Genomic DNA, 113,772 nt, shown 5'->3' on the forward strand with positions numbered 1-113,772 from the left:
GGAGATCAGCGGGTTGACGGTGTTGGGGTAGTTGCCCTGCCCGGCCGGGTTGTCGGCGAGGCTGTAGTGCCGGTTGACCGCCATGGCGAGCACCCGCCCCGTGCCCGGCTGGACGGCCGCGATCGGCAGGGCGCGCTTGTTGTCGTACCCGTAGACCTTGGTGGCCTGCTGCTGCGCGGTGGCCTGGATCTTCGGGTCGAGCGACGTGACGACGGTGTAGCCGCCCGCGCGCAGGGCCTGCTCGCGCTCGGCGGGGGTGGCGCCGAACGCCGGCTGGGTCAGCCACCACTGGCGCAGGTAGTCGCAGAAGTAGCCCCAGTCGTCGTGGCCCTGGGCGACGGCGGTGCAGCCGTTGGGCTGGGCGGTGGGGTGCAGCGCCAGCGGCTCGACCTTGGCCTGGGCGGCCTGCGCGGCGGTGATCGCTCCGGTGGCGACCATCGAGTCCAGCACGTACGACCGGCGGGCGAGGGCCTGGTCCTTGTCGCCGCTGATCGGGCTGTACGCGTCCGGGGACTGCACCAGACCGGCGAGCAGGGCCGACTCGGCGAGGGTCAACTGCGCCGGGGGCTTGCCGAAGTAGCGCTGGCTGGCCGCCGCGATCCCGTACGCGCCGGAGCCGAAGTAGGCGATGTTCAGGTACCGGCCGAGGATCTCGTCCTTGCCGAGGCTCTTGTCCAGCGCGCCCGCGTACCGAATCTCCTGGATCTTCCGACCGACGGTGGGGTCGGTCGCGGCGGCCCGCTCCTCGGCGGTGCGGGTGGGGTCGGTCTTGAGGACGTTACGGACGTACTGCATGGTCAGCGTCGAGCCGCCCTGCTCGGTGCCACCGCCCTTGACGTTTGCGACCAGCGCCCGGGCCAGGCCGCGCAGGTCCGCGCCACCGTGGTCGTAGAACCGCCGGTCCTCGGCCGCCACGATCGCCTGCCGCATCACCGGGGCGACGTCCGCCAACGCGACGTCCGTCCGGTTCACGTCGTAGAACGTGGTGAGCAGCGTCTTGCCGTCGTTGGCGTAGAGGTAGGAGCGCTGCGGCGTCGCCGGGGTGCGCAGCGCGTCGGGCAGCGCGGCGTACGAACTGAGCGCGGCGCGCGCGGTGAACCCGACCAGCAGGTTGCCCGGCAGCGCCGCGGCGGCCAGGACCAACCCGGCCAGCAGGCCGGTGAGCAGCAGGTTGAACAGCCGCGACAGCGGCGAGCGGGGGGCGGCCATGCAACCCAGGATTGCCACAAATAACGCCAACCGACCACCCCCTGTAGCCAACCTCACCCCAACTCCCCCACCCCACCCCACCCCACCCCACCCACCCCCACTGCCACCCGGTGATCAAGAGGTTTGCGTCAGATAAGGGCCGATTCTTGACGCGAACCTCTTGATCACCGAGGCGAGGCGAGGTGGGGCGAGGTGGGTGGGCGCGGGTTGGGGGTTGGGGGTTGGGGGGGTTAGGGGGTTGGGGGGGTGGAGAGGCTGGCGTTGGCGGCGTCGTCGGCGGTTTGGCGGGGCATCAGGCGGCCGCTGCGGTAGCCGATGCCGATGCCGGCGATCAGCACGAAGATCGCGCCGAACGTCTGGAGCGACCCGATCAGGGCGCCGCCGAGGCCGAGCAGCGGCGCGGCGATGATCAGCATGACCCCGTCGCCGAGGCTGAAGGTGCCCGAGCGGGCCACCGCCCACCCGGTGAGGAACCACCCCGCGCTGTAGAACGTCGCGCCGAGCAGCACCAGCGACCGGGCGGTGGTGCCGAAGACCGGCGTCTGCTCCTCGAACCCGGCGAACGGCAGCATCAGCACCGTGCCGGCGATGCTGACCAGCAGCCCGGCGGCGGCCACCCGCCGGCTGCGGGTCGCGGCCAGCAGGCCGGTGAGGGCCAGCAGCGCGAGCAGGCCGAGCCAGACCGCCGCCACCCAGCCGATCAGGTACACCGCCTGGCCGTCCGCCGGATACGGGTCGTTGCCCACCCCGCCGTCGCTGGCCATCGCCACCGCGCCGTAGAGGATGGCGTACGCGGGCAGCAGCCACACCGCGGCCCGCGCGAACCGGCGTACCGACCAGGCCCAACTGGCGTTCGTGGCGGGCGCGAGCGGGCTGGGCTCGCCGACGAATGGCAGTACGCCGAAGCCGCCGCCGCTGCGCCGGGAGCCCAGTGGCGCGACCGGATCGTGCGCGCCGGGTACGGGGGCCGAGGACCACATCCGATTCGCCGGATCCTTCATGCGTCACCTCGCTCGTCCACGAGCGGTGCGGGACGCGCCGGGGCGCCCCGATTGCCTGGTCACCACCCGTCCTAGGACCGATCGTGGCAGGCGTCGGAGCGCCCCATGAGTCTTTCTCGCATTTACCTCCGGCGTCCGGACCCCGACCCGGCACCGCCCGGCCAGCCGCACCCACTCGACGCCGCCGGACGCGCTACCCGGCACTCGACGCCGCCGGACGCGCTTACCCGGCGCTCAGCGCCGCCGGACGCGCTTACCCGGCGCTCAGCGCCGCGCGGCGGCCCGCGCCGCGCGGCCCGGGTGCCGGGTCAGCCGCGCTCGCGCTGGTCCGTCGGGTCGTTGACCAGACTGTCCGGGGTGACCGGCTCCGGCGCGGGCAGGCCCTGCGGCTTGTTGCCGCCGGTGGCCTGCGCCTCGGCGACGCGTACCTCGTCGTGGATCTGCTGGGCGGCGGCGGCAGCAGCCTGCGCCGCCGCCGCGGCCTCGCGCTCGACCTGGCTCGCGTGGTCGGCGGCCTCCGGCGCGGGCACGTCACCCACCATCTGGCTCAGCCCACCGAGCGCGCCACCCATGCCCTCCAGCGCCTTGGTCAGCTCGGCCGGCACGATCCAGACCTTGTTGGCGCTGCCCTGTGCGATCTGCGGCAGCGCCTGCAGGTACTGGTAGGCGAGGACCTTCTGGCTCGGGTTCGCCTGGTGGATCGCGTCGAACACCGTCCGGATCGCCTTCGCCTGGCCCTCGGCCTGCAGGATCCGGGCCTGCCGGTCACCGTCGGCCCGCAGCACCGCGGACTGCTTCTCGCCCTCGGCGGTGAGGATCTGCGACTGCTTGTGCCCCTCGGCGGTGAGGATCGCGGCGCGGCGGTCCCGCTCGGCGCGCATCTGCTTCTCCATCGAGTCGCGGATGCTGGCCGGCGGCTCGATCGCCTTGATCTCGACCCGGGTCACCTTGATGCCCCAGCGGCCGGTCGTCTCGTCCAGCACCCCGGAGAGGTGCCGGTTGATCTCGTCGCGGCTGGTCAGCGCCCGCTCCAGATCGAGCGAGCCGATCACGTTGCGCAGCGTGGTCACCGTCAACTGCTCGATCGCCTGGAGGAAGCTGGAGATCTCGTACGTCGCCCGGACCGGGTCGACCACCTTGAAGTAGAGGACCGTGTCGATCGAGACCACCAGGTTGTCCGAGGTGATCACCGGCTGCGGCGGGAAGCTGACCACCTGCTCGCGCATGTCGACCTTGGTACGGACCGCGTCGATGAACGGCACCAGCAGGTTGAGACCGGGGCTGAGGGTGCGCTTGTACTTGCCGAGCCGTTCCACCACGTCATGGCGCTGCTGCGGCACGATCCGCACCGCCTTGGCCAGCGTTATCACGGCGATCAGCGCCACCGCGATCACCAGCACCCCGAATATCGTCATCCCGTTCACCCTCTCGCTTCCGGCAGCTCGCCGGCGGAAGAAACGTCGTCCTGCCACACCAGGGCGGTCGCGCCCCGGACCTTTATCACCCGAACCCGTTGACCGGGCTCGAAAGTCTGCGTCGTGTCGTACGCCCGGGCCGTCCACAACTCACCGTCGATCTTGACGAGCCCGTGGTCGGCGTCCACCCGCTCCAGCACCAGCGCCGTGGAGCCCTCGATGGCCTCCACGCCGAACGGCTGTTCGCCGCTCTCCAGCGCCGACCGGCCGTGCCGCTTGATCACCGGTCGGACCACGACCAGGCTCAGCGCGGACACCACCGCGAAGACCAGCGCCTGCACGGCGACCGGCGCGCCCAGGGCCGCAGCGCCCGCGGCGGCGAACGCCCCGGCCCCGAACATGATCAGAAACAGGGTCGTCGTGAAGATCTCGGCGACCGCCAGCACCACACCCAGAACGATCCACACCACCGCGTCCACACCACGATCGTGACACGCAAATGCTCGCGCGGCTCCCCCGCGAAGATCAGTAGGCTCGGCGAGGCCCATCCAGCGGCGGCCCGACCCGAGGAGATGCGTTGACCCTGCTACCCGAGACCGCCCGACAGATCGACGCGCGGGTCGCCCAGGCGCAGGCCGACGGCCACGTCCCGTCGCTGGTGCTGGGCGTGGTCCGCGACGGCGCGCTGGCGCACCTGGCCGTCGCCGGCGAGCACCCCCGCCCGGACGTCGACCTGCAGTACCGGGTGGGCTCGATCAGCAAGACGATGACCGCCACCCTGATCATGCAGTTGCGCGACGCCGGCCGACTGGGTCTCGACGACCGGCTGGAGCAGCACCTGCCGGGCACCGGCCTCGGCGCGCTCACCCTGCGCCAACTCCTCGGGCACGCCAGCGGGATCCAGCGCGAACCCGAGGGCGACTGGTGGGAGCGCAACGAAGGCGTCGACCTACCGACCCTGCTCGCCGGGGTCACCGCCGACAAGATCGCTTACTCCCCGCACAGCACGTACCACTACTCCAACCTGGCGTACGGGCTGCTCGGCGGGGTGCTCGAACGACTCACCGGGACGCCCTGGGCAGACCTGCTCGACCAGCGGATCCTCACCCCGCTGGGCCTGCGCCGCACCACCTACGCGGCCACCGAGCCGTACGCCCGCGGTTACGTCGTCCACCCGTGGCACCACACGTTGCGCGAGGAGCCGCGCACCGACACCGGCGCGATGGCCCCGGCCGGGCAGCTCTGGTCGACGATCGAGGACCTGGGCCGCTGGGCCGCGTTCCTGGCCGACCCCGACCCGTCGGTGCTGGCCGCCGAGACGCTGACCGAGATGTGCGCCCCCGTGGTGATCAGCGACCTCGACTCCTGGACCGGCGGGCACGGCCTGGGGCTGGAGCTCTACCGCGACGGCGAGCGCGTGTACGTCGGGCACGGCGGCTCGATGCCCGGGTACGTGGCCGCCCTCGTGGTGCACCGGCCCAGCCGTACCGCCGTGATCGGCTTCGCCAACTCGTACGGCTTCCCGATCACCACACTCGGCCGTCGGCTGTTGACCACCGTGCTGGATGCCGAACCGGCGCTCAGCCAGCCATGGCGGCCCGCCACCACCGCGCCCGCTGCCGACGTGGCCGAGCTGACCGGTCGCTGGTGGTGGATGGGCACCTCGCTGGACCTGAGCTGGGATGCGGGTGAGCTGGTGGCTCACGTACGCGGCGAGCGGGTGAGCCGGTTCACCGCCGAGGGGACGGACCGCTGGCGGGGACGCTCCGGTCCGGAGAACGGCGAGATCCTGTCGGTGCTGCGCGATGACGACGGACGGGCGACGGCGATCGACATCGCCACATTCGTCTTCACGCGCAGCCCGGACGAGGCCCCCTGACCCGCCGTCCGACCTTGGGCGCCGGCCTTGGGCGCCGGCCTTGGGCGCCGGCCTTGGGCGCCGGCCTTGGGCGCCCGGCCTCGAGCGCCCGGCCTCGAGCGCCCGGTCGGCGGTCACGGCGGACCAGGCGGTCAGGCCGGCTCGGTGACGAAGTCGATCAGGCGCTCCATGGCGTTGATCAACGGAGTCTCGACGTCGGCGAAGCTGTTCACCCGGGACAGGATGTGCCGCCACATGTCGGCCGGCTCCGCCACCCCGAGAGCCGCGCAGACGCCCTCCTTCCACGGCCGCCCCGTGGGCACCACCGGCCAGGCCGCGATGCCCAGCGCCGCCGGCTTCACCGCCTGCCACACGTCGACGTACGGATGCCCGGTCACCAGCACGTACGGCGAGGTCACCCGGGCCACGATGCGGCTCTCCTTGCTGCCCGGCACCAGGTGGTCGACGAGCACGCCCAGTCGTCGGGTCGGACCGGGGGCGAAGTCCCGCACCGCCGCGTCCAGGTCGTCGATACCGTCCAGCGGCTCCACGACCACACCCTCGACGCGCAGGTCGTCGCCCCAGATGCGCTCGACCAGCGCGGCGTCGTGGATGCCCTCGACCCAGATCCGGCTGGCCTTGGCGACCTGGGCGCGGACGTTGTCCACCGCCACCGAACCGGACGCGGTCCGCCGGCGGGCCGCCGGCACCACAGCGCGGGTCGGGCGGCGCAGCGTCACCGGGCGGCCGTCGAGCAGGAACGCCGCCGGCAGCAGCGGGAAGTTACGCCGTTTACCGTGCCGGTCCTCCAACACCACCGCGCCGGCCTCGAAACCCACCACCGCGCCGCAGAAGCCGGAGTCGGCGTCCTCCACCACGAGATCCACTTCGGCGTCCACCTCGGGGGTGACCTTCCGTCGCCGCCAGTCCCCCGCCAGCACGTCCTCGCCGTATCGCCCCGCCATGGAGATCACGCTAACCCGCCCTCCCCCAACCACCTCCCCCCGACACACCGCCACGCCCCGTTCCCACCCCGCCCCGCCCCAACCCGCCCCGCCCCACCCGCCGCGCCCCCGCCGCGCCGCGCCCCGCCCCGCCCCGCCCCGCCCCGCCCCGCCGATCATGGAGTTGTGGTGGCGCACGAAGCCCTATCAACCGTCAGCAATCAGGCACCGGCAACTGGGTCTGTGCATCTAAGGGTGTTTCCGGCCTGACCCATCGGGCGTTGTGCCTGGTGAGGAGGGTGCCGTGATGACCGCGACACTGAACGACCAGACCGGACGTAAGAAGCGGCCCGAGCCGTCGGCTGAGGCGAAGGCCGCCGCCGAGCTGGTCCGGGCCGCGAAGGAACAAGGGCTGTCGCTGACCGGCCCGGACGGGCTGCTCAAGCAGCTGACCAAAACGGTCCTGGAGACGGCGCTGAAGGAGGAGATGACCGAGCATCTGGGCTATGAGAAACATGAGTCGGCTGGGGTGGAGTCGGGCAACGTCCGCAACGGCACCAGGGCGAAGACGGTGCTGACCGATAGCACGGGGCCGGTCCAGATCGATGTGCCCCGGGACCGGGCCGGCACCTTCGAGCCCCAAATCGTCAAGAAGAGGCAGCGGCGCCTGTCCGGGGTCGACGAAGTCGTGTTGTCGTTGTATGCCAAGGGTTTGACCACCGGGGAGATCTCGGCGCATTTCGCGGAGATCTACGGGGCTTCGGTGTCGAAGGAGACGATCTCGCGGATCACCGACAAGGTGATCGAGGAGATGACCGACTGGTCGCACCGCCCGTTGGATGAGATTTACGCCGCCGTGTTCATCGACGCGATCGTGGTCAAGGTCCGCGACGGGCAGGTCGCGAACCGGCCCTTCTACGCCGCTATCGGGGTCACGCTCGACGGGGAGAAGGACATCCTCGGGTTATGGGCCGGCTCGGGTGGTGAGGGTGCGAAGTTCTGGATGAGCGTGCTGACCGACCTGCGTAACCGGGGCGTGAAGGACGTGTTCTTCCTCGTCTGCGACGGCCTGAAAGGTCTTCCCGAGGTGGTCACGAACGTGTGGCCCCGCACGATCGTGCAGACGTGCATCATCCATCTGATCCGCAACACGTTCCGGCTCACCTCCCGCAAGTACTGGGACGCGCTCAAGCACGACATCAAACCGATCTACACCGCCGTCAACGCGGCGGCGGCCAGGGCCGCGTTCGAGGACCTGGCAGAGAAGTGGGGCGAGCGGTATCCGGCGGTGATCCGGCTGTGGGACAACGCCTGGGCGGAGTTCATCCCGTTCCTCGACTACGACGTCGAGATCCGGCGGGTGATCTGCTCGACCAACGCGATCGAGTCGTTGAACGCCCGCTACCGACGGGCGATCAAAACCCGCGGCCACTTCCCCAACGAGCAGGCCGCGTTGAAGTGTCTGTACCTGGTGACCCGATCCCTGGACCCCACCGGAACAGGCAGAACCCGATGGACGATGCGCTGGAAACCCGCGTTGAACGCCTTCGCCATCACCTTCAGCGACCGCTTCCCAGCCGCTGAAACCTACTAACCAAGATCGCCGGAAACACCGTTAGCGAGACAGCCCCCCGCAACTCCATGATCGACGGGATCGGGGGTGGGTTGGGGGCGGGGTGGGGGTGGGTTGGGGCAGGGCGGTAGTGGACGGGGCGAAGGGGGCAGTTCGGGGCAGGCAGGGCGGCCGGAGCGGCAGCCGAGACAGGGCCACCGATCACCACGTACCCTTTCGGCATGTCCACCCCCGCAACGGGCGCGGCCACGCTTGCGCCGCGCCGGTCGAGCCGGTTCGTTGCCTGGGTGCGCGCGTGGCGCGCCGGGTTGGTGCCGTACGACGAGGTCGCCGACGCGATCGCCGGTGACGAGGAGCATCTCGTCGCGGACGCCCCGGGCACCTGGACCGACGTGCCGCTGGGTGCCGCGCTGCCCACCCTGGCCAAGCTGTCGCCCGACGAGATCCGGCTGGTGCTGCCCGCGCCGGGCGACCCGAGGGGTCTGCCCGGCCCCGGCGACTTCGCCGGAGCGGCGCTGGTGGCGGGCGAGGCGGTGGTGGCCGGTGGGCTGGGCCTGATCCCGCAGGTGCGCAGCCACACCTCCGGCTCCGGGGACTGTTTCGAGACGGTGTTGTGGCGGGTCTACCCGCTGCCGGCCGACGCGCCGGCCGCCTCGCTGTCGCTGCCCGGGGCCGCCGAGGCCGAGGCCGAGTTGGCCGCCGCGCTGGCCGAGACGACCGCCGTGCTGACCCGGCTCGACGTGGCCCAGTGGCGGCCCGAGCTGGCCGGCGCGCTGGCCGCGCTGCGCCGCCCGGACGGCACCACCGACCTGCCACCGGGATTCGACCCGCGGGCCCGTCGGCTGTTCGCCCGGGCTGCGGTGCTCGACCGGGTGCTGGCGTTGGCCGGGCACGCCGCCCCGGGCGGCGCGATCAACAACTACGAGGCCCAGCAGCGCGACGCCGCGCTCCGCCCGCTCACCGCAGCCTGCCGCCAAGCCCTGGTGGCCGCCTGCAACGCCCCCCTACGCCCGTAACGCCCCCGCGCGCCACGCCCCAGCGCCGCGCCGCGCCGACTCACTACGTCGATCTTGCACTTTCTGCTGCGACCTAAAGGGCGTCACGCCCCATATCGGCGACGGTAAGTGCAAGATCGACGAGAGCGGGGCGCGCGGGCGGGGTCACACCTCGTCGATCAGGTCCGCGACCGAGTTGACGATGCGGGACGGGCGGTACGGGTAGCGCTCGGCCTCGGTACGGCTGCTGATGCCGGTGAGCACCAGGATGGTCTCCAGCCCGGCCTCCAGGCCGCAGAGGACGTCGGTGTCCATCCGGTCGCCGATCATCGCGGTGGTCTCCGAGTGCGCGTTGATCGTGTTCAGCGCCGATCGCATCATCATCGGGTTGGGCTTGCCGACGAAGTACGGCTCCACCCCCGTCGCCTTGGAGATCATGGCGGCGACCGAGCCGGCGGCCGGCAACGCCCCCTCGACGGACGGGCCGGTCACGTCCGGGTTGGTGCAGATGAACCGGGCCCCGTCGTTGATCAGCCGGATCGCCTTGGTGATCGCCTCGAAGCTGTAGGTGCGGGTCTCACCGAGCACCACGTAGTCCGGGGCGAAGTCGGTGAGCACGTACCCGACGGCGTGCAGCGCGGTGGTCAACCCGGCCTCGCCGATGACGTACGCGGTGCCGCCCGGCCGCTGGTCGGCGAGGAACTGGCCGGTGGCCAGCGCTGAGGACCAGATCGACTCCTCCGGCACGTCCAGCCCCATCCGGCTCAACCGGGCCGTCAGGTCCCGCGGCGTGTAGATCGAGTTGTTGGTCAGCACCAGGAACGGCTTGCCGGAGGCGCGCAGCCGGTTGACGAACTCCGGCGCTCCGGGCACCGGCTGGCCCTCGTGCACCAGCACGCCGTCCATGTCGGTGAGCCAGCTCTGCACGGGCTTGCGGTCATGCATCGGTGCCCCCAGCAGGCGTCGGTCGGCGGGTCGGTACACAGCAGACGGTGGGACAGGTGTCCCACCTGGGCAGGTCCCCGAGGTGGCGGCGCAGCTGCGCGCCGTCCGGATCGGTGCGCTCGGTGACCAACTCCCGGACCATGGTCGCGAAGCGCGGGTCGGTGCCCGGGGTGCCGGCCCGGACGAAGTCGAGGCCGAGCTGCTTGGCGGTCTCCAGGGCCTCGGTGTCCAGGTCCCACACGACTTCCAGATGGTCCGAGACGAACCCGATCGGGCTGACCACCACGCCGGTGACACCGCCCTCGGCAAGCGCGTTGAGGTGGTCGTTGATGTCGGGTTCCAGCCACGGCACGTGCGGTGGGCCGGACCGGCTCTGCCACACCAGGTCGTACGCCAGGTCGGGGGCGGCGGCCGCGGCCACCAGGCGGGCGGTCTCGCGTAGCTGCGCCTCGTAGCGGCCGCCGTGCGGGCCGGCGTTGGCCGCCATCGAGGTGGGGATGGAGTGGGCGGTGAACACCAGTCGGGTGGTGACCCGCTTCGCGGGGTCGAGCTGGGCGAGGGCGGCCCGGACCGCGTCGACGTGGGGCTCGACGAACCCGGGGTGGTCCCAGAACTGCCGCAGCTTCTCGATCACCGGTGCGTCGGGCCCGACGGCGGCGCGGGCGGCGGCGATGTCCTCCTGGTACTGCCGGCAGGACGAGTAGCCGCCGTACGCGCTGGTGACGAAGGCCAGCGCGCGGGTCACGCCGTCGTCGCGCATCTGGCTGACGGTGTCGGCGAGCATCGGGTCCCAGTTGCGGTTGCCCCAGTAGACGGGCAGGTCGACACCGTGCGCGGCGAAGTCGGCGCGGACGGCGGCGAGCAGGTCACGGCACTGCTGGTTGATCGGGGACACCCCGCCGAAGTGCTGGTAGTGCTCAGCGACCTCGGCCAGCCGCTCGGGTGGCACCCCCCGGCCACGGGTCACGTTCTGCAGGAACGGCATCACGTCCTCGGGCCGTTCGGGCCCGCCGAAGGACACCAGCACCACCGCGTCGTACGCCATGGGGGTCATTCTTGTCCCTCGCTCAGGACGGCCCGGCGACGCCCCCTGCCGGCGGGTGCGGGCGCCGTGTTAGGAAGGGCCCCCTGCTCTACGGCAAGCGTTAACAGGGTGCCCTTCCTTACAACGTCAGGAACCCATGGCGTGGTAGCCGCCGTCGACGTGCACGATCTCGCCCGTGGTGGCCGGGAACCAGTCGGAGAGCAGCGCCAGGCAGGCCCGCGCGGCGGGCTCCTGGTCGTTGAGGTCCCAGCCGAGCGGGGCGCGGTCGACCCAGGCGTCCTCGAACTGGTCGAAGCCGGGGATCGACTTGGCGGCGATGGTACGCAGCGGCCCGGCGGCGACCAGGTTGCTGCGGATGCCCTGCTTGCCCAGGTGCAGGGCCAGGTAGCGGGAGGCGGACTCCAGGCCGGCCTTGGCGACGCCCATCCAGTCGTAGACCGGCCACGCCTTGGTGGCGTCGAAGGTCAGACCGACCACCGCGCCGCCGGCCGACATCAGCGGCAGCGCCGCCATCGCGAGGGACTTGTACGAGTAGGTCGACACGTGCAGGGCGGTCGCCACGTCCTCCCACGGCGCGTCGAGGAAGCCACCGCCGAGGCAGCTCTGCGGGGCGAAGCCGATCGAGTGCACCACACCGTCGAGCCCGTCGACGTGCTCGCGGACCCGGTCGGCGAGGCTGGCCAGGTGCTCGGCGTTGGTCACGTCGACCTCGATCACCGGCGCGGGCTCGGGCAGCCGCTTGGCGATCCGCTCGACCAGGGAGAGCCGGCCGAAGCCGGTGAGCACGACTTGAGCGCCGTTCTCCTGGGCGAGTTTCGCCACCGAGAAGGCGATCGAGGCGTCGGTGATGACACCGGTGACGAGCAGCCGCTTACCGGCGAGCAGTCCGGACATGCAGGGTTTCCTCCGTAGTCAGAGAAGGTCAGTGGCCCATGCCGAGGCCGCCGTCGACCGGGATCACGGCCCCGGAGACGTACCCGGCGCCGTCCGATGCCAGCCAGGTGACCACGGCGGCCACCTCGTCCGGGCTGGCCATCCGGCCGGCCGGGATGGACTTGCGGATCTCCGCCTTGCGGTCGTCGGACAGGCCGGCGGTCATGTCGGTGTCGATGAAGCCGGGCGCCACCACGTTCGCGGTGATGTTGCGGCTACCCAGCTCGCGGGTGACCGAGCGGGCGACGCCGACCAGGCCGGCCTTGCTGGCGGCGTAGTTGACCTGTCCGGCGCCGCCGGAGAGGCCCACCACCGAGGAGATGAAGATCATGCGGCCCCACTTGGCCCGCAGCATCTTGCCCGAGGCGCGCTTGGCGACCCGGAACGCGCCGGTGAGGTTGGTGTCCACCACGTTGGTGAACTGCTCCTCGGACATCCGCAGCAGCAGCGTGTCGTCGGTCATGCCGGCGTTGGCGACCACCACCTCGACCGGGCCCAGCTCGGCCTCGACAGCGGTGAACGCGGCATCGATCGAGGCCGCGTCGGTGACGTCGGCGCGTACGCCGAACAGCCCCTCGGGGGCCTCGCCACTGCGGTGGGTGACCGCCACCCGGTCGCCCTGCTTGGCGAAGGCCTGCGCGATGGCCAGGCCGATTCCCCGGTTGCCGCCGGTCACCAGCACGGTACGGGCCACGGTTCCTCCTTGCGACTGCTCAGCATGGACGCGTCGGAGCCTAGGCGTTACCCGCAAGTAAGCGCTAACGGGTGTGGTGTCCCACCCAGGTACGACCTGGGGATCAACCTGCGGGGGCACGCCCGGTGGCACCCTCGGCCCGTAGCCTCCGGGTGGTGAACCGGCAACCTCTCGTCGTGGCTCTGGGAGCGCTGGGGCAGACCCTGTGGGGCCCGGACGCCCCGCCCGAACGGTCGTTGCTGGCCCGTTGGCCCCGGCTCGCCCGCTACGCCACTCCGGTGGGGCTGCTCGCCGCGCTCGGCCTCTTCCTGATCACGCTGACCGTGGAGAGCGAGTGGGGCCTGCCGCTGCCGGTCGCGCTGCTGTTCGCGGCGATGACCGTGGCGCCGCTGCTGGCGCTGCCCCGGCGTCCGCTGCTGGCGTGGCGGCTGACGGTGTTGGCCCTGCTGATCTGCACGTTCAACGCGCCGGCCGACCGGTCCTGGCCGTGGACCCCGCCGCTGGCGCTCGGGTCGGTCGCGGTGCTGGCGGTGGTCGTCGCGCGGGTCGACCGGCCGGTGCTGGCCTGGGTGGTGACGATCAGCACGGTGCCGGTGTTCACTCTGGTCCACCCCGACAACCGGGTGCCTGTCCTGCTGCTGCTCGGTGCGCTGGCGATCGTCGGCGACCTGTTCCGTCACAACCGGCTGTCGCGGCGCGCCCTGGCCGCGCAGACCGAACTGAGCGAGCGCGAGCAGGAGCGCCGCGCGGTGCTGGAGGAGCGCACCCGGATCGCCCGTGAGCTGCACGACGTGGTCGCACACCACATGTCGCTGATCGCCGTGCAGGCCGAGACCGCGCCGTACCGCCTCGACGACGTGCCCGCCCCGGCCGCCGCCGAGTTCGTCGCCATCGCCGGCTCGGCCCGCGACGCGCTGACCGACATGCGGCGGCTGTTGGGGGTGCTGCGCAGCGAGGCCAGCGGGCCGCAGACCACTCCGCAGCCCGACCTGGCCGACCTGGGCGCGATGGTGGACGCGGCCCGTCGCGCCGGGCTGGCCGTGACCCTGGACGCCGAGCCGCCGGGTCCGGTGCCCGCGCCGGTCGGGCTGGCCGCGTACCGCATCGTCCAGGAGGGCCTGGCGAACGCGGCCCGGCACGCGCCCGGCGCCGCGGTGCGCGTCACCGTCCGCTCCGGTCCGTCCGCTCTGGGAGTACGCGTCGACAACTCCCCGCCCGACGCCCCGCCGACCGCCTTTCCGCGCGGTGCCCCACCGACCGCCGACGGCGGGGCGGGGCACGGGTTGACCGGCATGCGGGAGCGCGCCACCTCGCTCGGCGGTACGTTCACCGCCGGGCCGCTACCCGACGGCGGGTACGCGGTGGCGGCCGAACTGCCGTACGAGGTGGGGAGCCTGGACACATGATCAAGATGCTGATCGTCGACGACCAGGCGATGGTCCGGCAGGGCTTCGGCGCGCTACTCGCCGCCCAGCCCGACCTGCTGGTGGTGGGCGACGCCGCCGACGGCGCGCAGGGGGTCGCCGCCGCGCGTCGGCTCGACCCGGACGTGGTGCTGATGGACGTTCGGATGCCGGTCCTGGACGGGCTGGCCGCCACCCGTCAACTGTTGGGCGACCGCTCGGCGCAGCGCCCCCGGGTGCTCATCCTCACGACGTTCGACCTGGACGACTACGTGTACGAGGCGCTGCGGGCCGGCGCGAGCGGCTTCCTGCTCAAGGACGCGCCCGCGGCCGACCTGGTGCAGGCGGTGCGGGTGGTGGCCGCCGGGGACGCGCTGCTCGCCCCGGCGGTGACCCGTCGACTGATCGCCGAGTTCGCGGCCCGCCCGGACCGTCGCCGGCCCCGCCCCACCGACCTGGCCGGGCTGACCCCGCGCGAGACCGAGGTGCTGCGGTTGATCGCCCGGGGCCGCAACAACGCGGAGATCGCCGCTGACCTGGTGGTGGCGGAGCAGACCGTGAAGACCCACGTCGGGCGCATCCTGGCCAAACTCGGCCTGCGCGACCGCGCCCAGGCCGTGGTGCTGGCGTACGAGACGGGTCTGGTCGCCGCCGGCGAGTAGCGCCTCGGGGCCACCCGGGAGACAGCTCCCCGGTACAACGACCGCGACCCGTTCGCCCCCGCACTCTCCCCTTCCGGACGTCATTCGGGAGGGAGAACGTGATGCGACGACGAGGTGTCACACGTGTCGCTCTGAGCGCGTTGCTCGGGGGGAGCCTGGTCCTGCCCGGCCCACCGGAGCCGGTCATGGAGGTGGGGTTCGTCGAGGCGTACCCCGGCACGGCGGCGGCGATGCGCGCGGCCGGCCCCCCGTATGCGGACTGGGCGGCGCACGGACGCCGTTTCCTGGTCTTCGACCCGCGCGGCGACGGGCGGGCGGTGGAGGTCCTCGGCGACCTGGCGGGCGCGGACCGGATCGCGGTGCTCGTGCCGGGGGTGGGCAGCACGCTCGCCGACTTCGACCGTGGACTGGGCGGGGTGCCGCGGCGGGCGCCGTCGGTGCAGGCGGCGCAGCTCTACCGGCAGATCCGGTCGAGCGACCCCACGGCGCGGGTGGCCGTGCTGGCCTGGCTCGGCTACGACCCGCCGGACGGGTTGGTGGGCGCCGCCAGCGACGCCGACGCGCGGCGTGGGGCGACCGGACTGGCCCGGCTGCTGCGGGAGCTGGTCGCGCGCCGTCCGGCCGCGACGATCACGCTGATCGGGCACAGCTACGGGGCCCTGGTGGCGGCGCTGGCGGCGGCGCACGCCCCGGCGCAGGTCACCGACGTGGTCAGCCTCGGTGGCGTCGGCGCAGGTGTGCCGCGCGCCGGCGATCTGCGCGCCGGACTGCGGTTCTGGGCGGCCGAGGCGCCGTCCGACTGGATTCGCCGGGTGCCGCCCGTGCGGCTCGCCGGCCTCGGGTACGGGCGTCGCCCCGGCGATCCGGCGTTCGGGGCCCGTCCGCTGCCGGTGGACGGGGTGTCCGGGCACGACGACTACCTTGACACGGGCACCGCCACCCTGATCGCGGTCGCGGCGGTCGTGCGGGGCGCCGGTCCGGTCGAGGACGCCCGATGAGCCGCGACCGCACCGTCGACGCGTTGCGGGCGTACGCGATCGGTGGGGTGGTGCTCGGGCACTGGCTGGTCACCGGGCTGGTGCTGACCGGTGACGGCGGGCTGCGTCAGGCCAGTCCGCTGACCGCGCTGCCGGCCCTGGCACCGGTCACCTGGGTGTTGCAGACGCTCGGCCTGTTCTTCTTCGCCGCCGGCTTCGGTTCGGCCCGGTCGTTGGCCCGTCACCGGGGCACCTCGGCCGGCTGGCTGGCCCGCCGTTCACGTCGGTTGCTGCTGCCCACGGTGGCGCTGCTGGGCACCGGGGCCGCCGTGCTGCTGGCCGCCACCGTGGCGGGCGCGTCGGACGACACGCTCGCCGTCGGGCTCCATCTCGCGGCCAGTCCGCTCTGGTTCCTGGCGCCGCTGCTGCTCCTGGTCGCCTTGAGTGGCCCGCTGCGCGCCGCCGTACGCCGATGGGGTTTGACGCGCTGCGCGCTGCCGGCGGTGGCCGTGGTGGCGGCGAGCGACCTCGCGGTCCGCCTGCTGCCCGACGGCGTTGCCGTGCCACCGGTCGGCGTGCTGGCGGCCTGGTCGGTGCCGTACCTGCTCGGCGTCGCGTACGCCGACGGACGGCTGGCCGGCCGGCGGGCGGCGGGACTGCTCGCCGGTGGCGGGGCCGTGGCGCTGGCCGTGCTGGTGGCGGTGGGCTACCCGATCAGCGCGGTCGGCGTGCCCGGGGCCGGCGTGTCCAACCTGAACCCGCCGTCGCTGCTGGCCGTGGCGCTGGCGGTCACCCAGGTCGGGCTGGGTCTGCTGGCCCGGACCGGGTGGGAACGGCTGCTGGACCGGCCGCTCGCGGGCCGGGTGGTGACCGCGGTGAACAGCGACGCCGTGCGGATCTACCTGTGGCACCAGCCGGTGCTGGTCGCGGTGACCGCGCTCACCGCCCGGGGTGGCCTGGCCCTGCCCGGACTGCACACGACGCCGGACGGCCCGGGCTGGGTGCTGGCCCGGTTCTGCTGGTTGCCGCTGCTCGCCACGGTGCTGGTCACGGTGGTACGCGGCGGACGCGGGAGCGGCTCGACGCCGCGTCCGGCCGGGCCGGGCCGGCCGCGCGGTGGAGCGCTCGCGGACCGGTCGGCCGAGTGCGTGCCGAGGGCGGCTCAGGTGTACGATCATCGACGTTCGGACCGGGCCGACCTGCAGGAGGTGATCGCTGTGCGAGATAGCGATCCTCCTAGTCGTGGCCGGGCCGATGGTCAGCCCCGCTGAGCCACGACTCAGTCTGGCGAGCTGACCCCGCTCCGCTCCCGCACCACCGCAGCCACCGCCGCGGTGCGTGCCGCCCCGTCCGGTCACCGGACGGTCGCCGGGAGCCGCCCGGTCACGACTTCGTGTGCGCGTCCCCACCCCCTGCGGTCCGCCCCCGCTCGCGGACCGTCCAGCCGCCACTCGGAGCCGTCCATGAGCCGCTACGTCGCCCCGCTGGGCTTCACCCTCGCCGCCGTCTGGGTGGCCGTCGTCTTCGTCCTGGCCGGCGGCGGTCACTGACCACCACCGGCCGTTCGTCGGCCGCTCGCCTCGCTGTCCCGACCGTCGGCCGCCCCGGCCTCGCACGGGCCGTCGGGCGTCCCGGCTGGCGGTCAGATCATCCGTGACGACCAGAGCAGGCTGAGCGCGCCGGCGCAGAGCGCCAGCAGCAGCGCCAACCCGGCGTACCACTGGGTCACCTCACGCGGCTCGGTCCGGAAACCAATCGAACTGCCCATGTCCTGGTAGACCTGCTTCAGCTCGCTCACCGAGGCCGCCTCGTAGAAGTAACCCTCGGTCGTCTCGGCCAACTCGGCGAGGGCCAGCCGATCCACCGGCACCCGTTGGAGCTGCCCGCCGATGTCAACCTGACCCGTGTCGGTGCCGAACGCGATGGTGGAGACCGGCACGTTGGCCGCCTGCGCGGCGGCCGCCGCCTCCTCCACCGACCGACCCGAGGTGCGGAACCCGTCCGACAACAGCACGATGCGCGCCGGCGGGATACCCGCCGCGCCGTCGGCCGGCACCGACCGGATCGCCTCCAGGCAGGTGAACACCGCCTCACCCGTCGCGGTCGCCTCGGCCAGCACCAGCCCGTCGATCGCGGCGGTCACCGCGTCCCGGTCCTTGCCCGGCGGCACCAGCACGTTCGCCGCCTTGGCGAACGAGACGAGGCCCAGGTTGTAGCTCGCCGGCAACTCGCCCACGAACTGCTTGGCCGCCTCCTGCGCGGCCTCCAACCGGTTCGGCGCCACGTCGTCGGCCTGCATCGACAGCGACACGTCGATGGCGAGCATCACGGTCGCCCGCTCCAACGGCTCCTTCGTGTCGATCGCGGGGCGGGCCAGGGCCGTGGCGAGCACCAGCAGACAGAGCAGGAACGCGGTCGCCGGCACGTGCCGCCGCCAACCCAGGCCCTTGGGCGCGACGGTACGCAGCAGGTCCACGTTGGTGAACCGCATCGCGTACGCCCGGCGGTGCAGTTGCCGCCAGACGTAGAACGCGGCGAGCGCGAGCACCGGCAGCACGGCCAGCAACCAACACGGTTGCAGAAAACGGATCATCGTGTCGTCCCCCGGGTACGCGCGTGCCGCTGCGCGGCCACGAAACGCACCATGTCCAGCAGCCAGTCTCGGTCCGTACGCAGACGCAGGTGGGCCGCGCCGGCACCGCGCAGCGCGGCGGCGATCGTGGCCCGTTGGGCGGCGGCGGCCTCGGCGTAGCGCTGCCGCAGCCGGGGGTCGGCGGTCTGCACCTCGTGCAGCTCACCGCTCTCCGGGTCGACCACCGGAAGCACGCCCACATCGGGCAGCTCCAGCTCACGTGGGTCGACCACCTCGATCGCCAGCACGTCGTGCCGGACGCGCAGCTTGCGCATCGGCCGGGCCCACTGTTCGACCGGCGCCAGGAAGTCCGAGACCACCACGGCCACCCCGCGCCGCCGGGGCGGGCGGTTGAGCATGTCGACAAGCGCGCCCAGGTCACCCCGGCCGGGCTGGATCGCCGTGCCGGCGACGGCGCGCAGCAGACCCTGCGCCTCCTTGCGGCCGGAGCGGGCCGGCAGCCGGGTCAGCACGCCCGGACCGGCCGGAGGCGGGCCAGCCCGCCAGCGCCGCGCGGGCGTGGACGCGCCACCGCCGGTGCCGATCACCGCGCCGATCCGGTTGCCGCCGCGCACGGTCAGGTGGGTGATGGCGGCGGCAGCGGCCACCACCACCTCCCGCTTGAGCCACTGCCCGGTGCCGAAGTCCAGGCTCGCCGACAGGTCCAGCGCCAGCCACGTCTCCAACTCCCGGTCCGCGACCGTGCGCCGCACGTGCGCGGTCGTGGTCCGCGCGGTCACCGGCCAGTCCATCCGGCGTACGTCGTCACCGGGGCGGTACTCCCGCGACTCCCCCGCCTCACTGCCCGGCCCGGGGAGCAGACCGGCGTAGTCGCCCTGGAGCAGACCGTCGAGCTTGCGGGTGACCAGCAACTGCAGTCGGGAGAGCACGGCCTCGCTGCGGTCACCCAGAGGGGCGGGACGAGGGGTGGGTGAGGTCACGGCCGCTGCCCGGGCCAGCCCGCGCCGGGTGGTGGGGCGCTCGACGGCGGGGTGGCCTGCTGCCGGGGCGCGACCGACGGAAGCGGAATCGTCGACATCACCCGCTGCACGATGTGGTCGGCCGGCACGTCGTCGGCGAGCGCGTCGTAGCTGAGCACCAGCCGGTGACGCAGGATGTCCGGGGCGATGTCCTGCACGTCCTGCGGCAGGGCGTAGTCGCGTCCCCGCAGCAGCGCCAGCGCGCGGGTGGCCCGGACCAGACCGAGCGAGGCGCGCGGGCTGGCCCCGTACTGGATCAGTTGAGCGACGTCCGGCATGCCGTGCTCGGCGGGCGTACGGGTGGCCAGCACCAGACGAACCGCGTAGTCGACGAGCGCGTTGTGCACGAAGACCTGGTCGGCCTTGCGTTGCAGCGCGATCAACTCGGGGGTGTCGAAGACCGCCGTCGGTTCCGGCGCGGCCACGCCCATTCGGTAGACGATCTCCCGCTCCTCGGCGTCGGTCGGATAACCCACGACGATCTTCATGAGGAAGCGGTCCCGCTGGGCCTCCGGCAGCGGGTAGACGCCCTCCTGCTCGATCGGGTTCTGGGTGGCCATCACCAGGAACGGATCGGGCACCCGGTGGCTCTCCCCGCCGATGGACACCTGCCGCTCGCTCATCACCTCCAGCAGCGCCGACTGCACCTTGGCCGGAGCACGGTTGATCTCGTCGGCGAGCAGGAAGTTGACGAAGACCGGGCCCAACTCCACGTCGAACTTCTCGCTCGACTGCCGGTAGATCCGGGTGCCCATGATGTCGGCCGGCACCAGGTCGGGGGTGAACTGCACCCGGGCGAAGGACCCGCCGACGACCTTCGCGAGGGTCTCCACGGCAAGGGTCTTGGCCACGCCGGGCACACCCTCGAGTAGGCAGTGGCCGCGCGCCAGCAGCGCGACGAACATCCGCTCGACCATCCGGTCCTGGCCGACGATCACCCGTTTGATCTCGAACAACGCCTTCTCCAACAGGGTGGCGTCCTGTGCGGGCGTGGTCACCGGGGCGGGCGCCTGGGGTGCCGCCCCGTTGGGCGTCGGGGCGTCGGGCGTGGTCGGCTGGGCCACCGGTCCTCCACAGCGTTGGTCGGTCGTCGCGGCTGGTGCGGTATCAAGACTCGCATGCCTTCCTGAGTGTCGAGGCGGGGAGAAGCCGATTTTCGCCACGCGGTCCCGAGCATCGAATCGCGCGTCACGGGTGGACAGGTACCGGGCCGCCGCGTGTACGATTCATCCCGTCGCCGGGCGGCTCCCCCCGTGGCCGCCCGGCGCTCAAACTTTCGCCCCCGGCCGCCCTAGACTGGCCCGGATGAACGTCCCCACCCCCGCCGACGAGGCCCTGGTCTGTTCGGCACGAGGCTGCCGCGCCCCCGCCGTCTGGGCGCTGGAGTGGAACAATCCCCGCCTGCACACCGCCGACCGGCGCAAGACCTGGCTGGCCTGCGCCGAGCACCGGGACACTCTCGGAGCGTTCCTGGACGCCCGTGGCTTTCTCCGTACCGTCACTCCGGTGTCCGGATCGCCTACCCTCGACGTGTGAGCGAGCGATGAGGCACAGCAGCGCGGCGGCGCGGGGCGCGTGGAACGGATCTGGTCGATGAGCCCGGAGGACCGCGCCGACCCACCGGCCTCCCCTGGCCCCACCGTTCCGTCCCCACCGACCTCCCCGGCGGCGGCACCGCCCGACATCGCGCCGCCGCCCGGCGCGTTCCCGGCGCCCGGCACGCTCGGCCCGGACCCGTCCCCGCCGGACGCCTCGTCGCCGGCCCCGCTGCCGCCGAACGCCGTACCGCCGTCGGCCGGTCACGCCGCCCTCTCACCCCCGCCCGACCTGCCGGCCCCTGGCCCCCTGCCACCTCCCGGCCCCGCGCCGGCTCCCGGCCTTTCGGCGGCTCCCGGCTCCGTGCCGGCTCCCGGCCTTCCGGCGGTGGGGCACGCCTCCGCGACGTCGGACCGTGGACCGTTGGAGCCGTGGCCCGACACCGTACGGTGGCAGCGGATCTCGACCGACCTGATCTGGGTGGAGTTGATCCGACTCGCGATCGTGGTGGCCATCGGCCTGGCCGTGACGGCGGTCGGCTGGGCACTGAGCGGTCACTGGCTGTTCGGACTCGCCCTCGCCATCGTGCTGGTGCTCGGCGGGTGGCGGGCCACGGCCATCGTCCGGGCGGTACGCGCCTGGGGCTACGCCGAGCGCGACGAGGACCTGCTCGTGCGGCACGGACTGCTGGTCCGCCGGTTGTCCATCGTCCCGTACTCCCGCATGCAGTTCGTCGACGTGAGCGCCGGCCCGCTGGAACGCGCCTTCGACCTGGCCACCGTGCAGTTGCACACGGCGGCGGCCGCCAGTGACGCGCGGGTGCCCGGCCTGCGTCCGGCGGAGGCATCCCGACTGCGCGACCGGCTCACCGCGCTCGGTGAGGACCGGGCGGAGGGGCTGTGACCAGCCACGCCGACCGCCGACGCCACCGGGCGCTGGCCCGATGAGCGAGAGCCCCGTCGAGCCCGGCACCGTGCCGCCACCGCCCGACCGCGACGCGCCCCCTGCCGGCCCGCCGCACGTTGGCATGCCGCCGCACGTTGGTGTGCCGCCGCACGCCGGTGTGCCGCCGCACCCTGCGGGGTCCCCGGATGGCGGCGGGACGCCGTATCCCGCTACGCCGCCGTACTCGGCCGGGCCGCCCGGGGCGATCCAGCCCTGGCCCGCCCCGGCAAGCGGTGGTGGCGGGGAGCCTCGACAGCGGCTGCACCCGCTCAGCCCGCTGCTGCACGGTGCCAAGTCACTGGTCGTGGTCATCGCCGGCCTGTCCTGGTCGACACTGTCGCGGGTCGGCTTCGGTTGGTTCGCCGCCATGGTCGTGGTGCTGGCGCTCGGCGCGACCGTGCTGTCGGTGATCAGTTGGTACAACACCGGCTACCACGTGGTGGGCCGCGAGTTGCGGGTGCACGAGGGGCTGCTCTGGAGGCGTACCCGGGCCATCCCGTTGGAGCGGTTGCAGGCCGTGGAGGTGGTGCGGCCCCTGCTCGCCCAGCTCACCGGCCTGGCCGAGCTGCGCCTGGAGGTCGTCGGAGGAGGCAAGACCGAAGCGCCGCTGGCGTACCTCGGGGTGGCCGACGCGACCCGCCTGCGGGAGCGGCTGCTGGCGCTCGCCGGGCGCGTGGCGCCGCCCGGCGACACCGCGCCCGCCACGCGGGTCGAGACGCCGACGGCCGTGCGGGCTCGGCCACTGCACGCGGTACGCAACCGGGACCTCCTGGTCAGCCAGTTGCTCACCCCGCAGGCGTTCCTGCTCCCGTTCGGCGTTGCCTTCGTCGTGGTGCAGTTCGTCACCGCCGGGTCGTGGTCGTTCATCGCGGTGGCGAGCACGTTGACCGCGATGGCCGGTGTGCTCCTGCAACCGATCCGTCGGGTCCTCGATGACTGGAACTTCCGGCTGGCCCGCGACGGTGGCACCCTGCGGGTGCACAACGGCCTACTGGAGACCCGGGCGCAGACCGTGCCGCTGGACCGGGTCCAGACCGTACGGGCCACCTGGCCGCTGCTGTGGCGGGTCAACGACTGGCTGCGACTGCGGTTGGAGGTGGCCGGCTACTCGATCGCGGAGGCCGACGACCGCAACCGACCGGACCGGCTGCTGCCGGTGGGTGACCTGCCGACCGCCACGATGATCGTTGGCGAGGTGCTGCCCGGCGTACGCCTGGACACGCTGACGCTGAGCCCGCCACCGCCCCGGACGCGCTGGCTGCACCCGCTCGGACGTGGCGCGCTCGGCGCGGGCCTGTTCGATCGGGTCTTCGCCACCCGGTCCGGGCTGCTCACCCGGCAGTTGGCGATCGTGCCGTACGCCCGGATCCAGAGTGTGCGCGTCGTGCAGGGACCGGTGCAGCGCCGGCTGCGGCTCGCGACCGTGTACGCGGACACGGCCGGCGGCTCGGGCGCGGCGGCCCAGGACCGCGACCTCGCCGAAGCCTGGTCCCTGGCAGCCGAACTAACCCGCAGAGCCCACCACCAAGCCCACCCCCCAACCCCCTAACCCTCACTCCCACCCCCTGACTCCTGTTGATCAAGAGGTTGGCGTCAAGAATCGGGCATTCGGTGACGCGAACCTCTTGATCAACAAGGACAGGGCGGTCAGTGGTCGGCGGGGACCGAGCGGTGGGTGGTGGTGCTGTCTGGTTCGCCGGGGGTCGGGGGTTCGGGCTGGCTGGTCGGGGGGTCGGGCTGGTTGGGGGGCGGTTGCGTTCCGGCCTTCGGGTGGCGGGCGCGGTAGGACCTCCACGCCCGCTCGGCCAGGCCGACGACCAGGTAGGTCAGCCCGACGTACGTCCAGCCCACCAGCACGTCGATCACGTAGTGCTCGCCGGAGTAGACCAGGGTGAAGGTCATCGCCAGGGGGTACGCGAGCAGCAGCGGCCACCACCGGCGGCGGGTGGTGTGCAGGAAGAACAGCACCACGAACAGCGCCCACGCGGTGTGCAGCGACGGCATGGCGGCGACCGGGTTCGAGGCGATCTGGCCGGCGTTGAGCACGTTGCCGGCGCCGTGCATGCCGAACGCCTTCCAGCCCCGGGTGGAGATCCGCGCCACCTCGGTGAGCAGGCCGTTCTGCGCGGCCCACCAGGGCGGCGCGGCCGGGTAGATGAAGTACGTGACCAGGCCGGCGGCGCACAGGAATCCCCACCGCCGCATGTAGGCGGCCCAGCGGTGCCGGTCGCGCATCCAGAGCACGGCGGCGGCGGCCAGCGCCACCACGAAGTGCGAGAAGTACACCCAGCTCGCCGCGATGTCCCACCAGTGCACCTGTGGGCGGTAGAGGTGCTCCTGCAGCCAGACGGTGGGCACCTCCCCGCCGGTGGCCCAGCCGAACATGAACCGGTCGGCGACGATCAGCTCCATGGCGTGCGGGGTGGCGCCGTTGTCGGCGAACCCGCGCGAGAGGTTGTACGCGGCCAGTAGCAGCACCACCGGTACCCAGTCCCGGGCAAAGCGCAGGTGGCTGCGCCACGGGCGGTCGCTGTTCCAGGCGATGGTCCCGAGCCAGATCCACACGAAGGCGTACGCCGGGTCGGTGGGCAGCCCGATGCCGAGCCACGCGCCGACGAAGGCGACCGCCCAGATCGTCATGGCGACTATGCGCCGACGACCCGCGTCCGGGGACGCGGGTGGGTCGGTCCGGGCGGGGGGCTGGGGGTCAGTCACGACGGCCATCGCGGTCAAGGTTAACGACGGCTACGGCATCGACCGACGGGTACCACCCTGCGCGGCGGCGCCGGGATCGCCGGGCGCGTGCTCGGCGGGCGCGGGGAACACCTAGGCTGACGACCATGCAGGAGCAGCCCGAGCCGGCCCTCGCGCCGGGTCTGACCGCCCAGGTCGAGCTGACCGTCACCGACGCGGACACCGCCCAGGCGGTCGGTTCGGGGGACGTACCGGTGCTGGGCACGCCCCGGGCGCTCGCGCTCGCGGAGGCGGCCACCGTCGCGGCCACGGCGACGGCGATGCCGCCCGGCTCCACGACGGTGGGCACCCGGGTCGAGCTGGAGCACCTCGCGCCGACGGTGGTGGGCCGCACGGTACGGGCGCAGGCGCTGCTGACGACGGTCGACGGTCGACGGTTGTCGTTCGAGGTCAGCGTCTCCGACGGCGACCAGACGGTGGCCCGGGGCCGGGTGGACCGGCTCCTGGTGGACCGGCAACGCTTCGTCGACCGGGCCGGGCGGGCGTCGTGAGCGGCGGGTTCGTCGAGGTCGCCGACCGGGTGTACGTGATTGTCGAGCCCCTGCTGCGGGTCAACGTCACGCTCGTCGTCGGCGACGACGGGGCGCTGCTGGTGGACACGCTCTCCGCGGCGGGGCAGGCGACCGAGCTGGCCGCCGCCGTCCGCGCGGTCACCGACCGTCCGCTGACCCTGGTCAACACGCACCACCACTACGACCACTGCTTCGGCAACGCCGTCCTGGCCGGCGACCCACCCCGACCGGTGTACGCGCACGAGCGGGCCGCCGCCGCTCTGCGCGACGACCCGGAGGGGCTGCGCCGGGAGGCGTACGAGGAGGTGCGCGCGGAGCACCCTGAGCTGGCCGCCGACCTGGCGGACACCCCGCTGCTGGCCCCGACGCACGCGGTGCACACGGAGACGACGCTCGACCTGGGCGGCCGGCGGGTGGTGCTGCGGCACCCGGGGCGCGGGCACACCGACGCGGATCTCGTGGCGCACGTGCCCGACGCGGACGTGCTCGTCGCCGGCGATCTGGTGGAGCAGAGTGGTCCGCCCGCCTTCGAGGACTCGTACCCCCTGCAGTGGCCGGACGCGGTCGCGGACCTGCTGCGGCTGACGACCCCGGGCACGGTGGTGGTCCCGGGCCACGGCGACGTGGTGGACGTCGACTTCGTCCGGGCCCAGCACGCCGAGCTGGTGCGGCTGGCCTGGCTGATCCGGGCCGCGCACACCGGCGGCGCGCCGCCGGAGCGGGTGGCCGCCGAGGCGCCCTTCGGGGCACGCGCGGCCCTGATCGCCGCCCGCCGCGGCTACCGCGAGCTGAACGGCGAAGCCTGACCCGGCCCACCCCGGCCCCGGCCCCGGCCCCGCGCCCGGCCCACCCCCGGCCCACCCCGTCGATCAAGAGGTTTGCGTCACATTCACGCCGGATCCTGACGCAAACCTCTTGATCACCGAACGACAATCGGACGAGGGGGAGCTAGACCGCTGTGCGGCGCCACTGTTGGTTGGTGGCGGTGGTGCAGGTGGACTGGACCGCGCGGGCGCCATCGGTGGTGGCGGCGTTGAGGATGGTCAGGCACTTGTTGCTGTGTCTCGCTATCAGCTGTACTGCGCCGGTGGTCCCGGAGTCCTGGACGCGCCACTGCTGGTTGGTGCCGCCGTTGCAGGTCCACTGCGTGACCCGGACGCCGTCGGCGGTCGCGGACGCGCCGCCGTACACGTCCAGGCACTTGCCGCTGTGCACGCTGACCACCGTCTGGTAGCCGCCACCGGCGTCCTGGAACCGCCACCGCTGGTTGGCCTGCCCGTTCGCGCTCCACTGCACGATGTCGGCGCCGTCGGTCGTGGCGTTGTTGGAAACGTCCAGCAGCTTCCCGCTGTGCTGGGCGGCGAGGGTGTAGGCGGTCGGGACGGGCACGGTGCTTCCCGGGGTCAGCCGGTACAGCCCGGCGCCGTGGGCCGGGAGCGAACGGGTGAGGGTCCCGGTCACCGTGCCGAGGGCAGCGCCGGACCACAGGTCGGTCACGGTGGCCGAGCCGATTCCGAGGTCGGCCAGGTTGACCGAGACGTTCGCCGCGCCGCTCTCGCGGTTGAACAGGGCAAGGTAGCGGTCGGTGCTGCCCGGCACGTCGGCGGTCCACGCCTGCCGGGTGCCACCGGTGAGCTGACGGTTGTTCGCGCTGTTCTGGTCGACGGCCAGCACGGCGGCGTTGGTCATCAACGCCAGCTCCGAGGCGCGGTTCTCAACCAGGTTGCCGCCCCACATCAGCGGCGCGCGGTTGATCGCCCAGAGGGTCATCAGGGTGCGCTGCTCGTCCGAGGTGAGGTTGGAGTAGCGCGGTGAGCCGACGGGCCCGTACTTGGAGAGCCGGCCGATGGGGATCATGTCCGGGTCGGGCCAGGCGCCGGTGGCGCGGTACGGGGTCCAGTTGCGGAGTTGGTCGAAGAGGGCGTCGACGGACGACCAGTTGTCCCAGAGGTCGTTGACGATCCGCCACATGTGCGCGTTGGCCTGGACGTGGCTTCCGCTGGCCAGCGGGGTCGCACCGGGCGACAGGCTCAGCACCATCGGACGGCCACTGCGCTGGATCGCCAGCTTGTAGCCCTCGATCTCCGCCTGCCGGTAGGTGGGCGCGGCGATGTCGTCCACCTTCACGAAGTCGATCCCCCAGGACGCGAGCAGTTGGAACACCGAGTCCAGGTAGCTCTGCGCGCAGGGGTTGGACATGTTCAGGCCCCACATGAGGTTGAGCCAGGCCGCGGTGCTGCTGTTGTTGATCTGGTTGGCGCGGCAGCTGGTGCCCGAGATCGGGACGTTGTCGGCCACCGCCTGGCGGGGGATGCCCCGCATCAGGTGGACCCCGACCTTCAGGCCCTGGGCGTGGATGTAGTCGGCCAGGGGTTTGAACCCGTTGTCACCGGCGGCGGAGGGGAACCGGGTGGTGTCGGGCAGCAGCCGCCCGTTGGCATCCATCCGGAGCCGGGGTTGCAGGTTGGAGTCCTGGTTGGGGCTGTTGTTGTGCCGTCCGGGGTAGTACCACCCCCAGTCGATGACGATGTACTGCCAGCCGGACTGCCGCAGGTTGGTGGCCATGTAGTCGGCGTTCGCCCGTACGTCGGCCTCGGTGACGCTCCAGTTGAACGAGTCGTAGCTGTTCCAGCCCATCGGCGGGGTGCTGGCCACCGCGTTGTCCCAGGCGCGCGCCGGCTCCGGAGCGCTGACGGCGACGCCGCCGACGGCAACCAGGGCGACGACCAGCACGGCGGCGAGGCGGCGGAATGACGGTGGTACCAGGACGAGTCTCATCGGAGTCTCCCGGATAACACGCAGGAAATAGGCAGACGCCGATGTTAACGTTCACATAACAGGGACGTCAACCAGCCGTCACCCGCCCTCAACGGCCGAAGCGGCGTTCGACCTCGGCGCGGGTGGGCATGGCGGTGGCCCCGCCCGGCGACTCACAGACCAGACCGGCGACCCGCAGCGCGAACGCCACCGAATCGACCCAGCCCGTCGGATCCGCCGGCTCGCCGTCGCGGAGCAGGTCGGCGATGAGCGCGGCCATGACCGAGTCACCGGCGCCGGTGGCGTCGACGGCGTCCACCTTCGGCGCCGGCACCCGCACCGGGTCGGCCCCGGCGGCGGCCAGCACCGCGCCGGCCGCGCCGAGCGTCACCACCACGGTGGACGCGCCCAACTCCCGCAGGTACGCGGCGACCCCCTCGACCGGCTCACCCGGATACAGCAGCCCGGCGTCGGCGCTGCTCAACTTGACCAGGTGCGCGCCCGCGGCGAACTCCGCCACCACCTGCCGCAACCCGTCCAGCGCGACCGGCCCGTCGAGCAGTCGCGGGCGAACGTTCGGATCGAGGACCCGCAGGCCGGTGGCGAGCGACCAAGCCCGGCGGGCGGCGGCCAGCGTGCCCGGCTCAAGCAGCACGATCGAGCCGCAGTAGAGCACGTCAGCGCCCTCCGTCAGCGCCAGGTCCACGTCGTCCGGGCCGAGCAGGCCGTAGGAGCGCGGCTCGCCGTAGAAGTGGAAGTCCGGCTCCGGGCCGGCGTACGTCACCACCGCCAGCGCGGTCGGCGCGGACACCGTGACCGCACCGGCCAGGCCGACGCCGACGCCGCTCAGGAAGTCGCGGATCCGCTGGCCCAGCACGTCGTCACCGAGCGAGCCGACGAACTGGGCCGCCCCGCCGAGCCTGGTCACCCCGACGGCGACGTTGAGCGGGCCGCCACCGATGGCCTGCCGGTAGACCCGCTCCCCGTCGACGTCGCTGTCGAGCAGGTCGACGAGCGCCTCGCCGAGCACCACCGCGTACCCCATCAGAGCCCCCTCGCCCTCGGCGGCCGCGACGGCCGTCTCGCCCCAGGCTGGCACAGCGGGATCAGTCCGCGTGGTGGATCGGCCCGTCGGTCGCGGCCAGGGGGCGGCCACTGCCGCCCCAGCGGGCCGCGACGATCTGCGCGGCCACGCTGACCGCGGTCTCCTCGGGGGTACGACCACCGAGGTCCAGCCCGATCGGTGAGGCCAGCCGGTCGAGTTGCGCGGTGCCGAGCCCCGCCTCGCGGAGTAGTTTGTGCCGTTCGTCGTGGGTACGTCGCGACCCCATCGCGCCGACGTACGCCAGGGGTTCGCGCAGGGCCAGCGCCAGCAGCGGCACGTCGAACTTCGGATCGTGGGTGAGCACGCAGACGACCGTGCGCCCGTCGACCCGGCCGGCGTCGATCTCGTCCCGCAGGTAGCGGTGCGGCCACCGCACCACCACCTCGTGCGCGTCGGGGAAGCGCCGGCCGGTGGCGAAGACGGGCCGAGCGTCGCAGACGGTCACCCGGTAGCCGAGGAACACGCCGATGTGCGCCACCGCCGCCGCGAAGTCGATCGCCCCGAAGACGATCATCCGGGGCGCGGTGGCGTACGCGGCCACGAAGAGACTGAGGCCGCCGCCCCGACGCTGCCCCTGGTAGCCGTACCCCAGGACGCCGCTGTGCCCGGCCGCGAGCAGCCCGAGCGCGTCGTCGGCCGCGGCGTCGTCCAGCCGGTCGTCGCCGAGCGAGCCCGTCACCCGCCGCCCGGTCAGCACCAGCCGGCGACCCAGCCGCCCCGCCGGGTCGGACGTGTCACCGGCGTCGGCGGCCACGCACGTGACGACCGCGGCCGGTTCGCCGGCCTGCCGCGCGGCGGCGACCACGTCGAGTTGCGCCAGGGCATCGCCGTCGAACCGCTCGACGAACACGTCCAGCTGGCCGCCGCAGGTGAGCCCGACGGCGTACGCCTCGTCGTCGCTGACGCCGTAGTGGACCAACTCCGGTACGCCGGTGTCGAGCACGTGGCGGGCCCGCTCGTAGAGGTCCGCCTCGACGCAGCCGCCGGAGACGCTGCCGGTGACCGTGCCGTCCGCGGCGACGAGCATGGCGGCGCCGGGCGGCTGCGGCGCGGACCGCCAGGTGGCGACCACGGTGGCCAGGGCGACCGGCTCGCCGGCCCGGCAGCGGCGGTGCAGTTCGTCGAACACGTCGGGCACGCGCTGCCGCCTCCTTCGTCTGCGCGACGCTACGGGCGGCGTGAGGCGACCCGAGGCGGGCGATCTGCGCGGGAAGACCGTCGGGGCGCAGACCATCACTATAGGAAGCAACCCGCCGGACCGGATAGGAGTCCGCCGAGCCGGCACGGGCCCGCCGTGTTTGACATATCGAGGACCGACTATTGCGTCGGTGGCGGGCGACGTGGTGGGATGGCCCGTACCGGGTGGTGCGAGGGCTGTCGCGCCGCCGGTTGCCGGGTTGTTGGACGCGAGGGCACCGGTCCAGGACAGGACCGTCGATGGCGCGTGTCCGCCGGCCGATCTTCTGCCGGGGCGCGCCAGGGTGATCGTCGTATCCGCTTGCGGCGGGGCGGCCTCGGGCGGCACGCCTCGCGAGTCAGGAGAACCCGTGAACCGTTCCCGTACGGCCGCAGTGCTCACCGCGGCCCTGACCCTTGCGCTGGGCGCCGTCGCCCTGGCGTCCAGTCCACAACCGGCGGCCGCGCACGGCGCGGCGATGACGCCGGGCGCCCGCACCTACCTCTGCTGGCAGGACGGCATGAGCCAGACCGGCGAGATCAGGCCGAACAACCCGGCGTGTGCCGCCGCCGTGGCGCAGAGCGGCACGAACTCGCTCTACAACTGGTTCAGCGTGCTGCGCTCCGACGCCGGTGGCCGTACCACCGGCTTCATCCCGGACGGGCAGCTGTGCAGCGGTGGCAACACCGGCTACCGGGGCTACGACCTGCCCCGCACCGACTGGCCGCTGACCCACCTGACGTCCGGCGCGCGGTTGGACTTCCGGTACAGCAACTGGGCGCACCACCCGGGCACCTTCTACTTCTACGTGACGAAGGACAGCTGGAGCCCGACCCGCGCGCTGGCCTGGAGTGACCTGGAGGAGCCGTTCCTGACGGTGACCAACCCGCCGCAGCGCGGCGCGGTCGGCACCAACGACGGTCACTACTACTTCAGCGGCAACCTGCCGTCGGGCAAGAGCGGTCGGCACATTATCTACTCCCGCTGGGTGCGTTCGGACTCGCAGGAGAACTTCTTCGGCTGCTCCGACGTGACGTTCGACGGTGGTAGCGGTCAGGTGACCGGTGTGGGTCCGGGCGGGAACAACCCGACCACCCCGCCGCCCACCACGCCCCCGCCGACCACGCCTCCGCCGACCACCCCGCCGCCCACCACGCCCCCGCCCACCACGCCTCCGCCGACCACCCCGCCGCCGACCACGCCGCCGCCGTCCAGCGGTGACTGCATGGCCGTCTACTCGGTGACCAGCACCTGGCAGGGCGGATTCCAGGGACAAGTCACGATCATGAACCACGGCAGTACGCCGTTCTCCGGCTGGACCGCGAGCTGGACCTGGCCCAGCGGACAAGTGATCAACCAGGTCTGGAATGCCACCCAGACGACGTCCGGCGCCTCGGTGACCGCGACGAACGTCCAGTACAACGGCACGGTCGCGCCCGAGGGCACGACATCGTTCGGCTTCCTGGCCAGCAGCACAGGAACCAACGCCCTCCCGACGGTCACCTGCGCCCGTCGCTGAGGTCCCCCTGAAATGATCAAGAGGTTTGCGTCATCCGGAGCGCTTCCGGTGACGCAAACCTCTTGATCGACAGGGTGGGTGCGGGGTGCGCGGTTAGCGGACCATGGAGCCGACTACCGGCTTCGTCAGCAGGGCCGACTGGTTGCGCTGGATGCCCGGGTCGAGCGTCTTGGCCACGAAGATGGCGTGCCAGATGCAGAAGATCAGCACCGTCCACACCTTGCGGGAGTGGTCGAACTCCTCCCGCTTGTGCTCGTCGAGCAGCCGCAGCGCGTACGACAGGTCGAGCAGGTCACCCGCGCCGGAGGTGCTCAGCACGTGGCGGGCCCACTCGTACATCTCGCCGCGCAGCCACACCCGGGTCGGGGTCGGGAAACCCAGCTTCTTACGGTTGACGATCGCCGGCGGCACGACGCCCTGCAACGCCTGACGCATCGCGTACTTGGTGGCGTCGGAGCGCGGCGGCAGCTTCAGGTCCACCGGGATCTTCGCCGCGACGTCGAACACCTCGCGGTCGAGGAACGGCACCCGCACCTCCAGCGAGTGCGACATCGAGATCCGGTCGGCCTTGACCAGGATGTCGCCGCGCAGCCAGGTGTAGAGGTCGACGTACTGCATCTTGGTGACGTCGTCCAGCTCGGTGCACTCGGCGTAGATCGGGGCGGTCACGTCGGTGTAGCGCACCGAGGGGTCGTAGCGACGCATCAGGTGCTGCTTCTCCTCCTCGGTGAACATCCGCGCGTTGCCGTAGTAGCGCTCCTCGATCGGCGTGGTGCCCCGCTCGAGGAAGCTCTTGCCCTTGACCCCCTGCGGGATGGCCTTGGAGACCGCGCGCAGCCCCTTCTGCACGCCACCGGGCAGGCCGTTGACGGTGCCCAGCGACAGCGGCTCCCGGTAGATCGTGTAACCGCCGAAGAACTCGTCGGCCCCCTCACCGGAGAGCACCACCGTGACGTGCTCGGCGGCCTTCTTCGCCACGAAGTAGAGCGGCACCAGCGCCGGGTCGGCCACCGGGTCGTCCAGGTGCCAGACGATCTTCGGCAGCGCGTCGATCATGTCCTGCGGACCGATCTTGGTGGGGATGGTGGTGACGTCCAGGTGCCGCGCCGAGTCCTGCGCGACGTCGATCTCGGAGTAACCCGGGACGTCGTAGCCGACGGTGAAGGTCAGGATGTTCGGGTTGAACTCGCGGGCCAGCGCGACCACGGCGGTCGAGTCGATGCCGCTGGACAGGAACGAGCCGACCGGCACGTCCGAGCGCATGTGCATGCGCACGCTCTCGCGCAGCGTCTCGCGGATCTCGTGGTACAGCTTCTGCTCATCGTCGACCGGCGCGGGCCGGAACACCGGCCGGTACCACCGCCGTACGTCGATCCGCCCGCCCGGGGTCCAGGTCAGGTACTCGCCCGAGCCGATCCGGCTGATGCCCTTGTGCAGCGTGCCGGGCTCCGGCACGTACTGCAGGGTCAGGTAGTGACTCAGGTTCGCCGCGTCCACGCCCGCGTCGCCCTGGTAGTTGCTGTGCGCGAACGGCAGCAGCGCCTTCTTCTCCGACGCCAGGTAGAGGCCGTCGGCGGTCTCCAGGTAGTGCAGCGGCTTGATGCCGAAGTAGTCGCGGGCGCCGAACGCGCGCCGCTCCTGCCGGTCCCAGATGACGAAGGCGAACATGCCGCGTAGCCGGGTGAGCACCTGCTCGCCCCAGTAGTGGTAGCCGGCGACGATCACCTCGCCGTCACCGGCGGTGGCGAACTGCGCGCCGAAGTCCCGGATCAGCTCGTCGCGCAGCTCGATGTAGTTGTAGATCTCACCGTTGAAGGTCAGCAGGTAACGGCCGTTCGCGTAGGGCAGCGGCTCGTGACTCGACGCGACGTCGATGATGGCGAGCCGCTTGTGGGCGAACACTCCGTCCGCGTACCGGCCGGACGCGTCGCCGACCACCTCGACCCCTGTCTCGTCCGGGCCGCGGTGGTGCAGGCATTCCAATGCTCCGGCGATGTGGTCGCGGTGCGCGGCGGCGTTGCCGTTCGCGCTGAAGAAGGCCAGGAGTCCGCACATGGTCGTCATCTTTCCACGCGCTCCGTCGGCCCGTCGCAGCCGTCCGTCGTTCGGGGCGCTCCCGGCCGCCACCACCGCGAACCGGGCGCGCGGTACCGTCGGGACCAGCCACGAGCGGAGGGGAGCGGCGCAATGACCGAGGAACGCAAAAGCACCGAGGGTACGCCGACAGACGGCACGGAATCGCACGATCCGGACTTCCCGGAGGCGTTCCTGTCGTTCATGCGGCAGGGCTGGCGCGACACCGAACTCCCGGTCACGCCGCGTCCAGAGATCCCCAACTACGCCAAGCGGCGGGCTGCGCTCTCCGCGGCCTTCCCGGGCGAGACGCTGGTCATCCCGACCGGCGGCGAGAAGGTCCGCGCCAACGACACCGCGTACCCGTTCCGGCCGGGCAGCGACTTCGCCTACCTGACCGGTGACCACGACCCGGACAGCGTGCTGGTGCTGCGCCCGAACGGCTCGGGCCACGACGCGACGCTGTACATGCGGCCCCGCTCGTCCCGGGAGACCGACGAGTTCTTCCGCAGCCGGCACGGCGAGCTGTGGGTGGGCCGGCGGCACACCCTCGGCGAGAAGTCCACCGAACTGGACCTGCCCACCGCCGACCTGACCGGGCTGGAAGCGGCGCTGGCCGACCTCGCTCCGGGGCGTACCCGGGTGTTGCGCGGTTTCGACGCCCAGGTGGACGCGGCCGTGCGCCCCTACGACGGGCCGCGCGCCGAGGGTCAGCCGGCCCGCGACCGGGAGCTGGCCATCGCCATCTCGGAGCTGAAGCTGGTCAAGGACGAGTGGGAGATCGGCCAGCTCCAGGACGCGATCGACGCCACCGTCCGGGGCTTCGAGGACGTGGCCCGCGTCCTGCCGGCCGACCGCGCCGTCTCGGAGCGCCTGCTGGAGGGCATCTTCGCGCTGCGCGCGCGGCACGACGGCAACGACGTCGGGTACGGCTCGATCGTCGGCGCGGGCGAGCACGCCACGATCCTGCACTGGGTGCACAACCACGGCGCCACCCGCCCGGGTGATCTGCTGCTCATGGACATGGGGGTCGAAGGGCGCAACCTCTACACCGCCGACGTGACCCGGGTGCTGCCGGTCGACGGCCGGTTCACCGCCCTGCAACGCCAGGTCTACGACATCGTGTACGCCTCACAGCAGGCCGGCATGGACGCCATCCGCCCCGGCGTGAAGTTCAAGGACGTCCACCTGACCTGTATGCGGGTGCTCGCCGAGGGCCTGTCCGACCTGGGCCTGCTGCCGGTGAGCGTGGACGAGGCCATGGACGAGAAGTCGTCGGTCTACCGGCGCTGGACGCTGCACGGCTTCGGCCACATGCTCGGCATCGACGTCCACGACTGCTCGAACGCCCGCAAGGAGACGTACCGCGACGGCGCCCTGGGCGAGGGCTACGTGCTCACCGTGGAGCCGGGTCTCTACTTCCAGCCCGAGGACGAGCTGGTCCCCGCCGAGCTGCGCGGCATCGGCATCCGCATCGAGGACGACGTCCTGGTCACCGCGACCGGCGCGGTCAACCTGTCGGCTGGCCTGCCGCGCACCTCCGACGAGGTGGAGACCTGGCTGGCCGAGCAGCGCGAAGCCGGGCCCCGCCTGCCCGGCTGACCCAAGCCCCACCCCTCGACCTCGACCCCGAGCCCCTGGGGTCGCCGCCTCGGCATAGACCTGGGCCAGTGCCTGGACCTAGTCCGGGCCTGGCCTGGGCCTGGGCCTGGCCGATGTCCGGGCTTGGCCGATGTCCGGGCTTGGCCTGGGCCTGGGCCTGGCCGATGTCCGGGCTTGGCCGATGTCCGGGCTTGGCCTGGGCCTGGCCGATCCCTGGGCCTGGCCGATGTCCGGGCCTGGGCTTGGGCCTGGCCGATGTCCGGGCCTGGGCCTGGCCTGGGCCTCGGGCCTCGGGCCTCGATCTGGACTCGTGGCCGGCGCGTACCGGGCCACCGGCCGTGGCCGGCGCGTTGATCCACTCCAGATCACCGAGCTTGGGGTATCCAGACGCCAGGATACCGCGCCATCGGCGCACTGGAGTGGATCATGCCTGCTACCGGGCTAGATCCACTCGACCTCCTTGATGTCGGGGTTTCCGACCCGCTCGGAGAGCGCGTTTTCCAGGAACCCGAGCCGATCACCACCAGCGGCACCGCCAAGCGCCCCACGCCGGACGGCAAGGGGCGCCTCGTGGCGTTTGGGCTGCTCACACCCCTTCCTGTCGCCCCGGACCGTTACGGGCTCGTGCCCTAATTTGAGGCGTATGCGGGGTTTTCTCGGATACGTCCGCCTCGCGAAGATAGTTCTCATACGGTGGACATCGGAGGCTGCAACCGATTTGTAGCTGGTCGTGGCGCTGCGGGCGGTGCGACCCCGTCTGGTAGCAGGAGAGGCGGAAGGCTCTGATGTCCAACGACGTAACGAGTACCGACGGCGGGGCCTCGACGGCTCCGCCAACACGACGACGACGGGCCCTGTGGGTTGCCGGCGTCGCGGGCCTGACCGGGGTGGTCGGCCTGGCCGCCCTCGGTGGCGTGGCCGCACGGGACGACAAACCCACCTCCGCCCGGGTGTCCGACGCCCAGCCGTCGACCAACCGGCAGAACGTCAGCGACGCCGACGCGAACGCCGACGGCGGCAAGGAGAACGGCGGCGAGGAGAACGGTGGCAACGACGAGTGGAGCGGCGACGACTGGAGCGGCAGCGACGACCACGCCGGCAAGGACGACAAGCGGGACGAGAAGGATCGCACCAAGCAGGTGCCCTGCGACTCGGACAAGCTGATCCAGGCGATCACCTTCGCCAACGACGGCGACGGCGGTGTGCTGGAGCTGGCCAAGGGCTGCACGTACACCCTGACCCGCAACCAGGACGGCAACGGCCTCCCGGTGATCACCGAACCCATCACGCTCAAGGGCGAGCACACGACCATCGGTCGTGCGGCCACCGCCGACTACTTCCGCATCCTGAACGTCGGACCGGGTGGGCAGCTCACCCTCAAGGGCCTGAGCATCAAGGGTGGGCAGACCATCCAGCGGGCGATGACCGTGGAGCCGGCGACGGTCTGGGGGCCGTACGCGACCTCGGTCCGGACCACGCCGGCCACGGGTAAGCCGGCGGCCACCACCGCAGCGGGCGCCGCAGCCCAGCCGGGCACGACGGCGGCGGCGAAGTCGGCGACGTCCACCGCAGCGGCAGCCAAGCCGACTACAACGACGGCCAAGCCGACGGCGGCCAAGCAGACGGCGGCCAAGCAGGCAACGACCAAGCAGGCGGCGGTCAAGGGCGCGGCGGTCAAGGGCGCTGCCGCCAAGCCGGGAGCGAGCAAGGCGGCGGAGCCCACAGCAGCGACCAAGGCGGCAGCCGCAGCGAAGCCGGCAGCGCCAACGGCCAAGGCGATCAAGGCAGCGGCCACCAAGCCGGCAACCGGAACCGCAGCCAAGCCGGCAGCGGCAACCGCCCCGACGACGGCGGCGACCGGAGCTCAGGTTGCGCCGCTGGTGGAGGAGCCCGGGTTCAACGACGGCGCCGGGGTGCTCGTACAGCCTGGGGGTCGGGCCGAGATCCTGGACAGTGAGCTGCTCTACAACCAGTCCGGCGGCAACGGCGGCGGGCTGGCCAACTTCGGCAGCACCAGGCTCAGCAAGACCACGGTCGCACACAACACCGCCTTCTTCTTCGGCGGTGGCATCTTCAACGCCGGCGTGCTCCAGGTCGACGAGTCGAAGATCAAGGACAACACCGGGATCATCGGTGGTGGCGGCATCGCCAACGGCGCGGCCGAGATCTTCACCGAGTCCGTCGACGGCGGTGCGGTCTGGGTCTACAAGAGCGAGATCACCGACAACGAGACGCTCGGCTTCGGCGGCGGCGTCCTGGACGTCGAGGGCACCACGACCCTGCACGACACGAAGGTCACCGACAACACGGCGGTGCTCGACGGGGGCGGCGTTGCCGTGGCCGACAGTCAGCTCACCCTCAAGCACGCCACGGTGGCCAGGAACAGCGCTGGCCGCGACGGTGGCGGTGTGGCGGTCGTCTCCGACAGCACCGCGACGATCGAGGACACCGCCATCAAGGACAACACCGCGGGGTCCGCCGGCGCTGGCCTCTTCAACGACGAGAGCCGCACGACGCTGCGCGACAGCGAGGTCGTCGGCAACCGGGCCATCGGCCCGTTCGCCCGGGGCGGCGGCATCCTCAACACCGAGGGCAGCGAGGTCACGCTCCACCGGACGAAGGTGGCGTACAACTTCTCCACCCTCGAGCCGGGAGGCATCTTCAACAGCCTCGGCGGCACCGTGACGCTGGACGACGAGTCCGCAGTCACCGCCAACCGTCCGACCAACTGCTTCAACGTTCTGGACTGCTTCGCCTGACCGGGTGGGGCTGAACCACATAGAACGCCCCTCCGAGCCGTCACCGGCTCGGAGGGGCGTACCCATTTGGGCAGGTCACGGGCCCACAGGCCGACTTGGGCAGGGGTGTGTCCGTCCGGTCCTCGCTGGGGGCAACATGAACCTAATGTGGGGTTGTTTCGGATACACCCCCGAGGCGAGGAACATTCTCATACGGTGTTTTTGGGAGCTACAACCGATTTGTAGCAGGGGACGACCGTCTGAGGGCGGCGACCCTGTCTGGTACGAGGAGAGGGCAGAGAGCTCCGATGTCCAACTACCTAACGAACAACGAAGCCTCCGGGCGGGCGACGGCCAAGAGCCGCCGCAAGCTCTGGCTCGCCAGCGGCGTGGCCGGTCTGACGGGCGTGATCAGTCTCGCGGCGGTGGGCGTCGCGGGCAGCGCCGGGGCGGTCGGCCTGAACTGGAACACCGCGCAGGTGAGCAAGGACGGCGACCAGCACGGTGACGAGGGTCGTGACTGGGACAAGGACCAGAACAAGGACAAGGACAAGGACCGGGACAAGGACCACGAGCGTGGGAAGGAGGTGCCCTGCGACACCGACAAGCTGATCCAGGCGATCGTGTTCGCCAACAACAAGCACGGCGGTGTGCTGGAGCTGGCCAAGGGCTGCACCTACAACCTGAGCCGCAACGACTACCAGGGCAACGGTCTGCCGGTCATCACCGAGAACATCACCCTCAAGGGCGAGCACACCACCATCGCCCGTGAGGCCACGGCCGACTACTTCCGGATCCTCAACGTCGGTCCTGGCGGACACCTCACCATCAAGGGCCTGACCGTCAAGGGTGGTCAGACCCTCGAACTGTTGAGCGCCGTCGAGCCGGCGGCCGTCTGGGCGTCCTACTCGGACTCCGAGGCGATCGCGGCGCAGGTGAAGGCCGGCGTTCCGCTGGACCAGGCCCTCACCGCGCGGCAGGCCAACCCGAAGGCCGGCCTGAAGGCCGCGCCGAAGGCGACCGCGAAGGCCGCCACGAAGGCGGCGCCGGGCGCCGTCACGCCGCTCGTCGAGGAGCCGGGTGACACCGACGGCGCGGGCATCCTGGTGCAGCCGGGCGGCTCCGCCGAGATCATCGAGTCCGAGGTCGTCCTCAACCAGTCCGGCGGCAACGGCGGCGGTGTGGCCAACTTCGGCACCACGAAGATCTGGCACAGCACCGTCGCGGGCAACACCGCCTTCTTCTTCGGTGGCGGTGTCTTCAACGCCGGCCTGCTCAAGGTCGAGGAGTCGAAGATCAAGGACAACACCGCGATCATCGGCGGTGGCGGCATCTCCAACGGCGCCGCGGAGATCTTCACCGAGGACGTCGACGGCGGCACGGTCGAGCTCAAGAAGACCGTGATCAGCGACAACGAGACGCTGGGCTTCGGCGGCGGCTACCTCGACATCGAGGGCAACACCACCGCGTACGACACCGAGATCACCTCGAACACGGCGGTCCTCGCCGGTGGTGGTCTGGCGGCGGCGGACAGCCAGCTGAACCTGCACAAGGTGACGGTCGCGAAGAACAGCACCGCCGGGGTCGGTGGCGGTCTCGCCATCGCCTTCGACAGCGCGGTGACCGTCGAGGACAGCTGGATCAAGGAGAACACCGCCGGCTTCTTCGGCGGCGGGGTCTTCAACGCCGGCAGCATCCTCACGCTGCGCAACAGCGAGGTCGTCGGCAACCGGGCCATCGGCCCGATCGGGGTCGGCGGCGGCATCTTCAACATCTTCGGCGAGGTCAACCTGTCGAAGACGAAGGTCGCCAACAACTTCTCGACCTTCGCGCCGGGCGGTGTGTTCACCTTCTTCGGGCCGGTGAACGTGGACGACAAGTCCGCCATCACCGCGAACCGCCCGACGAACTGCCTGGCCATCCCGGGCGGCGCCATCGAGAACTGCTTCGCCTGATCAAGAGCACGGAGCACGACGCACCACACGGACCGGCCCCCTTCCGCGACGCGGGAGGGGGCCGGTCCCCGCTCACTTCTGGACGAACACCGCCACGCTGCGCGCCGGCACCGTGAAGGTGCCGGACGCCCGGTCGAACGACGACGTCCGCAGCGCCGGGTCGGCCGAGTTGACCAGCACCGGGTGCAGCGACACGTCCGCGCCCCGCAGACCGGTCACCGTCTGCGTCGCCGTCTCCGGAGTGCTGTTGAAGACGACGGTCAGCGCGGTCCACGCCCCGCCGAGACCACGCGCGTCCAGCGTCATGGTCAGCACGCCCGGGGTCTCCGACTCGCCGGACAGGGGGAAGGCCACCCGTCGCTGCACCTGCTCGGCGCTGCCCAGCCCGAACACCGGCGACGACGCCCGGACGCGCAGCAGCTCGGCGTACCGGGCGTCGGTGGTGCCGATCGCCGCACAGTCGGGCACCAAGGCCGGGTCGGCCAGCAGCGGCTTCGCGTACGGCCACTTGTCCTGGTTGTCCTGCGCCGGTGGCAGGCCGACGCCGAACCCGTTGCCGTTGGCGCAGTCCCAGCGGATCTGGTTGAACCAGTCACCGGAGTTGAACGAGTTGCGGTCCAGCGACTTCGACCGCAGCCGTTCCGTGCCGGCGGTGACGAACCCGGCGCCCTGCCCCAGCACCACCGTGCTCAGCGCCAGCACCTGCATCCGGGACCGGTCCGCCGCGCTGGTGCCCTGCGGCAGCTTGTACGCCAACGCGTCGTACAGGATCTCGTTGTCGTGCGCGTCGACGTAGGTGACGGCCTCCCCCGGCGCGGCGGTGTAACCGGCCGGCGAGCCGTTGTAGTCCACCTGGGCCCCGGTGACCGTGCGCCCGGAGGTGTCGGTGAACCGGTAGTCCCGCAGGTTGCCGGTGAGGCCCACCTTGATCAGGTCGTGGGCGCGCAGCAGGCGGGCCTTCTGCTCGGCCGCCGACCCGTTCACCTCATCGCCGTTGGGGTCGGTGTAGAGCCCGGAGGCGAAGCCCTGCACGCGCGGGTTGGCGTCGAACGGGCCGCCACCGCGCACAGCGTCACGCAGCCGGTCGTTGAACGTGCCGATGCCCGTGCCGGCCATGTTGGCCTGGGTGGCCTGCTCGAACCGGGCGTCGTTGGCGACCTCGCCGAAGTTCCAGCCCTCGCCGTACAGCATGATCGCCTTGCCGTCCACGCCGTCGCGGGCGACGGTCAGCCGGTCCAGGGCCGCCCGGACGGCCAGGATGTTCGCCTTGGGGTGGTGGCCCATCAGGTCGAACCGGAAACCGTCCACCTTGTACTGCCTGGCCCAGGTGACCAGCGAGTCGACCACCAGCTTGCCCATCATCGCGTGCTCGGGCGCGGTGTTGGCGCAGCACGTGGAGTTGGCGACGGTGCCGTCGTCGAGCAGCCGGTGGTAGTAGCCGGGCACCACCTGGTCGAGCACCGACTTCCCATCGACGCCGGCCGCCGCCGTGTGGTTGTAGACCACGTCCATGACCACCCGCAGGCCGGCGTCGTTCACTCCGGCCACCATGCGACGGAACTCGGTGGTCCGCGCCGCCCCGCTCGGGTCGAGGGCGTAGCCGCCCTCCGGAACGGTGTAGTGCAGCGGGTCGTACCCCCAGTTGTAGCCGTCGGTGTCGGCGACGGCCGCGACGCACGTCTGCTGCTGGTCCGAGTCCGGTGGCAGCGCCGCCAGGTCGCAGGCCGGCTGGCGCTGGTCGGCCCGCTTCTCGGGGATGGTGGCGAAGTCGAACGCCGGCAGCAGGTGCAGGTGGGTGACGCCGGCGTCGCCGAGCGCCCGCAGGTGTTTCATGCCGGCGGTCCCCGGGTCGGTGAACGCCAGGAACGTGCCCCGCCGCTGCGCCGGCACGGTGTCGTCGGCGATGGAGAAGTCACGCACCGACAGCTCGGAGATCTGCGCCTTCGAGGCGGGCACCGCGGCCGGCTTGCGCAGCGTCCGCCAGCCCGGCGGGGCCAGCGCCGCGTCGTCGAGATCAACGAGCTGGCTGTGCGTCGAGTCCGCCGCGAGGGACACCGAGTACGGGTCGGTGACCGACGCGGTGACCATCCGCTGCGCGGCCGGCTGCCACGCCTGCACCCGGTAGCGGTAGTACTTCCCCGTCCAGGCGTGGCTACCGCGTACCGACCAGACGCCGGTGCGGTCGTCGCGGCGCATCGCCACCGTCTTCGGCGCGGCCGTGGGCGAGTCGAACAGTTCCAGCTCCACCGTCCGGGCGGTCGGCGCCCAGAGCGCGAGGCTCGGCGTCCGGCCGGCGAAGGTCGGACCGAGCGTGACCTGGGTGGCCCGGGAGTACACGTCGTCGAGCACGCCGGGGATCTGCACGCCGGTCGCGGCGAGCAGCTTCCCCTGGGCGTCGCGCTCGGTGACCAGGAGCTGTCCGCGCAGCGCCGCCGGCACCTTCGCCAGGTCACCCCGGTCGAGGGTGAAGGCCCGGTGGGACCACAGGTGCGGGAACGCCGCGCGCTGGGCCTCGGTGAGCCCGTTGCGCTGCGCGCGCAACGGCAGACTGGTGTACGCCCCGGACAGCTCCCCATCGACGACGCTCACCCCGCCGGCCGGGGCGGCCACCAGGGCGTACACCCGACCGTCGGTAGGTGGGGTCTGCCAGGCCACCGTGGACCTGTCGATCCAGTGCGCCTTCTGCTTGCCGATGTCCGTGTCCCCGCCGGCGCTGGTCGCGGTCGACGGCAGCAGCCGCCCCGGGGTGGCGGCGAGCAGCCACACCTCCCGTCCGGCGCTGGCGAAGTCGAGCCGCTGGTCGTCGGGCAGGTCCTTGGTGTCGCCCTTGTGCAGGATGTAGTTCAGCCCGGTGGCCCCGGCCGCCAGCGGCACCCGGAACACCGCGCCGAACGCGTCGGTCGACGTGGGCGCGAGCGGGGTGGCCCAGTCGGTCGGGTTGGCCGCGCCGTCCCACAGGTGCAGACCCCAGCCGTCGTAGGTGCCGTCGGCCCGCCGGTAGTGGATCACCGCGGTGCCCTCCTCGACGGGCGGGTCCGACTGGCCGGTGGCCGCCTGCCTGCTCGGGTAGATCGCCGGGTCACCCTGCTTGAGCCAGATCTCACCGGTGGCGCTCACGTCGATACTGCGGTCCTGGGCGACGTCCTTGGTGCCGTTCTTGTCGACCACCACGAAGCCCACCGACTTCGCGCCCGGCTTGAGCTTCACCCAGGCGAACCGGCCGTAGGAGTCCTCCCCGGCGAACGGTTGCCCGGTGGGCCACTCGGTGACGTACGCCGGGTCGATGTCGCCCCAGGCGTACAGCCCCCAGTCGTCGTACCCCCCGGCCGGGCGCTGGTAGTGCACCACCGCCCACTCCCGGGATCCACCCAGCTCGGGCGTGCCGACGACCGCGACGGACCGGGCGGTGGCGGTGCGGCCCCGGCCGTCCCGGACGACCGCGCGGTACTCGACGCGGGTGCCGCCGGCCAGCCCGTCCAGGTCGTGGTGCACGGTGTACGGCGCGTGGTCCGCGCTGCCCAGCAACGTCCACCGGCCGCCGCCGACCCGGGCCGCCACCGTGACGGTCGACAGCGGGTCGCCGGTCACCTGTGCGGTGACCGCCGCGCGGGTCGCCACCGACGCGTCCGGCGCGGGGGTGGTGATGGTGATGGTCGGCGTGCCGCTCGGCCGGGCGATGGGGCTGCCCGCGCGGTACACGGCCGCCGACAGCGGCGGCACGGTCAGCGTGACCTTCCCGTCGCCGCCCGCCTTCGCGCTGGCGGAAGCGCCGTAGATGCCGGTGAAGGTGGCGCCGGCCGACCAGGTGTCCACGCTGACAGTCTGCGCGGTCGCGGCGTTGTTCACCGCGACGAGGTACTCGGTCCGGTCAGCGGGCGCGACGCGGGAGGCGGCGAACACGCCGGGACCGTCGGCGGCGTACCGGGTGACCTGGATGCCGTCGCGCAGCGCGGGGTGCGCCTGGCGCAGCCGGCCCAGCTCGGCGATCGTCCGGTACAGCGGGTGGGCGGTGTCGAACTGGTCGCTGGCGTGGGTGCGGTCGGTGCCGAGCAGGTCGTCGTCGAGGTAGTCGGGCACCTTCGAGGCGAACATGTCCTGCCGGGCGTCCTTGTCCCCACCGGGGCCGGTGAAGCCCTGCTCGTCACCGGAGTAGATCACCGGCTGGCCGCGGGTGAGGAACATGAGCTGGTGGGCGAGCTGGTCGCGGCGCAGGTGACTGGCCGGGTCGGTGCCGCCGCCGGCGATGAACGACCCGATCCGGCCCATGTCGTGGTTGCCGAGGAAGGTCGTCAGCCGGCCGGCGTCGGTGTCCCGAGCGGCGTAGAGGTCGTCCCGGGCGTACACGTCGGCGAGGGCCTTCGCCGAGCCGGCACCCGCCGTGTAGCCCCGCGCGGCCTCCTGGAACGCGAAGTCGAGGGTGGCCGGCAGGCCGCCGCGGCGCACGTACGTCGAGGTGACCTCCGGATCGGCGCTGTACACCTCGCCGAAGACGAAGAAGTCGCGTCTGCCGGCCGTCTCGGCGGCCCGCTCGACGCCCCGGGTGAACTGCGGCCAGAAGTCCATGTTGACGTGCTTGACGGTGTCCAGCCGGAACCCGTCGACGCCGGTCGCGCCGATCCAGTCCCCGTACGCCTTGGTCATCCCCTGGACCACCTCGGGCCGTTCGGTCCACAGGTCGTCGAGACCGAAGAAGTCGCCGTACTCGCTGTTCTCGCCGGCGAACGTGGAGTCGCCCCGGTTGTGGTACATGCTGGCGTCGTTGAGCCAGGCCGGCACCTTCACCGTCGCGTCACCCGGCTCGGGAAGGACCGGCGTGTACGGGCCGGCGTTCGCGTCGACGGTCGGGAAGTCCCGGCTGCCGTCGGCGTAGTTGCGGTCCTCGAAGGCCCGCCCCCGCGCGTCCGTGTACGGCGAGGTCGCCTTGTCCACGTAGGCGTAGCGGTCCTCGGCGTACCTGATGACGTCGGCGGTGTGGTTGACCACCACGTCGAGATAGACCTTGATGCCTCGCCGGTGCGCCAGCGAGACCAGCTCCTTGAGCTGGGCGTTCGTGCCGAAGTGCGGGTCGACCTGGGTGAAGTCGGTGATCCAGTAACCGTGGTAGCCGGCGGAGATGTCGTTCCCCTCGCCCTGCACCGGGCGGTTCTTGAAGATCGGGGCGAGCCAGATGGCGGTGGTGCCCAGGCCCTGGATGTAGGCCAGCTTGTCGATCACGCCCTTGAGGTCACCGCCGTGGTAGAAGCCCTTGTCGGCCGGGTCGAGACCGGTGCGCAGCCGGTCGCCGGTGAGCCCGCCGGAGTCGTTGCGGCGGTCGCCGTTGGCGAACCGGTCCGGCAGGACGAAGTAGAACTGCTCGGCACGCGCGGTGTCGGCGCCCGCGGCCAGCAACGCGTCGGCGCTGGGCTCGTCGCGCCATTGGACCGCGCCGGCCGCGGTCCGGGATTCGGCGCTGGACGGCCGGGGGTCGGCGTTGGCGCCGAGTGGACCGGCGGTGGCCGGCGCGCCGACGAGAGTGACGGTGAGCAGGCTGACGAGCGCGAGCAGGGCGGTACGGCGTATCGGCGGGGGTTTCATCGACGGCCTTCCTCTGGTCGTGATTGGCCGCACGCTAACCCTTGCCGCAACGAACTGCAATACCTTGCAAACAAAGTCGTAACAGAGCAGCAAACTTGCGGAAGGCTCGCTCAGAACCCGCTACAACGCGCCCCGTCGACAGTGCACCCGCGCGGCGTCGAGGACGCCCGCTCCAGGTGGAACCGCAGCGCCACCGACCCACCGGCCGGCACGTCCACCCCGCTGACGTACGTGAAGCCGCCGTCGAACTGCCGCAGCGTCCCCTGGGGCACGCCCTCCACCCAGGTGGTCACCAGTCGACCACCGGCGAACTCGAACCGCACCGTCCAACCCCGGTCCACACCGGACCCGTTGACGATCAGCACCTCGCCGATGAAACCACCGTCGAAGCTCTGCACCACCCGGTAGCGTCCGCTCACCGCCGACGGCTGCTGCGACGGCCGGATCGGCGGTCGCGCCGACGTCGACGCCACCGTCGGACCGACCGTCGACGGCCGCGACGTGACCGGCGTGACCGGCGCGCTCGGCGGCAGCCCGCTGGCCCGCGGCGACAACCCAGGCAGCAGCGCCGAGTTCTGCGGCAGCGGCGTCGGCGACAGCCCGGACGGCGACACCGGCGCCTGCGGCAACGGCAGACCCGCCGGTGGCGGCCCGCCGTCCCGCGCCGGACTACGCCCCCGGTACGCGCCCAGCGCCACGAAGAGCAGGACCACCATCACGACGACGCCGGCGCCCACCACGATCCACGGCGACGACGCGATGGCCGCCGGACCGTGCGACGGTCGCGGGGCACGACGCATGCCGGACATGTACCTCCCTCAGCGGGCCGTCCGGGCAGCCTAGCGATCGACGGCCCGCCCCGGAAAGCGTCGGCGTCGCGCGCCGCGCCGCCCGACGCCCGGTCAGCTGAGCCGGCACTCCACCCCGTTGATCACGCACCGCACCGGACGCTGCGCCGATCCATCCCAACTGACCCGCAGCCGCAGGGTCTGCGTGTCACCCGCACCCAACGACTCTCCGCCACTGAGCACGAACGCGCCGTCACCCTGCGCCGCCACCGAGATCCCCGCCGCGCCGCTGACGCGCAGACCCCGCGTGTCGTCCGCGAAGGCCAACTCCACCCGCCAGTCCACCGACCGGTCCGACCCGTTGGTCACCGACAGCGTGGCATCGGTCGCGTTCCAGCCATCCGTGCCGACCTTGTACTGCGCCGACACCGCCGGGTCCTTTGTCGCCAGGGCCGCGGCGCTCGTCGCGCCCGGCGACGGCGACTTCGTGGTGACGCGCGGCGACGGCGTCCGGCTGCTGCGCGACGCGCGCGGCGACGCCGACCGCCGCTCCAACCCACCCGGTGTCGGGGCCGACGACGAGGCAGCCGGCGTCGTCGGCAGGAACACCGGCGGCGCGGCCTGCGGCGCGCTTTCCCGCTCCCGGGTACGGAACGACAACAGCGCGACCACCAACAGCACCGCCAGCGCGCAGACGCCCACCAGCACCACGATCCACGGCAGCGACAGCACCACTCGCGCCGTCCGCGGACCTCCCGCGCCGTCCGGCCCCACCGCCATCAGGTCTCCCCTCGTCCCACCGACGCGACAGCGTAGCCAGCGCCGGGCGGACCGGAAACCTGGCGGGTACGGATCAGACCGACCGGCCCCCTCCGTCCGGAAAACGGCTCGGGCGCGTCGACGCTCCGCTGGCGGTCAGCCCGTCCGGACGACCGTGCAGATCAGCGGCCCCTCGCCCGAGGTTCGCAGCAGGTAGCGGTACCGCTCCCCCGGCACCGCACGCCCCTGGCTGTCCAGGAACTCCCACTCGACCGACACCAGGGTCAGCAGCGCCGACACCGCCTGCACGTCCTCGATCCGGGCGTGCGCGGCGATCAGCTCCCGGTCCTGGTAGTCGGGTGCGGCGCCCACGAAGGACAGCGCGACCGCCGCCAGCGAGGTGAACGAGAAGCTGTACGTGTCCGCCACCACCAGCCCGGGTAGGGCGTAACACCCACCGAGGGACGGCAGGTCGCCCGAGGTCAACGCGGCGCCGTACCGGTCGAAGAACCCGGTCAGCGTGTCGAGATCCGTGGAGGCGTTCACGGGGACAGCAATTGCCCCGCGCCGGGTGGGCCAAACCTCGGGCCGAGCCTCAGCGGGGCGGGACCCGCACCTCGATCTCCGTACCCAGTCGGGCGCCCCCGGCCAATCCCAGGTCGTCACCACTCCAGAACCGGCCCGGGTCGTACCAGTTCGGACGCTTGCCGGCGGGCAGCAGGCCCATCGCCTCGTAGGTCACGGCCACCACCTCGGCGCAGTACGCCGTCTCCAACGCCCGGTCCCGGGCAGCCGCGCTGGTCGGAGCGGCAGTTGTCCCCCGGTTGGCCGCACTGCCCGCAGCGACCGGGGTGACCCCGTCGGTCGAAGCGGTCGGTGTGGCCCCGTTGGTCGAAGCGGTCGGTGTGGCCCCGTTGGTCGAACCGGTCGGGGTGGCCGAAGCAGCGGGATCGATCCAGGCCGCTTGGGCGGCCCGCGATACGGCTCGGAGTGCCGCCCGGCCAGGACCCGGCAACGACGGCACCCGGCCGCGCACCCACCGCCACGCCAACTGGGCGGTCGACGGGAACGGCGTGCCGTCCAGGCGCGCGACGGTCCGCAGCACCGCGCGTTCCATCTCGCCCTCCGCCGGCGGGTCGAGCTGCCGCAGCCAGGCCCGCTGACCGTACCGGTTGGCCCACACGCAGACCGCGTCTCGCAGGTCGTGCAACTGAACACCGCGCTGGTGCGTGCCCGACCACAGGTCCGGCAGGGACTTGCCCAACTCCGCGTGCCACATCAGCGGCGGCATGTCGTCCAGCACGACGGCCATTCCGACGTGGTTGACCGGACTGTTCGTGGTGAACTGGATCGCCCGGTCCGGCACGCTGCGGCCCCGGAACACCCACACGTCACCGGTGCGGGTCAACTCGACGGCCTCATCCAGGCTGATGCTCATGAGGGACTAGCCTAGGCCGATGCGGCAACGAGTGCGGTGGTGGAAGGTCCTCGGCCTGGCCGGCCTCGCCGGGGTGGCAGCGTCCGGTGTGGTCATTGCCCGGGCCGAGCGGCGCCGACGCGCGTACACCCCGGAGGAGATCCGGGAGCGACTGCGGGAACGTCACGCCCAGGCCAACGACGCGGCGGACTCCGCCTAACCACCCGCCGGTCCAACCTCCGGGCAACCGAGGCAGGTCCGTGCGGGCATGATCGTGCTCGATCCTGGTTGTAGTGGCCTCGGCCGCGCGACGAGGGCCCTCTTTCCTGGTTCGAGCACGATCTTGCGCCGTGTGCGCCGTCTCAGACTTCACTCGGGTTGGTGCGCCCTGGTCGGTGAGAGAGCACTTTCGGGGATGTTGCTGCCTCAGCGGGTTCTGAGGCAGCAACATCCCCGATACTGCGCAGATCACCGAGCGTCGGATTGTGATTTTGTCCGGTTTCGGTAGTCCAACGCGCTTGGACACGCGCGGACGATCGTGCCCGCCCCTTTGATCGACTCCAGGTCAGCGATATCGGGGTATCCCGCACGCCCGGACACCCCGACATCGCCGACGTCGACTCGATCACGCCCCCACATCTCCCCGGAGACACCGGATCGCCCGGGTGATCCACTCCGGCCGGTGATGTGGGGGCGTCCCTCTGCGCGGACGCCCCCAGATCGGCGCTCTGGTGACGATCACGCCGGTGGGGCCCGTGCACGGCGTCACGGATGCGATGTCTGTCCGGGTTTGGGCCGTCGGCATGCTGTGGTCGGTGACACCGAGCGGGCGGAATCGCGGGCCGGGCGGGGTCGTTATACCTGGCACGCCGTCGCGACCCCCGGGTCGCAGCCCCGGCCGCCGGGAACACCCGCCAGGCCGGCGTCGTTACACCCCCCGCACCGCCGAGCAGCTCGCCGGCCCAGAGCCGGTAGCCGCGGCCGGGAACAGCCGCCAGGCCGGCGTCGTTACACCCCCCGCGCCGCCGAGCAGCTCGCCGGCCCAGAGCCGGTAGCCGCGGCCGGGAACACCCGCTGGGTCGGTGTCGTTACATCCCCCGCGCCGCCGAGTAGCTCGCCGGCCCAGAGCCGGTAGCCGCGGCCGGGAACACCCTCCGGGTCGGTGTCGTTACATTCCCCGCACGGCCGAGCACCACCGGCCGTCCCCGGTCCCCTAGCGGGGGAATGATCCGCTGGCCTGGACCGTTGGACCACCCTCCGGAACATCCGAGCAGGCCCCTGCTGGGCCGCCGGCTGATCCCCCCACGATCTTTCCCCGCCCGGCATGCCCCCGTGTGCCGAGTGCGCGTTTCCCCCGACGCAGAGGAGCACGCCATCATGCGTACCGATCTGATTCGTAAGGCCGCTCTGACCGCTGCTGGTCTCGCGTTCACCGGCGGCGCTATCGCTGGTCCCGTTACGGCCGCGTTCGCCGCGGAGAGCACCGCCAAGCCGACGTCCCAGTCGCAGTCGCAGTCGCAGTCTGAGCGTAAGGGTCATGGTGAGCGGCAGTTGGGTGTGCGGTATGAGGCGCAGCCGAACTTCTACTACTGCGGTCCGGCCGCTACCCGTAACGCGCTGAGTGTGCAGGGCAAGGACATCAGCGTGGACGCGATGGCCAAGGAGATGGGCACCACCGAGGCCGGGACCAACAGCATTAACGACATCACGCCGGTGTTGAACAAGGAGACCGGTAAGTCGGACGCCTACCACAGCGTGGAGATCAGCAAGCCCGACGCCGACGCCACCCAGACCGACCGGTTGCGCGCCGACATCGTCAAGACCGTTGATGACGGTCGGGCCGTGGTCGCGAACATCGCCGGCACCAGCGTCGACACCGACGGCAACACGCACTCCTTCGAGGGCGGGCACTACATCAGCGTCGTGGGCTACCGCGATGCCGGCAACACCGTGCGGATCGCCGACTCCGCCGATGCGAACACCGCCGCCTACGACATCACCGTCGAGCACCTCGCCGACTGGATCGCCACCCGCGGCTACGCCACCAGCTGACAACCAACGACAAGGGCCGGACCCCACGGGGTCCGGCCCTTTCGGCGTACCCGGGTCCGGGATCTTCCTGCCGGCGCGAGCCGGCGCCAGGTGCGCTACCGGTGTCGGGTCTGGGCCAGCGCCGGGTCGGCAGGCTGCTCTGAATCGGTGGCCGGCGCAGGCTCGCCCGACGGCTCCGGCTCGGCGGCCTCCAGACGGTGGGCACGTCGACGTAGCCACCACGTGCTGCCCAGGCCGGCCAGCACCGCGAGGACAAGGCCGGCCCAGGAGATGTCCTTGAGCCAGTGCTCGGCCGCCCGACCGACGCTGAACAGCAGGTACGTGGTGCCGAACGCCCAGACCAGCCCGCCGGCGGCGTTGGCCACCAGGAACCGCCGGTACGGCACGTGCAGGGCCCCGGCGAGCGGGCCGGCCAGGATCCGCAGCAGCGCCACGAACCGACCGAAGAACACCGCCCACACACCGTGCCGGGCGAAGCTCTGCTCGGCACGGGCGAGTTGGGCGGGGCCGAGATGACGGGGGAAGCGTCGGCCGAGCCGGGCGAGCAGCGGACGTCCGCCGCGACGCCCCACCGCGTACCCGATGGAGTCACCGACGATCGCTCCGGTCGCGGCGGCCGTCGCCACCCACTCGGGTTCCACCACTCCGGTGGCCGCGAGCAGCGCGGAGCTGACCAGGACGATCTCACCGGGCAGGGGCACGCCCATGCTCTCCACGCCGATCACCCCGGCGACGAGCAGGTAGACCGCGATCGGCGGCAGCGACACGAGCCAGTGCTGGACGTCGAACACGGGTGACCCTCCTCCGACCGGGCCTCGAACCCTACCCGCGGTCGACGCGGCGATCGGCCCCTCGACTACTGCCGCACAATCCGTAAAGCGTCCTAGGAGGCTAGGGATGAGGGTGGCGAGCGGGCCGGCTGGGTTGCGCAAATAGCAAGACGGACGTACGGTTTTGTTTGAGAGCAGAATCGGCGGTAAGTGTTACCTAACCTCGGCGGCGCCCCGGCCGGTGCGACAGACTGCTCAGGACTACTCACGGTCGCTGGTGTGAAGGAGTACGACGTGGCGAGCCTCGACACCTTCGGTGCGAAGACCCAGCTACGCGTCGGAGACGCGAGCTACGAGATTTTCAAGATCGACAAGGTGGACGGCCACGACCGGCTGCCGTACAGCCTGAAGATCCTGCTGGAGAACCTGCTGCGGACCGAGGACGGCGCGAACATCACCGCCGACCACATCGAGCAGCTCGGCGGGTGGGACCCGACCGCCGACCCGAGCGTGGAGATCCAGTTCACCCCGGCGCGGGTGCTCATGCAGGACTTCACCGGCGTGCCCTGCGTGGTCGACCTGGCCACCATGCGCGAGGCCGTCCGCGAGCTCGGCGGCGACGCCACCAAGGTGAACCCGCTCGCCCCCGCCGAGCTGGTCATCGACCACTCGGTCATCGCCGACCTGTTCGGCCGCGAGGACGCGTTCGCCCGCAACGTCGAGCTGGAGTACGAGCGCAACAAGGAGCGCTACCAGTTCCTGCGCTGGGGCCAGACCGCGTTCAACGAGTTCAAGGTCGTCCCGCCGGGCACCGGCATCGTGCACCAGGTCAACATCGAGTACCTGGCCCGCACGATCATGGAACGCAACGGGCAGGCGTACCCGGACACCGTGGTCGGCACCGACTCGCACACCACGATGGTCAACGGCCTGGGCGTGCTGGGCTGGGGCGTCGGCGGCATCGAGGCCGAGGCCGCGATGCTCGGCCAGCCGGTCAGCATGCTGATCCCCCGGGTCGTCGGCTTCAAGCTCTCCGGCGAGATGCCGGCCGGCACCACCGCCACCGACCTGGTGCTGACCATCACCGAGATGCTGCGCAAGCACGGCGTGGTCGGCAAGTTCGTCGAGTTCTACGGCCCCGGCGTGAGCGCCGTGCCGCTGGCAAACCGGGCCACCATCGGCAACATGTCCCCGGAGTACGGCTCCACCGTGGCGATCTTCCCGATCGACGCCGAGACGATCCGCTACCTGGAGCTGACCGGTCGGGACGCCGCGCAGGTCGCGCTCGTCGAGGCGTACGCCAAGGAGCAGGGCCTCTGGCACGACCCGGCGGCCGAGCCCTCCTACTCGGAGCGCCTCGAGCTGGACCTGAGCACCATCGAGCCGTCGCTCGCCGGCCCGAAGCGCCCGCAGGACCGAGTGCCGCTGGGCAGCGCCAAGACGCTGTTCCGCTCGGCGCTGACCGACTACGTCGCCGACGACTCCACCGGCGAGCGTGACCTCAAGCCGAGCGTGGCCCGCGAGGAGCTGCCGCGCGGCGCGAACGGCCCGGCCGACGAGGCCAGCGCCGAGTCGTTCCCGGCCAGCGACCCGCCGGCCAACGAGTTCAGCGACCCGGCCGACGAGCCGCGCGACCTGGAGACCGCCGCCACCGGCGCGGGCGGTCGGGCCAGCAACCCGATCCGGGTCACCGGCACCGACGGCGTCGAGTACGAGCTGGACCACGGCGCCGTGGTGATCGCCGCCATCACCTCCTGCACCAACACGTCCAACCCGCAGGTGATGATCGGCGCGGCCCTGCTGGCCCGCAACGCGGTCGAGAAGGGCCTGACCCGCAAGCCGTGGGTGAAGACCACCCTGGCCCCGGGCTCGAAGGTGGTCATGGACTACTACGAGCGGGCCGGTCTCACGCCGTACCTGGACAAGCTCGGCTTCAACCTGGTCGGCTACGGCTGCACGACCTGCATCGGCAACTCGGGTCCGCTGCCCGAGGAGGTGTCCGCCGCGGTCAACGAGCACGACCTGTCGGTCGTCTCGGTGCTCTCGGGCAACCGCAACTTCGAGGGCCGGATCAACCCGGACGTCAAGATGAACTACCTGGCGTCCCCGCCGCTGGTCGTCGCGTACGCCCTCGCCGGCACGATGGACATCGACCTGGCCAACGAGCCGATCGGTGAGGACACCGAGGGCAACCCGGTCTACCTGCGGGAGATCTGGCCGAACAGCGCCGAGATCCAGGACGTCATCGCCCAGGCGATCGGCGCGACCGGCTTCAGCGCCGCGTACGCCGACGTCTTCGCCGGTGACGAGCGGTGGCAGTCGCTGCCCACCCCGACCGGCGACACCTTCGCCTGGGACAGCGACTCGACCTACGTGCGCAAGCCCCCGTACTTCGAGGGCATGCAGCAGGAGCCGAGCGCGGTCGTCGACATCTCCGGCGCCCGGGTGCTGGCCAAGCTGGGTGACTCGGTGACCACCGACCACATCTCGCCGGCCGGTGCGATCAAGGCGGACTCCCCCGCCGGCACCTACCTGGCCGAGCACGGCGTGCCGCGCCACGAGTTCAACTCGTACGGCTCGCGCCGGGGCAACCACGAGGTGATGATCCGGGGCACCTTCGCCAACATCCGGCTGCGTAACCAGCTGGTGCCCGGGGTGGAGGGCGGCTTCACCGTCAACCACCTCACCGGCGAGCAGACCTCGATCTATGACGCCTCGATGGCCTACCAGGAGGCCGGCATCCCGCTGGTCATCCTGGCCGGCAAGGAGTACGGCTCGGGCTCGTCGCGGGACTGGGCGGCCAAGGGCACGATGCTGCTGGGCGTCCGGGCGGTTATCGCCGAGTCGTACGAGCGGATCCACCGCTCCAACCTCATCGGCATGGGCGTGCTGCCGCTGCAGTTCCCGGTGGACGTCACCGCCGAGTCGCTGGGCCTCACCGGCACCGAGATGTTCACCATCACCGGTGTGACGGCCCTGAACGACGGCGAGACCCCGCGCACGGTGACGGTCACGACCGACACGGGTGTCGAGTTCGAGGCCGTCGTGCGGATCGACACCCCGGGTGAGGCGGACTACTACCGCCACGGCGGCATCCTGCAGTACGTGCTGCGCCGCATGATCGCCAACTGATCAGGTACGGCTGGTCGAAGGCCGCTCCCGCTTCGGCGGGGGCGGCCTTCGCCGTCAGAGCCGAGGAAGGTTTGCCGTCCGAGCACGGGCGGGAAGCCCGCTGGTCACGCCGGTCCGTCGTGGGTGCCCGGGAGCGCGAGGGCAGCAAGCCGTTGGTCTATCGCCGCATCCACCTGCTGCATCTCGTAGCCACGTAGCCGCCGTCGAAAGCTGGCCGCCCGAAGCGCGTCCCGCGCGGCAGCCCGTGACACCGCGCTGTCGGTAGCCAGAGCCCTGTCGACCTCGGCAAGGAGACTCTCGACCTGACGCATGTCGTAACCACGCAAAGCGAGTTCGAACGGCAATGTCATGCGGCCACCGTAGCGGTCGCCGGCTCGTGTCCGACGGGGTCAGCGCTCAGCGCAGCCGCAGTGCGACCGCGCGGGCCTCCTCGTCGGTCAGCGGCAGGAACCAGAGGAAACGGCGGACGATGGCGACCGGGCCGGGGCCGCCCGGCCGGCCGCGCAGGTCGCGGGTTGCCCGGCGGGTGATCCGCGAGTACTCGGGGATCAGGGTCGCCCGTCGGGCGGCGTCCGTCGGGGTCGCGGGCAGCGTCGGGCAGGGCCAGTCCTTCCCGCAGGCGTCGCAGATCCAGGAAGGACCATCGGCGGTGTGCGCGGCCGGCGGCCCGCACCGGGGGCGCCAGCGCTCTTCGGGTACGACGCCCGGCGCGCGGTACGACCGCTGGCGTGGTCCGGTCGGGTCGGCCGTCGCCGAATGGGGCCAGGGCGGCCGGCCGCTCGCGTCCGCAGAGGAAGACACGGCAGCGCGACGCGTGCTCGCTGAGGGTCTGGGCCAGCTCGGACAGCGCCGTGAACCGCTCAACCGGCAGCGCATCGCCCGCACTCTCCACACTCGATCCGCTCGGGCCGGATCGGCCATCGCCACGCACCGACGTTGACAGGCACCTGCATCGGCTTCTCCTCGGGCAGCACCGGCACCACCTCCACACGACGGGCGGAACGCCCGCCTCCTGTCACGAGGCGGGACGCCCGTTTCTCCGGCAGCGACCCGTGCCGACCCGATGTCTACCAGGGGCCACGCCTTATGCCCATCCCGTACACGGCCCGAGAGATCGAGGACGATCTGACTCGACGGATCGCCGCCGGGGAGCTCCGACCGGGCTCACGCCTACCGACGTACGACGCGCTGGCCCAGGAGTACGGGTCAGCCCGGCGGACGGTCGCCCGCGCCGTGGACGCTCTCAAATCTCGCGGACTGGTGGTCGGCGTACCGGGCTCAGGAACCTTTGTCGCCGAGTAGCGCGTCGAGGTGACCAACAGTCTCGCGGGCGTCATCGACGTACGAGACTCCACGAACCCCGCCGGCCCGGCGCTCGCCCTCGCCCCGGCGACCCGGAGCGCGCCGAGGGAGAAGATCGCGCCGATCTTGCAGTTTCTGTTGTCCACATGAGTGGGATACCCCTTTTGCCGGGACAGAAAGTGCAAGATCGCGAAGCGGGAGCGAGCGGTCCCGGCCCGTGGATCATGGAGTTGTGGTGCCTGGTTTGAGGTTTCACGGGGGTTTTGTTGCCCACCACAACTCCATGATCGACGAGGCGGGGCGGGGCGAGGGCGAGGCGAGGCGGGGCGGGGCGGGGCGGGGCGAGGCAGGGCGGAGCGGGGCGAGGCGGGGCGAGGGCGGGGGGAGTGCGGATGGTTCGTTAGCGAGACAGCTCGTCCGCCCGGTCGAGCAGGGCGCGGCGCTGCGCGGGCGAGTCCACCGCGGCCGCCGCCGCCCGGAACAGCGTGACGGCCCGCAGCGGATCATCCTGCCGGGCCACCAGGTCGGCCTCCACCGCCCCGGCGAGCGGGTTGCCGGACAGCCCACCCTCGGCACGCGCCTCGTCGAGCAGGGCCAGCCCGGCGGTCGGCCCGTACGCGTAGCCGTGCGCGACCGCACGGTTGAGCGCGATCACCGGTGAAGGCCGGATACCCGCCAGCGCGTCGTAGGCCCGCGCGATCGTCGCCCAGTCGGTGGCGTCGACGGACGGCGCGGTGGCGTGGCAGGCCGCGATCCGAGCCTGCCACGCGTACGGACCGTCGTCGCGTACCCGGGCAAGAGCCGCCTGGCCCTCGGCGATGGCCGCCCGGTCCCACCGCGCGCGGTCCTGCCGCGCCAGGGTGAGCAGGTTGCCCGCGGCGTCCCGACGGGCGTCCCGACGGGAGTGCTGGAACAGCAGCAGCGCCCGCAGCGCCGCGACCTCGGACTGCTCCGGCATCAACGCGTCCAGCAGCCGGGCCAGCCGCACGGCCTCGTCGGCGAACGCCGGTTCGCCGTCGGGGACGTAGCCGCGGGTGAAGAGCAGGTACAGCACGGCGAGCACGCCCGGCAGCCGTTCGGCCAGCGCCGGCCCGGTCGGCACCCGGTACGGGATGCCGGCCTGCGCGATCCGGGTCCGGGCCCGGGTCAGCCGGCGGGTCATCGTCGACTCGCTGACCAGCAGGAGGCGGGCGATGTCGGCGGTCGGCACCCCGCAGACGGTCCGCAGCGTCAGCGCCACCCGGGCGTCGAGGGCGAGCGCCGGGTGGCAGCAGGTGAAGACGAGTCTCAAGCGGTCGTCCTCGACGTCGTGCTCGGGCCGCGCGTCGGTCGGCGCGAGCAGCGCCAGGTCGTGCAGCTTGCGGCGCTCCACGGTGGCCCGACGCAGCACGTCGATCGCTCGGTTGCGGGCCACCGTCATGAGCCAGCCACCGGGATTGACCGGCACCCCGTCGCCGGGCCAGCGTTCCAGCGCGGCGGCCAGGGACTCCTGGGCGCAGTCCTCGGCCAACGCCCAGTCCCCGGTCAGTCGGATCAGGGTCGCGACGATCCGGGGGTACGCGTCCACGCCGGCGGCCGCGACGGCCCGCGCCGCCGCGGCCGGGCCGACACGGTCCGGCGCACCGGTCGTGGTGTCGGTGCCGGTCATCCGCTCAACTGGACAGAGCGCCGAACGGGCGCAGCTCCAGCCGCCCCTCCCGGGCCATCGGGTGGGTACGGGCCACCTCGATCGCCTCGTCCACGTCGGCGCAGTCGAGCAGGTCGAAACCCACGATCACCTCGGCGGTCTCCGCGAACGGTCCCTCGGAGACCAGCAGCTCGCCGTCACGAACACGGACCGTGGTGGCCGCGCTGGTCGGCGCCAGCACGTTGCCGGTCAGGCGGCGGCCCCGGGCGTCGTTGTCGGCCACCCACTTGTGGATGTCGGGCAGCTCGGTCGGGTCGGTATCCGGTGCGGTGTCGCTGCAGACGAACATCATGAACTTCATCGGTCGCTCCCTGTTTCTCGGGTTGTCGCCAGCATGACGAGCGGACAGGAGCGATCCGGACAACCTCCCGGAAAAAACCTCGATCAGTCTCCGCTGGCGGCGCGGCGACGGGCCTCGCGGGTCTTCATGGCGTGCTCCATGAGGGTCACCAGCACCTCCTTGCTGGACTCCCGCTGACGCGCGTCGCAGAGCAGCACCGGTACGCCCGGGTCGAGGTTCAGCGCGGTCTGCACCTCGTCGAGCCGGTACTGACGCGCGCCTTCGAAGCAGTTGACCGCCACGACGAACGGGGTGCCCCGACCCTCGAAGTAGTCGATCGACGGGAAGCAGTCGGCCAGCCGACGGGTGTCGGCCAGGACGACCGCGCCGATCGCGCCCAACGCCAGCTCGTCCCAGACGAACCAGAACCGGTCCTGACCGGGCGTGCCGAACAGGTAGAGCACGAGGTCGTCGCTGATGGTGATCCGGCCGAAGTCCATCGCCACCGTGGTGGTGGTCTTGCCCTCCACCCCGGACAGGTCGTCGATGCCGACGCCGGTCTCGGTCAGCACCTCCTCGGTGCGCAACGGCCGGGTCTCGCTCACCGCTCCGACCATGGTGGTCTTGCCCACGCCGAAACCACCGGCGACCAGGATCTTGATCGCGGTGGGCAGTGGCGTCGCTCCCGCCGGCCGGTCAGAGTGCCCGTAGTCCATTGATTACCGCCTCGAAGATGCTGTTGTCGGGAAGGCCGGCCGTGGTGTGCGGCTCGCGTACCTGCACGAGGTTGCGGGCCGCCAGGTCGCCGAGGAGCACCCGGATGGTTCCCACCGGCAGGTCGAGGTGGGCCGCGATCTCGGCGACGGACTGTATTCGCTGGCAGAGGCCGACGATCGCCAGGTGCTCAGGACCGATCCCGATCTCCGGCGTCACGTCGGCGCGGGTCGCGGTGACCAGGGAGATCAGGTCGAACGTGCCGGTGACCGGGCGGGCCCGCCCACGTGTCACCGCGTACGGGCGCACCACCGGGCCCGCATGGTCATCCACCCACTGATGCTCTGCGGACTCTCCCTGCACCGTCATGGCCGTTACCTCTCGCCAGCCGACTGTTCGGCGCTCCGCGACGGGGAGGCCACGTACTTGCCGACGCGGGTGACGAGCATCGCCATCTCGTACGCGATGAGACCGACGTCGGCGTCCTCGGTGGCGAGGACGGCCAGGCAGGCGTTGCGGCCGGCGGCGGTCACGAACAGGAACGACGACTGCATCTCGATGATGGTCTGCTGCACCTGCCCGCCGCCGAAGCGCTTGCCGGCGCCCCGGGCCAGGCTCTGGATACCGGCCGCCATCGCCGCGAGGTGCTCGCCGTCGTCCCGGTTCAGCCCCTGCGAGGAAGCCATCAACAACCCGTCGGTGGAGAGCGCGACCGCATGCTCGGCCTGCTTCACCCGGCCCACCAGATCATCCAGCAACCACGTCAGGTCGGCACTCGAAGCCGTCTTCTGGGCCACTTCGTCGTCCTCTTCTCGCCCGGCAGTTGCGCCGTATTCGTCTTGGGCTTGACCGTCACACCACGCGGAACCCGCAGCGAAGGTGCTCGGTCAGGTGGCTTGCGGTTCCTCGTCGGTCGAGTCAGGCGTGGCGCCCGGCGCGCCGCCGAGCAGTCGCGCCGCGTCGGTCCGGCCGCGCCGGGTGCCGGTCTGATAGGAACTCATCATCCGGCGTACCTGCTCGGGTGGCCGTACCACGTCCTCCTCGTCGGACTCGGTCGCCGCCGGGTCGTCGCGCAGCTCGGGCACGATGTTCGCCTGGCGGACGCGGACCGGCAGTCCGGAGCCGGTGCGGTCCGTCTCGGTCCGCGCCGGGACCGGCCCGCCGTCGGTGCTCGGCTCGCTGCCACCGGTGCCGGCCCGCTCCACGGCGGGCAGGCCGGTCGGTACCGTCGGGCCCTCCAGGGCCGGCTGGCCCAGGACACGCCGGGCCCGGGTGGGCAGGTCCGCCGCCGCGGTCCGCTGGCGGGTGGGGAGTACGACGTCCTTGTCGCCCTCGTCCGTCTGCTCGGTGGTGGTACTGCTCTCGGCCAGCGCCGGGGCGACCGGGGTGACCGGCTGCGCCGCGCCGGGGGCGCTGGTGTCCGTCGCCGCGGTGGCGACCGCGACCGTCGAGAGGCTGGCGGGACGACCGCCCTCGACGGGGCCGGCGGCGGTCGGGCCGGCCGGCAGCGCGATGGCCGTCGGGCCGGCCGGGATCGCGCCGGAGTCCTCCGGGGCGGCGCCGTTCGCCGTGATCAGCTCCAGCGGGATGAGGACGACGGCGGTGGTGCCGCCGTACGCCGATTCCTTGAGGCGGACCCGCACGCCGTGCCGCTCGGTCAGCCGGCTCACCACGTAGAGGCCCAGGCGGGCGGCGTTGGCCAGGTTCAGCTCGGACTGGTCGACGATGCGGTGGTTCGCCGCCGCCAGGTCCTCCTCGCTCATGCCGAGGCCCCGGTCCTCGATCTCGATGGCGAAGCCGTTCGCCACGAGCTGGCCACGGACCTCCACGGTGGTGTGCGGTGGCGAGAACGACAGGCCGTTCTCGATCAGCTCGGCGAGCAGGTGGATGATGTCGCCGACCGCCCGGCCGGCGAGTGAGACGGCCCCCAGCGGCAGCACGTTGACCCGGGTGTAGTCCTCCACCTCGGCCACCGCGCCGCGTACGACGTCCACCATGGGGACGTTGCGCCGCCAGGCCCGGCCCGGGGTGGAGCCGGAGAGCACGATCAGGTTCTCCGCGTTGCGCCGCATCCGGGTGGCCAGGTGGTCGACCCGGAACAGGTCCTCCAACTCCTCCGCGTCGTGCTCGCGCCGCTCCATCGCGTCGAGCAGGGTGAGCTGGCGGTGAACCAGCGCCTGGGTTCGTCGGGCCAGGCTGAGGAAGACCTCGCGGACGTTGCGGCGCAGGTCGGCCTGCTCGACGGCGGTGCGCAGGGCGGTCTCCTGGACGGCGTTGAACGCCTTGCCGACCTGGCCGATCTCGTCGGTGCCGAACTCCAGCGGGGGCGCTTCGGTGGCGACGTCGACCTCCTCGCCTCGGCCGAGCCGGTCGACCACGCGGGGCAGCCGCTCGTCGGCGAGCTGCCAGGCGGCCTGCCGCAGCCGGTCGAGCTGGCGCAGGAGGGTGCGGGCCGTGGTGATCGAGACGACGACCGAGGCGATGACGGCGAGCAGACCCAGGCCGGTGGCGAGCACGAGTCGGACGACGACCATCACGGCCACGCCGGTGGCCCGGCCGACGATGTCGTCGCCGCCGTCGACGACGGCGTCGTTCACCTCGGCGAGCGCCGGCTCGACGGTGCCGCGCCACTGTTCGGAGCCGACCGGCAACTGGGTCGCCGGCCGGCCCTCGCGGATGATGCTGTCCTGGACGGCGCGCAGCCGGCTGAAGGCCTCACCCTCGACGAGCTCTTGGTAGCGCCGCTGATCGGCGTCGGCGAGCCGGGCGCGGGTCTCCTCGCCGAGGAACCGCTCGGCGCCGACCAGGCTGACGTAGCGGGCGTACTCGGGGCCGCTGATCCGACCGGTGCCGAAGAGGCCGCTGAGCAGCGCGTCCTCCTGCGAGATCAGCTCCTTCATCCGGTTGAGCTGGATCAGGGCGGCCGCGTCGGCGGCGATCTCCTTGTCGTCGAGGCTGCCGGTGACGTCGTAGATCCGGAAGATCGATTCGATGGCGTCCGTGTAGGCGTCCGCGGCGGAGATCCGGTCGACCTTGCGGCCCAGCACGTCGGCCCGGGTCTGTTTCAACTCGTTGATCTGCGCGATCGTGTCGTCGAGCTGGACGTCGAGGGCGGAGCTGCCGGCCACGTCGACCTGCCAGTTGCGGACCGAGTCGGCGAAGTCGTCCGCCAGTTGGGTGGCCTTGCGCTGCTCGGCCTCCAGGGCCGCGCGCTGCGCGGCGTCGGGGTTGCTGAGGTACGCCTGGGTCAGCCGCCGCTCAAGCTGAAGCTCCTGCAGCAGGGGTTCGCTGGGCGCGTAGACCCTGCTGTTGAGCAGCTGGACACCGAGCAGGTTGAAACCGTCCCGCAGGGTGACCCACGCCGCGAACATCCAGAGCGCGACCAGGGAGAGCAGCAGGGCGACAACCTTGGTGCGGATACTCGTACCGCGAGAACGCATTGAACCGTCCCAGGCAGGGCGTTGACTCAGCTCATCAACGGGTGATCATGGAGGACGACGTCCCGCCACGGCGGGGCGTACGGGGCTGAGGCTCTGCGTACGCTAGCAGTGTCCACACAACCCCTCAAGTCGCTGTTTTTGTTGCCTGGTAACCACAATCCACCACCGAACGGTCGACCCCGCCCAGATGGGCGGAGGCGAGCCGACAGGCAGCCAGGACAGCCGCGCGAACGATCGCGGTAGGACAGTACAGCTCTTTTCCGTACCACAGTGGAGGGTCCGACCGGTCGGACCGTTGGTGGAGATAGGCGTGGCCGCGCGCCACCGCGTCGTCGACCCGGGGCGCTCCGGTCGGCACGGCCACCAGCACCTGCAGGGCGTACGCGGTCTCCTCGACCGTGCCGTCCCACCGCCCCCACGACCCGTCGGCCCGCTGCCCGTCCAGCACCCAACCGGCCGCCCGGTCGAGCGCCTCGGCCGCCACGCCGCCGCGACCGAACTCCGCCAGGGCCAGCACGCAGCAGGCCGTCGCGTAGTACGGCGAGGCGTGCCACCGGTCCTGCCAGCGGCCGTCGGCGAGCTGGTGCGCCGGCAGCACGGCGCTGAGCCGGTCGACCGTCCGGTGGTACCGCGCGTCCGCGCCGGGGTGCCCGGTCACGTACTGGCCGAACGCGTCCAGCACGTGCGCGTTGGTGGTGACCGAGAAGCCGTCCTCACTCCCCGGCCAGGTGCAGAAACCGTCCGCCGTCTCGTACGCCCACAGGCCCGCCGGGTCGGCGAGGTGGCCGAGCCGGGCCAGCGCGTCCAACGTGACCGAGGTGGTGTCGGCGTCGGTCGGCAGCCCCTCGCCGGTGGCGATGCCCTCGGCGGCGGTGGCGGCGGCCAGGGTGCGCAGCACGGCCGCCGGCGGGTTGAGCGCGACACCGGCACGACGCAGGCCGCCGAGCACCCAGGCCCGCTCGAACACGGTGATCGGAGTCGGACAGGGCACCGGACCGTCGCCGTCGCGGATCAGCGTCCGCAGGAACGTGTACGCGGCGGGGCCGGCGTCCGGGCCGGCGGCGCTCAGCCACGCGGCGGTCGCGGCGGGTGACGCGCCGACCGCGGTGAGGGTCGGCCCGGCGTCGGCCGGCGTCGCGCCCAGCACCTCGTAGAAGTGGGCCAGCTTCGCCGGCAGCGGCGCCCCGGCGGCGACCGCGCCGCGTACCGCCCGCAGCCGGTCGGGGCCGAGCCCGGCGGGCAGCGCGAGCGGCGGACGGGGCAACCGGTCGGCGACCGCCCGACCCAACCGGGTCAACCGCCCGTTGATCGACTCGACCAGGGCGGGAACGATGAGGTCCAGCGCCGGCGTGTCGGGCAGCGCCCGCGCGTGCGTGGCGAGCAGGCGGCCGGTGAGCGCGTCCAGCCCGCGCCGCACCGGGGTGAGCAGGTGCGGACCGGCAGACTTTCCGTCGGCCAGCGCCGCGAGCAGGGCGTCGACGGCGCTGAGGGTGGGCACCAGGGCGTACCCCTCGGGCGGGCCCCACGCCCCGTCGGGGCGCTGCCCGCGCAGCAGGAACCCGATCCGCTGGTGGTGCCCCGGCAGCCAGGGCGCGTCGGCGACCAGCCGGCCGCTCTCGTACACCGAGGGGGCTACCTGCCCCCACGGGCGCAGCGCCAGGCCGGCGATCAGCTCGCGCGCGGCGTCGGTGGGGGGTTGGACCAGCACGTGCCCCGGGCCCTCACTCATCGCGTGCTCCCCAGAAGTCCGAGAGCTGGTAGAAGCCACCCGTGAAGGAGATCTGCCGGTGCAGGTAGTCCGCCTGGCGAGGGCAACGCTCGGCGAGGGCGGCGAGGTCGCCGCGGGACCGGGTGGTCAGCTCGGCGAGCCGGGCGTGCACCCGCGCCGGGTCGTCGACCAGCAGCAGGGCGTTCAGGTCGCCCCACTCGGCGTCCCGCTCGTGCGTGGCGAGGTCGTTGACCAGCCGCAGCACCCGCTGCACGCCACGGCCGGCGTCGAGCAGGTCGGTCAACTGGGCGAGGGTCCTGTCGTCACCGGTGGCGATCCAGTGGGTGACGTTGACGAAGGAGCAGGCGAGGTTGTCGGCGTTGTCCAGGTAGCGGTCCAGGTCCGGCAGGCGCTGCCCGGTGGTCGGGTCGGTCGGCAGGTTCTTCCAGTCCCACTCCCGCGACACGGCGGCGAGCATCCGGGCCAGCTCCTCGCGCCAGATCGGGCGCAGCCGGCGGAACGCCGGCACGGCGGCCAGCTCGTCGCGCAGGTCGGCCAACAGTCGCGCGAGGTGCCGGCCGGGCGGCGGCGCGGCGCCGTCGGCGACCGCCAGGCAGTCGGTCACGATCGCCCGGACGTCGTCCGCCGACCGGGCGAGGTAGTCGACCTGCCAGTCGGCGGCGAAGACCCAGAGCAGGGTACGGGTGGTGAGCCGCAGTTCGGCGGCGGTGTGCCACGGCGCGGTGAACGCGATCGCGGTGGCCACCGAGCTGAGCAGCGCGGCGTCGAACGGCGCGGCGTCGAAGAGTTCCGGGTGGGCGGCGGTGACGCCCTGCAGGTCGCGGACGCCTCGTACGGCGAGCGCGCACACCCGGCCCTGCTCGGCGACGGCGTCGGGCCCGGCCTGCACCGGCCACGGCGCGCCGGTCACGAGACGACCGGGCGTTCGACCGGAGTGACGATCAGCTCGGCCCGCTGCTTGGGTTGCAGCGAGGCGCCGAGCCGGGGTGTCAGGCCGACGGGCTCGCGCAGCCGGAACCGGTAGCGGCTCAGCACGGTGCTGACGATGAGCTGCGCCTCCAGCAGGAACAGGTACTGCCCGAGGCACTGGTGCGGCCCACCACCGAACGGGAAGTACGAGTAGCGGTAGCGCCGGCGGGGCTTCTCCGGCGCGAAGCGCTCCGGATCGAACAGCGTCGGATCGTCCCAGAAGGTCGACATCCGCTGGGTGACGTACGGGCTGACCAGCACGGTGCCACCCGCCTTGATCCGCGCACCGCCCAGCACGTCGTCCGCGACGGCGGTACGGGGGATCATCCAACCGGCCGGGTAGAGCCGCAGCATCTCGTCGAGCACCATCCGGCCGTAGCGCAGCTGCGGCAGGTGCTCGCGGCCGACCCGTTCGGAGCCCACCACCCGCTCGATCTCGTCGGTCATCAGCTCCGCCACGTCGGGCCGGGACGCCAGCACCGGCCACAGCCAGGAGAGCAGCGCGATCGTGGTCTCGGTGGCGGTGGAGAACATCGCGACCACGTCGCCGCGGATCGCGTACTCGTCGGGCTCGCTGCCGTCGGCGCGCGGCCGGCAGAGGGTGGAGATGATGTCGTCGCCGTCGGTGGGCCGGGCGCGGGCCTCCCGGATGATCGGCAGCACCACCTCGTCGATGGTCCGCACCGCCTCGCGGAAGGGCCGGTCGCCGGGCATCGGCACCGCGTACGGCACGAACGGCACCAGCAGACGCGGGAGCATCGCGGTGGTGACGGTGTCCAGCGCGGCGCTGATCCGCAACGCGTCCGGCACCGAGATGCGGTCGGCGAAGAGCACCCGCATCGTGGTCCGCAGCACGATCCGGGTGAGTTCCGCGCCGCCGTCGATCGGGCGGCCGTCGCGGGCCGGCTCCAGCCACTCGTCGACGGCCTCGTTGATCGCCTCGGCCATCCGGTCGACGAGCGTCTCGGCGCGCTTGGCGGTGAACAGGGGTTGCAGCGCGCCGCGGCTGGACTCCCAGATCTCACCCTCGGCGACCAGGATGGCGTCGCCGACGATCCGCCGGACCGGCCGCCACAACAGGCCCTCCCCGTCGCGGGTGTAGTTGGCAACGTTGTCCCTCAGCACTCGTTGCAGGTGCTCGGGATGGCTGACCAGGTAGGGACGGAACGAGCCGAGGTTCAGCCGGACGACGTCGCCACCGGCGGCGTCCGCGAAGCCGACGAGCGCGCCGAGCGGATCGCGGACCAGCGCGGGCAGGGCACGACGGAGTGGGATCATCCGGGGTTCGGTGCTGACGGGGGCGGGGCCGGCATCGGACACCTGGGACATGCGCTGTCTCCTCGTCGCCCCGGCGGCCTGGGCGGTCCACTTCGGCCGGTCGGGACTGTGGAATTTTCACCTTCTGGGCGTCGGAAGCATCTCACCAAATCCGGGACACCTCCAGACCTGTGACCGGTGAGATTCGATCGTTGCCCTAGACGGGCATCGATGTCTGCGCCCTAGTCGGTCCTGAGTGGATTGTCAGGACCCGGCACCGGCGCAGGTCGCGCCCGTAGATCGATCCGCCGCCGCCGTCGGCCGGTCCGGACGACGACGGTTCCGCGGTCGGTCGTCCACCGGACCCGCCGGGGCGGGCCACGTCCGGGCAGTCCCAGAGGGCGGGCAGCGCAGTGAGCAAGGACGCACCGGTACCCCCGAATCCGGGCGATGACGGGCACCCTGTGCCAGGCTCTGTGGCATGGACGACAAGACCATCCTGAACCGGATCTCCGAGCTGGTCGACGAGGAGCACCGGCTGCGCGCGGAGGCCCAGGCCCACGAGTCCGGCACCGAGGGCGAGACCAGCGAGCGGCTGCGCGCCCTGGAGGAATCCCTCGACCAGTGCTGGGACCTGCTGCGCCGCCGCCGGGCCGCCCGATCCAGCCACGGCGACCCCGACTCGCAGGGCGAACGCCCCAAGCCCGAGGTGGAGCGCTACCTGCAGTGATCGACACGGGCGGGTCGGGCGGCCACCCCGGCCACCCGACCCGCTCCGGTCAGCGGATGCCCGCCTCGCGCAGCAACTCCCCCGTCAGCGCGCCGGGATCGGCCTGTTCGGCGCTCAACCCCCGGGCCACGAACCAGGCGCCGACCACCCGTACGTCGCGGGCCAGGAACTCGGGCCCCTGCGGGTTCGCCACCACGTCGACCACCTGCGGCAGATCGATCACGACCAGCCGCCCGGAGTGCACGAGCAGGTTGTACGGCGACAGGTCGCCGTGCGCGTAGCCCGCCCGGGCCAGCACGCGCAGCGCCTCGACCAGCTGGCCCCACAGGTCGCGCAGCTCGGCTGGGCCGGGCCGCAGCTGGGCCAGCCGGGGCGCCGCCAGGCCCGACCCGGCGTCGCCGACGAACTCCAACATCAGCTCGGTGCCCCGCAACTGCACGGGGTACGGCACGGCGATCCGGTCGTTCCCGGCGCCGATCTCCCAGAGCCGCGCCAGCGCCGCGAACTCGGCCGCCGCCCACTGCCCGGCGATCATCTGGCGGCCGAAGGCCGTCCGGCCGACCATCGCCCGCATCTCCCGGGAACGCCGCACGCGGCGGCCCTCCAGATAGCCGGCGTCACGGTGGAACAGCCGATGCTCGGCGTCCCGGTACCGCTTCACCGCCAGCAGGCAGGACCGGTCCGTGTCCGGCACCGCCCGGCGGACCAGGTGGACGTCCGCCTCCTTGCCGGTCTTCAGCACACCCAGCTCGGTGTCCTTGGCGGCCAGTTCGGTGACCAACCAGTCCGGGTACGGCTGTGGCCCGTGCACCGCGTCGTCCCAGGACGACCAGCGTTCGCCGGTGTCGGGATCAGGCTCGGTGTCGGGATCGGCGGGCGACTCGGTGGGCCGGGCCCGCTTCAGAAACTGCGGTTCGTCGTCGTCGAAGCGGCGCTTGCCGCGGGTCCGGCGCTCCAGCGCCGGGAGGTCATGATCGCGCACTGTGGTGAGGTTCCCTTGGTCGAGGCTGAGATAGGCAGCGGAAAGCGACCTGCGAAGACGGCCATGACCGGCCTCCTCTCCTCGAACGGGCGGTATGCCCGGTGCACGATGCGCCGCCCATCCTCGCCGCGGCTCGGACAGCGGGTCAACCGAATTACGACGGTTTTCCGCGTCGGCCAGCGCCGGAAGCGTCAGCTCGACAGCGGTGGCCGCCGTCAGCCAGCGCCGGAAGTGTCAGCCAGCGGTGGCCGCGTCAGCTCGACTGCGGTGGCCGCGTCAGCTCGCGAGGACCGTGGCGACGGCGGCGATCAGCCCGTCCACCGTGCGGCTCGGCGCGAACCGGACGTCCGACCAGGTCCGCCCCCGGTGCAGCCAGACGCTGGGCAACCCCACCGCGGCGGCGCCGCCGATGTCCGCCTCCGGGCTGTCGCCGACCACCCACGCGCCACGCAGCGGCATCCGGACCCGCTGCGCGGCGAGCGCGAAGATCCGCGGGTTGGGCTTGCTGACCCCGGCCTCCTCGGAGATCACCCAGTCGGCGACGTAGCGGTCCAGGCCGGTACGACGGATCTTGGCGTCCTCCAGGCGTACCGTGCCGTTGCACACCACCACGGGCACCCACCCCGCGTCGTCGGCGATGCGCAGCGCGCAGGCGGTCAGCGGGTCGAGCCGGGTCTGCGCCACCACCCCGTCGTGCAGCTCCTCCACCAGGTCGATCGAGGGAATGCGCAGCTCGTAGCGGTCCCGGATCGCGTCGGCCAGGTCCCAGCGGTCGGTCAACCCGTCCGCGTCGAGCGAGACCAGCCAGTCGATGTCGGTGGAGGGCGCGCCGATGCGGTCCAGGAAGCGCTCACCCCAGCGGCGGAAGGGCCCGGCCCGGTCCAGCAGGGTGTTGTCCAGGTCCAGCAGGAGCAGTGGCACTCGGGCACCCTACGGGACCGACGTGTCCGCCAACAGACCCGCGTGTTTCGAGTTGACGATGGGCTTAACCGGTCAGCGACATCCGCGCGCCGCCCTGGCCCGGCAGCAGATCGGCGAGCATCGAATGGGCCGCCCGGGTGGCCGTCAGCACGGCCGGCTCGAGGGTCGCCACGAGCGTGTCCGTGCCCTCGTCGGCGCCCCGGGCGAGCGTACGTCCCTGCGGGTCGTAGATCGCCGCACCGCCGTTGAACCGCCACGGGTCGCTGCCGCCGACAGCGTTGGCGAAGACCACGAACATCGTGTTGTCCAGTGCCCGCGCCGCGTAGTACAGGTCCCGGCGGTGCTCCGAGCCGGCCAGGTAGCCGCTGGGACACAGGTAGGCGTGCGCGCCGTCGCGCGCGGCGGCCCGGCCGTGCTCCGGGAAGCAGCCGTCGTAGCAGATGCCCAGCCCGAGCCGCCAGTCGTCGACGAGCAGCGTGGCGCCCCGCCCGCCGGGGCTGAACAGGTCGCGCTCGTCGCCCCAGAGCTGCTGCTTGTCGTACCCGACCCGGACGGCGCCAGCGCGGTCGACCACGAGGGCGGCGATGGTCCGCCGGTCGTCCGGGTGCCGGACCGCGGCGCCGACCACCACGGTCACCCCGGCGGTCCGTGCCGCGGCGCGCAGCGGGTCGAGCCGACCGTCGGCGACCAGCCCGGCCGGGTCGGCCGCCACGTGGGTGCCGACCGGATCAGCGGCGAGGGTCGGCGGGTGGTACGCGCACAGGTACAGCTCGGGGAGGACGACCACCCGGGCGCCCTGCCCGGCGGCGAGCCGGACCAGCTCGGCGGCGGCCGCCGCGTTCCCGGCGACGTCACCGGGCGCCGGGGTGGCCTGGACGGTGGCGACGGTCAGCGGGCCGGACGGCGCGGGGTACGAGCGGGTCACCGCTGGATCGTAAACGTCGCGTTACCAAGCCGTACGTACGGTTTGCACCGCCCGAGGTGACCTGCGACGATCGAGGTGTGCCCAGAGTAAGTCAGGACCAGCTCGACGCGCGCCGGCAGGAGATCCTTGCCGCGGCCCGGGCGTGTTTCGCCCGACTCGGCTACGAGGGGGCCACCGTCCGCCGCCTCGAGGAGGCCACCGGCCTGTCCCGGGGCGCCATCTTCCACCACTTCCGCGACAAGGACTCGCTCTTCCTCGCCGTCGCCGAGGACGACGCCGCCGCCATGGTCGAAACGGTCGCCCGTAACGGTCTGGTGCAGGTGATGCGCGACCTGCTGGCCCGCGCCGTCTCGCCGGACACCACCGGCTGGCTGGGCAGTCAACTGGAGGTGTCCCGCCGGCTGCGCACCGATCCGGCGTTCGCCAAGCGCTGGGCCGAGCGGTCCGCCGCGATCGCCGAGGCGACCCGGGACCGGCTGGCCCGCCAGCGCGACGCCGGGGTGCTGCGCGAGGACGTACCGATCGACGTGCTGGCCCAGTTCCTGGAGCTGGCCTACGACGGCCTGGTGCTGCACCTGGCCATGGGCCGACCGGCCGGTGACCTGGGCCCGGTGCTGGACCTGGTCGAGGAGGCGGTCCGCCGCCGCTGAGCGGTGTTCGCGCCACCGCCGACGACGCGGGTGCCCCGGCCAGACCGGATGGCGACGGTGCTCCACAATGGGGCCGCCGACCCCTCCGGCGACAGGAGCAACCGATGATCGTCCACGCCGCCTCGGGCGACACCTGGGGTGTCCCCGGTCCGACCTTCCTGCGGCTTTACCTCGTGGCGGCCGTCGTGGTGGCCGCCGTCGCGGTGCTGCACCGGGTGCGCCTCACCGCCGGCGCGGAACCCCCCGTCAGCAAGCGACTCGACCCCGAGGAGGTCGGCTACCTCAACGGTGGGCCGACCCTCGCGGTGCACGCCGCGCTGGGCGGCCTGCGGAGCAGCGGCGCGATCGACGTCGGCCCGGATCGTCACCTGCGCACCACCGGCCCGGCCCCGACCGGGCTCACCCCACTGAAGCAGGCGATCCACTGGGCCGCCCACCAGGGCGTCCGAGCCCGGGACCTGGCCCAGGACGAGCGGGTGGCCGCCGCGCTCGACCAGCTCGGGGCCCGCCTCGAAGAGCGGGGACTGCGAGTGAACCCGGCGCGGCGGGTCACCGCACAACAGTGGCGGCTGCTCCTCGCCGCCCTGCTGGTGTTCGGCGTCGTACGGCTGTTCGCCGGGCTGGCCAACGGCCGACCGGTGGGCTTCCTGCTGCTCACCCTGGTCGGCGTGGCGGTGGCGGTGCTGCTGCTCTGGCGGGTGCCGGAGACCACCCCGGCCGGTCGCAGCGCGCTGCGCGACCTGCGGAACCGACACCGCCACCTCGCACCCGACTCGTCCCCCGCGTACGCCACCTACGGCGCGGCCGGCGCGGCGATGGGCGTGGCGCTGTACGGCACGGTGTCGCTGTGGGCCATCGACCCGGGCTTCGCCGCGCAGGCCGAGATCCAGCGCCAGGCGATCGCCAGCAGCGGCTGGTCGTCGGGTGCCGGCACCGGGTCCTCGGGTACGACCGGCAGCTCCTGCGGCGGCGGCAGCTCCTGCGGTGGAGGCGGCGGGTGCGGCGGCGGTGGGTGCGGCGGGTGACCGGCCCGTACGGCGTCGGCATCGGCTGGCGTCCCGAGATCGCCGGTTTCGTGGCCGAGCTGCCCGGGTTGCGCTTCGTCGAGGTGGTGGCCGAGTCCGTGGCGTCGGCCGGGCCCCTTCCGGTCGGGCTGACGGGGCTGCGCGAGCGCGGTGTGACAGTCGTACCCCATGGGGTGCGGCTCTCCCTCGGCGGCGTCGAACCGGTCGACCCGGCCCGCATCGCCCACCTGGCCGCCGTCGCGCAGCGGGTGGACGCCCCGCTGGTCAGCGAGCACATCGCGTTCGTGCGGGCCGGTGGGCTGGAGGCCGGGCACCTGCTGCCGCTCCCTCGCAGCCGGGAGGCGGTCGACGCGGTCTGCGCGAACGTGGCCCGCGCGCAGGCCGAGCTGCCGGTGCCGATCGCGCTGGAACCGATCGCCGCCCTCTTCGCCTGGCCCGACGACGAGCTGGACGAGGCGGACTTCCTCACCGAGATCCTGGACCGGACCGGCGCGCTGCTGCTGCTGGACGTCGCCAACGTGCACGCCAACGCCCGCAACCGGGGCACCGACCCGCTCGCGCTGCTCGACCGGCTGCCGCTGGACCGGATCGGCTACGTGCACGTGGCCGGCGGGGCCGAACACGGCGGCTTCTACCACGACACGCACACCCATCCCATGCCGCCGCAGGTGCTGGAGCTGGTCGGCGCGCTCTGTGCCCGGCGACGGCCGCCGGCGCTGCTGCTGGAGCGCGACGGCGGGTACCCGCCGGCCGCCGAGCTGCGCGCCGAACTGGACGCCCTGGCCGCGGCGTCCGGCTTCCCGGCCGTGACATGACCGGCGCTGCCGGCCGTGACCTGACCGGCGCTCCCGGCCGTGACCTGACCGGCGCTGCCGGCGGCGACCGGGACGGCGCACCCGAGCGGCCCGCACCCCGGCCCGGCCTGGCCGCGCGGCAGGCGGAGCTGGTCGCGGCGCTGGTCGCCGGAGGTCCGTCGCCGGCCGGATTCGCGGTGGGGCCGCTGGCCGCCGCCCGGGCGGCGCTGCTGAACAAGCGCGCCGGCGAGGTGGCCCGGCATTGGCCGCTGCTCGCCGCCGGCCTCGGCCCGGCGTGGCTGTCGACCTTCGTCGACTGGGCCGCCGGCCGCCCCACGACCGGCTCGCTGCGCGACGGCTGGGATCTGGCCCGGACCCTGCGCGGGCGGGCCGCGCTGCCGCCATCGGGCGCGGAGGAGCTGGCGGTCCGGGAGGCGGCCCTGCGCTACGACGGGCACACCGCGCCACGTCCGCGCCGGCTGCCGGCCGTCGCCCGCGCCGGCGGCGCCATCGCGGTGCAGGTCGCCGGTCGGGTACGTCTGCTGCGCCCCGCCGCCAACGTTGGCGGGGACGCTCCGGATCGGGCAGGATCGGCGTTATGGATCTCGGACTGACCGACCGCGTGTACGTGCTGACCGGCGCCTCCCGCGGCCTGGGTTACGCGACGGCGCAGTGCCTGGTCGCCGACGGTGCCCGGGTGGTGCTCTCGGCGCGGGACGCGGACGCGGTGGCCGCCGCCGCCGAGCAGCTGGGCGGTCCGGGCAAGGCGGTCGGCGTCGCCGCGGACCTGACCGACCCGCAGACCCCGGAGCGGCTCGTCGCGGCGGCCCGCACCCACTTCGGCCGGCTCGACGGCGCGCTGATCTCGGTCGGCGGCCCGCCCGCCGGCAACGCCGCGTCGATCACCGACGAGCAGTGGCGGAACTCCTTCGAGACCGTCTTCCTGGGCACCGTCCGCACCGCGCGCGCCGTCGCCGGGGCCCTGCCCGACGGGGGCGCGATCGGGCTGGTGCTGTCCACGTCGGCCCGTGGGCCGGTGCCCGGCCTCGGCATCTCCAACGGCCTGCGGCCCGGCCTCGTCGGCGTCGCCAAGGACATCGCCGACGACTACGGCCCGCGCGGCGTACGCGTCGTCGGCCTGCTGCCCGGCCGGATCATGACGGACCGCAACCGGGAGCTGTTCGCCGCGACCGGCGACCCGGAGCGCGCCCGCGCCGAGGCGGAGGCCCTCATCCCGTTGCGACGCCTCGGCGACCCGGCCGAGTTCGGTCGGGTGGCCGCGTTCGTGCTCTCCCCCGCCGCGAGTTACCTGACCGGCCTCACCGTGCCGGTCGACGGCGGCGCGTTGCGGGGCCTGTGAAGCCTGACCGACCGCGAGCTTCCCGTGCGGTCACGCCGCACGGGCCGACCCAGCCCGGTCACCCGGCCGTTGATCGACTCGGCTCGCAGGAAGTCGGGCCGTCGACGCGACCAGGACACCCCGACTTCCAAGAACCCGGGTCGATCAACACGCGGTCCCGTCCGACCAAGACGGACCTGGCCGCAGCCGCGGACCGGACCATCCCGGACGTGCTCGCGCCAGCGCTGTCGGTGCTCTTCGTCGGCATCAATCCCGGCCTCTGGTCGGCCGCGACCGGGTGGCACTTCGCCCGGCCCGGCAACCGGTTCTGGCCGGCGCTGCACCTGGGCGGGTTCACCCCCCGACTGCTGCACCCGAGCGAGCAGGTCGAGTTACCGCCCCTCGGCCTCGGCATCACCAACATGGCCGCCCGGGCCAGCGCCCGCGCCGACGAGCTGAGCGCCGCGGAACTGCTCGACGGCGCCGCGGTCCTGACCGACAAGGTGGCCCGATTCACACCACGCTGGGTGGCCGTGGTGGGGGTGACCGCGTACCGGATCGGTTTCCAACGGCCGAAGGCGGCCTTCGGGCCGCAACCGGAGTCGCTGGCCGGCTCCCGGCTCTGGGTGCTACCGAACCCGAGCGGGCTGAACGCCCACTTCACACCGGTCACGCTGGGCGCGGCGTTCGCCGAGCTGCGCGCGGCGACGGGCCTGCGGGTGCGCCGCCCGACCTGACCGTGTCGCCGTTGATCGACTCGACGTCAAGGAAGTCGGGCCGTCGACGCGACCGGGAGACCGCGACTTCCAGCAACCCGAGTCGATCAACCAAGGCGTCCGTCAGTTGGCGGCGGCCGGCGGCATCGCCTCGTCGGCGACGTAGGTGCCCAGGGGCATGACCACCGGCTCGGGGCCGGTCGCGTCCACGAAGGGGCGGGGCGAGTCGGCGACCGCGAACTGGGTGCGGTACAGCTCGGCGTAGAGCCCGCCGACGGCGACCAGCTCGTCGTGCCGGCCCCGCTCGACGATCCGACCGCCGTCGAGCACGAGGATCTGGTCGGCGTCCCGGACGGTGGAGAGCCGGTGGGCGATCACCAGGGCGGTACGTCCGGCCAGCGCCACCGACAGCGCACGCTGCACCGCGGCCTCGCTCTCCGAGTCGAGGTGTGCGGTCGCCTCGTCGAGGATGACGATCGACGGGGCCTTGAGCAGCAGTCGGGCGATGGCGATGCGCTGCTTCTCGCCGCCGGAGAAACGGTAGCCGCGCTCCCCCACCGTCGTGTCCAGACCGTCGGGCAGCGACCGGACCAGGTCGGCGACCTGGGCGCCGGCGAGCGCAGCCCAGATCTCGTCGTCGGTGGCGTCGGGCTTGGCGTAGCGCAGGTTCTCGGCGATGGTCTCGTGGAACAGGTGCGAGTCCTGGGTGACCACGCCGATCTCGTCGCGCAGGGAGGCGAGCGTCGCGTCGCGCACGTCCACCCCGCCGACCAGGACCTGGCCGTCGGAGACGTCGTAGATCCGGGAGACGAGCATCGACAGCGTCGACTTGCCCGCGCCCGACGGCCCCACCAGGGCGACCATCTGCCCCGGCTCGACGCTGAACGAGACGCCCTTGAGCACCGGCTCACTGACGGTGCGGTCGAGGGTGGCGACCTCCTCCAGCGAGGCGAGGGAAATCTCGGCCGCGCTGGGATAGCGGAAGCGCACGTCGCGGAAGTCGACCCGGCCGGCGCCCCGGGGCACCGGGACGGCATCGGCCTTCTCCACGATGCCGGGCTTGAGGTCGAGCACCTCGAAGACCCGGTCGAAGGAGACCAGCGCGCTCATCACGTCCACGCGGACGTTGGAGAGCGCGGTGAGCGGCCCGTACAGGCGGGTGAGCAGCAGCGCGAGGGTCACGACGGTGCCCGCGCTGACGCCGCCGGTGACGGCGAGCCAGCCGCCGAGACCGTAGGTGAGCGCCTGCGCCAGCGAGGCGACCAGCAGCATCGCCACGAAGAATGTCCGGGAGTACATGGCGGACTGGATGCCGATGTCACGCACCCGCTCGGCCCGGTCGGCGAACCGGCGGGCCTCGATCTCGGGCTGCCCGAACAGCTTCACGAGCAGCGCGCCGGCCACCCCGAACCGCTCGGTCATCGTCGCGTTCATCTTGGCGTCGAGGTTGTACGCCTCGCGCGTGATGTCGGCCAGCCGCCGGCCCACCCGGCGTGCCGGGATGATGAAGATCGGCAGCAGCACCAGCGAGAGCGCGGTGATCTGCCAGGAGAGGGTGAACATCACCGCGGCGGTGAGCACCAGTTGGATGACGTTGCTGACCACGCCGGACAGGGTGGAGGTGAACGCGCGCTGGGCGCCGAGCACGTCGTTGTTGAGCCGGCTGACCAGGGCGCCGGTCTGGGTGCGGGTGAAGAACTGCAACGGCATCCGCTGCACGTGGTCGTAGACGCGGGTGCGCAGGTCGAGGATGATGCCCTCGCCGATGCGGGCGGAATACCACCGCTGGGCCAGGGACAGCAACGCGTCGGCGACCGCCAGCCCGGCGATGAACAGGGCCAACCGGACGATGAGCCGACCAGCCTCGGTGCCGCCCCGGTTGATCGCGTTGATCACGTCACCGGCGAGCACCGGCGTGGCGACGCCGATGATGGCGGCGAGCACGACCGTGGCCAGGAAGACGACGATGTCGCGCCGGTAGGGCTGGGCGAAGGCGACGATGCGGCGGGCCACCCCGCTCTTGAGCCGGTGGGTGGAGACTTCGTCGCGGTTGCGCATCGACCGGAGCATGCTCCACCCGGCCATGCCACCGCCGGACATCGGGCTGGACACCACTCACCTCCGGGTCGTCGGGCGGACCGCGCTGTCGGGTCAATTCTCCCGACAGGTGTGACAACCTCGGTCGTAACCCGGATCTTCCCGCGCGGTCCTTACTATTCGCCCCGGCCGGCGAGATCGCGCAGGCGGCGGGTCTGCGCCTCACGCTCGGCCCGCTGCTGGTCGGCGTGCGACCGCCCGGCCGCGCCGGCGAGCAGCGCCTTGATCTCCACCACCGCGTCCCGCGGGCCGGCCAACAGGCCCGCCGTGAGGTCGCGGACCGCGTCGTCCAGCTCTCCCGAGGGTACGACGAGAGTAGCCAGCCCGATCCGGTCGGCCTCGGCGGCGTCCAGCCGGCGGCCCGTGGCGCAGATCTCCAGCGCCCGGGAGTAGCCGACGAGCTCCACGAGACGCTTCGTGCCAGCCAGGTCGGGCACCAACCCGAGTGTCACCTCGGCCATCGAGAACCTCGCGTCGGCGGCGAGGACCCGCAGGTCGCAGGCGAGGGCAAGCTGGAAGCCGGCGCCGATCGCGTGCCCCTGCACCGCCGCCACGGAGATGACGTCCGGCCGGTGCAGCCAGCTGAAGCCGCCCTGGAACTCGGCGATCCGGTCGGCGCACTCGTCCTCGGGCAGCGTGGCCAGCTCGGCGAACGACCCCGGGCCGGACGCACCGGCAACCGCGAGGTCGAGACCGGCGGAGAACGCACGCCCCTCGCCCCGGACCACCACCACCCGTACGTCACCGGGCAGGTCGCGCGAGAATTCGCTCATCGCGCGCCACATGGCCGGTGTCTGGGCATTGAGCACGTCGGGCCGGCACAACGTCACCGTGGCGACCGGCCCGTCGCAGGTCAGCCGAACCCCGGTCGCCTCGGCGGTCACCGGACTGCCCGGGGAGCGGCGTTGGTCAACGACGCTAAGGGGCGGGTCACGCCTTCTTGCGGCGCCGGGCACCGCCGCGCTGACGCAGCTGAACCCCGGACTCGGTGAGCACTCGGTGGATGAACCCGTAGGAACGGCCGGTCGAGGCCGCCAGCGCGCGGATGCTCTCCCCCGAGGTGTACCGCTTTACCAGGTCCTTGGCGAGCGTCTGACGCTCGGCTCCGACGATCCGGCGACCCTTCTCAGTGCTGGTGGCTGTGCCAGTGGCTGCCATGCTGTGTCCTCACGTCCCAGACTGTGCGGTTCGGATACGGTCCCACCTATTAGACCGCCTCGGACGATCATGCGCCAGATATCAACTCTTCGCCAACCGACACGCTATGCAATGTCAGGTTCCCGATAGAGTGATCCTCCCGAACCGTCCCGCTCTGCCACCCGAACGGTCCACCCGAGCGCGGTGACACCTCCACCCGTACGCTCCCGGACGTGATCGACCTGTTCGGCACCGCAGCCGGCGCGGCCGTCGTCTTCGCCGCCACCGACATCGACGACATCGTCATCCTCACGCTGTTCTTCGTCGCGGCCCGCACCACCGGCCGCCCGCGCACCGCGCAGATCGTCGCCGGCCAATATCTGGGCATCGGCGCGCTCGCGCTGGCCAGCGCGGTGGTCGCCGCCGGGTTGCTGGCCGTGCCGGACCCGTGGACCGGGCTGCTCGGCCTGCTGCCGATCGCGCTGGGCGTCCGCGCGCTGTGGCACCGGGACGACGACGAGCCGGCCACCGTGGTCACCGGCACGCTCGGCGTGGCCGGGGTGACGATCGCCAACGGGGCCGACAACGTCGCCGTCTACGTACCCGTGTTCCGGGCTCTCGGCCCCGGCGACAGCGCGGTGTTCCTGCTGATCTTCGTGGTGCTGATCGGCCTGTGGTGCGCCGCCGCGGCCTGGCTGGGCGGCCACCGGCGGGTGGTCGCCCTGGTGGAGCGTGCCGGGCACTGGCTGGTACCGGCGATCTTCGTCGGCATCGGTGTGGTGATCCTGGTCAGCTCCGGCGTGCTGGGCCGGCTCGTCGACCTGCTGGGCTGAGACCGGTCCGGCTGGTCGACCCTGCTGGGCTGAGGCCCGGCGGTCCGGCCACCCGACCGCCCGGCGCAGCGGTCAGGCCAGCTCGACCAGTTCGAGGAGGTCGTCGCTCCAGGCGTCCTCGTCACCGTCGGGCAGCAGGATCGCGCGGTCCGGCTTGAGCGCGAGCACCGCGCCCGGGTCGTGCGTGACCAGCACGATCGCGCCCGGGTAGTTGGCGATCGCGTCGAGCACCTGCTCGCGGCTGACCGGGTCGAGGTTGTTGGTCGGCTCGTCGAGCAGCAGCACGTTGGCGCCCGAGCAGACCAGCGTGGACAGGGCCAGCCGGGTCTTCTCGCCACCGGAGAGCACCCCGGCCGGCTTGTTCACGTCGTCGCCGGAGAAGAGGAACGCGCCGAGGATCTTGCGCAGGTCCGTGTCGGACTGCTCGATCGCGGCGGCGCGCATGTTCTCCAGCACCGTCCGCTCCACGTCCAGCGTCTCGTGCTCCTGCGCGTAGTAGCCCAACCGCAGGCCGTGCCCCGCGTGCACCTCGCCGGTGTCCGGGCTGAGCAGCCCGCCGAGCATCCGCAGCAGCGTCGTCTTCCCCGCGCCGTTGAGCCCGAGGATGGCCACCCGGGAACCCCGGTCCACCGCCACGTTGACGTCGGTGAAGATCTCCAACGAGCCGTACGACTTGGAGAGGCCGGTCGCCGTCAGCGGCGTCTTGCCGCACGGGGCGGGGCTGGGGAAGCGGACCTTTGCCACCCGGTCGGCGACGCGTACCTCCTCCAGGCCCGAGATCAGCTTCTCGGCGCGGCGGGCCATGTTCTGCGCGGCGACGGTCTTGGTGGCCTTGGCCCGCATCTTGTCGGCCTGCGCCATCAGCGCGCCGGCCTTCTTCTCGGCGTTGGCCCGCTCGCGGCGGCGACGTCGCTCGTCGGTCTCGCGGGCCTCCAGGTACGCCTTCCAGCCCAGGTTGTAGACGTCGATTACCGAGCGGGTGGCGTCGAGGAACCAGACCTTGTTGACCACCGACTCCAGCAGCGCGCCATCGTGGGAGATCACGATGAGCCCGCCCTTGTGGTTGGCGAGGAAGCCGCGCAGCCAGGTGATCGAGTCGGCGTCGAGGTGGTTGGTCGGCTCGTCGAGCAGCAGGATGCCGCCGCCGTTCTCACCGGCGTCCCGGAACAGGATCCGGGCCAGCTCGATGCGCCGGCGCTGACCGCCGGAGAGGGTGCCGATGGTCTGGGCGAGCGCGCGGTCCGGCAGCCCGAGGTTGGCGCAGATCCGGGCGGCCTCGGCCTCGGCGGCGTACCCGCCGAGGGCGGCGAACTGGTCCTCCAGCGCGCCGTAGCGGCGGACCAACTTGTCGCTGGCGTCCTCGGCCAGTTGGGCCTCGATCTCCTTCATCTGGGACATCAGCACGTCCAGGCCGCGGGCGGAGAGCACCCGGTCGCGGCCGGTGACCTCCAGGTCGCCGGTGCGGGGGTCCTGCGGGAGGTAGCCGATGGCGCTGCGCTGGTCGATCTGCCCGCCGTACGGCTGGCCCTCGCCGGCGAGCACCTTCAGGGTGGTGGTCTTGCCGGCGCCGTTGCGGCCGACCAGGCCGATCCGATCACCGGGCTGCACGCGCAGGGTGGTGTCGGACAGCAGGATCCGGGAGCCGGCGCGCAACTCCAGGCCGGTGGCAGTGATCATCTCGTGGGACTCGCTCTCGGGGTCTGGAAGGCTGACTCAGGGCACGCGAAAGCGCCGGCGGGCGGTGGGCCCGTCGGCGCGGGGCGGTTCAGCCTTCGCAGCGCGGCACGGCGACAAGTGTACCGGGGCGCGGTCGAGCAGCCGGGCCGGATTACCAATCAAGATCATCGGGTACCGAATCGCCGTCCGGACCCGGTCCGGCGCTGACGGCCTATCACAGGACATTTCACGCGATCGAGGTCATCATGGAGCTGAACGAGAACGCGCAGGTCGACACCAGTCAGGTAGAGGACATGCGTGGATCCGGCGGAGGCGGCGGGGGCGGAGGCCTCGGGATCCCGATCCCCGGGGGCGGCGGCCGGGGCGGCGGCCTGATCGGCATCATCATCGCCGTCGTGCTGGCGTTGGCCGGTGGCGGGTTCGGGCTCAGCCAGCTCGGCGGCGGAGGCGGCAGCGACCAGCCAGCCGACAACTCCAGCCTGGACGCCGAGTGCTCCGCGAGCGCGACCAAGACCGAGGACTGCCGCAACACCCTCTTCATCAATTCCATCCAGGCTTACTGGAAGGACGCCATGCCGAAGGCGTTCGGCGACCAGTACCAGCCGGTCACCACCCGGTTCTTCAGCAACAGCGTGAACACCGGCTGCGGTCAGGCCGACTCGGGTGTCGGCCCGTTCTACTGCCCGGCGGACAAGCATGTCTACATCGACCTGACCTTCTACGACACGCTCAAGTCCGAGTTCGGCGTCACTGGCGAATTCCCCCAGCCGTACGTTCTCGCGCACGAGTACGGCCACCACGTGCAGGACCTGCTCGGCACCGAGGCCAAGGCGCAGGACGGCAAGACCGGGCCTACCTCCGGCTCGGTCCGGCTGGAGTTGCAGGCGGACTGCTTCGCGGGCGCCTGGGCCAACCACGCCACCGAGACCAAGTCGAAGAACGACAAGGCGATCTTCAAGTCGATCAGCGAGCAGGACATCCAGGACGCGGTGGACACCGCTGGCGCGATCGGCGACGACGCCATTCAGCAGAAGTCCGGCCGGGGCAGCGACCCGAGCTCGTACACCCACGGCACCGCCGCCCAGCGGCAGAAGTGGTTCGAGCAGGGCTACAACAGCGGCGACCCGAAGACCTGCGACACCTTCGGCACCAACCAGCTCTGACAGCTCCACGCGGTCGCGGCAGGCCCTCCGAGCGGGCCTGCCGCGATTGTCGTTGGGTGGTCAGTCGAGCCGGGACACCTGGTAGTGCCCGATCAACCAGGCGTCGTGGACCCGCCGCACCAGCACGCCGAGGTACACCCTCAGCGCCGGCCGGTCGGTGAACCCGAACTCGACCTCCAGATAGCCGAGGACCACGTCGTCCGCGAGCCGCCGGGTCTCCCGGATCTCGTACGCGGCGGTCAGGCCCAGCGGCTGTGCCGCGTAGTACGCCGCGATGCCGTCCCGGCCGACGGCGTACGGGTGCAGGCCCTGGAAGATCGCGTCATCCGCGAAGACCGACGCGACGCGGTCCGGCTCGTGCGCGTCGACCGCCGACCTCCACCGGTTCAGGACCGCGCGCAGGATCTCCACCTCGTCACCGGCCACGGTCACCGCCCCGGCCGACCGGGGTCGTTCGGGTGCGGCGTCAACGGCGTGACGGTCTCCCGCCGCCAGGCGCGCAGCGGCATCGACGCGAGGACCGCCTCCAACTCGTCCGCGTCGGCAGCCTCGAAGAGCCCCCACGTACGCCACTCCCCCGGCGCCAGCGGCGGCCGCCACAGGCGCAGCAGACTGCCCCGCGCCGTCAACTCGGCCGAACGCGCCGCCTCACGCGCACGCATCTCGGCAACCCCGTCCTCCGAGGTGCCGGCGGGCACCGTCGTCACCATGTCCACCAGGAACTCCACGCGCCCATCCTCCGACGATGCGCGCCGCACCACGCCCCGAACCCCCGTTCGGGTGGCGGTCATCTCTGCTCCGGCTCGACGGGGCGGCCAGCCGAGAGCAGTCGCCGCCGCCGTGATCCGGCACGGGTAGCGTCGCCGCTGACCACACGCCGCCCGTTCGGGGCGGGGGTAGCGTCGCCGCGGACCAGACGCGGTCAGTCTGCGGCCGGGGCGGGGTCGCGCAACCGGATCCGTACCGCCCGGGCCGCGCTCACCGCCGCGACCAGGACCGCGTGTCGAGGCTCCGGCACGTCGAGCAGCCGCTCGGCCCGCAGCGGCAGCAGCGGGGCCAGCCGCCGGTCCGCGAGCACCGTGTCCACGGCCCGCCGGTCACCGCCGCAGACGAGGGCCGCCAGCTTCGCCGCCTCCGGCAGCAGCAGCCGTACGGCCAGGTCCGCCGCGTCACCCAGCGCCGCCTTGGCCTGGTTGTCACGCCGCCGGGCGAACCGGTGCTGCGACCACCCACCGGCCGCGGTGCGCCCCTGCACGTACCGGGTGTCCACCTTGGAGACCACCAGCTCGGCGCCGAGCGCCACGCCGATCGCCACCGCACCCTTGCGCGCCAACAAGAGACCGATCCGGTACGGCGTGCCGGCGGCGGCCACGAAGGCGGCCACGTCGCCGCTGGCGGGTGACCCGGGTGGCGTGTGCAACTCGGCGGTGGCTCCGTCGGGGGCGGTCAGCAGCAGCCCGTACTCCCGTGCGGTGGTGGTGGGCGGGCCGTGCCGGTCGGCGAAGCCCTCGACCCAGCGGCCGACGCGGGCCGGGTCGACCTCGACCCACCGGCCTCCCCCGGCAGCGGGTCGACTGGTCACCGCCCGACCGTACGCCACCGCCGGCGCACCCGGACCGTCAGCCCGGCACCACCGCGGCCACCGCCAGCGCGGCGATGAGGACGCTGGAGAGCACGCCCGTGACCAGCCGGCCGCGCGGGCCGGTCAGCGCACGGCCGACCACCGTGCCGCCACCGGCGATGAGCAGCTGCCAGCTCGCCGACGCCAGGAACACTCCGGCCACGAACAGGGCCGCCGGCACCGGTCCCGCGTCGGCCGTGTCCGGACGACCGAGGACCAACGCGACGAAGTAGAGCACCGTCGTCGGGTTCAGCAGGGTCAATCCGAGCAGCGCCGCGTAGGCGCGGCCCGGAGTATCCATCCCCCGACCGCCCCGCGCCGTCGGCGCGCGTCGGGAGCGGTGGGCAGCCCAGGTCCGCCAGAGCCCGTGCGCGGCCAGCCCTAACAGGACCACGGCGGCGGCCACCCGCAGCGGACCGGCGGCCGGCGCGATGACCCCGGCCAGGCTCGCGCCGCCCAGCGCGGCCACCGCCGCGTAGAGCCCGTCGGCCGTCGCCACCGCGAGGGCCGCTGCCGCGCCGACCCGGAACGAGGTACGGGCACTGAGCCCCAGGATGAGGATCGCGATCGCGCCGACCGGGATGGCGACGCCGTAGCCGGCCACCAGACCGGCGAGGAACGCCCCGCTCATGGCCGTCGACGCAGGATCGAGGCCCGCCCCGGTACCGGCCGCTGTCGACGACCGGCAGTCGTCGCAGGGACCAGAACCCGCATCGCGTACGCCTCGATCACATCGGCATCCTGCGCGCCGGCAGTCGTCCCCGCAACGGATTTCCCCGCAGCGCCGTCGCATCCGCCCGCCGATCTTGCACTTAGCGACGCCGAAATGTTCACCTTCGCGAATTAAGTCGGCACAGAAAGCGCAAGATCGGCGTCGTAGTCCGCCCCGCGCCCCGCGCCCCGCGCCCCGCGCCCCGCGCCCCGCGCCCCGCGCCCCGCGCCCCGCGCCCCGCGCCCCGCGCCCCGCGCCCCGCGCCCCGCGCCCCGCGCCCCGCGCCCCGCGCCCCGCGCCCCGCGCCCCGCGCCCCGCGCCCCGCGCCCCGCGCCCCGCGCCCCGCGCCCCGCGCCCCGCGCCCCGCGCCCCGCGCCCCGCGCCCCGCGCCCCGCGCCCCGCGCCCAAGATCCTCACAACTTCACCGATGTTGCTGCATCCGCCACGCGGGAAACCGCAACATCGGTGAAGTTGCGCAGATCTTGCCGGGATCGGGCGCCCGATCACTCCCACCCGGCGGGCGAGCCGCGGGCGCCAATCGAAGATCGTGCTCGCACCATGTTGTAGTGGCCTCGGCGAGACACCGAGGCCACTACAACAATGATCGAGCACGATCTTGGTGGATCGGGACCGGTCAGTGCCGCGACTCGGCCCACCGGGGGTCACGGCCGAGGTAGGAGAGCAGCGCGCTCACGTCGTCGGCTTCCGCTCCCGGGTCGAGCGCCGCCGCGTACGCGCCGTAGGACCGCAGCGGCTCGACGATCTGCCGCGCGACCTCGAACAGGGGGCGGGCCAGGTCGTCGTGGAGCGGGGACGGCTGACCGGTGGCCACCGCGATGTCCCAGGCGTGCACCGCCGCGTCGAGGGCGGCGGCGACGGCAGCCAGGTGGGCCGGCAGCGCGCCGTGCGGCAGCGGTGTCGGCACCTGCGGATCCTCGTCGGCGACGCCCACCCAGGCGAGGGCGGACGCGTCGAGGGCGGCGTACAGGCCGGTCAGCTTGTCCCCCTCGATCCGCCCGGAGGGCGCGAACGGGTCCTCCTCCGGCCCCGATCCGCCGGTGATCGCCGCGACGTAGGCGAGCTGGTCGCCGGTCGCGTGCTGGAGCACCTGGGTGACCGTCCACCGCTCGCAGGGGGTGGAGAGGTCCCAGGCCTCGGCCGGGATCCCCTCGGCGGTCGTCCGCAGCGCCCGGTGCGCCTCGTCGAGCACGATCCGCCACTGTCCCGCTGCCGTCTCGTTCATTGTCCCGACCCTCTCCGCTGATCCGCCGAGTTTCCCCGTGAAACGGAACGTTCCGCTCCGTGTCAAACTCAGCTTAGCAGACCGGAACGGTCCGTTCCACAATAGATTTCACCTCTAAACACGACGAGCGCGGCACCCCGGAGGGCACCGCGCTCGAACGGAGAAGGTCGGGAGTCGGGGTCAGACGTTGAAGCCGAGGGAACGGAGCTGGTCCCGACCCTCGTCGGTGATCTTGTCCGGGCCCCACGGCGGGAGCCACACCCAGTTGATCCGGATGTCGTTGACCAGGCCGCCACCGGGGCCGGTGGTGAGGGCCTGCCGGGCCTGGTCCTCGATCACGTCGGTCAGCGGGCACGCCGCCGAGGTGAGCGTCATGTCCAGGGTCGCGACGTTCTCGTCGTCGACGTGCACCCCGTACACCAGGCCCAGGTCGACCACGTTGATGCCCAACTCCGGGTCGACGACGTCCTTCATCGCCTCCTCGATGTCGGCGATCATGGCCTTGCTGACGCCACCCGCCGGGGCGGCGGCGTCGCCACTCACCGCGCCGGTCTGCGCCGCGACGGTGTCGCCGGCCTCCGGCGTCGCCGCAGTAGCCGTATCCTCGCTGCTCATGCCTTCACCTCCGGGCTCACGCCCACACCGGCGCGTGCCGCGGCGTCCTTGAACGCCATCCACGGCAGCAGCGCGCACTTGACCCGGGCGGGATAGCGGGCCACACCCGCGAAAGCAACCCCGTCACCGAGTACGTCCTCGTCCGGCGTGACCTGGCCACGTCCGGACATCAACTCGACGAACGCCTCGTGCACCTCGAATGCTTCCCCGGCGCCCCGACCGCGCAGCAGTTCGTGCAGGACGCTCGCCGAGGCCTGGCTGATCGAGCAACCCATGCCGTCGTACGAGATGTCGTGCAGAACGGTGCCGTCGGTGGCCACCCGGACGGTGACCTCGTCACCGCAGGTCGGGTTGACGTGGTGCGCCTCGGCGACCTGGTCGCCCGGGTCGTCGGCGTCACGCAGGCCCCGCCCGTGCGGGTGCTTGTAGTGATCCAGGATGATCTCCTGGTAGAGCTGGTCGAGCTGCACCATCAGTCGAACACCTTCCGTACCTGCTCCAGACCGCCCACCAGGGCGTCGATCTCCCCGGTGGTGGTGTAGAGGTAGAACGACGCCCGGGTCATCGCCGGAACGCCGAACCGGCTGCACACCGGCTTCGCGCAGTGGTGACCCACCCGCACCTGCACGCCCAGCGAGTCGAGCACCTGGCCCACGTCGTGCGGGTGCACGTCACCGAGGGCGAACGAGATGGTGCCGCCCCGGCCGATCGGTACGGTCGGGCCGAAGATCCGCAGGTCGGGCACCGACCCGAGGGCGTCCAGCGCGTACGCCGTCAGCTCCTTCTCGTGCCACTGGATGGCCGGCATGCCGATCCCGGTGAGGTAGTCGACCGCCGCGCCGAGCGCGACCGCCTCGGCGATCGGCGGAGTTCCCGCCTCGAAGCGGGCCGGCGGGGCGGCGAACGTCGACCGGGCCATGGTCACCGTCTCGATCATCGAGCCGCCGCCCATCACCGGCGGCATGGCCGCCAGCAGCTCGCCCCGGCCCCAGAGCACGCCGATGCCGGTCGGACCGAGCATCTTGTGCCCGGTGAACACGATGTAGTCGGCGTCCAGGTCGACCACGTCGATGGGCAGGTGCGGCACCGACTGCGAGCAGTCCAGCAGCAGCAGCGCGCCCACCTCACGGACCCGCGCGGTGATCCGGGAGGTGGCGTTGACGGTGCCCAGGATGTTCGACATGTGCACCAGCGAGACGATCTTCGTCCGTTCGGTGACCAGATCTTCCAGGCCCGACTCGTCCAACCGGCCCTGGTCGGTGACCGGGAACCAACGCAGGGTCGCGCCGGTGCGCTCGCAGAGCAGCTGCCACGGGACGATGTTCGAGTGGTGCTCCATCTCGGAGATCACCACCTCGTCCCCGGGGCCGAGCCGGAACCGCGGGTCGCCGTCCGGACGCAGCGAGGCGTTGGAGAAGGCGTACGCCACGATGTTGATCGCCTCGGTGGAGTTCTTGGTGAACACCACCTCGTCGACGCTCGGGGCGTTGATGAACGCGGCGAGCTTGGCCCGCGCCCCCTCGTACGCCTCGGTGGCCTCGGTGCCCAGCGTGTGCACCGAGCGCGAGACGTTGGCGTTGTGCCGCGCGTAGTGCTCGTCGAGCACGGCGAGCACCTGACGCGGTTTGTGCGAGGTGTTGGCGCTGTCGAGGTAGACCAGCGGGTGCCCGTTGATCTCCCGGTCGAGGATCGGGAAGTCGGCGCGCACCCGGGCCACGTCGAAACGCGGCACGTCGTCGTACTGCGGCATCCCCTCGGGGATCGCGATGCTGGTCATCTCGACAGCGCCTCTCGCACTCAGGCCTTGGCCGAACCGGCCCCGGCGGCGTACCGCTCGTAACCCTCGGCCTCGAGCTTGTCGGCAAGCTCCGGGCCGCCCTGCTCGACGATCCGACCGGCGACGAAGACGTGCACGTGGTCCGGCTTGATGTAGCGCAGGATCCGCGTGTAGTGGGTGATCAGCAGCACGCCGGTGTCGCCGGTGTCGCGGACCCGGTTGACGCCCTCGCTGACCACGCGCAGCGCGTCCACGTCGAGACCCGAGTCGGTCTCGTCGAGGATGGCGATCTTCGGCTTGAGCAGCTCCAGCTGGACGATCTCGTGCCGCTTCTTCTCACCGCCGGAGAAGCCCTCGTTGACGTTGCGCTGGGCGAACGCCGGATCCATCTGCAGGCGCTCCATCGCGCCGCGCAGCTCGCCGCCCCAGGTGCGCAGCTTCGGCGCCTCGCCGTCGATGGCGGTCTTCGCGGTGCGCAGGAAGTTCGCCACCGAGACGCCGGGGACCTCGACCGGGTACTGCATGGCCAGGAAGAGGCCGGCGCGAGCGCGCTCGTCGACGGTCATGGCGAGGACGTCCTCGCCGTCGAGGGTCACCGAGCCGCCGGTGATCTCGTACTTGGGGTGGCCGGCGATCGAGTACGCCAGGGTGGACTTGCCGGAGCCGTTGGGGCCCATGATGGCGTGGGTCTCACCGGACTTCACAGTCAGGTTGACGCCGGCCAGGATCGGCTTGAGCTCACCCTCGGGCAGCTTGACCGACACCTTCAGGTCGCGGATCTCCAGGGTGCTCATTATCGGGTCACTCCATTACTCGGCGTCAGGCTCAGGTAGATGTCGCCGTCGCGGACTTCGACGGGGTAGACGGGTACGGGTTCGGTGGCGGGCAGGCCGGTCGGCGCGCCGGTGCGCAGGTCGAAGCGCGAGCCGTGCAGCCAGCACTCCAGCGTGCAGCCGTCGACCTCACCCTCGGAGAGGGCGACGGCGGCGTGCGAGCACTCGTCGTACGCGGCGTAGAACTCGCCGTCCTCACCGTGCACCAGGGCGATCGGGGTGCCGTCGACGTCCGCTCTGATGGCGGTGCCCTTCGGCACGTCCTCGGTGGAGCAGATCCGGATCATCAGGCGCCGGCCTTGCTGAGCCGGGCCTCGATCGCGTCGCCCAGGCGCTCGCGCAGCGACTCCACCGGGATCTTGTTGATCACCTCGGCGAAGAAGCCACGGACCACCAGGCGACGGGCCTCACCCTCCGGGATACCCCGGGCCATCAGGTAGAACAACTGCTCGTCGTCGAAGCGGCCGGTCGCGCTGGCATGGCCAGCGCCGGCGATCTCGCCGGTCTCGATCTCCAGATTGGGTACGGAGTCCGCGCGCGCGCCATCGGTGAGCAGCAGGTTCCGGTTGATCTCGTACGTGTCGGTGCCGGTCGCCTCGGCCTGGATCAGCACGTCGCCGACCCAGACGGTGTGCGCGTCCGCGCCCTGCAGCGCGCCCCGGTAGCCGACGTAGCTGCGGCAGTCCGGCACGTTGTGGTCGACGAGCTGCCGGTGCTCCAGGTGCTGGCCGCCGTCGGCGAAGTAGACGCCGTACAGCTCGGCCTCGCCGCCCCGACCGGTGTACTCCACCGAGGTGAACTGCCGGACCAGGTCCCCGCCCAGGGACACCTGGATGTGGATGACCTTGGCGTCCCGACCCAGCCTGACCTTCAGGTGCTGGGCCTGGACCGCGTCGTCGGCCCAGTCGGCGACGGTGACCAGGGTCAGCTTCGCGCCGTCGGCCACGACCACCTCGACGTTGTCGGCCAAGGTGGCCGATCCGACGTGCTCCAGCACCAGGGTCGCCTCGGCGAAGCGGCCGATCTCGACGAACGTGTGCCCGAACGCCGGGTGCCCCGCGCCCGTGCCGACCACCCGCAGGCCCACCGACTGGCCGAGCACCACGTCCGGGGCCACCCGCACCAACAGGGCCTCGGCGGCAGCGCCGTACGCCAGCGCGCTGACCCGGTCCACCGGAGTGAGCACGCTGCCGATCCGCTCGTCGTCGCGGCCGATCCGGCTGATGGCCACGCCCTCGGGCAGGTCGCCGTACTCGTGCCGGACCGTGCCGGTCTCGGCCGGCACGTCGCCCGAGAGGCCGCGGAGGCGCTTGAGCGGGGTGAAGCGCCAGTCCTCCTCCAGGCCGGTGAGGGCCGGGAAGTCGGCGACGTCGTACGAGCGCAGCGCCTGCGACTTGGTGCTGGGCGGCGGCGCGGAAGCCTGGGTAGTCATGTCTTCCTTGGTCTGTCTGTTCCGTGACGGCGAGGTTGGGCTTCGTGCGGGCGGGCCGGCGTCGCCGGCCCGCCACGCGGGGAACGGCGGCGTCAGCCGACCGCGCCCTCCATCTGGAGTTCGATGAGCCGGTTCAGCTCCAGGGCGTACTCCATCGGGAGTTCCTTGGCGATCGGCTCGATGAAGCCGCGCACGATCATCGCCATCGCCTCGTCCTCGCTCAGGCCCCGGCTCATCAGGTAGAAGAGCTGGTCGTCGCTGATCTTGGAGACGGTCGCCTCGTGGCCCATCGACACGTCGTCCTCGCGGATGTCGACGTACGGGTACGTGTCGGAGCGGGAGATGGTGTCGACCAGCAGCGCGTCGCACTTGACCGTGCTGCGGCTGTGGTGCGAGCCCTCCAGCACCTGCACCAGACCCCGGTACGAGGTGCGGCCGCCGCCCCGGGCGATCGACTTGGAGATGATGCTCGAGGAGGTGTGCGGAGCCGCGTGCACCATCTTGGCGCCGGCGTCCTGGTGCTGACCCTCGCCGGCCATCGCCACCGAGAGCACCTCGCCCTTGGCGTGCTCGCCGGTCATGTAGACCGCCGGGTACTTCATGGTCACCTTGGAGCCGATGTTGCCGTCGACCCACTCCATGGTCGCGCCCTCGTGGCAGACGGCGCGCTTGGTGACCAGGTTGTAGACGTTGTTCGACCAGTTCTGGATGGTCGTGTAGCGGCAGCGCGCGTTCTTCTTGACGATGATCTCCACTACCGCGCTGTGCAGCGAGTCGGAGGAGTAGAGCGGCGCGGTGCAGCCCTCGACGTAGTGCACGTACGCGCCCTCGTCGACGATGATCAGCGTCCGCTCGAACTGGCCCATGTTCTCCGTGTTGATCCGGAAGTAGGCCTGCAGCGGGATCTCCACGTGCACGCCCTTCGGCACGTAGATGAACGAGCCACCGGACCACACGGAGGTGTTCAGCGCGGCGAACTTGTTGTCGCCGACCGGGATCACCGTGCCGAAGTACTCCTTGAAGACGTCCTCGTGCTCCCGCAGCGCGGTGTCGGTGTCCAGGAAGATGACGCCCTGCTCCTCAAGGTCCTCACGGATCTTGTGGTAGACGACCTCCGACTCGTACTGCGCCGCGACACCCGCGACCAGCCGCTGCTTCTCGGCCTCCGGGATGCCCAGCCGGTCGTACGTGTTCTTGATGTCCTCGGGCAGGTCCTCCCAGCTGGTGGCCTGCTTCTCGGTGGACCGCACGAAGTACTTGATGTTGTCGAAGTCGATGCCGGTGAGGTCCGCGCCCCAGGCCGGCATCGGCTTGCGGCCGAACAGCCGCAGGCCCTTCAGGCGCAGGTCGAGCATCCAGGCCGGCTCGTTCTTCTTGGCCGAGATGTCCCGCACCACCGCCTCGTTGATGCCGCGCTGGGCAACCGCCCCGGCGGCGTCCGGGTCGGACCAGCCGTACTCGTAGCGACCCAGGGCGGCGAGCTGCTCTTCCTGGGTCAGGGGCTGGACGATCTGCTCGGTCATCTATCTGTCCTCACAGTGGTGACGGGATTACCGGATGAAGCACGGCCCGGCTGGGTCGGGATGTGCGTGGTGCACACCCCGTCGCCGTGCGCGATGGTGGCCAGGCGCTGCACGTGGGTGCCGACCAGACGGGAGATCACCGCGGTCTCGGCCTCGCACAGCTGAGGAAACTCGGCGGCCACGTGCGCCACCGGGCAGTGGTGCTGACAGAGCTGGCCGCCGGAGGCGATCGTGGTCGCGTTGGCAGCGTAACCCTCGGCGGTCAGCGCTCCGGCGAGCGCCTCGGCCCGCGCGAGAGGGTCGTCGCCGGCGTCCTCCATGGCGGCGCGACAGCGCGACTCGAGCGCGGAGACCTGCTCGGCCGCGAACGTCTCGACCGCGTCCGCACCACCGTTGCGGGCGATCCAGCGCAGCGCCGCGGTGGCCATGTTGTCGTAGTGGTGTGTGCCACAGCGAACCCGAGCCGCCTCGGTCAGGACGAACACCTTGGCCGGACGACCCCGACCCCGGCTGCCCTGCACCGCCTGCTCGCGGGCGACGACGTCACCGTCGGCGAGCATCGCGTCCAGGTGCCGGCGGATCGCCGCCGGGCTGAGGCCGAGCGCGAGACCGAGCTGCGCGGCGGTCGTCGCGCCCCGCTCCAGGAGCAACTGGGTGACGCGGTCCCGGGTGGAGGTCTCCGTCGCGGAGCCACCCAGTACGGACGGCGAGGCCCCGACGAGGGCGGACGCGGACGCGCCGACGGCCGGGACAGCCGCCGGCTGGTGCCCGGAGAGCGCCGCCGCGTTTTTCACAACGCCAACGTTACGTAATTGCCCGGAGGGTCGCAAACCCGGGCCCCGGTGATCCGAACCACCGAGCCGACGGAGTCGGACGGACCTCGATCACTACAGTGCGTAGGATTTGCGCCGTGAACCGATTCGTCCGTCCGGTATCCAGCGTCCTGCTGCGCCGCCTCGCGCTCGCCTCGATCATCGCGAACGTGGCCATCGTCGTCACCGGCGGGGCGGTCCGGCTGACCGCATCGGGCCTCGGCTGCCCCACCTGGCCCCGGTGCACCGACGACTCGTACGTCACCACACCCGAGATGGGCGTGTACGGCGTGATCGAGTTCAGCAACCGGATGCTGACCTTCGCGGTCGGTCTCATCGCGCTGGCCACCGTGCTGGCAGTGCTGATCCACCGGCCCCGCCGGCCCGGGCTCCTCGCGCTGTCCGTCGCCGTGTTCCTGGGCATCCCCGCCCAGGCGGTGATCGGCGGCATCACGGTGCTCACCAACCTCAACCCGTGGGTGGTGGGGCTGCACTTCCTCTCCTCGATGGCGGTGATCGCCGCCGCGTACGCCCTCTGGCGGCGGATCGGCGACCCGGACGGCCCGACGGTCGCCGCGGTGCCCACTCCCCTGCGCGCGCTCGCCCGGATCACCACCGGCGTCACCGTCGCGGTACTGGTGATCGGCACCTGGGTCACCGGCAGCGGCCCACACGCCGGCGACCACGGCGCGGCCCGCAACGGCCTGGACCCGGAGGCCATCTCCCAGGTCCACGCCGACGGGGTATTCCTGTTGATCGGCCTGTCGGTGGCGCTCATCTTCGCGTTCCGCGCGGCGGAGGCGCGGCGGGCCACCCGGGCCGCCGTCGTCCTGGTCGCGGTGGAGTTGGGTCAGGGACTCATCGGCTTCGTGCAGTACTTCACCCACGTGCCGGCGCTCCTGGTCGGCGCGCACATGCTGGGCTCGTGCCTGGTGCTACTGGCCGCCCTGTCCGTCCAGTGGTCCACCCGCGAACGCCACCCGGTCCCCCCGGCACCCCAGCCCACCCCAGCGCCAGAAGCCCAACCCGTCCCCGCCTGACCCCCGCGCCCCGGCCCACCCCCGCGCCCCGCCCCGCGCGCCTCGCCGGGCCCCGCGCCAAGCACGCCCCGCCCTACACGCGTCGATCTTGCACTTACGAACGCCGAAGTGCCCATATTCGCGCGATAGGTCGGGACAGAAAGTGCAAGATCGGCGCGATGGGCGAGACGTGCGGGGCGCAGCCCTTGCGTCCTGCGCCCGCCGGTGTCCCCTCTCGGGTGCACGCCTGCGCCTCGCGCGCTGTCGTGCGTCCGCGCCTGCGCGCCGCCCCGCCTGCGCTATCGCGTCTGCACGCCTGCCCAAGATTTACGCAAGTTCAGGGTTGTTGCTGCCTCCGGGACGCGGGAGGCAGCAACATCCCCGAAGTTGCGCGGATCTTGACGAGGGGCGAGAGGGGCGAGGACCGAGAGGTGGGAGGGGCGAAGGGCGATAGGTGCGCGGGTGCGCGGGTGCGCGGGTGCGCGGGTGCGCGGGTGCGCGGGTGCGCGGGTGCGCGGGTGCGCGGGTGCGCGGGTGCGCGGGTGCGCGGGTGCGCGGGTGCGCGGGTGCGCGGGTGCGCGGGTGCGCGGGTGCGCGAGGACTGGCGGGCGTCGCGACAGAGCCGGCGCGGCGGCGGGGCACCCCGCAGGGCTCATGGTCACGCTCGAACCAGGATGTAGTGGCATCGACGTGTCCGCGATACCACTACATCCTGGATGCAGCGCGACCTTGCGGGCGCCGCCGCCGTCGAGGCGGTGCTGGGCCAGCCGCCAACGTCGAGGCAGCGCCGCATCGGCGCCCCGCCCGGCATCCGCGCACCTCCAGGGCGGTCACCGCCTCGCCACGCCACGACACGGCACGACACGACACGGCACGGCACCCACGCCACGGCACGGCACCCACGCCAGGGCACGGCACGGCACGCCACGGCACGCCACGACGCGGCACGGCACGCCACGACGCGGCACGCCACGGCACGGCACGGCACGGCACGCCACGGCACGGCACGGCACGCCACGGCAGGGCGCGACACGGCACGGCGCGACACGCCACGCCACGGAGCTCGTAGGGGGCACGCCGGGACACCGCCCTACCTCGACGTGGTCAGGCCGGGTGGGTCAGGTGGGTGGCGATCGCGGTGGCCAGGCGGTCGGGGGCGTTCTCGGCGTACCCGAGGAAGAGCGACGGCTCGGTCAGCTCCAACTCGACCAGGACCGGGTCGCCGGCCGGGCCGGAGATCAGATCCACGCGGGCGTAGAGCAACTGCCGGGTGCCGCCGGGGACCGCCGCTAGGGTCCGGTCCGCGACGGCCAACTGCTCGACCGCGGCGGTGCGGGCGGTGATCTCCTCGGCCTTGTACAGCTCGTCCGGACCGAGGTCGGGGCCGGTCAACATGGCGCCCTTGCGGATGGCGTGGCTGAACGCGAGACCGTCCGGGCCGGCCAGGAAGAGCAGCGCGGTCTCGCCCTCGGTGTCGACGGCGCTCAGGTACGGCTGGACCATCGTCGTCCGGCCGGCGGCCGAGAGGCGACGTACGTGCGCGTCGGCGAGGGCCCGGTGCTCCGGGTCGGCCAGGTCGTAACGGCCGGTGTCCTGGCTACCGGAGCTGACCGCCGGTTTGATCACGTACTCGCCGGTGTCGGCGGGCGGCGACCAGCTCGCGCCCGGCTCGACCCAGGCGGTCGGCACGGTGGGTACGCCGGCGGCGCTCAGCTCGCCGAGGTAGCGCTTGTCGGTGTTCCACCGCACCACGTCGGCGGGGTTGACCAGGGTGGGCACCGTGGCGGCCCAGGCGACGAACTCGTCGCGGCGCAGCGCGTAGTCCCACGGCGAGCGGAGCACGACAAGGTCGTACGCGGACCAGTCGACGTCCGGGTCGTCCCAGACCGCCGCTTCGGCGATGATCCCCCGCGCGGCGAGCGGGTCGAGGACGAGGCGGTCGTCGGGGTCAAGGTCGACCAGGCGGGAGCAGGTAACGAGAGCGACCCGGGGTTCCCCCCGGGTCGACTGGTGGTGGTTGGTCAATCCAGCTAGCTATCTCAGCGGGCCATCGTGCGCCGGGCCATCGACCGCCAGAGGTCGTTGCTCGGTCGCATCTGGTCCATCAGTTCACGCTCCCAGGCGTTCTCGACGGTGACTCCCGCCTTGGCGCACGCCTCCCGGGCCGTGACGGTGTCCTCGGCGAACTGGTCGCCCCACTCACCGTCGGCGCCCACGAGGACGATCCGCGCGCCGCGCTTACCGACGTACTCGATGACGGCCTTCGCGCCGCCGTGCCCGGCGGCGAACGACTTGAGACCCGCGACCAGACCCTGCGGGGCCTGCTCGCCGGAGCTCTGCTCGGCCGTCAGCGTCGTATCGGAACCATCTGCCATGACGCGAAGCCTAAGCAGAGTTCCACTCGCGCGGGCGAGAACCATGAAGCTTTTGTGATGCCAATTACCTAGAGGTTTAAGGAACAGCAGGGACACTTTGTCCGCTTAAATCAGGACTTTCCCGCCTCAACTTCCGGAGCAAACCAGGCTGCAACTCCCGCAGGTTGAGCCGATCCGGCTCATGCCGAAAGTTACTCTGATGTGACGTTAAAGCGGGACAACTCATCCATGACGATGACTGTTCGCAGGATTGTTGGCGAAACGCGGGCCGCGCGCCGGGCGGCGTCAGATCAGCGCGTCGAGCGCGACGGCCACGAACACGATCGTCAGGTACGTCGTGGACCAGTGGAACAGCCGCATCGGCTTGACCGCTTCGCCGCGCGTCGCCCGCCGGCAGAGCTTGTGCGCCTCAAGGATGAAGATGGCGCCCACCACCAGGGTCGGCACGCCGTAGATCGCGCTGAGCCCCAGCGGCCAGACCGCCAGGGAGGTGAGCACCGTGAGCCAGGCGAAGATCAGAATCTCGGCGTTCACCCGACGGGTCGAGGCCACCACGGGCAGCATCGGGATGCCGGCGCGGGCGTAGTCGTCCTTGTACTTCATGGCGAGCGGGTAGAAGTGCGGCATCTGCCAGAAGAAGACCACCGCGAACAGCGCCCAGGCCGCCGGAGCGAGCCCACCGGTGACCGCCGCCCAGCCGATGAGCACCGGCGCCGCGCCGCAGGCCCCACCCCAGAACGTGTTCGTCGGGGTGGAGCGCTTGAGCCACATGGTGTAGACGACGTCGTAGTAGACGATCGCGGCGAGCGTCAGCCCCGCGGCGAGCAGATTGGTGAACGCCGCCATCAGGACGATCGAGACCGCCGCCAGCACCAGACCGAAGACCAGCGCGTTACGGGGCGACACGGTGTGCGCCGGCAGCGGACGCCGCTTGGTGCGCCGCATCAACTGGTCGATGTCGCGGTCGATGTAGCAGTTGAGGACGCTGGCCGCCCCGGCCGCGAGCGAGCCACCGACGAGCACGACAGCCATCAGCCACAGCGACGGCAGGCCGCCCTCGGCGAGCATCATCGCCGGGACGGTGGTGACCAACAGCAGTTCGACGATGCGCGGCTTGGTCAGCGCCACGTACGACGACACGATCGCGCGCACGTCCCGCCGCGCCACCGGACCCTCGGCCGCCCGTGCCGGGGGCTGCCCGGCGGGGTTGCTCGCGGGGCGCTCGGTGATCATGCTCACGGATTGCCACCTTCCGGCATCGGCACGGGGAGATCGGATCGGCGGGGCCCCGCTCGGGCACCGCACACCGACCCACACACTACGCGTCGTCGTTTTGGCTGCCCGGCCGACCCGACAACGGTGCGGGCCGTCACACCACCGGGTTGAACGACCTGGGCCGCCGTCACGTACCGCACACCATGCGAGATCCCCGGGCGGACGTTTAGTCACGCTCGATAGGGTCACCAGTGAGGGTTCCGCCCATCTGCCGAGGAGCACAACCATCGTGGCTGCCAACCGACCCGAGCACTCCGCACTCAACTGGTCCGACCTCGATCGCCGGGCCGTCGACACCGTCCGCGTGCTGGCCATGGATGCCGTGGAGAAATCCGGCAACGGCCACCCGGGCACCGCGATGAGCCTCGCGCCCGCGGCCTATCTTCTCTTCAACCGGGTCATGCGGCACAACCCGGCCGACCCGAACTGGCCCGGCCGGGACCGGTTCGTGCTCTCCGCCGGCCACTCCAGCCTGACGCTCTACATCCAGCTCTTCCTCTCCGGCTACCCGCTGAGCCTGGACGACCTGAAGTCGCTGCGCCAGTGGGGCTCGATGACCCCGGGCCACCCGGAGCACGGCCACACGCCGGGCGTCGAGACCACCACCGGCCCGCTCGGGCAGGGTCTGGGCAACGCCGTCGGCATGGCCATGGCGGCCCGCCGCGAGCGGGGCCTATTCGACCCGGAGGCCGAGCCGGGCACGTCGGTCTTCGACCACAACATCTGGTGCATCGCCTCCGACGGCGACATCGAGGAGGGCATCAGCCACGAGGCCAGCGCCCTCGCCGGGCACCAGCAGCTGGGCAGCCTCACGCTGATCTACGACGACAACGAGATCTCGATCGAGGACGACACCCGGATCGCCAAGAGCGAGGACGTGGCGGCCCGCTACGAGGCGTACGGCTGGCACGTGCAGACCGTCGACTGGCGCAGCGGGGACGCCGACCAGGGCGACTACCACGAGAACGTCGAGGCGCTGTACGACGCGCTGGTGGCCGCCAAGGCGGAGACCACCCGCCCCTCGTTCATCGCGCTGCGCACCATCATCGGTTGGCCCGCGCCCAACAAGCAGAACACCGGCAAGATCCACGGCTCCGCGCTCGGCGCCGACGAGGTCAAGGCCACCAAGCGCATCCTCGGCTTCGACCCGGAGCAGACCTTCCAGGTCGACGAGGAGGTGCTGGGTCACGCCCGCACGGTGATGGGTCGCGGCTCGGACGCCGAGCAGGCGTGGACCGCGTCGTTCGACGCCTGGAAGAAGGCCAACCCCGAGCGCACCGCGCTCTACGAGCGGCTCGCCGGCCGGGTGCTGCCCGACGGCTGGACCGACGCGCTGCCGGTCTTCCCCGCCGACGCCAAGGGTGTGGCCACCCGGGCCGCGTCCGGCAAGGTGCTGGAGGCGCTCGCGCCGGTGCTGCCGGAGCTGTGGGGCGGCTCGGCCGACCTGGCCGAGAGCAACAACACCACCATGAAGGGCGAGCCGTCGTTCATCCCGGCCTCGCACGCCACCAAGGACTTCCCGGGCCACGAGTACGGCCGCACGCTGCACTTCGGCATCCGTGAGCACGCCATGGGCGCGATCCTGAACGGCATCGCCCTGCACGGCGGCACCCGCCCGTACGGCGGCACGTTCCTGGTGTTCAGCGACTACATGCGCCCCTCGGTGCGGCTGGCCGCGCTGATGAAGCTGCCCGTGACGTACGTCTGGACGCACGACTCGATCGGTCTGGGCGAGGACGGCCCGACCCACCAGCCGGTGGAGCACCTGACCGCGCTGCGCGCCATCCCGGGCCTGGACGTGGTCCGCCCGGCGGACGGCAACGAGACGGTGTGGGCCTGGCGGCAGGCGCTGGAGCACACCGACCGACCGACCGCGCTGGCGCTGAGCCGCCAGGCCCTGCCGACCCTGGACCGGGAGGTTCTGGGCGATGCGTCAGGTGTGGCCAAGGGCGGTTACGTGCTGGCCGAGGCGTCCAACGGCAAGCCCCAGGTGATCATCATCGGCACCGGGTCCGAGGTGCAGCTCGCCCTGACCGCCCGGGAGCGGCTGGAGGCCGACGGCACCCCGACCCGGGTGGTCTCGATGCCCTGCCAGGAGTGGTTCTACGAGCAGGATGAGGCGTACCGGGAGTCGGTGCTCCCGCGTGGGGTAAAGGCACGGGTGAGCGTGGAGGCGGGCATCGCGATGTCCTGGCGCGGGATCGTCGGCGACCTGGGCGAGAGCGTCAGCATCGAGCACTACGGCGCGAGCGCCCCGCACACCGTGCTCTTCGAGCAGTTCGGGTTCACCCCCGACCGGATCGTGGCGGCGGCGCACGCCTCGCTGGCCCGGGTGGGCGACATCACCGGTTTCACCACCGGCAACTGAGGGAGCGTAAACGGCATGACCGACAAGCTGAATGAGCTCACCGCCGCGGGTGTGGCGGTCTGGCTCGACGATCTCTCCCGGGTGCGTCTGAGCTCCGGCGGGCTGGACCAGCTCCGCCGCGAGAAGCACGTGGCCGGGGTCACCACCAACCCGACGATCTTCGCAAAGGCGCTCAGCGACGCCGACGAGTACAACTGGCAGCTTCGCGACCTGGCCACCCGTGGCGTGGACGTCGAAGAGGCCGTCCGGATGCTCACCACGTACGACGTACGGTGGGCGTGCGACGTGATGCGCCCGTCCTACGACGGCAGCGCCGGCGTGGACGGCCGGGTCTCCATCGAGGTGGACCCGCGCAGCGCGCACGACGCCGACAAGACGGTCGCCGAGGCCAAGGCGCTGTGGTGGCTGGTCGACCGGCCCAACCTCTTCATCAAGATCCCGGCCACCGAGGAGGGCCTGTCGGCGATCGCCGACACGCTCGCCGAGGGGATCAGCGTCAACGTGACGCTGATCTTCGGCCTGGACCGCTACTCGGCGGTGATGGAGGCGTTCCTGGCCGGCCTGGAGCGGGCCAAGGCCAACGGTCACGACCTGTCCACCATCGGCTCGGTCGCGTCGTTCTTCGTCTCCCGGGTGGATTCCGAGGTCGACAAGAGGCTCGAGAAGATCGGCTCGGACCAGGCCAAGGCGCTGCGCGGCAAGGCCGCCGTGGCCAACGCGCAGCTCGCGTACGAGCGGTACACCGAGGTCTTCTCCTCGGACCGCTGGAAGGCGCTCGAGGCCGCCGGCGCGCACCCGCAGCGGCCGCTGTGGGCCTCCACCTCGACGAAGAACCCGGACTACCGGGACGTCATCTACGTCGAGGAGCTGATCGCCGCCGGAACGGTCAACACCATGCCGGAGTCGGTCATCCACGCGTACGCCGATCACGGCGAGACCCGCGGCGACACCGTCACCGGGTCCTACGACGCGGCCCGGAAGGTCTTCGCGGACCTGGAGTCGGTCGGGGTGGACATGGCGGACGTGATCGTCACCCTGGAGCGCGAGGGCGTGGAGAAGTTCGAGGCGAGCTGGCAGGAGCTGCTCGACGGCGTCAGCAAGTCGCTGAAGGCCGCGGCGAAGGGCCAGGGTGCGCCGAACAAGGCCGCCGAAGGCAACGCCAAGGCCGCCGAGAAGGCCGGTGGCGCGTGAGCGAGCCGATCAGCACCCAGCGAAGTGGAGTGGCGGCATGAGCGAGCGCAGCGAGCGAATCGGCAAGCCCAGCGTGAAGGCGCCTCATGACGGCACGGAACGAAGTGGAGTGGCGGCATGAGTGATCTTCTTGCCGGGCCGGCGGAGGCCGCCGCCGGGCTCGCCGTCTACGGCGCGGACGCGGTCGACAAGGCCGCGCCCGCCTCGACCCGGGAGGCGCTGGTCAAGGCCGGCGTCCCCGGGCGGCTGGCCGCCAAGGACACGACCCTGTGGGGTTCGGACGCCGAGGCCGAGGCGAAGATCCGGCTCGGTTGGGTGGATACCCACCAGCGCAGCCGGGAGCTGCTGGCGCAGCTCGCCGAGCTGAAGGCGGAGCTGGCCGACCTGGACCACGTCGTGCTCGCCGGCATGGGTGGCTCGTCGCTCGCCCCCGAGGTCATCACGCGGACCCTGGGCCGGCCGTTGACGGTGCTGGACACCACCGACCCGGGCCAGGTCCGGGCGGCCCTCGGTGACCGGCTGGAACGCACCGTGGTGGTGGTCGCCAGCAAGTCCGGCTCGACGGTGGAGACCGACAGCCACCGCCGCGCCTACTGGCAGGCGTTCCTGGACGCCGGGATGACCGAGGCGGAGGCCGGCCGGCACTTCGTCATCGTCACCGACCCGGGCTCGCCGCTGGAGGCGACCGCGACCGAGATGGGCGCGTTCACCGTGCTCGCCGACCCGAACGTGGGCGGCCGGTACTCGGCGCTGACCGCGTTCGGGCTGGTGCCGTCCGCGCTGGCCGGCGTCGACGTGTCGGAGCTGATCGACCAGGCCGACGCGTTGGCCCGGTCGCTCGCCGCCGACAGCGACAACCCGGCGCTGGCGCTGGGCGCCGCGCTGGGCGCCGCCGCCACGCTGGCCCGCGACAAGGTCGCCCTGGTGTCCGACGGCACCGGCATCGACGGTCTGGGCGACTGGGCCGAGCAGCTCATCGCCGAGTCGACCGGCAAGGCCGGCGTGGGCATCCTGCCGGTGGTCGTGGAGTCACCGCAGAGCCCCGGCGCGACCGGCCCCGACGTGCTGACCGTCAGCTACGGCGGCGCGCTGGCCGCCGGTGACGTGCCCGGCGGCGGCGCCGACCCGGACGTGGCCGTCAACGGCCCGCTCGGCGCGCAGTTCCTGGCCTGGGAGTACGCCACCGCGGTGGCCGGCGTGGTGCTCGGCATCGACCCGTTCAACCAGCCGAACGTCACCGAGTCCAAGGAGAACACCAACAAGATCCTGGCCTCGGGGCTGCCGACGGAGGAGCCGTCGTTCACCGAGGGCGCGATCGAGGTGTACGCGCCGCAGGGCGCCCCGGGTGACCTGGCCGGGGTGCTGCGGTGGCTGCTCGACGGGCTGGGCGACGACGGTTACCTCGCGGTGATGGCGTACCTCGACCGGTTCGCCGACGCCGACACGGCCGGGTTGCGGCCGTTGCTGGCCGGCGCGTCCGGCCGGCCGGTCACCTTCGGCTGGGGGCCGCGGTTCCTGCACTCCACCGGCCAGTACCACAAGGGCGGCCCGCAGGTGGGCAGCTACCTGCAGGTGACCGGCGCGGTCGCGGAGGACCTGGACGTGCCGGGCAAGCCGTACACCTTCGGCGAGTTGCAGGCGGCGCAGGCCGCCGGCGACCGGCAGGCCCTCGCCGGCCGGGACCGGCCGGTGCTGCGACTGCACCTGACCGACCGGGCCGCCGGGGTCGCCCAACTGCTCGACGCGGCCGGTCAGCTGCGCACGTGAGGATGGACGACGTGACCCAAGGCGTGAACCCGCTACGCGACCCGCAGGACCGCCGGTTGCCCCGGATCCCCGAGCCGTGCGCTCTGGTGATCTTCGGGGTGACCGGCGACCTGGCCCGCAAGAAGTTGCTGCCGGCGGTCTACGACCTGGCGAACCGGGGGCTGCTGCCGCCCGGTTTCGTGGTGCTCGGCTTCGCGCGCCGCGACTGGGGCGACGGTGACTTCGAGACCCTGGCCTGCGAGGCGGCCAAGAAGCACGCCCGTACGCCGTGGCGGGACGAGGTCTGGGCGCGGCTGGCCGGCAACATCAAGTTCGTGGGCGGCTCGTTCGACGACGACGCCGCCTTCGACCAGCTCGCCTCGACCTTGGACGACCTGCGCCAGACCCACGGCATCGCCGGTAACGCGGCGTTCTACTTCTCCATCCCCCCGGCCGCCTTCCCCGTCGTGCTCAAGCAGTTGGCCCGCACCGGGATGGCCGACAACGACAAGTCCGGCGGTTGGCGGCGGGTCGTGGTGGAGAAGCCGTTCGGCAACGACCTGCCGTCGGCGAAGGCGCTCAACGACCTGGTCGACGACGTGTTCACCCGGCAGGACGTCTTCCGGATCGACCACTACCTGGGCAAGGAGACCGTCCAGAACATCCTGGCCCTGCGGTTCGCCAACAACCTGTTCGAGCCGCTGTGGAACTCCAAGTACGTCGACTCGGTGCAGATCACCATGGCCGAGGACGTCGGCATCGGCACCCGGGCCGGCTTCTACGACACCGTCGGCACCGCCCGCGACGTGCTGCAGAACCACCTCCTGCAACTTCTCGCCCTGGTGGCGATGGAGGAGCCGACCAGCTTCGACGCCGACGAGATCCGGGCCGAGAAGCTGAAGGTGCTCAAGGCGATCACCCTGCCGAAGGACGTGGCCCGGGACACCGTCCGGGGCCAGTACCTGCCCGGCTGGGTGGGCGGCGAGCGCGCGGTCGGCTACCGGGAGGAGCGGGACGTGCCCGCCGACTCCACCACGGAGACGTACGTGGCGGTGCGCCTCGGCATCCAGAACCGGCGCTGGGCCGAGGTACCGTTCTACATCCGGGCCGGCAAGCGACTCCCCCGGCGGGTCACCGAGGTCGCCATCATGTTCAAGAAGGCGCCGCACCTGCCGTTCAACGACGCCGACATGGAGTCGCTGGGCAACAACCAGTTGGTCATCCGGGTGCAGCCGGACGAGGGCGTGGTGCTCAAGTTCGGCTCGAAGGTACCGGGCACCACCATGGAGGTCCGCGACATCGCCATGGACTTCCAGTACGGCGAGGCGTTCACCGAGTCCAGCCCGGAGGCGTACGAGCGGCTCGTCCTGGACGTGCTGATCGGGGACCGCACGCTGTTCCCGGACGCCGCCGAGGTCGAGCAGAGCTGGCAGGTCATCGACCCGCTGGAGCACGCCTGGGTGGGCACCACCCCGGAGCCGTACCGGGCCGGCGAGTGGGGTCCACGGGCGGCTGACGAGATGCTGGCCCGTGAGGGCCGCGCTTGGAGAAGAGCATGATCGGGCTGTGGGACACCACCGGCAACGAGGTGGTCAAGGCGCTGGCCGCCGAGCGGCGTAGCGCCGGTGGTGTGGCCAGCGGCATGGCGCTCACCCTCATCGTGGTGGTGGACGAGAAGCGCGTGCGCGAGGCGGAGGCGGCGGCGACCATCGCCGCCGCCGCCCACCCGTGCCGGCTGGTGGTCGTGGTCCGCTCAGACATCGAGCGGGACCGGAACCGGCTGGACGCGGAGATCGTGGTCGGCGGTCGTCTCGGCCCGTGCGAGGCCGTGGTCACTCGGATGTACGGGCGGCTCGCCCTGCACGCCGAGTCGGTGGTCATGCCGCTGCTGGTGCCGGACGTACCGGTGGTGACCTGGTGGCACGGTGAGCCGCCCGCGGAGATCGCCACCGACTTCCTCGGTGTGGTCGCGGACCGGCGGATCACCGACTCCGCGCAGGCCGCCGACCCGGTGGAGGCGCTGCGCCAGCGGGCCCGGGACTACGCCCCGGGCGACACCGACCTGGCGTGGACCCGGATCACCCCGTGGCGGACCCTGGTCGCCGGGGCGTTCGACACCACCAGCGAGCAGGTCACCGAGGCGACCGTCGTCGCGCCACCCAGCGACCCGACGGCGGCCCTGATGGTCGGTTGGCTGTCCAGCCGGCTCGGCATCACCCCGCGCCGGGTGGACACCGACGAGTTCCCCCGCATGCGCGAGGTGCAGTTGACCTGCGCCAACGGCGACAAGCTGACGCTGACCCGCGAGGACAGCCTGGCGGTGTTCCGGCGGACCGGTCAGGAGGATCGGGCGCTGCCGCTGGTCCGTCGGCCGCTCGGCGACGAGCTGGCCGAGGAGCTGCGCCGCCTCGACGCCGACCAGGTGTACGCGGAGGCGTTGGGCGCGACCGCCGGCCTGCGCGGTCTGGAGCAGCGCCCGCCGCAGCGGGTGCACGTCTGGAAGGATCCGGCCACGGCCCAGCGCGCCGAGGCCGGGGTCACCGCGCACACCGGCACGAGCGGCGAGAGCTGAGCAGTACGACACCGGCAGGGCCGGGACGCACCGTCCCGGCCCCGCACCGCCACCTCCGGACGCTCGGCGTCCGGGCACGACGCGACAGCGACCGCCCAGCGGTCCGGAAACGAAGGCACAACCCATGAGCGAGGCGAGTGTCGCCGTCCACGCCGACGCCGATCTGCTGGCGCAGGCCGTGGCGGCCCGACTGCTGGTGAAGGTGCTCGACGCCCAGGCCGACCGGGGCGAGGCCGCGGTGGTCCTCACCGGTGGTCGGGTCGCCGCCGCCGTCTACCGGGCGGTGGCGCAGCTGCCGGCCCGCGACGCGGTCGACTGGTCCCGGGTCGACGTGTGGTGGGGCGACGAGCGGTTCCTGCCGTCCGGTGACCCGGAGCGCAACGAGACCCAGGCGCGGGCCGCCCTGCTGGACTCGGTGCCGCTGGACCCGGCCCGGGTGCACGCCATGCCGGCCTCCGACGGCCCGGCCGGCAACGACCCCGAGGCGGCCGCCGCCGCGTACGCCGAGGAGCTGGCCCGCGCCGCCCGGCCGGGGCACGCCGCGCTGCCGCACTTCGACGTGCTGATGCTCGGTGTGGGCGAGGACGGGCACGTCGCCTCGGTCTTCCCGGAGCACCCGGTGCACCACGACACGCGGCCGGTCAGCGCGGTGCGGGGCAGCCCGAAGCCGCCGCCGGTGCGGACCACCCTCACCCTGGGGGCGATCAACACGGCCGAGGAGGTCTGGCTGGTGGCCGCCGGCGCCGACAAGGCACGCGCGGTGGGCATGGCTCTGGCCGGCGCGGGGCCGGTGCAGCTCCCGGCCGCCGGGGTGCACGGCGTGGACCGTACCCGCTGGTTGCTGGACCGCGCGGCCGCCGCGGACGTGCCGGCCCGCCTGCGCAGCCTGCGCTGAGTGAAAGGAAGGGCCCCTTATTACCGCCTGGCGTTGAATAAGGGGCCCTTCCTTTCACTCGCCGCGTCGGCGGCGCAGCGCGGCGAGGGCCTCGGCCAGCAACGCCTCCCCCTCCTCGGCGGTACGCCGCTCCTTCACGTACGCCAGGTGGCTCTTGTAGGGCTCGGCGCGGACCCGTCCGGGCGGGTTCTCGGCGTCCAGGCCGGCGGGGAGCCCGCAGCGGGGGCAGTCCCACAGCGGCGGCGCCGTGGCGTCGGCCGCGATCCGGATGTCGGTCTGGTGATCGTTGCGGCACCAGTAGGTGACGGCCTGTCGGGGGGCCGGCTGGTGCCGCTCGTCCGGGCGCATGGGCGCGGACCCGACGCGGGCGCCACGGATGACATTGCCACTGGGCACGGCTGCTCGCTCCTGTCGTCGGAGGGGACCCGCCGCCGTCGGGGATGGGCGGCGGGCGACGCGGTGCAGCGGAGAAAATACTGCGCGCGGCCCGTCGAGTGACGGACCGCGCGCAGATTGTACGACTTGGCGGGCTTGCTCAGGTGCCGCTGTTCATCTGGAGACGGAGCCAAAGACCCAGCCCGACGATTGCCGCGAACCAGACGACACCCACCAGAACGGTGTACCGATCCAGGTTCTTCTCGGCCACCGAGGAGCCGGCGAGGCTGGAGCTGACACCGCCGCCGAACATGCTCGACAACCCGCCGCCCTTACCGCGGTGCAGCAGGATGAGCAGGGTGAGCAGAATGCTCGTGATGACCAGCAACACGATCAACGTGTATGCGAACCAGATCGGCATGGCTGGGGGCAGTCCTCTCGTAGCGATCCTCGCCCGGACAGGTCGGGCACTCCGGCACCGGCCGGTGGACGGGCGGTGTCCAGAATAGCGAGCGATCAGCGAGCGATGTGCTCGGGGAAGCGGCAGATCTGCGCGAATTCCTCCGCGTCCAGGCTCGCGCCGCCCACCAGGCCGCCGTCCACGTCCGGCTGGGCCATGATCGAGGCGACGTTTGACGCCTTGACCGAGCCGCCGTAGAGGACCCGGACGGCGTCAGCGGTCTCGGCGTCGAAGCGCTCAGCCAGCCGCTGGCGGACCGCGCCGCAGACCTCCTGGGCGTCCTCCGGCGTGGCCGTCTTGCCGGTGCCGATCGCCCAGACCGGCTCGTACGCGATGACCACCTGGCGTACCTGCTCGGGCGTGAGCCCGGCGAGGCCCCCGTCGAGCTGGTCGGAGCAGTGCGCCACGTGGGTGCCCTGCTCGCGCACGTCCAGCCCCTCCCCCACGCAGAGGATGGGGGTCAGGCCGTGCGTGAGCGCCGCCTTCACCTTCGCGTTGACGACCGAGTCGTCCTCGTGGTGGTAGGCCCGCCGCTCGGAGTGCCCGACCACCACGTACGTGCAGCCGAGCTTGGCCAGCAGCGGCCCGGAGATGTCACCGGTGTACGCGCCGGAGGCGTGCGGGGACAGGTCCTGCCCGCCGTAGCCGATCAGCAGCTTGTCGCCGTCCACCGCCGTCTGCACGGTGCGCAGGTCGGTGAAGGGCGGCAGCACCACCGTCTCGACCTCGGTGAGCTGCTTCTCGGTGAGGCTCGCGGCCAACTTCTGCACGAGCAGGTTGGCCTCGAGGTGGTTGAGGTTCATCTTCCAGTTGCCGGCCATCAACGGCCGGCGGGTCGTGCTCGCCATGCTCAGTTCTCCAGGGCCGCGATGCCGGGGAGGGTCTTGCCCTCCAGGTACTCCAGGGAGGCGCCGCCACCGGTGGAGATGTGACCGAAGCTCGACTCGTCCAGGCCCAACGCCCGCACGGCCGCCGCGCTGTCACCGCCGCCGACGACGCTGAACGCGTCGGCCTTGGTGATCGCCTCGGCGACACCCCGGGTGCCGGCCGCGAAGGCGGCCATCTCGAACACGCCCATCGGCCCGTTCCAGAAGATCGTCTTCGCCTGGGACAGGGCGGCGGCGAAGCCGGCCACCGTCTCCGGGCCGATGTCCAGGCCGAGCCGGTGGCTCGGGATGCCGTCGACGCGGACCGTGTCGTGCGCGGCGTCCGGCGCGAACGCGTCCGCGACCACCACGTCGACCGGGAGCAGGATCTTGCCGTCGGCCCGCTCCAGCAGGTTGCGGCAGGTCTCGACCATGTCCTTCTCCAGCAGCGAGGTGCCCACCTCCAGGCCCTGGGCCTTGAGGAAGGTGAAGCACATCCCGCCGCCGATGAGCAGCCGGTCGACCGTCGGCAGCAGCGCCTCGATCACGGCCAGCTTGTCGGAGACCTTGGACCCGCCGAGCACCACCACGTACGGCCGCTCGGGCTCGCTGGTCAGCTTGGAGAGCACCTCGACCTCGCGCAGCACCAGCCGGCCGGCCACGTGCGGCAGCCGCGCCGGCACGTCGTACACGCTGGCGTGCTTGCGGTGCACGGCGCCGAACGCGTCGTCGACGTACGCGTCGCCGAACGCGGCGAGCTGGTCGGCGAACGCGCCCCGGTCGGCCTCGTCCTTGCTGGTCTCACCGGCGTTGAAGCGCAGGTTCTCCAGCAGGGCGACCTGGCCGTCGGCCAGGTCGGCGACGGTCGAGCGGGCGGAGTCACCGACGGTGTCGGTGGCGAAGTGCACCGGCGCGCCGAGCAGCTCACCGAGCCGGTCGGCGACCGGGCTCAGGCTGAACTGCGGGTCGGGCGCGCCCTTCGGGCGGCCCAGGTGCGAGCAGACGACCACCTTCGCGCCGGCCTCGACCAGCGCGCCCAGGGTCGGCAGCACGGCGCGGATGCGGCCGTCGTCGGTGATGGCACCGGACTGCTTGTCGAGCGGGACGTTCAGGTCGGCGCGCACCAGCACGCGCCGACCCGACACCCCCTCGGCGAGCAGGTCGTCGAGGGTCCGGATGCTCACAGCGAGGTACCGACCAGCTTGACGAGGTCGACGAGGCGGTTCGAGTAGCCCCACTCGTTGTCGTACCAGCCGACGACCTTGACCTGGTTGCCGATGACCTTGGTCAGCGGCGCGTCGAAGATGCACGACGCCGGGTCGGTGACGATGTCGGAGGAGACGATCGGGTCCTCGTTGTAGACCAGGATGCCCTTGAGCGGGCCCTCCGCGGCGGCCTTCAGCGCGGCGTTGACCTCGTCCACGGTGGTCTCCCGGCCGACCTCGACGGTCAGGTCGGTGGCCGAGCCGGTCGGGATCGGCACCCGCAGCGCGTACCCGTCGAGCTTGCCCTTCAGCTCCGGCAGCACCAGGCCGATGGCCTTCGCGGCGCCGGTGGAGGTCGGGACGATGTTCAGCGCGGCGGCGCGCGCCCGGCGCAGGTCCTTGTGCGGCGCGTCCTGCAGGTTCTGGTCCTGGGTGTACGCGTGGATCGTCGTCATCAGACCCTTGGTGATGCCGAACGTGTCCTGCAGGACCTTCGCCATCGGGGCGAGGCAGTTCGTCGTGCACGAGGCGTTGGAGATGATGGTGTGCTTCGCCGGGTCGTAGGTGTCGTGGTTGACACCCATGACCACGGTGACGTCCTCGTTCTTCGCCGGGGCGGAGATGATGACCTTCTTGGCGCCGCCGTCGATGTGCGCCTTGGCCTTGGTGCCGTCGGTGAAGAAGCCCGTCGACTCGATGACGACGTCCGCGCCGACCTCGCCCCACGCCAGCGCCGCCGGGTCCTTCTCGGCGAACGCCTTGATGGTCTTGCCACCGACGGTGATCTCGTCGGCGGTGGCCTTCACCTCGTACGGCAGGCGACCCAGGATGCTGTCGTACTTGAGCAGGTGGGCGAGCGTGCCGTTGTCGGTCAGGTCGTTGACCGCCACGACCTCGATGTCGGCGTCGGACGCCAGCACTGCCCGGAAGAAGTTACGGCCGATTCGGCCAAAGCCGTTGATGCCAACCCGGATGGTCACAGGTCCCATCTCCTCGCGTTCTGGTCCGCCGGCTTGACTCAACGGGCCGGCGGGAATGGTGTGCGCCGACCGTTGGAGCCGGCCGTCGACGGTTCATCTCGGCCACCCCGCCGCGCGGTCTGAGGACCTGACCGCCCGAGGCGGTGGGCACGACGAGAGGTGCCGATGTCGGCCCCCTTGCCGTACTCAGCGACCCTATCCGAGCGTGCGGGAGCACGCCGCGCCGGGGCGTGCTCCCGGCGCACCGTACGGGCCCACCGTCCTATCAGACCACGAGCATGTCGGGCGTGACGGCTGCTTCCGTATCCGGGATGCCGAGGTCCCGGGCCCGCTTGTCGGCCAGCGCCAGCAGGCGGCGGATCCGCCCGGCGATGGCGTCCTTGGTCAGCGGCGGGTCGGCCAGCGCCCCCAGCTCCTCCAGCGACGCCTGCCGGTGCTCCAGGCGCAGCCTCCCCGCGTCGGTGAGGTGGTTGGGGGCCTCGTCGGCCAGGATCTCCAGGGCGCGGGTGACCCGGGCGGCGGCGGCCACCGCGGCGCGCGCCGAGCGGCGCAGGTTCGCGTCGTCGAAGTTCGCGAGCCGGTTGGCGGTGGCCCGCACCTCCCGGCGTACCCGACGTTCCTCCCAGGCCAGCACGCTGGAGTGCGCGCCGATGCGGGTGAGCAGCGCGGCGATCGCGTCGCCGTCCTTGACGACGACCCGGTCCACCCCGCGTACCTCACGGTTCTTGGCCGTGATGCCGATCCGGCGGGCCGCGCCGACCAGCGCGAGCGCCGACTCCGGCCCCGGGCAGGTGATCTCCAACGCGCTGGAGCGGCCGGGCTCGGTGAGCGAGCCGTGCGCCATGAACGCGCCCCGCCACGCCGAGACCGCGCAGCAGACGTTCGCCGCCACCACGTGCGGGGGCAGCCCCCGCACCGGCCGGCCGCGCACGTCCAGCAGGCCGGTCTGCCGCGCGAGCGCCTCGCCGTCCTTGACCACCCGGACGATGAAGTGGCTGCCCTTGCGCAGCCCGCCGGAGGCGAGCACGTGGATCTCGCTCGGGTAGCCGTAGACCTCGGCGATCTCCCGGCGCAGCCGACGCGCCACCGCGCCGGTGTCCAGCTCCGCCTCCACCACCACCCGGCCGGAGACGATGTGCAGCCCTCCGGCGAAGCGCAGCAGCGCGGCCATCTCCGCCCGCCGACAGCAGGGCTTGGGCACGTCGACCCGACTCAGCTCGTCCTTGACCGCAGCCGTCATCGCCATTGTGCGTCCCCTCACGGACCTGTTCCGGCGTGTCGCCGGTGATTACGTACGTGTCTAACGATCGGCGCCCAGGACAGGCACCAGCGCGGCGCCCAGGGCAGCCGGATCATGGCGGGGAGTGCCGTCGGTGACGGCGACGGGGGCTAGGACCAGGCGGGCACCCAGCGATTCTGCCGCACGTTCGACCGGTTCCGGGTCACCCACCGCCTTGGCGTCCGCCAGCACGAGATCAACCTTCAGCTCCGGCAGGTACCAGTGCAGCGCCGCCAGATGATCGGCGACCGAGAGGCCGAGGGTCTCCTTCTCCGCGGCCAGGTTCAGCGTGACCAGGCGTCGGGCCGAGCTGGACACGATCGCGTCGGCCAACTGCGGCACCAGCAGGTGCGGCAGCACGCTCGTGTACCAGCTACCCGGCCCGAAGATCAACCAGTCCGCCGCGCCGATCGCGGCCAGGGCCTCGGCGCAGGCCGCCGGGGCGGCCGGCGTCAGGCGCAGCGACTCGACCCGCCCGGTCGTGACCGCCACCTGGTGCTGACCGCGCACGGTCCGCACCTCGTCCGGGGCGTCCGGGTCGACCCCGCGCACCCGCGCCTCGATGTCGACCGGCTGGCGCGACATCGGCAGCACCCGCCCGACCGCGCCGAGCATCGCCCCGGCGTGCTCCAGCGCCGCCACCGGGTCGCCGAGCAGCTCCATGAGGCCGCTGAGCACCAGGTTGCCCACTGCGTGCCCGGCCAGGCCGTCCGCGCGGGCCCCGTCACCCGCCGCCGGGTCCGCGTCTGTCGGCTTTCGGGCAACCGGGTCCGCGTCCGTCCGCAGCGCGTCGCCGGCTGCCGGGGTCGCGTGCGCTCGGGCAACCGGGTCCGCGCCCACGCCGGGCGCGTCGCGCGCCGCCGGGGCCGCGTCGGTCCCGGCATGCTGGGGTACGCGGACAGCCTGCGCCGCCGCGAAGCGGTGCTGGAAGAGCCCGGCGCTGCGTCGGGTGGCCGGATGGTCGCCGGCCAGCGCGACCAGGGCCTGCCGCAGGTCACCCGGGGGCAGGCCACCCCGTTCGGCGCGCAGCCGGCCACTGGAACCGCCGTCGTCGCCGACCGTCACCACGGCGGTGATGTCCAGGTCGAGTTCGGGGGCGCAGTGCCGCAGCGCGCGCAGCGACGCCGACAGGCCGTGCCCGCCGCCGAACGCCACCACCCGGCGCGTCGTCATTCCCGCCCCAGGTCGCGGTGCTGGGCGTTCGCCGCCAGCCCCGACTGACGCAGCCGGCCGGCCAGCTCCTCGGCGATGGCCACGCTGCGGTGCTTGCCGCCGGTGCAGCCCACGGCCACGGTCAGGTACCGCTTGCCCTCCCGCTCGAACCCCGTGGTGGTGGCGTTGACCAGGTCGGCGTACGAGGCGACGAAGGCGTCCGCGCCCTCCTGCCCCAGCACGTACGCGCTGACCGCCTCCTCCCGGCCGGTGTGCTCGCGCAGCTCCGGCACCCAGTACGGGTTGGGCAGGAACCGGGCGTCCAGCACGAAGTCGGCGTCCGGCGGCAGGCCGTACTTGAAGCCGAACGAGAGCACGGTCACCCGCAGCCGACGGGCGTCCTCGCCGCCGAACAGCTCCTCGATGCGCCGGCGGAGCTGGTTGACGTTCAGGTGGCTGGTGTCGATGATCACGTCGGCCTGGTCGCGGGCCTCCTCCAGCAGCCCGCGCTCGACGGCGATACCGTCGGCGAGCCGCCCGTCACCCTGCAACGGGTGCGAGCGCCGGACACTCTCGAACCGACGGATCAGCACCTCGTCGTCGGCGTCGACGAACACCACCCGGGGCGAGAAGCCGCGCTCCTTCAGCTCCCGGATAGCCCCCGCCAGGTCGGTGGAGAAGGCGCGCGAGCGCACGTCCAGGACCATCGCCGTACGCCGGGCGGCGCCGCCGGCCTTGAACGCCAGCTCGGCCATGTCGAGCATGAGCGCCTGCGGCAGGTTGTCCACGACGTAGTAGCCGACGTTCTCCAACGCGCGGGCGACGGTGCTGCGACCGCCACCGGACAGCCCGGTGACCACCACCAGGGTGGTCTCCGACTCGGCCGTCGGCTGCCCGTCACCGACAGTGTGCGCCTCGCTCACCCGTACCCCCAAGACGTGGCGCCGCGGCCGCCATCGGCCGCGATTGGTCAATCAGCGACTCTATCCCGCCGGTCGGGGTGGGCACGGGCACGCCCGCCGCCGCGCGCCGCGGGCGAGCCGATGGCGTGGTAGCGCCGCCCTCCGACGACGGAACGTTCAGCCGCGCGGATCGCGCCGCAGACCGGTCACGAACGACGACCAGGCGTCCCGACCGAAGACGAGCGCCGGGCCGCCCGGGTCCTTGGAGTCCCGCACCGCCAGCCCCTCGGGGAGTACGGCCACCTCGACGCAGTTCGAATCGTTCGCGCCGCTACGGCTGCTCTTTCGCCAGGAAACCCGTGCCAGCTTCGCGGGGACCATCGGCAGCGCTCCAAGGTGTCGGACTCAGTCCGGGACCTCAGCAGCAACCCGCGCGAGAAGGTCCGCAGACCGGTCAGGGTCGAGTGCCTTGGCCCGAAGGTGGTCGAACATGAGTTTATATCGGGCCACGTGCCGGTCCTCCTCCAGCAACAGCGTGCTGGAGTCGTTACTGAGATACACGACGGCCGGGTCGAGCACCGGGTCGGCGTAGTCCAGCAGGGTGAAGGCTCCGGCCATCGCCGCGTGCGCCCCGGCCGAGAACGGCAGGACCTGGATCTCGACCGAGGGCATCGCGCACGCTTCGATCAGGCGGGCGAGCTGCGCACGCATCACCTTCGGGCCACCGACCACCCGTCGGATCGCCGCCTCGTCCAGCACCATCCACAGCTTCGGCGGCAGGTCACGCGACAACAGAGCCTTGCGGGCGAGCCGGGCCGCCACCACTCGGTCGGTCTCGTCCTGGTCGGCGGTGCTGCGGCCCGCTCTGACGATGGCGCGGACGTACTGCTCCGTCTGCAACAGGCCGGGAACGTACAGACACTCGAACGCGCTGATCGACGTCGCCTCCGCCTCGAAGCCGACGAAGTCGTCCGGCAGCACGTCGCCGTACGCGCTCCACCACCCCTTCTGCCGGGACTGCCGCAGCAGCGCGTTCAGCGACTCCCGCTCGCCCTCGGATGCGTCGTAGAGGTCGAGCAGCGGGGGCAGGTCCTTGGGCATCACCCGCGAGTGTCCGAGTTCGAAGCGGATGACCTTCGTCCGGTGCCAGCCCAGGATCTTGGCAACCTCCTCGGCGGTGTGCCCGGTGCGGTCCCGCAGGCGGCGCAACTCGCGCCGCAGCCGGCGGGCTCTGATCGTCGGACTGGGCACCTGTGCCATCGCCGCCGTCACCTCCACTGTGAGTGATCGATTCTTACCCAAGAGCGACCACACCTCAAGCATCTGTTTCCAAAGAATGGCGACGTTGCATTTTTGCCTCGCCTGGTCCAGGCTCTTGACGAGGATCCGCTACGGAGAGGCAGGGCATCGTGACGGACAATCAATCGTCTCGTTGGGATGGTGAGTCCCGGCGACCCCGTGACGGCCAGGACGACCTGACCGACCTGCTCGACCGGGCCGACGTGTCCGAGCGGGTCCGGGCCGCCATCGAATTCGCGTTGGCAACGCCGGAGACACTGTCGTCGTACCTCATCGCTCTGGGTCCGACGGAGCGCGAGCGGCCGGCGGCCCGGCGCTGGACGCTGCACCTGTCCTACCTGGCGACGGACCTGACGGAGGCCCGCGACCAGGCCGTCGTCTACACGGAGGGGTTGACCACCCTGCGCCCCGAGGTGGCCGCCGGGGCGGCGCTGCTGTCCCGGGCCG

Annotated in this window: 105 protein-coding genes (2 of these 105 only partly in view); 38 read left to right on the forward strand and 67 right to left on the reverse strand. The window is 72.1% G+C overall.

Annotation, left to right across the window (positions count from 1 at the left end):
• From ACQP03_RS23910 to ACQP03_RS23925, 4 genes are all read right to left on the reverse strand, one after another.
• Positions 1-1,209, reverse strand: the 5' portion of a protein-coding gene (locus ACQP03_RS23910; RefSeq protein ID WP_433458573.1) for a transglycosylase domain-containing protein. The gene continues 993 nt to the left of window position 1, outside the view; the window shows 1,209 of its 2,202 coding nt (coding positions 1-1,209); it begins with the start codon at positions 1,207-1,209; its stop codon lies off the left edge, out of view.
• A 230-nt stretch (positions 1,210-1,439) separates the two neighbouring features.
• A complete protein-coding gene (locus ACQP03_RS23915) occupies positions 1,440-2,210 on the reverse strand; it encodes a hypothetical protein (RefSeq protein ID WP_357128129.1) in 771 nt (256 codons plus the stop codon).
• 308 nt (positions 2,211-2,518) lie between these two features.
• Positions 2,519-3,625 carry an SPFH domain-containing protein gene (locus ACQP03_RS23920; RefSeq protein WP_357128126.1) on the reverse strand — a complete coding sequence of 369 codons (1,107 nt, stop codon included), beginning with the start codon at positions 3,623-3,625 and terminating at the stop codon, positions 2,519-2,521.
• 5 nt (positions 3,626-3,630) lie between these two features.
• Positions 3,631-4,104, reverse strand: a complete 474-nt coding sequence (locus ACQP03_RS23925; protein ID WP_357128123.1) for an NfeD family protein — start codon at positions 4,102-4,104, stop codon at positions 3,631-3,633.
• A 98-nt stretch (positions 4,105-4,202) separates the two neighbouring features.
• Here ACQP03_RS23925 and ACQP03_RS23930 point away from each other — a divergent pair, with 98 nt between their 5' ends.
• Positions 4,203-5,504 carry a serine hydrolase domain-containing protein gene (locus ACQP03_RS23930; protein ID WP_357128120.1) on the forward strand — a complete coding sequence of 434 codons (1,302 nt, stop codon included), beginning with the start codon at positions 4,203-4,205 and terminating at the stop codon, positions 5,502-5,504.
• A 131-nt stretch (positions 5,505-5,635) separates the two neighbouring features.
• Here ACQP03_RS23930 and ACQP03_RS23935 read toward each other — a convergent pair whose 3' ends face one another.
• Positions 5,636-6,448, reverse strand: coding sequence for a DUF3097 domain-containing protein (locus tag ACQP03_RS23935; protein WP_433458576.1), 813 nt, complete (start codon positions 6,446-6,448; stop codon positions 5,636-5,638).
• A gap of 286 nt (positions 6,449-6,734) precedes the next feature.
• Between ACQP03_RS23935 and ACQP03_RS23940 the strand changes: the two genes are divergently transcribed.
• Positions 6,735-8,021 carry an IS256 family transposase gene (locus ACQP03_RS23940; protein WP_357175977.1) on the forward strand — a complete coding sequence of 429 codons (1,287 nt, stop codon included), beginning with the start codon at positions 6,735-6,737 and terminating at the stop codon, positions 8,019-8,021.
• A 200-nt stretch (positions 8,022-8,221) separates the two neighbouring features.
• A complete protein-coding gene (locus ACQP03_RS23945) occupies positions 8,222-9,016 on the forward strand; it encodes a hypothetical protein (RefSeq protein WP_355052729.1) in 795 nt (264 codons plus the stop codon).
• A 144-nt stretch (positions 9,017-9,160) separates the two neighbouring features.
• On the opposite strand, the gene ACQP03_RS23950 is transcribed toward ACQP03_RS23945, so the two are convergent.
• From ACQP03_RS23950 to fabG, 4 genes are all read right to left on the reverse strand, one after another.
• Positions 9,161-9,940: an HAD-IIA family hydrolase gene (locus tag ACQP03_RS23950; RefSeq protein WP_355052728.1), complete on the reverse strand. Its 780-nt coding sequence runs from the start codon at positions 9,938-9,940 to the stop codon at positions 9,161-9,163.
• Positions 9,933-10,985, reverse strand: a complete 1,053-nt coding sequence (locus tag ACQP03_RS23955; RefSeq protein ID WP_357170904.1) for a ferrochelatase — start codon at positions 10,983-10,985, stop codon at positions 9,933-9,935. Before ACQP03_RS23955 ends, ACQP03_RS23950 begins: the two co-directional genes overlap by 8 nt.
• Before the next feature lie 126 nt (positions 10,986-11,111).
• Positions 11,112-11,879: an enoyl-ACP reductase FabI gene (fabI, locus tag ACQP03_RS23960; RefSeq protein WP_357170902.1), complete on the reverse strand. Its 768-nt coding sequence runs from the start codon at positions 11,877-11,879 to the stop codon at positions 11,112-11,114.
• A 28-nt stretch (positions 11,880-11,907) separates the two neighbouring features.
• A complete protein-coding gene (gene fabG, locus ACQP03_RS23965) occupies positions 11,908-12,612 on the reverse strand; it encodes a 3-oxoacyl-ACP reductase FabG (RefSeq protein ID WP_355052725.1) in 705 nt (234 codons plus the stop codon).
• Between the two features lie 155 nt (positions 12,613-12,767).
• Between fabG and ACQP03_RS23970 the strand changes: the two genes are divergently transcribed.
• From ACQP03_RS23970 to ACQP03_RS23985, 4 genes are all read left to right on the forward strand, one after another.
• Positions 12,768-14,018, forward strand: coding sequence for a sensor histidine kinase (locus ACQP03_RS23970; protein ID WP_357170900.1), 1,251 nt, complete (start codon positions 12,768-12,770; stop codon positions 14,016-14,018).
• Positions 14,015-14,677, forward strand: a complete 663-nt coding sequence (locus ACQP03_RS23975) for a response regulator (protein WP_433458580.1) — start codon at positions 14,015-14,017, stop codon at positions 14,675-14,677. Before ACQP03_RS23970 ends, ACQP03_RS23975 begins: the two co-directional genes overlap by 4 nt.
• Positions 14,678-14,778: 101 nt before the next feature.
• A complete protein-coding gene (locus ACQP03_RS23980; RefSeq protein ID WP_357397110.1) occupies positions 14,779-15,675 on the forward strand; it encodes an alpha/beta hydrolase in 897 nt (298 codons plus the stop codon).
• Positions 15,672-16,925 (forward strand): acyltransferase family protein, encoded by a 1,254-nt coding sequence (locus tag ACQP03_RS23985; RefSeq protein WP_433458582.1) that lies wholly within the window; start codon positions 15,672-15,674, stop codon positions 16,923-16,925. The genes ACQP03_RS23980 and ACQP03_RS23985 overlap by 4 nt, the downstream gene beginning before the upstream one ends.
• Before the next feature lie 371 nt (positions 16,926-17,296).
• Here the strand turns inward: ACQP03_RS23985 and ACQP03_RS23990 are convergent, their stop codons facing one another.
• The 3 genes from ACQP03_RS23990 to ACQP03_RS24000 are packed head-to-tail and all read right to left on the reverse strand — an operon-like array spanning position 17,297 to position 20,330.
• Positions 17,297-18,247 carry a VWA domain-containing protein gene (locus ACQP03_RS23990; RefSeq protein WP_433458584.1) on the reverse strand — a complete coding sequence of 317 codons (951 nt, stop codon included), beginning with the start codon at positions 18,245-18,247 and terminating at the stop codon, positions 17,297-17,299.
• Entirely contained in the window at positions 18,244-19,245 is a 1,002-nt protein-coding gene (locus ACQP03_RS23995; RefSeq protein WP_357128577.1) for a DUF58 domain-containing protein, read from the reverse strand. The genes ACQP03_RS23990 and ACQP03_RS23995 overlap by 4 nt, the downstream gene beginning before the upstream one ends.
• Positions 19,224-20,330 carry an AAA family ATPase gene (locus ACQP03_RS24000; RefSeq protein ID WP_355052719.1) on the reverse strand — a complete coding sequence of 369 codons (1,107 nt, stop codon included), beginning with the start codon at positions 20,328-20,330 and terminating at the stop codon, positions 19,224-19,226. Before ACQP03_RS24000 ends, ACQP03_RS23995 begins: the two co-directional genes overlap by 22 nt.
• A 241-nt stretch (positions 20,331-20,571) precedes the next feature.
• Here ACQP03_RS24000 and ACQP03_RS24005 point away from each other — a divergent pair, with 241 nt between their 5' ends.
• From ACQP03_RS24005 to ACQP03_RS24015, 3 genes are all read left to right on the forward strand, one after another.
• Entirely contained in the window at positions 20,572-20,802 is a 231-nt protein-coding gene (locus ACQP03_RS24005; protein ID WP_357128092.1) for a hypothetical protein, read from the forward strand.
• A gap of 363 nt (positions 20,803-21,165) precedes the next feature.
• Entirely contained in the window at positions 21,166-21,705 is a 540-nt protein-coding gene (locus ACQP03_RS24010) for a PH domain-containing protein (RefSeq protein ID WP_357171225.1), read from the forward strand.
• A gap of 124 nt (positions 21,706-21,829) precedes the next feature.
• A complete protein-coding gene (locus ACQP03_RS24015) occupies positions 21,830-23,296 on the forward strand; it encodes a PH domain-containing protein (RefSeq protein ID WP_433461210.1) in 1,467 nt (488 codons plus the stop codon).
• 98 nt (positions 23,297-23,394) lie between these two features.
• On the opposite strand, the gene ACQP03_RS24020 is transcribed toward ACQP03_RS24015, so the two are convergent.
• On the reverse strand, positions 23,395-24,471 hold the full coding sequence (locus ACQP03_RS24020) for a phosphatase PAP2 family protein (RefSeq protein ID WP_357397101.1): 1,077 nt from the start codon (positions 24,469-24,471) through the stop codon (positions 23,395-23,397).
• Positions 24,472-24,587: 116 nt separating this feature from the next.
• Between ACQP03_RS24020 and ACQP03_RS24025 the strand changes: the two genes are divergently transcribed.
• Both ACQP03_RS24025 and ACQP03_RS24030 read left to right on the forward strand, forming a co-directional pair.
• Positions 24,588-24,992 (forward strand): thioesterase family protein, encoded by a 405-nt coding sequence (locus ACQP03_RS24025; protein WP_355052715.1) that lies wholly within the window; start codon positions 24,588-24,590, stop codon positions 24,990-24,992.
• Positions 24,989-25,819: an MBL fold metallo-hydrolase gene (locus ACQP03_RS24030; RefSeq protein ID WP_357128083.1), complete on the forward strand. Its 831-nt coding sequence runs from the start codon at positions 24,989-24,991 to the stop codon at positions 25,817-25,819. Before ACQP03_RS24025 ends, ACQP03_RS24030 begins: the two co-directional genes overlap by 4 nt.
• Before the next feature lie 142 nt (positions 25,820-25,961).
• On the opposite strand, the gene ACQP03_RS24035 is transcribed toward ACQP03_RS24030, so the two are convergent.
• The 3 genes from ACQP03_RS24035 to ACQP03_RS24045 all read right to left on the reverse strand — a co-directional run bounded on the left by ACQP03_RS24035 (position 25,962) and on the right by ACQP03_RS24045 (position 30,013).
• Positions 25,962-27,791 carry an alpha-galactosidase gene (locus tag ACQP03_RS24035; protein ID WP_357397096.1) on the reverse strand — a complete coding sequence of 610 codons (1,830 nt, stop codon included), beginning with the start codon at positions 27,789-27,791 and terminating at the stop codon, positions 25,962-25,964.
• Positions 27,792-27,879: 88 nt separating this feature from the next.
• The gene (locus ACQP03_RS24040) at positions 27,880-28,815 is read right to left on the reverse strand and encodes a PfkB family carbohydrate kinase (RefSeq protein WP_357397127.1); all 936 of its coding nucleotides are present in this window, start codon (positions 28,813-28,815) and stop codon (positions 27,880-27,882) included.
• 61 nt (positions 28,816-28,876) lie between these two features.
• Entirely contained in the window at positions 28,877-30,013 is a 1,137-nt protein-coding gene (locus tag ACQP03_RS24045; protein ID WP_357128077.1) for an XdhC family protein, read from the reverse strand.
• A 409-nt stretch (positions 30,014-30,422) separates the two neighbouring features.
• On the opposite strand from ACQP03_RS24045, the gene ACQP03_RS24050 reads away from it, so the two are divergent.
• Positions 30,423-31,571, forward strand: coding sequence for a lytic polysaccharide monooxygenase auxiliary activity family 9 protein (locus ACQP03_RS24050; RefSeq protein WP_357170888.1), 1,149 nt, complete (start codon positions 30,423-30,425; stop codon positions 31,569-31,571).
• Between the two features lie 93 nt (positions 31,572-31,664).
• Here ACQP03_RS24050 and asnB read toward each other — a convergent pair whose 3' ends face one another.
• Positions 31,665-33,626, reverse strand: coding sequence for an asparagine synthase (glutamine-hydrolyzing) (asnB, locus tag ACQP03_RS24055; RefSeq protein WP_357128568.1), 1,962 nt, complete (start codon positions 33,624-33,626; stop codon positions 31,665-31,667).
• A gap of 132 nt (positions 33,627-33,758) precedes the next feature.
• On the opposite strand from asnB, the gene ACQP03_RS24060 reads away from it, so the two are divergent.
• The 3 genes from ACQP03_RS24060 to ACQP03_RS24070 all read left to right on the forward strand — a co-directional run bounded on the left by ACQP03_RS24060 (position 33,759) and on the right by ACQP03_RS24070 (position 39,939).
• Entirely contained in the window at positions 33,759-35,246 is a 1,488-nt protein-coding gene (locus ACQP03_RS24060) for an aminopeptidase P family protein (RefSeq protein ID WP_357128071.1), read from the forward strand.
• A 785-nt stretch (positions 35,247-36,031) separates the two neighbouring features.
• The gene (locus tag ACQP03_RS24065) at positions 36,032-38,005 is read left to right on the forward strand and encodes a right-handed parallel beta-helix repeat-containing protein (RefSeq protein WP_433458590.1); all 1,974 of its coding nucleotides are present in this window, start codon (positions 36,032-36,034) and stop codon (positions 38,003-38,005) included.
• A gap of 287 nt (positions 38,006-38,292) precedes the next feature.
• On the forward strand, positions 38,293-39,939 hold the full coding sequence (locus tag ACQP03_RS24070; RefSeq protein ID WP_357128065.1) for a hypothetical protein: 1,647 nt from the start codon (positions 38,293-38,295) through the stop codon (positions 39,937-39,939).
• Between the two features lie 72 nt (positions 39,940-40,011).
• On the opposite strand, the gene pulA is transcribed toward ACQP03_RS24070, so the two are convergent.
• The 5 genes from pulA to ACQP03_RS24095 form a co-directional block, all read right to left on the reverse strand.
• Complete coding sequence (gene pulA, locus ACQP03_RS24075; RefSeq protein WP_433458592.1) at positions 40,012-45,513, reverse strand: pullulanase-type alpha-1,6-glucosidase; 5,502 nt, start codon at positions 45,511-45,513, stop codon at positions 40,012-40,014.
• Positions 45,514-45,623: 110 nt separating this feature from the next.
• On the reverse strand, positions 45,624-46,322 hold the full coding sequence (locus ACQP03_RS24080) for a cellulose binding domain-containing protein (RefSeq protein ID WP_357397083.1): 699 nt from the start codon (positions 46,320-46,322) through the stop codon (positions 45,624-45,626).
• Positions 46,323-46,415: 93 nt separating this feature from the next.
• A complete protein-coding gene (locus ACQP03_RS24085) occupies positions 46,416-47,081 on the reverse strand; it encodes a hypothetical protein (RefSeq protein ID WP_357128056.1) in 666 nt (221 codons plus the stop codon).
• Positions 47,082-47,216: 135 nt separating this feature from the next.
• Positions 47,217-47,606 carry a hypothetical protein gene (locus ACQP03_RS24090; protein WP_357170881.1) on the reverse strand — a complete coding sequence of 130 codons (390 nt, stop codon included), beginning with the start codon at positions 47,604-47,606 and terminating at the stop codon, positions 47,217-47,219.
• 49 nt (positions 47,607-47,655) lie between these two features.
• Positions 47,656-48,498: a hypothetical protein gene (locus ACQP03_RS24095; protein ID WP_357397075.1), complete on the reverse strand. Its 843-nt coding sequence runs from the start codon at positions 48,496-48,498 to the stop codon at positions 47,656-47,658.
• 19 nt (positions 48,499-48,517) lie between these two features.
• On the opposite strand from ACQP03_RS24095, the gene ACQP03_RS24100 reads away from it, so the two are divergent.
• Both ACQP03_RS24100 and ACQP03_RS24105 read left to right on the forward strand, forming a co-directional pair.
• A complete protein-coding gene (locus ACQP03_RS24100; RefSeq protein WP_357128614.1) occupies positions 48,518-48,697 on the forward strand; it encodes a hypothetical protein in 180 nt (59 codons plus the stop codon).
• A 1,157-nt stretch (positions 48,698-49,854) separates the two neighbouring features.
• Complete coding sequence (locus ACQP03_RS24105) at positions 49,855-50,529, forward strand: C39 family peptidase (RefSeq protein ID WP_433458595.1); 675 nt, start codon at positions 49,855-49,857, stop codon at positions 50,527-50,529.
• Between the two features lie 95 nt (positions 50,530-50,624).
• Here the strand turns inward: ACQP03_RS24105 and ACQP03_RS24110 are convergent, their stop codons facing one another.
• A complete protein-coding gene (locus ACQP03_RS24110; protein WP_357134367.1) occupies positions 50,625-51,320 on the reverse strand; it encodes a DedA family protein in 696 nt (231 codons plus the stop codon).
• 258 nt (positions 51,321-51,578) lie between these two features.
• On the opposite strand from ACQP03_RS24110, the gene ACQP03_RS24115 reads away from it, so the two are divergent.
• Positions 51,579-54,431: an aconitate hydratase gene (locus tag ACQP03_RS24115; protein ID WP_357134365.1), complete on the forward strand. Its 2,853-nt coding sequence runs from the start codon at positions 51,579-51,581 to the stop codon at positions 54,429-54,431.
• 104 nt (positions 54,432-54,535) lie between these two features.
• Here ACQP03_RS24115 and ACQP03_RS24120 read toward each other — a convergent pair whose 3' ends face one another.
• Together ACQP03_RS24120 and ACQP03_RS24125 are read right to left on the reverse strand one after the other, a co-directional pair.
• Positions 54,536-54,781, reverse strand: a complete 246-nt coding sequence (locus tag ACQP03_RS24120) for a DivIVA domain-containing protein (protein ID WP_357170875.1) — start codon at positions 54,779-54,781, stop codon at positions 54,536-54,538.
• Between the two features lie 46 nt (positions 54,782-54,827).
• Positions 54,828-55,232, reverse strand: coding sequence for a hypothetical protein (locus ACQP03_RS24125; RefSeq protein WP_433458598.1), 405 nt, complete (start codon positions 55,230-55,232; stop codon positions 54,828-54,830).
• A 285-nt stretch (positions 55,233-55,517) separates the two neighbouring features.
• Here ACQP03_RS24125 and ACQP03_RS24130 point away from each other — a divergent pair, with 285 nt between their 5' ends.
• Both ACQP03_RS24130 and ACQP03_RS24135 read left to right on the forward strand, forming a co-directional pair.
• Positions 55,518-55,733 (forward strand): winged helix-turn-helix domain-containing protein, encoded by a 216-nt coding sequence (locus ACQP03_RS24130; protein ID WP_357134360.1) that lies wholly within the window; start codon positions 55,518-55,520, stop codon positions 55,731-55,733.
• 9 nt (positions 55,734-55,742) lie between these two features.
• Complete coding sequence (locus tag ACQP03_RS24135) at positions 55,743-55,883, forward strand: hypothetical protein (protein ID WP_357134358.1); 141 nt, start codon at positions 55,743-55,745, stop codon at positions 55,881-55,883.
• Positions 55,884-56,133: 250 nt separating this feature from the next.
• Here the strand turns inward: ACQP03_RS24135 and ACQP03_RS24140 are convergent, their stop codons facing one another.
• The 9 genes from ACQP03_RS24140 to ACQP03_RS24180 all read right to left on the reverse strand — a co-directional run bounded on the left by ACQP03_RS24140 (position 56,134) and on the right by ACQP03_RS24180 (position 65,827).
• Positions 56,134-57,381 (reverse strand): RNA polymerase sigma factor, encoded by a 1,248-nt coding sequence (locus ACQP03_RS24140; RefSeq protein WP_357170873.1) that lies wholly within the window; start codon positions 57,379-57,381, stop codon positions 56,134-56,136.
• A gap of 4 nt (positions 57,382-57,385) precedes the next feature.
• Positions 57,386-57,721, reverse strand: a complete 336-nt coding sequence (locus tag ACQP03_RS24145; RefSeq protein WP_357134355.1) for a YciI family protein — start codon at positions 57,719-57,721, stop codon at positions 57,386-57,388.
• Between the two features lie 83 nt (positions 57,722-57,804).
• Positions 57,805-58,416 (reverse strand): GTP-binding protein, encoded by a 612-nt coding sequence (locus ACQP03_RS24150; RefSeq protein WP_355053540.1) that lies wholly within the window; start codon positions 58,414-58,416, stop codon positions 57,805-57,807.
• Entirely contained in the window at positions 58,397-58,783 is a 387-nt protein-coding gene (locus ACQP03_RS24155) for a DUF742 domain-containing protein (protein ID WP_357134353.1), read from the reverse strand. The genes ACQP03_RS24150 and ACQP03_RS24155 overlap by 20 nt, the downstream gene beginning before the upstream one ends.
• 5 nt (positions 58,784-58,788) lie before the next feature.
• Positions 58,789-59,211, reverse strand: a complete 423-nt coding sequence (locus ACQP03_RS24160) for a roadblock/LC7 domain-containing protein (protein ID WP_357134351.1) — start codon at positions 59,209-59,211, stop codon at positions 58,789-58,791.
• Positions 59,212-59,301: 90 nt separating this feature from the next.
• A complete protein-coding gene (locus ACQP03_RS24165) occupies positions 59,302-61,854 on the reverse strand; it encodes a sensor histidine kinase (RefSeq protein ID WP_357398653.1) in 2,553 nt (850 codons plus the stop codon).
• A 124-nt stretch (positions 61,855-61,978) separates the two neighbouring features.
• Positions 61,979-63,583: a prenyltransferase gene (locus tag ACQP03_RS24170; protein ID WP_357134348.1), complete on the reverse strand. Its 1,605-nt coding sequence runs from the start codon at positions 63,581-63,583 to the stop codon at positions 61,979-61,981.
• Positions 63,576-64,493 carry a terpene synthase family protein gene (locus tag ACQP03_RS24175; RefSeq protein WP_357134347.1) on the reverse strand — a complete coding sequence of 306 codons (918 nt, stop codon included), beginning with the start codon at positions 64,491-64,493 and terminating at the stop codon, positions 63,576-63,578. The genes ACQP03_RS24170 and ACQP03_RS24175 overlap by 8 nt, the downstream gene beginning before the upstream one ends.
• Complete coding sequence (locus tag ACQP03_RS24180) at positions 64,490-65,827, reverse strand: cytochrome P450 (protein ID WP_357134376.1); 1,338 nt, start codon at positions 65,825-65,827, stop codon at positions 64,490-64,492. Before ACQP03_RS24180 ends, ACQP03_RS24175 begins: the two co-directional genes overlap by 4 nt.
• 463 nt (positions 65,828-66,290) lie before the next feature.
• Between ACQP03_RS24180 and ACQP03_RS24185 the strand changes: the two genes are divergently transcribed.
• A complete protein-coding gene (locus ACQP03_RS24185) occupies positions 66,291-66,539 on the forward strand; it encodes a DUF2630 family protein (protein WP_355053546.1) in 249 nt (82 codons plus the stop codon).
• A 49-nt stretch (positions 66,540-66,588) separates the two neighbouring features.
• Here ACQP03_RS24185 and ACQP03_RS24190 read toward each other — a convergent pair whose 3' ends face one another.
• The 3 genes from ACQP03_RS24190 to ACQP03_RS24200 all read right to left on the reverse strand — a co-directional run bounded on the left by ACQP03_RS24190 (position 66,589) and on the right by ACQP03_RS24200 (position 69,367).
• A complete protein-coding gene (locus ACQP03_RS24190) occupies positions 66,589-67,521 on the reverse strand; it encodes an RIO1 family regulatory kinase/ATPase domain-containing protein (protein ID WP_357170869.1) in 933 nt (310 codons plus the stop codon).
• 276 nt (positions 67,522-67,797) lie between these two features.
• Positions 67,798-68,442 carry an HAD family hydrolase gene (locus ACQP03_RS24195; RefSeq protein WP_357134343.1) on the reverse strand — a complete coding sequence of 215 codons (645 nt, stop codon included), beginning with the start codon at positions 68,440-68,442 and terminating at the stop codon, positions 67,798-67,800.
• A 64-nt stretch (positions 68,443-68,506) separates the two neighbouring features.
• Positions 68,507-69,367, reverse strand: a complete 861-nt coding sequence (locus tag ACQP03_RS24200) for a carbon-nitrogen hydrolase family protein (RefSeq protein WP_357134341.1) — start codon at positions 69,365-69,367, stop codon at positions 68,507-68,509.
• A 77-nt stretch (positions 69,368-69,444) separates the two neighbouring features.
• On the opposite strand from ACQP03_RS24200, the gene ACQP03_RS24205 reads away from it, so the two are divergent.
• From ACQP03_RS24205 to mug, 6 genes are all read left to right on the forward strand, one after another.
• Entirely contained in the window at positions 69,445-70,017 is a 573-nt protein-coding gene (locus ACQP03_RS24205; protein ID WP_234591495.1) for a TetR/AcrR family transcriptional regulator, read from the forward strand.
• Between the two features lie 104 nt (positions 70,018-70,121).
• Positions 70,122-71,042 (forward strand): TIGR04222 domain-containing membrane protein, encoded by a 921-nt coding sequence (locus ACQP03_RS24210; RefSeq protein WP_433458605.1) that lies wholly within the window; start codon positions 70,122-70,124, stop codon positions 71,040-71,042.
• Positions 71,039-71,857 (forward strand): DUF692 domain-containing protein, encoded by an 819-nt coding sequence (locus ACQP03_RS24215; protein WP_433458607.1) that lies wholly within the window; start codon positions 71,039-71,041, stop codon positions 71,855-71,857. The genes ACQP03_RS24210 and ACQP03_RS24215 overlap by 4 nt, the downstream gene beginning before the upstream one ends.
• Positions 71,854-72,450, forward strand: coding sequence for a hypothetical protein (locus ACQP03_RS24220; RefSeq protein WP_433458609.1), 597 nt, complete (start codon positions 71,854-71,856; stop codon positions 72,448-72,450). The genes ACQP03_RS24215 and ACQP03_RS24220 overlap by 4 nt, the downstream gene beginning before the upstream one ends.
• Positions 72,435-73,196: an SDR family oxidoreductase gene (locus ACQP03_RS24225; RefSeq protein ID WP_357170862.1), complete on the forward strand. Its 762-nt coding sequence runs from the start codon at positions 72,435-72,437 to the stop codon at positions 73,194-73,196. Before ACQP03_RS24220 ends, ACQP03_RS24225 begins: the two co-directional genes overlap by 16 nt.
• 143 nt (positions 73,197-73,339) lie before the next feature.
• The gene (mug, locus tag ACQP03_RS24230) at positions 73,340-73,912 is read left to right on the forward strand and encodes a G/U mismatch-specific DNA glycosylase (RefSeq protein WP_357134372.1); all 573 of its coding nucleotides are present in this window, start codon (positions 73,340-73,342) and stop codon (positions 73,910-73,912) included.
• Positions 73,913-74,014: 102 nt separating this feature from the next.
• On the opposite strand, the gene ACQP03_RS24235 is transcribed toward mug, so the two are convergent.
• From ACQP03_RS24235 to ACQP03_RS24245, 3 genes are all read right to left on the reverse strand, one after another.
• Complete coding sequence (locus ACQP03_RS24235; protein ID WP_433461211.1) at positions 74,015-75,991, reverse strand: ABC transporter ATP-binding protein; 1,977 nt, start codon at positions 75,989-75,991, stop codon at positions 74,015-74,017.
• A gap of 113 nt (positions 75,992-76,104) precedes the next feature.
• A complete protein-coding gene (locus tag ACQP03_RS24240) occupies positions 76,105-76,872 on the reverse strand; it encodes an enoyl-CoA hydratase/isomerase family protein (protein WP_357134333.1) in 768 nt (255 codons plus the stop codon).
• 46 nt (positions 76,873-76,918) lie between these two features.
• Positions 76,919-77,146: a helix-turn-helix domain-containing protein gene (locus ACQP03_RS24245; protein WP_007462679.1), complete on the reverse strand. Its 228-nt coding sequence runs from the start codon at positions 77,144-77,146 to the stop codon at positions 76,919-76,921.
• Between the two features lie 212 nt (positions 77,147-77,358).
• On the opposite strand from ACQP03_RS24245, the gene ACQP03_RS24250 reads away from it, so the two are divergent.
• Complete coding sequence (locus tag ACQP03_RS24250) at positions 77,359-77,958, forward strand: cadmium resistance transporter (protein ID WP_357134331.1); 600 nt, start codon at positions 77,359-77,361, stop codon at positions 77,956-77,958.
• Positions 77,959-78,030: 72 nt separating this feature from the next.
• Here ACQP03_RS24250 and ACQP03_RS24255 read toward each other — a convergent pair whose 3' ends face one another.
• Entirely contained in the window at positions 78,031-79,635 is a 1,605-nt protein-coding gene (locus ACQP03_RS24255) for an ABC-F family ATP-binding cassette domain-containing protein (protein ID WP_357134329.1), read from the reverse strand.
• A 245-nt stretch (positions 79,636-79,880) separates the two neighbouring features.
• Between ACQP03_RS24255 and ypfJ the strand changes: the two genes are divergently transcribed.
• Entirely contained in the window at positions 79,881-80,798 is a 918-nt protein-coding gene (gene ypfJ / locus ACQP03_RS24260) for a KPN_02809 family neutral zinc metallopeptidase (protein WP_357134327.1), read from the forward strand.
• A 60-nt stretch (positions 80,799-80,858) separates the two neighbouring features.
• On the opposite strand, the gene ACQP03_RS24265 is transcribed toward ypfJ, so the two are convergent.
• The 13 genes from ACQP03_RS24265 to ACQP03_RS24325 form a co-directional block, all read right to left on the reverse strand.
• Positions 80,859-81,224 carry an SgcJ/EcaC family oxidoreductase gene (locus ACQP03_RS24265; protein ID WP_357170860.1) on the reverse strand — a complete coding sequence of 122 codons (366 nt, stop codon included), beginning with the start codon at positions 81,222-81,224 and terminating at the stop codon, positions 80,859-80,861.
• Positions 81,225-81,226: 2 nt separating this feature from the next.
• The gene (locus tag ACQP03_RS24270) at positions 81,227-81,526 is read right to left on the reverse strand and encodes a muconolactone Delta-isomerase family protein (protein ID WP_357134323.1); all 300 of its coding nucleotides are present in this window, start codon (positions 81,524-81,526) and stop codon (positions 81,227-81,229) included.
• A 194-nt stretch (positions 81,527-81,720) separates the two neighbouring features.
• The gene (locus ACQP03_RS24275) at positions 81,721-82,380 is read right to left on the reverse strand and encodes an acVLRF1 family peptidyl-tRNA hydrolase (RefSeq protein ID WP_357134321.1); all 660 of its coding nucleotides are present in this window, start codon (positions 82,378-82,380) and stop codon (positions 81,721-81,723) included.
• 37 nt (positions 82,381-82,417) lie between these two features.
• The gene (locus ACQP03_RS24280; protein WP_357170856.1) at positions 82,418-83,050 is read right to left on the reverse strand and encodes a LysE family transporter; all 633 of its coding nucleotides are present in this window, start codon (positions 83,048-83,050) and stop codon (positions 82,418-82,420) included.
• A 715-nt stretch (positions 83,051-83,765) separates the two neighbouring features.
• Positions 83,766-84,374 (reverse strand): TIGR03086 family metal-binding protein, encoded by a 609-nt coding sequence (locus ACQP03_RS24285; RefSeq protein WP_357134316.1) that lies wholly within the window; start codon positions 84,372-84,374, stop codon positions 83,766-83,768.
• A 180-nt stretch (positions 84,375-84,554) separates the two neighbouring features.
• Entirely contained in the window at positions 84,555-84,989 is a 435-nt protein-coding gene (locus ACQP03_RS24290; protein ID WP_357134314.1) for a metal-sulfur cluster assembly factor, read from the reverse strand.
• Positions 84,986-85,459: a Fe-S cluster assembly sulfur transfer protein SufU gene (gene sufU, locus ACQP03_RS24295; protein ID WP_355049630.1), complete on the reverse strand. Its 474-nt coding sequence runs from the start codon at positions 85,457-85,459 to the stop codon at positions 84,986-84,988. Before sufU ends, ACQP03_RS24290 begins: the two co-directional genes overlap by 4 nt.
• Before the next feature lie 2 nt (positions 85,460-85,461).
• The gene (locus ACQP03_RS24300; RefSeq protein WP_357134312.1) at positions 85,462-86,766 is read right to left on the reverse strand and encodes a cysteine desulfurase; all 1,305 of its coding nucleotides are present in this window, start codon (positions 86,764-86,766) and stop codon (positions 85,462-85,464) included.
• 20 nt (positions 86,767-86,786) lie between these two features.
• Positions 86,787-87,560, reverse strand: coding sequence for a Fe-S cluster assembly ATPase SufC (gene sufC / locus ACQP03_RS24305; protein ID WP_357134310.1), 774 nt, complete (start codon positions 87,558-87,560; stop codon positions 86,787-86,789).
• On the reverse strand, positions 87,560-87,886 hold the full coding sequence (locus ACQP03_RS24310) for a non-heme iron oxygenase ferredoxin subunit (protein WP_357134308.1): 327 nt from the start codon (positions 87,884-87,886) through the stop codon (positions 87,560-87,562). The genes sufC and ACQP03_RS24310 overlap by 1 nt, the downstream gene beginning before the upstream one ends.
• Complete coding sequence (gene sufD, locus ACQP03_RS24315; RefSeq protein WP_433458615.1) at positions 87,886-89,031, reverse strand: Fe-S cluster assembly protein SufD; 1,146 nt, start codon at positions 89,029-89,031, stop codon at positions 87,886-87,888. Before sufD ends, ACQP03_RS24310 begins: the two co-directional genes overlap by 1 nt.
• 92 nt (positions 89,032-89,123) lie before the next feature.
• Positions 89,124-90,554, reverse strand: coding sequence for a Fe-S cluster assembly protein SufB (gene sufB / locus ACQP03_RS24320; RefSeq protein ID WP_357134304.1), 1,431 nt, complete (start codon positions 90,552-90,554; stop codon positions 89,124-89,126).
• Positions 90,551-91,252: a helix-turn-helix transcriptional regulator gene (locus tag ACQP03_RS24325; protein WP_396833395.1), complete on the reverse strand. Its 702-nt coding sequence runs from the start codon at positions 91,250-91,252 to the stop codon at positions 90,551-90,553. The genes sufB and ACQP03_RS24325 overlap by 4 nt, the downstream gene beginning before the upstream one ends.
• 212 nt (positions 91,253-91,464) lie before the next feature.
• Between ACQP03_RS24325 and ACQP03_RS24330 the strand changes: the two genes are divergently transcribed.
• Positions 91,465-92,406, forward strand: a complete 942-nt coding sequence (locus tag ACQP03_RS24330; protein ID WP_396833387.1) for a heme A synthase — start codon at positions 91,465-91,467, stop codon at positions 92,404-92,406.
• A gap of 1,083 nt (positions 92,407-93,489) precedes the next feature.
• Here the strand turns inward: ACQP03_RS24330 and ACQP03_RS24335 are convergent.
• The 3 genes from ACQP03_RS24335 to ACQP03_RS24345 form a co-directional block, all read right to left on the reverse strand.
• Entirely contained in the window at positions 93,490-94,410 is a 921-nt protein-coding gene (locus ACQP03_RS24335) for an ATP-grasp domain-containing protein (RefSeq protein WP_357134298.1), read from the reverse strand.
• Between the two features lie 14 nt (positions 94,411-94,424).
• On the reverse strand, positions 94,425-94,760 hold the full coding sequence (locus ACQP03_RS24340; protein ID WP_357134296.1) for a hypothetical protein: 336 nt from the start codon (positions 94,758-94,760) through the stop codon (positions 94,425-94,427).
• Positions 94,761-95,045: 285 nt separating this feature from the next.
• Positions 95,046-95,999: a heme o synthase gene (locus tag ACQP03_RS24345; protein ID WP_357134294.1), complete on the reverse strand. Its 954-nt coding sequence runs from the start codon at positions 95,997-95,999 to the stop codon at positions 95,046-95,048.
• A 265-nt stretch (positions 96,000-96,264) separates the two neighbouring features.
• On the opposite strand from ACQP03_RS24345, the gene tkt reads away from it, so the two are divergent.
• From tkt to pgl, 6 genes are all read left to right on the forward strand, one after another.
• Entirely contained in the window at positions 96,265-98,403 is a 2,139-nt protein-coding gene (tkt, locus tag ACQP03_RS24350) for a transketolase (RefSeq protein WP_357134292.1), read from the forward strand.
• A gap of 15 nt (positions 98,404-98,418) precedes the next feature.
• On the forward strand, positions 98,419-99,594 hold the full coding sequence (gene tal / locus ACQP03_RS24355; RefSeq protein WP_357134290.1) for a transaldolase: 1,176 nt from the start codon (positions 98,419-98,421) through the stop codon (positions 99,592-99,594).
• Between the two features lie 117 nt (positions 99,595-99,711).
• Entirely contained in the window at positions 99,712-101,361 is a 1,650-nt protein-coding gene (locus tag ACQP03_RS24360) for a glucose-6-phosphate isomerase (protein ID WP_357134288.1), read from the forward strand.
• Between the two features lie 23 nt (positions 101,362-101,384).
• On the forward strand, positions 101,385-102,899 hold the full coding sequence (gene zwf / locus ACQP03_RS24365) for a glucose-6-phosphate dehydrogenase (protein ID WP_357134368.1): 1,515 nt from the start codon (positions 101,385-101,387) through the stop codon (positions 102,897-102,899).
• Positions 102,896-103,912, forward strand: a complete 1,017-nt coding sequence (locus tag ACQP03_RS24370) for a glucose-6-phosphate dehydrogenase assembly protein OpcA (RefSeq protein ID WP_357134286.1) — start codon at positions 102,896-102,898, stop codon at positions 103,910-103,912. Before zwf ends, ACQP03_RS24370 begins: the two co-directional genes overlap by 4 nt.
• A gap of 124 nt (positions 103,913-104,036) precedes the next feature.
• Entirely contained in the window at positions 104,037-104,807 is a 771-nt protein-coding gene (pgl, locus tag ACQP03_RS24375) for a 6-phosphogluconolactonase (RefSeq protein WP_357134284.1), read from the forward strand.
• 54 nt (positions 104,808-104,861) lie between these two features.
• Here the strand turns inward: pgl and ACQP03_RS24380 are convergent, their stop codons facing one another.
• From ACQP03_RS24380 to ACQP03_RS24425, 10 genes are all read right to left on the reverse strand, one after another.
• Entirely contained in the window at positions 104,862-105,203 is a 342-nt protein-coding gene (locus tag ACQP03_RS24380) for an RNA polymerase-binding protein RbpA (protein ID WP_357134282.1), read from the reverse strand.
• Positions 105,204-105,342: 139 nt separating this feature from the next.
• Complete coding sequence (gene secG, locus ACQP03_RS24385; RefSeq protein WP_357134280.1) at positions 105,343-105,603, reverse strand: preprotein translocase subunit SecG; 261 nt, start codon at positions 105,601-105,603, stop codon at positions 105,343-105,345.
• 95 nt (positions 105,604-105,698) lie between these two features.
• A complete protein-coding gene (gene tpiA, locus ACQP03_RS24390; protein ID WP_357134278.1) occupies positions 105,699-106,490 on the reverse strand; it encodes a triose-phosphate isomerase in 792 nt (263 codons plus the stop codon).
• A gap of 2 nt (positions 106,491-106,492) precedes the next feature.
• Positions 106,493-107,692, reverse strand: a complete 1,200-nt coding sequence (locus ACQP03_RS24395) for a phosphoglycerate kinase (protein ID WP_357170848.1) — start codon at positions 107,690-107,692, stop codon at positions 106,493-106,495.
• Positions 107,689-108,693 (reverse strand): type I glyceraldehyde-3-phosphate dehydrogenase, encoded by a 1,005-nt coding sequence (gene gap, locus ACQP03_RS24400; protein ID WP_357170846.1) that lies wholly within the window; start codon positions 108,691-108,693, stop codon positions 107,689-107,691. The genes ACQP03_RS24395 and gap overlap by 4 nt, the downstream gene beginning before the upstream one ends.
• A 265-nt stretch (positions 108,694-108,958) precedes the next feature.
• A complete protein-coding gene (gene whiA / locus ACQP03_RS24405) occupies positions 108,959-109,939 on the reverse strand; it encodes a DNA-binding protein WhiA (protein WP_030337350.1) in 981 nt (326 codons plus the stop codon).
• A gap of 54 nt (positions 109,940-109,993) precedes the next feature.
• Positions 109,994-111,145, reverse strand: a complete 1,152-nt coding sequence (locus ACQP03_RS24410; protein ID WP_357134272.1) for a gluconeogenesis factor YvcK family protein — start codon at positions 111,143-111,145, stop codon at positions 109,994-109,996.
• On the reverse strand, positions 111,142-112,047 hold the full coding sequence (gene rapZ, locus ACQP03_RS24415) for an RNase adapter RapZ (protein ID WP_357170844.1): 906 nt from the start codon (positions 112,045-112,047) through the stop codon (positions 111,142-111,144). The genes ACQP03_RS24410 and rapZ overlap by 4 nt, the downstream gene beginning before the upstream one ends.
• Before the next feature lie 156 nt (positions 112,048-112,203).
• Positions 112,204-112,407, reverse strand: a complete 204-nt coding sequence (locus ACQP03_RS24420) for a DUF397 domain-containing protein (protein WP_433458623.1) — start codon at positions 112,405-112,407, stop codon at positions 112,204-112,206.
• 24 nt (positions 112,408-112,431) lie between these two features.
• The gene (locus tag ACQP03_RS24425) at positions 112,432-113,286 is read right to left on the reverse strand and encodes a DUF5753 domain-containing protein (protein ID WP_433458625.1); all 855 of its coding nucleotides are present in this window, start codon (positions 113,284-113,286) and stop codon (positions 112,432-112,434) included.
• 149 nt (positions 113,287-113,435) lie between these two features.
• Between ACQP03_RS24425 and ACQP03_RS24430 the strand changes: the two genes are divergently transcribed.
• Positions 113,436-113,772, forward strand: partial view of a hypothetical protein gene (locus ACQP03_RS24430; protein ID WP_433458627.1) — the 5' portion only. It continues 152 nt past the right edge of the window; the window shows 337 of its 489 coding nt (coding positions 1-337); it begins with the start codon at positions 113,436-113,438; the stop codon falls past the right edge of the window.

Origin of the sequence: Micromonospora sp. CA-248212 (assembly GCF_050948405.1) — a bacterium.
In the GTDB taxonomy this organism is placed as follows: domain Bacteria; phylum Actinomycetota; class Actinomycetes; order Mycobacteriales; family Micromonosporaceae; genus Micromonospora.

Excerpts from the sequence above, each read along its gene's own strand:
- ACQP03_RS24285 (WP_357134316.1), bottom strand. The coding sequence starts at position 84,374 with ATGAACGAGACGGCAGCGGGACAGTGGCGGATCGTGCTCGACGAGGCG.
- ACQP03_RS23920 (WP_357128126.1), bottom strand. The coding sequence starts at position 3,625 with ATGACGATATTCGGGGTGCTGGTGATCGCGGTGGCGCTGATCGCCGTG.
- sufD (WP_433458615.1), bottom strand. The coding sequence starts at position 89,031 with ATGACTACCCAGGCTTCCGCGCCGCCGCCCAGCACCAAGTCGCAGGCG.
- ACQP03_RS23980 (WP_357397110.1), top strand. The coding sequence starts at position 14,779 with ATGCGACGACGAGGTGTCACACGTGTCGCTCTGAGCGCGTTGCTCGGG.
- ACQP03_RS23950 (WP_355052728.1), bottom strand. The coding sequence starts at position 9,940 with ATGCATGACCGCAAGCCCGTGCAGAGCTGGCTCACCGACATGGACGGC.
- ACQP03_RS24255 (WP_357134329.1), bottom strand. The coding sequence starts at position 79,635 with ATGATCACTGCCACCGGCCTGGAGTTGCGCGCCGGCTCCCGGATCCTG.
- pgl (WP_357134284.1), top strand. The coding sequence starts at position 104,037 with ATGAGCGAGGCGAGTGTCGCCGTCCACGCCGACGCCGATCTGCTGGCG.
- ACQP03_RS24130 (WP_357134360.1), top strand. The coding sequence starts at position 55,518 with ATGCCCATCCCGTACACGGCCCGAGAGATCGAGGACGATCTGACTCGA.
- ACQP03_RS24040 (WP_357397127.1), bottom strand. The coding sequence starts at position 28,815 with ATGGGGTACGCGGTGGTGCTCGGCGAGGCGCTCGTCGACCTGCTCGAC.
- ACQP03_RS23935 (WP_433458576.1), bottom strand. The coding sequence starts at position 6,448 with ATGGCGGGGCGATACGGCGAGGACGTGCTGGCGGGGGACTGGCGGCGA.
- whiA (WP_030337350.1), bottom strand. The coding sequence starts at position 109,939 with ATGGCGATGACGGCTGCGGTCAAGGACGAGCTGAGTCGGGTCGACGTG.
- ACQP03_RS24140 (WP_357170873.1), bottom strand. The coding sequence starts at position 57,381 with ATGACCGGCACCGACACCACGACCGGTGCGCCGGACCGTGTCGGCCCG.
- ACQP03_RS24070 (WP_357128065.1), top strand. The coding sequence starts at position 38,293 with ATGTCCAACTACCTAACGAACAACGAAGCCTCCGGGCGGGCGACGGCC.
- tal (WP_357134290.1), top strand. The coding sequence starts at position 98,419 with ATGACCGACAAGCTGAATGAGCTCACCGCCGCGGGTGTGGCGGTCTGG.
- ACQP03_RS24005 (WP_357128092.1), top strand. The coding sequence starts at position 20,572 with ATGAACGTCCCCACCCCCGCCGACGAGGCCCTGGTCTGTTCGGCACGA.
- ACQP03_RS23940 (WP_357175977.1), top strand. The coding sequence starts at position 6,735 with ATGACCGCGACACTGAACGACCAGACCGGACGTAAGAAGCGGCCCGAG.
- ACQP03_RS24095 (WP_357397075.1), bottom strand. The coding sequence starts at position 48,498 with ATGAGCATCAGCCTGGATGAGGCCGTCGAGTTGACCCGCACCGGTGAC.
- ACQP03_RS24035 (WP_357397096.1), bottom strand. The coding sequence starts at position 27,791 with ATGAGACTCGTCCTGGTACCACCGTCATTCCGCCGCCTCGCCGCCGTG.
- tpiA (WP_357134278.1), bottom strand. The coding sequence starts at position 106,490 with ATGGCGAGCACGACCCGCCGGCCGTTGATGGCCGGCAACTGGAAGATG.
- ACQP03_RS24410 (WP_357134272.1), bottom strand. The coding sequence starts at position 111,145 with ATGACGACGCGCCGGGTGGTGGCGTTCGGCGGCGGGCACGGCCTGTCG.
- ACQP03_RS24360 (WP_357134288.1), top strand. The coding sequence starts at position 99,712 with ATGAGTGATCTTCTTGCCGGGCCGGCGGAGGCCGCCGCCGGGCTCGCC.
- ACQP03_RS24340 (WP_357134296.1), bottom strand. The coding sequence starts at position 94,760 with ATGGCAGATGGTTCCGATACGACGCTGACGGCCGAGCAGAGCTCCGGC.
- ACQP03_RS24185 (WP_355053546.1), top strand. The coding sequence starts at position 66,291 with ATGGACGACAAGACCATCCTGAACCGGATCTCCGAGCTGGTCGACGAG.
- ACQP03_RS24170 (WP_357134348.1), bottom strand. The coding sequence starts at position 63,583 with ATGAGTGAGGGCCCGGGGCACGTGCTGGTCCAACCCCCCACCGACGCC.
- ACQP03_RS24105 (WP_433458595.1), top strand. The coding sequence starts at position 49,855 with ATGCGTACCGATCTGATTCGTAAGGCCGCTCTGACCGCTGCTGGTCTC.
- ACQP03_RS24155 (WP_357134353.1), bottom strand. The coding sequence starts at position 58,783 with ATGACGGTGCAGGGAGAGTCCGCAGAGCATCAGTGGGTGGATGACCAT.
- ACQP03_RS24280 (WP_357170856.1), bottom strand. The coding sequence starts at position 83,050 with ATGAGCGGGGCGTTCCTCGCCGGTCTGGTGGCCGGCTACGGCGTCGCC.
- ACQP03_RS24225 (WP_357170862.1), top strand. The coding sequence starts at position 72,435 with ATGGATCTCGGACTGACCGACCGCGTGTACGTGCTGACCGGCGCCTCC.
- ACQP03_RS24100 (WP_357128614.1), top strand. The coding sequence starts at position 48,518 with ATGCGGCAACGAGTGCGGTGGTGGAAGGTCCTCGGCCTGGCCGGCCTC.
- ACQP03_RS24015 (WP_433461210.1), top strand. The coding sequence starts at position 21,830 with ATGCCGCCGCACGTTGGTGTGCCGCCGCACGCCGGTGTGCCGCCGCAC.
- ACQP03_RS23975 (WP_433458580.1), top strand. The coding sequence starts at position 14,015 with ATGATCAAGATGCTGATCGTCGACGACCAGGCGATGGTCCGGCAGGGC.
- ACQP03_RS24245 (WP_007462679.1), bottom strand. The coding sequence starts at position 77,146 with ATGGCAGCCACTGGCACAGCCACCAGCACTGAGAAGGGTCGCCGGATC.
- ACQP03_RS23945 (WP_355052729.1), top strand. The coding sequence starts at position 8,222 with ATGTCCACCCCCGCAACGGGCGCGGCCACGCTTGCGCCGCGCCGGTCG.
- ACQP03_RS24150 (WP_355053540.1), bottom strand. The coding sequence starts at position 58,416 with ATGGACTACGGGCACTCTGACCGGCCGGCGGGAGCGACGCCACTGCCC.
- ACQP03_RS24210 (WP_433458605.1), top strand. The coding sequence starts at position 70,122 with ATGATCGTCCACGCCGCCTCGGGCGACACCTGGGGTGTCCCCGGTCCG.
- ACQP03_RS24085 (WP_357128056.1), bottom strand. The coding sequence starts at position 47,081 with ATGGCGGTGGGGCCGGACGGCGCGGGAGGTCCGCGGACGGCGCGAGTG.
- ACQP03_RS24310 (WP_357134308.1), bottom strand. The coding sequence starts at position 87,886 with ATGATCCGGATCTGCTCCACCGAGGACGTGCCGAAGGGCACCGCCATC.
- ACQP03_RS24165 (WP_357398653.1), bottom strand. The coding sequence starts at position 61,854 with ATGCGTTCTCGCGGTACGAGTATCCGCACCAAGGTTGTCGCCCTGCTG.
- ACQP03_RS23990 (WP_433458584.1), bottom strand. The coding sequence starts at position 18,247 with ATGATCCGTTTTCTGCAACCGTGTTGGTTGCTGGCCGTGCTGCCGGTG.
- ACQP03_RS23955 (WP_357170904.1), bottom strand. The coding sequence starts at position 10,985 with ATGGCGTACGACGCGGTGGTGCTGGTGTCCTTCGGCGGGCCCGAACGG.
- asnB (WP_357128568.1), bottom strand. The coding sequence starts at position 33,626 with ATGTGCGGACTCCTGGCCTTCTTCAGCGCGAACGGCAACGCCGCCGCG.
- ACQP03_RS24420 (WP_433458623.1), bottom strand. The coding sequence starts at position 112,407 with ATGGTCCCCGCGAAGCTGGCACGGGTTTCCTGGCGAAAGAGCAGCCGT.
- ACQP03_RS24220 (WP_433458609.1), top strand. The coding sequence starts at position 71,854 with ATGACCGGCGCTGCCGGCCGTGACCTGACCGGCGCTCCCGGCCGTGAC.
- ACQP03_RS24065 (WP_433458590.1), top strand. The coding sequence starts at position 36,032 with ATGTCCAACGACGTAACGAGTACCGACGGCGGGGCCTCGACGGCTCCG.
- ACQP03_RS24370 (WP_357134286.1), top strand. The coding sequence starts at position 102,896 with ATGATCGGGCTGTGGGACACCACCGGCAACGAGGTGGTCAAGGCGCTG.
- ACQP03_RS23915 (WP_357128129.1), bottom strand. The coding sequence starts at position 2,210 with ATGAAGGATCCGGCGAATCGGATGTGGTCCTCGGCCCCCGTACCCGGC.
- sufB (WP_357134304.1), bottom strand. The coding sequence starts at position 90,554 with ATGACCGAGCAGATCGTCCAGCCCCTGACCCAGGAAGAGCAGCTCGCC.
- ACQP03_RS24425 (WP_433458625.1), bottom strand. The coding sequence starts at position 113,286 with ATGGCACAGGTGCCCAGTCCGACGATCAGAGCCCGCCGGCTGCGGCGC.
- ACQP03_RS24235 (WP_433461211.1), bottom strand. The coding sequence starts at position 75,991 with ATGTCCGGCGGTGGCATGGCCGGGTGGAGCATGCTCCGGTCGATGCGC.
- ypfJ (WP_357134327.1), top strand. The coding sequence starts at position 79,881 with ATGGAGCTGAACGAGAACGCGCAGGTCGACACCAGTCAGGTAGAGGAC.
- ACQP03_RS24120 (WP_357170875.1), bottom strand. The coding sequence starts at position 54,781 with ATGACATTGCCGTTCGAACTCGCTTTGCGTGGTTACGACATGCGTCAG.
- ACQP03_RS24025 (WP_355052715.1), top strand. The coding sequence starts at position 24,588 with ATGCAGGAGCAGCCCGAGCCGGCCCTCGCGCCGGGTCTGACCGCCCAG.
- ACQP03_RS24080 (WP_357397083.1), bottom strand. The coding sequence starts at position 46,322 with ATGTCCGGCATGCGTCGTGCCCCGCGACCGTCGCACGGTCCGGCGGCC.
- ACQP03_RS24145 (WP_357134355.1), bottom strand. The coding sequence starts at position 57,721 with ATGAAGTTCATGATGTTCGTCTGCAGCGACACCGCACCGGATACCGAC.
- ACQP03_RS24020 (WP_357397101.1), bottom strand. The coding sequence starts at position 24,471 with ATGGCCGTCGTGACTGACCCCCAGCCCCCCGCCCGGACCGACCCACCC.
- ACQP03_RS24290 (WP_357134314.1), bottom strand. The coding sequence starts at position 84,989 with ATGAGCAGCGAGGATACGGCTACTGCGGCGACGCCGGAGGCCGGCGAC.
- ACQP03_RS24060 (WP_357128071.1), top strand. The coding sequence starts at position 33,759 with ATGACCGAGGAACGCAAAAGCACCGAGGGTACGCCGACAGACGGCACG.
- sufC (WP_357134310.1), bottom strand. The coding sequence starts at position 87,560 with ATGAGCACCCTGGAGATCCGCGACCTGAAGGTGTCGGTCAAGCTGCCC.
- fabI (WP_357170902.1), bottom strand. The coding sequence starts at position 11,879 with ATGTCCGGACTGCTCGCCGGTAAGCGGCTGCTCGTCACCGGTGTCATC.
- pulA (WP_433458592.1), bottom strand. The coding sequence starts at position 45,513 with ATGAAACCCCCGCCGATACGCCGTACCGCCCTGCTCGCGCTCGTCAGC.
- ACQP03_RS23985 (WP_433458582.1), top strand. The coding sequence starts at position 15,672 with ATGAGCCGCGACCGCACCGTCGACGCGTTGCGGGCGTACGCGATCGGT.
- secG (WP_357134280.1), bottom strand. The coding sequence starts at position 105,603 with ATGCCGATCTGGTTCGCATACACGTTGATCGTGTTGCTGGTCATCACG.
- ACQP03_RS24300 (WP_357134312.1), bottom strand. The coding sequence starts at position 86,766 with ATGACCAGCATCGCGATCCCCGAGGGGATGCCGCAGTACGACGACGTG.